Raw genomic sequence first — 114549 nt, forward strand, 5'->3', positions numbered from 1 at the left:
GCAGGGCGAGCTCGGCAACATTGCCAAGGGCTTCGCCGAAGCCGACGCCGTGCACGAGCAGACCTACTCCACCTCGCGCGTGCAGCACGTCCATCTCGAGACCCACGGCTCGATCGCCTACAAGGGCGAGGACAATCGCTGGCACGTCCGCACCAGCAGCCAGGGCCCCTTCGCGGTCCAGAAGAAGCTCGCCTATCTCACCGGCGTGCCGGGGCGCGAGATCCATGTCTTCACCGAGCGGGTCGGCGGCGGCTTCGGTGGCAAGCAGGAGATGGTGTCGGAGGACCTGCCGCTGTTCGCCACCATGAAGCTCGCCGGCCGGCCGGTGAAATGGGAATGGACGCGTGAGGAGGAGTTCATCGGCGCCACGACCCGGCACCAGATGACCACGCGGGTCAAGATCGGCGCCAGGAAGGACGGCACGCTGACCGCGATGGAAGTGCACGTCGTGTCCAACACCGGCGCCTACGGCAACCACGGCAGCGAGACGCTGGCTGCGGCGATGGCGAGCCCGATCGCGGCCTATCGCTGCGACAACAAGAAGGGCATCGGCCAGGTCGTCTATACCAACATGACGCCGGGCGGCGGCTTCCGCGGCTACGGCGCCTCGCAGACCACCTTCGCCATCGAATGCGCGATGGACGACCTCGCCCGCCTGCTCAAGCTCGATGCCGTCGAGCTGCGGCGCAAGAACGTGGTGCGGCCGGGCGACAACGTAGAATCGATCTGGCAGGAGCCGGGCGACGCGAGCTTCGGCAGCCACGGCATCGACCAGTGCCTCGACATCGTCCAGCGCGAGCTGAAGAAGGGCAACGGCGTCGCCAGGCCGGCCGGCGAGGCGTGGCTCGAAGGCAGCGGCCTGGCGCTCGCCATGCTGGAATGCGGACCGCCGACCGAGCATCGCTCGAGCGCCGAGATGCACCTGAAGCCCGACGGCACCTACCATCTCGCCTGCGGCACGTCGGAGTTCGGCAACGGCATCTCGACGGCGATCAAGCAGATCGCCGCCAGCATCCTGGGCGTCCGCTCCAAGGACGTGTCGCTGACCAACGCCGACACCGACCGCTCGCCCTACGACACCGGCACCTTCGCCAGCACCGGCACGGTGGTCGCCGGCAAGGCGACGCACATCACCGCCGAAGCGATGCGCGATGACATCCTCGACTTCGCCGCGCGCCACACCGGCGCCGATCGCGGCCAGTGCCGGCTCGACAACGACGCGGTGATCTGCGGCAACAAGCGGATCCTGCTGAAGGAGCTGCATGCCGCCGGCGCCAGGGTGAACCACCGCTTCACGGTCGGCCGCCGCGCCTACCTGTCGCCGCGCTCGATCGCCTTCAACGTGCAGGGCGTGCGGCTGGCGGTGCACAAGGTCACCGGCGAGGTCCGCATCCTGCACAGCGTGCATGCCGCCGACATCGGCCGGCCGATCAACCCGATGCAGTGCCGCGGCCAGCTCGATGGCGCGGTCGCCATGGGCTACGGCTGGGCGCTGGTCGAGAACATGGTGCACGACGAGGGCGGCCATATGGTGAACGCCCAACTGCGCAACTGCCGGGTGCCGGCCTTCGCCGACACGCCGCACACCGACCTGTTCTTCGCCGACACCGTCGACACGATCGGTCCGCTGGGCGCCAAGTCCCAGGGCGAATGCGCCATCAATCCGGTGGCGCCGGCCGTCTCGAATGCGCTCGCCAATGCCACCGGCGTTCGGTTCGCCCATCTGCCGTTCACGCCCGACCGGCTGTTCGGCGACCTGGCAGCGCGATCAGGGGCTTCGCGGTCATGAGCGTCACCATCGTCACCCAGACGGCGGTGAAGCCGGACAGCGCCGAGGCGTTCGCCCGCTGGCAGGGCGAGACCAGCACGATCATCACGGCGTTCCAGGGCTTCATCGAGCAGCGCCTGCTGCCGCCCAATCCGCCGGTGCAGGTCGACTGGGTGATCCTGCAGCGCTTCGCCGCCATCGAGGATGCCCAGCGCTGGCTGGGCTCGCCGGAGCGGGCGAGGCGCCTGGAGGGCGTGGCATCGATGCTGATCGGGCGCGACGACGTCCACATCGTGCGCGACGACGACGGCCGCAAGCCCGCGCCGGTGTCGGCCGTCATCAGCACCCGGGTGAAGCCCGGCAAGGAGGCCGAGTACCGCGCCTGGGAGCGCAGGATCGCGGCCGCCCAGTCGACCGCGCCCGGCCTGCAGGGCTACCGCTTCGAGCCGCCGGTGCCCGGCGTGCAGGACGACTTCGTCGCCATCCTGCGCTTCGACGGCGAGACCAACCTGCAGGCCTGGCTCGATTCGCCGATGCGCAAGCAGCTGATCGAGGAGGCCGCTCCCCTCACCGAGGAGTTCCATGCGCGGCTGGCGCGCTCCGGTTTCGAGCAGTGGTTCCGCAACGATGCGGCGGAAGCGGCCGGGCCGCTTCCGGTGTGGAAGATGGACATGGTGGTCCTGCTGCTGCTGTACCCGATCGTCTTCCTGTGGGGCGTCTGGGTCGGCACGCCGCTGCTGGCCCAGAAGTGGCAGCTGCCCTTCGCGGTCAATCTGTTCATCGGCAACATCTTCAGCGTCGCCCTGACCGGGTTCCTGGTGCCCTGGACGGCCAACGGTCCGCTGTCCTGGTGGCTGCGGCCCAGGAACCCCAGACAGGCCATGGGCGTGCATCTCCTGGGCGCAGGGCTCGTCTGCGCGATCTATGCGGCCTGCGTCTGGGCCTTCTGGAAGCTCTTCTAGGAGCGCGGCAGGCGGGCTAGAAGAGCCGCGTGCCAGAGACCAAGCTCCCGCGCGTGTCGGTGGTCGTCACGTGCTTCAACTGCCCGGACTATGTCGGCGACGCCATCCGCTCGGTCGCGCGCCAGAGCTTCCGTGACTTCGACTGCGTGATCGTCGACGACGCCTCGACCGACAATTCTGCCGCCGTCGTGCAGCAGGTGCTCGACGAGCTCGCCGACCCGCGCTTCCGCCTGATCCGGCTGGAAAAGAACGTCGGCCAGACCGGCGCCACGCGACGCGGGCTGGCCGCGACCCTGGCGCCGTTCGTCTGCTTCCTCGATTCCGACGATCTGTGGAACGCGGACTTCCTCGAGCGCCATCTCGCGGCCCATCTCAACGAGAGCTATGCGGTGGGCTTCACCGCCAGCAATGCCCGGCTGATCGACGGCCAGGGATCGGTGATCGCGGGCGGCGTCTACTGGTTCGGCGAGGACCGCGCGGTCACCGACCGCGGCCGGTCCGCCCCGCTCGACCCGGCGCGGGTCCCGAGGCTCGATACCGCCAACGGCAAGGCCGAGTGGCGCACGCAGACGCCGTACCGGCTCTACACCAAGCGGCTGGTGCATTGGGTGTGGGTCTCGACGTCGTCGATGATGTTCCGCCGCTCGCTGATCGACCTGGTCTTCCCGGCCGACGACGAGATCTTCCGCCTGCACATGGATTTCTACGTCGTGGTCATGGCCCAGATGGTGGCGGGCTCGCTGCTGATCGACGAGCCGCTCTATTCCTACCGCCTGCACGGCCGCAACGGCGCCGCCGACAATCCGGTGCTGGGCGGCCGGCTCCACCTCTCGGCGCGCAACTGGGGCGACACCCACGCCCGCATGCTCGACCGCATGCTGGCGACCATGATCTCCGACCGCGAGCGGTTCATCACCGCTCTGGGCGAAAAACAGTACGGGCGAATGTTATTCCGCATGCGAGCAGCGCGGGCCAATGCACTGATTGCATGGGTATTTATCCTCCGTAGCTGGTTGATCTGAGACCTTCCTTCAGTCATTCTGCCAATAGGTCTTCCCCAATAGGCCTAAGAGTGGGGTTTTGCGGCTTAGAGTATGGGCGCTGCTCGGCGTGCTTGCCGTTTGCGGCGGCTTGGGTTCGCGCCCATTTGCCGTGCCGCCGGCGTACGCCCAGGCACCGGCCGCCGGCGCCCCAGCCGCGCCGCCCGCGAACCCGACCGCAACCAGCAAGGCTGAGCTGGATCGCCAATACGACGCCGCCTTCCAGGAGATGCTGCAGAAGCCGGCCGATCTCGACGTGCTGTTCAAGTTCGCCGCGATCGCCAGCCAGACCGGCGACCTCGAGGGTGCGATCTCGGCCCTCGAGCGCATGCTGCTGATCAACGCGAACCTGCCGCGCGTGCGGCTGGAGCTGGGCGTTCTCTATTACCGGTTGAACTCCTACGAGGTCGCCCGCACCTACCTCGAGGGCGCGTTGCAGTCGCCCAGCGTGCCTCCGGACGTGCGCAACCGGGCCGAGCAGTTCCTGGCGCAGATCGTGAACCAGGCGAAGCCCTCGCAGTTCCATGGCGAGGCCTTCGTCGGCTTCCGCTACCAGTCGAACGCCAATCTCGGTCCGGCGACCTCCGCGGTGCGCCTGTTCGGCCAGGCCGCCAACCTCAACCAGCAAGCCATCGGCTCGCCCGACTGGGGCGCAGTCAGCACGCTGCAGGTGCGCCACACCTACGATTTCGGCACCCAGGACAAGGCGACGCTGGAGACCTTCTTCACCGGCTACGCCAACCGGCAGTTCACCCAGTCGGCGGCCAATGTCTGGCTGCTCGACCTGACGACCGGCCCGCGCTTCCAGGTCTTCAACGGCACGTTCGAGGACATGACGGTCAAGCCGTTGCTGGCGGCCGGCGCGATCTGGGTGAACGACACGTATTACTACGCAAGCTACGGCGGCGGCGTCGAGGTCAACACCCTGCTGTCCGACCGCCTCCGCAACGTCTCGACCGCGGTATGGCGCCGCCACGAGAACACCGACACCGCCTACCTGCCGACCAACAGCCTGTTCAGGGGCACGGAGTACACGTTCAACACCGTGTTTCCCTTCCAGCTGACGCCGATCGTCTCGCTGTTCGGCAGCGGCAGCGCCCAGCGCTTCATGTCCGACCTGGCACCGTGGCAGAGCTACACCCTGTGGGGCATCGGCGGCGGCATGACCTTCCGGTTCGGCGACCCGGTGCTGAAGACCGGCCTGCCGTGGATCGTCAGCCTGACCGCCAGCGAGCAGTGGTGGCACTACGATGCGCCCGACGTGACGGTCGACCCGACCGCCTACCGCGACCAGACGGACTTCATCCTGAATCTGACGCTGGCGGTGCCATTCGATGAGCGCACGACCTTCAGCGTGTCGGGCGGGCGCTTCGTGCGCAACGCGACGCTGCCCAACTACGCGTTCGAGAACAACAACGTGATGTTCGGCGTCAGCTGGCGGTTCTGACATGGCGCAAATCGGGCAAACCGCACACCGTCGCGAAACCCGCGTAACCGACGCGCGCTGGCATGCGCCGTTGCAACTGATAAGGATCGCCTCAGACAACCGTTCTCCGGAGAAACTCGATGGCCAAGAGTAGCTTCGTCGGCTCGTCTCTGTTTCGAGTCACGCTGGTGGGCGTTGCGATGCTCGCCCCGTACGCGCCGCAGGCTCATGCCCGGATCGGTGTCACCTCGGCGACCGACGGCGATCCGCTCGGCAAGCCGCCGCAGGAGAACGAGCGGGTGCTGCGCATCGGCATCGACGTGCAGGCCAACGAGATCGTCACCACCAAGGCCAACGACCGCGCCCACCTGGTCTTCCTCGACGGCACCTCGATCACGGTCGGGCCCAACGCGCAGCTGACGCTCGACAAGTTCGTCTACGACCCCGACACCAAGAAGGGCGAGCTGGCGATCAATGCCACCAAGGGCGTGTTCCGCATCGTCGGCGGCAAGATCAGCAAGACCAACGCCATCATCGTAACGACGCCGTCCAGCACCATGGGCATCCGCGGCGGCATCGCGATCTTCAACGTCAACAGCGTCCAGACCGTCTCGACCTTCGTCTTCGGCTCGAGCCTGACCGTGAACGGCGGCGGCGCGACCCAGACCATCACTCGGCCCGGCTCGCAGGTCGTCACCAACTTCGGCGGCACGCCGGGCAATCCGACGCCGGTGCCGCGCGGCGGGCTGACCGGCAACCTCAACACGCTCGAGGGGGGTACCGGCGGCACGGGCGGCGGCGCCGATCAGCAGTCGCAGAATTCCGGCTTCTCGGGGCAGAACTCGGGCAAGGGCCCGCAGACCTACACCCCGCCGCAGCCGACGACCACGACGACGTCGAACACGACGACCCAGGTCGTCAGCAACACCAACCCGGCGAGCAATGCCAACAGCCAGCCGACCGTCAAGACGACCGCCACCACGACGACGACCACCGAGACGACCAACACGACGCTGATCGTCACCCGCGGCCGCTTCCTGCAGGACACACCCTATCTGCCGGCAACCTTCAATCCCTCCACCCTGAGCGCCGCTCGCAACCCCGACAACAACCAACAGCTTAGCGACAGCGGCAGCGCGTCGAACAAGACGACCACCACCACGACGACCACGACCACCACCGAGACCCAGGGCGGTGCCGTCATCAGCCAGAGCTCGACCAGCAAGTCGTCTTCGGTGACCACCCCGACGCTCGCGACCATCAGTGCGCCGGGCAACGGCTCGTCGAGCGAAGGATCCAGCGGCGGCTCGCTGACCGTGCCGTGGCTGCCAGGCCAGATCTTCCAGTTCAACGTCGACACCTCGTTCGGGCCGGCGAACGGCCTCGGCCTGGTCGCGGCGAACCAGAACTTCTTCGCCTATACTTTCGTCGTCGCAAGCGGGGTGAATGCCGGCCAGAAATTCCTGGTCTTCGGCGGCGACCAGACGCCCAGGGCGAACTTCCCGGTTCAAGGCGTCGGCGCCCAGACGCTGACCAACCTCTCCGGCCCCGGCAATCTGCCGTTCGCCCCGAATTCGGTCGGCGGCGACGCCGGGCTGAAGGCGGCGGCCAACGTCTCGCCGCTCTATTCGGTGTACACACCCAACCTGAACGGCCACGGCACGGCCGTACCCGATGCCCTGCAGGTGACTATCGCCTTCTCCGGCAACACCACGACGCAGAAGTCTTATATGGGCGTGTTCATCTCGAACTACGGCACCGACAGCGCCACCAACACGGTCTATGGCGCCGGCACCTTCATGGATTCCTACCGGCTGGGCGCCAACCAGAGGATCGGCCGCGGGATCTCCTACCAGGCCACCGCCGACACCGGCACAGGCAACGCGATCTATGGCGAGACCGGCCAATACCAGGTCTACGTCCCGGACAAGGTCACGACGACCCGCACCCCGGGCGCGGCGCTCGACCAGTCGGCGGCCAACCAGGTCCCCACCTCCTATTACCCGGTAACGATGGCGACGCCGGTGGCCGACACCGGCACCCTGCCGCCGGACCTCGGCCAGCAGCGCACGACGCAGACCATGGGCGGCTATGTCGGCGGCCTGGTCGAATCGCGCAACGGCAACAGCTTCACCACGCGCATCCCGCTGCTCGCCAGCGGCCCAAGCGATGTCTCGATCTCGACCAACGCGGCGACCAACCAGGCGATGGGCACGATCGTCCTGCGCGGGCTGGACGGCTCGCTGTTCTCGACCACCACCCTGGAGCTCGGCGGCAAGAGCGGCGCCAACGGGCCGGCGAGCGCCTTCATCGACAACAGCCGCTACGCGATGATCACCCAGACCAACGACTCCGACCGGCAGTCGAAGGTGCAGGACCTGTTCCACACCTACAACATCACCGACAACACCATGTTGGCGAGCTACAAGACCGCGCCGGCGGCATTGCCGGGCGGCGTGCAGCCCTGCACCTGCGAGTATCTGAGCTGGGGCTTCTGGAGCTCGAACATCAACTACACCGGCGGCTACCGCAACGGGCAGACCGACAACATCAACCTCGGCAGCTACGTCGTCGGCCAGCTGACGACCGCGCTGCAGATGCCGCAGACCGGGACCGCCACCTACAACGGCTTCATGATCGGCAACGTGCAGAACGGCAACAACGCCTATGTCGGGAGCGGCACCTACAGCATGCCGTGGAACTACGCCAATCGCGCCGGCACCTTCAGCGCCACGTTCGACGGCACCCAGTATGGCGGCCTGGTGGCCGCGCAGCCCGGTTCCGGTGGCGTCAATTTCGCCGGCGCCTTCGGCAGCGCCAATCTCCGGGTCGGTGCGCTGGTCGGCTCCTTCTTCGGACCGCAAGCGCAGAACCAGGGCGGCGCCTTCACCATCGGCAACAACTTCACGAGCTACAAGGCATCCGGCATCTTCGCCGGCCAGAAGTGACCGACCCCTAGGCCCGTCCGATTCGCGCGGCGATGAAGTCGGCGATGCCGGCGATGTCGTCGCGCGCGAACGATGGCAGACCGCTCGGCCGGCTGTCTGAGGCGATGGCGACGATGTTGTGCGTCGCCACGTCCATCGGCTGCGTGTCGTCCGAGCGCACCTCGATCTTGGGATGCGACTCTTGCTTGAAGCCCTCGACCAGCACCAGGTCGGCCGGCGCCAGCCGCGCCAGCACCTCGGCCAGGGTCGCCTCTTCCTGCTCGCGCATGATGGCGTAGCGCGGGCCCGTCACCAGCGCGACCTCGGTCGCGCCGGCGGCGCGATGGCGGAACGAATCGGTGTCGGGCTTGTCGATGTCGGCCGCGTGATGGGCATGCTTGACCGTGGCGACGCGCCAGCCGCGGCGCACGAACTCGGCGACCAGCCGCTCGGTCAGCGTGGTCTTGCCCGCATTCTTCCAGCCGGTGACGCCGAAAACTGGGCTCACGCCTCGATCCGTTCGCCGTGGGCGTAGACGGTGAGCCGGTTGTCGCGCACGAAGGCGACCAGCGCCAGGCCCGCCTGCTCCGCCGTGGCGATCGCTAGCGAGGTCGGCGCCGACACCGCGGCGATCGCGGCCGCATCGATCGCCGCCGCCTTCTGCACCATCTCGTAGGAGCAGCGGCTGGTGACCACGACGAAGCCACCGTCCCGCTCCCCTGGGCCGCCGCGATCCATCTTGGCCAGCGCGCCGGCGAGCTTGTCGAGCGCGTTGTGGCGGCCGACATCCTCGCGCACCAGCAGCAGGCTGCCGTCGGCGCGCGCCCAGCCCGCGGCGTGGGTGGCGCCGTTGTCCTTGTTGATGCGCTGCTCGCCGGGCAGCGCCGCCATCGCCCGCGTGATCGCCGCGCGCGACACCGTCGCCGTGGCGCGCGTCGCCGGCACCGGCCGCAACGCCGCCTCGAGGCTGTCGACGCCGCACAGGCCGCAGCCGGTGCGGCCGGACATGCTGCGGCGGCGCTCCTGCAGCACCGCCATGCGCTGGTTCGCGATCTGGAGGTTGACCTCGATGCCACGGCCGCCGAACGCGGTCCCGCGATCCTCGACCTCGATGTCGTAAATCTCCGACGGCTTTTCGACGATGTGCTCGGTGAGCGAGAAGCCGCGGGCGAAGTCCTCGAGGTCGCAGGGCGTGGCCATCATCACGGCATGGCTGATGCCATTATAGACCAGCGCCACCGCCACCTCCTCGGCGACGACCTCGTCGCGCAGCTCGGCGCCGGCGGCCGTCAGCCGCCGGGCCTGCAGATGGATCGAGCCGCCGTCCACGCCTAGCGGACGGGCTTGAGCGTCACGCCGGCGACGCCGGCGGCGATGTTCAGGCCGGCGCTGCCTTCGACGCTGACCGGCTGCAGCGTGATCTGCTTGTTCGAGCCGCCGAGCAGCACGTTGGCGCCGACGCCGGCGCCGACCGTGGCGCTCGCGGTGGCGCCGCCATACTCGCCGGCCAGCGCGCCTTTGGCGACCGTACCGGGCGCAAACACCAGCCAGACCATCTGCGCTTCCTTGGTGAATCCGATGTCGACGCCGTACTTGTTGATCGTGCCGACATAGCGCTCGCCGGCGCCGTCGGGCCGCACCAGCAGGCAATCCATGTCCTTGGAGGAGCCGAACACGAAGCCCATGCCGCCGGACACGCGGCATTGCAGCGAGCCGACATTAACGCCGTTGATTTGCGCGAATGGCGCACCGGATATCGCCATCGTGGCGGCGCCGACCAGAGCCGACAAAGATCGCTGCATGATCTGCTCCTTCGAAGCGGGGAACGGCCCGACTCTATCCCGCCGGGCAGGCGGGTCCAACCCACCCCTTTGCGGACTTGACCTGCGTCGAGACATGGCACTGCGAAAGCCATAGAATCGGCAGGGACCGGACAGGGGAACCGAAGATGGCGAGCGAGTCGCGCGACCTCACGCGTACCACCCTGGCGGTGCTGTTCATCGGCGGGCTGATGGTGGCTTCGTTCGTGGTGGTGCGGCCTTTCCTCCCCGCCGTAGTGTGGGCGACAACCCTGGTGATCGCGACCTGGCCGCTGATGTTGAGGGTTCAGGCGGCGCTCGGCGGACGGCGCGGCCTGGCGGTGACGGCGATGACCCTGGTGCTCGCACTGGTGGTACTGGTGCCTCTGTCGGTCGCGATCGGCGCCGTGGTGTCCCACTCCGACCGGATCGCCGCCTTCGTCACGGCGGCGCCCAGCCTCCATGTGCCCCCGCCGCCCGGCTGGGTGAGCGACATCCCGCTCATCGGCCGGCCGCTGGCCGAGCGCTGGCTGCGGCTGGCGGAGGCCGGTGTCGACGACGTCCTGCGCCTGGTGCGGCCCTATCTCGGCACCGCGACGCAGTGGTTCGTCGGCCTCGCCGGCGGCGTCGGCGGCACCCTTGTCCATCTCCTGCTCACCATCGTCTTCGCCGCAATCCTCTACGCCCGCGGCGAGAAGGCCGGGGCATGGCTCGTGCGGTTCGGCCGGCGGCTCGCGGGCGACCGTGGCGCGGAGGCTGTCATGCTCGCCGGACAGGCGACCCGCAGCGTGGCCCTCGGCGTCGTCGTCACCGCGATCGCCCAGACCGCCGTGGTCGGCATCGGATTGGCCGTGACCGGCGTGCCGCAGGCGGCGTTGCTCAGCGCCATCGTGCTGCTGCTCTGCGTGGCCCAGCTCGGCCCCGTGGTGGTGGCGGTGCCGGCGATCGTCTGGCTGTTCTGGTCAGGCAATACGGGGCTAGGCATCGTCCTCACCGTCTTCACGATCGTTGCGCTGACGCTGGACAACTTCCTGCGGCCGATCCTGATCAAGCGCGGCGCCGACCTGCCGTTGCTGCTGATCCTGGCCGGCGTGATCGGCGGACTGCTGGCGTTCGGCCTGCTTGGCCTTTTCCTCGGCCCGGTGATCCTGGCGGTCAGCTACACGCTGCTGCAACGCTGGGTCGCCGAAGCCGGCTAGCCGATCGCGCAGCTCCGAAATCCGGCGAACACATCGCAGCGATCCGGCGTGAAGAAATTGCGGTAGGCCGGCCGGGCGATGCGCTGGCTGGTCGCCCAGCAGCCGCCGCGCAGCACCTTGCGCGTGCCGAACCAAGGCTGCGAGTAGTCCTTGTAAGGATCGGCCGCGAAGCCGTCGAACGGCAGGAAGTCCGAGGCCGTCCACTCCCAGACATTGCCGATCATCTGCCGGCAACCGAAGGCGCTGTCGCCCTCGCCCAGCGCCGCGACGTCGATCGGCCCGTCGAAGGCGAAATCCGTATTGGCGCGCGCAGGCGTCGGCGGCGCATCGCCCCACGGCCAGCGCCGGCGCGTGCTGGCGAGCCGATCGCCGGTGGCCTCGCCGACGGCGGCGGCTTCCCACTCGGCTTCGCTCGGCAGCCGCCGCCCGGCCCAGCGGCACCACGCGCTGGCCTCGAACCAGTTCACGAACGCCACGGCCGCATCCGGCGCCAGCGCCTCGACCTCGCGATAGCGCCGCGCCGTCCAGACGCCGTCGCGCTTGGCCACCCAGTAGACGGGATGCTGGGCATCGCGCGCCTGCCGCCAGTCCCAGCCGGCATCGCACCAGAACTCGCGCCGGCGGTAGCCGCCCTCGTCGACGAAGGCGGCGAACTCGGCGTTGGTCACGGCGGCGCGGGCGATCTTGAACGGCGCCAGCTCGACCGGATGAGCCCACTTCTCGTTGTCGAACACGAAACCTTCGGCAGCGCCCGAGCCCAGCCGCCACGAGCCCCCGAGAACGACGGCATCGCCGGCCAGCGCATTCGCGCGCGGATGCGCCGCGCTGCCGAGCCCCTGCGGCGGCGCGTTGGACGAGGTCTGGCGCATGTAGGCTTGGGCCTCGATGTGCATGTCCTCGTGGCGAATCGACAGGTCGTAGAAGTAGCGCATCTCGTCGGAGAGGCTGCGGCCCAGCAGCTCCTCCTGCCGGGCCAGCACGTCGGCCATGTATTGGCGGGTGCCGTCGCGATCGGGCAGGTCGAGATGCCAGCGCATCTTGTGCGCGACGTTGCTCGAGTCCCACAGCGAGTCGCAGCGCTCGATCAGCGGTGCGCGCCGCGCGGCATGACGCAGGGTCCAGTATTCGTGGAACCAGGCGATATGGCCGATCTCCCAGAGTACCGGATTGACGATTTCCCGATACGGGCCCATCAATTCGGCCGATGACAGATCTTCCGTCAAGCGCTCGGTGCGATGACGGGCCTCGCGCAGTTGCGCCACGAGTTCGGTCGCGGATGCTCCGCTGGTCGGCCGAGGTGCATCGCCATGGTCCATGAAGATCGTCCTTATCACACCCCGGGGGCCCAGTTCACGCACCGGCAACCAGGTGGCCGCGTCGCGCTGGGCGGGCATCCTGCGCAAGCTCGGCCATCGCGTTCACGTCGATTTCGACTATGACGGCCGACCGGCCGACATGATGGTCGCGGTGCATGCCTGGCGCAGCGCCGACGCCATCGGACGCTTCAAGACCTGCCATCCGCAGCAGCCGGTGATCCTGCAGCTGAGCGGCACCGACATCTACGAATACCTCGACAGCGATCCGGTCCCGACCTTGCGCTCGATGGAGCTGGCGGACCGGCTGGTCGCTCTGAACGACCTTGCCTGGCGTGTCGTGCCGAAAAGGCTGCGATCCCGCCTGCTGTTCATTCCGCAGTCGGCCGTTCCGCCGGCCAAGAGGACCCCGAGCAAGCGCACCGTGCTCGTCTCGGTCATCGGCCATCTGCGCGACGTCAAGGATCCGCTGCGCGCCGCCGAGGCCGTGCGGCTGCTGCCGGCCGACAGCCATGTCCGGATCGAACAGGTCGGCCGCGCCTATAGCGAAGACTGGGCCGAGCGCGCCCGCGCCGAGATGGCGAGCAACCCGCGCTACGCCTGGCGCGGCGACGTGCCGGCGGCCAGCGTGCGGCGGCTGCTGGCGCGCAGCCACGCCATGGTGATCTCGTCGATCAACGAGGGCGGCGCCAACGTGATCTCCGAAGCGGCGGTCGCCGGCGTGCCGATCCTGGCCTCGCGGATGGACGGCAATGTCGGCTTGCTGGGTGCGGACTATCCCGGCTACTTCCCGGTCGGCGACACCCCCGCCCTCGCCGCTCTCCTCGGCCGCATCGAGCACGACCGGCCCTTCGTGCGGCAGCTCGGCAAGGCGATCGCGGCCCGTGCGGCGATGTTCCGTCCTCGGCGCGAACTCGAGGCCTGGCGGCAGTTGCTGAATGACCTCTGAGATGCTCGCTCTCGTCGACACCGGCCTGCGGGGCGCCGCCATCGCGCTGTTCCTGCTGATCGCGCTCGCCACCCTGCGCCAGGGCCGCAGCCAGCCAGCGGCGCGGCTCGGCGCCCTGCTGTCCCTCGGCGCCGCGGCCTATGCGATCTGTTCCACGCCGGGCCATGCGGCCCATCGATCGTTCTGGCTCGCGCCCATCCTGGTGCTCTGCACCGGCAACATCGTGGTGTTCTGGCTGTTCGCCCGCGCAGTGTTCGACGAACGGTTCCGGCCGAGCGTCTGGCACGGCCTGCTCTGGCTGGCGTTCGCGATCTGGCCGCTGGTGTGGCTGGCCGGGGTCGACTTCACCGATCTCTCCCTGGTGCCGATCGCGCTCCGTCTGGGCGCGATCGTCCTCGCCGTCCTCGTGCTGGTGCAGACGGTGAAGGACTGGCGCGGCGACCTCGTCGAGGGCCGGCGCCGGCTGCGCCTGTTCATCGTGGTCGCCTCCGTCCTGCATACCGCGATCACCGGCTCGGTCGACCTGTCGATCGGCCCCGAGCACGTGCCGCCCTGGCTGCATGCCGTGAACGCCGCCGCTCTTGCGACCATTGCTGCCGTCATCGCCGCCGTCCTGTTGCACGCCAACCTGGAGGCAGTCATCGCGCCGCCGGTCGCCCCGCCGGCCCCGGCCGACCCCGAGGAGGAGCCGCCCAGCCCGGCGCTGCTCGCCAAGCTCGAGCGGCTGATGACCGTGGAGCGGATCTACCGGGGGGAAGGCCTGACGATCGGCGCCCTGGCCAACCGGCTCGAGCTCAGCGAGCGCCGGCTGCGTCAGGTGATCAACCAGGGCCTGGGCCACCGCAACTTCAGCGACTACGTGAACCGCCATCGCCTCGCGGACGCCAGGCAGGCGCTGGCCGACCCGGCCCAGGCGGCGGTGCCGATCGTTACCATAGCGCTTGACTCGGGCTTCCAGTCGCTCGGACCCTTCAATCGCGCCTTCAAGGCCGAGTCGGGCATGACGCCCACCGAATTCCGCCGGACGTCGGCCAAAACCTCCCCGGAAGGCTCGCCGAATCCGGAATCGGCAAGGCGATAGCCGACTTCGGCGCGAACGAACCCGACCCGCGGCGCACGATGCATCGACCAACCCGAAGGGGATCGATCGATGAACGACCTGTTACGCACCTATCTCGAGGCCTTGCCCGGCTCGTGGCTCATGGACACCGGCCGATACGTCGTGGCCGCATCGGCGATGGCGGCCATTCTCGCCCTCGGCGGTAAGGCGCTGGCCCGACGTAAATTGCAGTCGCGCCGGGCGTCGGGCCGCGACATCCGCCGCGAGATCCTGGCCTCGCTGCGGTCGGCGCTGGTCTTCGCCTTGCTCGGCACGATCGTCATCGTCGGCGATCGCGCCGGCTGGATGACGCTCTACAAGGGGTTCGGCCAGGCCGGCCCGCTCTATTTCGGCGTGTCGCTCGCGGCGATGCTGGTCGTCCACGACGCCTATTTCTACTGGACCCATCGCGCGATGCATCACCGCCGCCTGTTCGGCCTGTTCCATCGTACGCATCACCTGTCCCGCACACCAACGCCGTGGGCCGCCTACGCCTTCGCCGTGCCCGAGGCGATCGTGCACGGCGCCTTCGTGCCGCTGTTCCTGCTGTTCGTGCCGATGCACGTCCTGGCGCTGCTCGCTTTCGTGGCGATCCAGATCGCGCGCAACGTCATGGGGCACGCCGGGACCGAGATACATCCCCGCGCCTTCGGTCCCGGCCATTGGCTCGGCTGGAACAACACCACGACGCATCACGACCTGCACCATGAGCACGGCCGCTACAACTACGGCCTCTACTTCCGCTGGTGGGACAAGCTCATGGAAACCGAGCACCCGGACTATCGCCGCAAGTTCGAGGCGGTCACCCAGCGGGTGGCGCCATGAGGGCCTTCCTTGCACTGACTGCCGCCCTGTCGATCGCCGCCGCGCCGGCGGCGGCACAGACCGACGTGCTCGGGCGATGGGCGACACCGGGCGTTTCCGCCGTGGTCGAGCTGGCCCGCTGCGGCGATGCGCAAACGCTGTGCGGCACCATCCACTGGCTATGGGACGCGGTCGACGCCAGGGGCCGGCCGCGACCCGATGCCAACAACACCGACCAGTCGCTGCGCACACGACCGATGGTCGGCCTCTCGATCCTGTCCGACCTCAAGCCGCGCGCCGACGGTTGGTCGGGACAGATCCACAATCCCGAGGACGGACAAACCTATCGCGCCACGCTGCGGCGCGTGGCGGCGGACACGCTCGAGATCGAAGGCTGCGTCCTGGTGATCTGCAGGAAGCAGATCTGGCGGAGGGCATCGGCGCTCGCTGAGGCGCTGCGATGAACCGGGCCGAAGGCGCGAGTCAATCCGCGGGAACGCGGGCGAACCGATCCGACAGTTGCCTGAAGACACGAGTGGCGGCGATATCCAGGCCCCGCTCCGTCCAGTGACCGTCGCCCTTCCTGTAGGTGCCCGGTACGCCGTCGAAATCCGTCTTCAGGTCGATGACGGACAATTCGGTTTTCCTGAGCGCCTTGACCAGCAGGTCATGGCGCAAGTCGCATTGCACGTACCAGCTATAGAAATTCGGCCAAGGTCTCCAGAATTCGGCGAACTCGGGATCGACGCTGCCAGCCGGGATCACGAAGATGTCGAGCGGCACGCCCTTCGATCGCGCAACGCGATCCATCTCGCGCAGCCACGACAGGTTGGCGTCGATGTCCGCCTGAGTGACGAAGGCTGCCGCATCCTCCCGACTTCGCACCAGGAGGGATGGCAGGTTTTTCGAGTCGGTCTCGACGATGTGGTGCACCAGCCATCCCGGCAAAGACTCATCGTCGGCCTGACGGGCCTCGAAGGCGGTGAGCAGCCGACCGTCACCACGAGACAGGATCTCGGCCAGCGTCGAATCCTCCATCTCGGGAAAATAATTCTGCTTTACGAACTGCACGAGGCGGGCGAGGCGCTCCGGGCGGGGTCCGCGAGCAATGCTCTGCAAGATCTCGAACTCATGCGGAATGAAGCTGTTGGTTCTCAGGAACTCCGAGGCATGCAACCGGTTGACCAATAGCCAGTTGGTTCGGGGCATCACACTGCCGACGATCGAACGGCCCGGGGACTCGTCGATCAGCGGCGGAGGCCAGTGCGCCGAATAACCCTCGTCGCTCCGGACAAAGTCGTTGCCCGAGAAGAAGAACACGGACACCGAATCCGGCCCGAACGTCATCGCAACATCACGCAGGCGATAGAAGTAGCTCTGGATGCCAGTGCCGCTGACGCCGAAGTTGATCGTCTCGATGCCGGTCGTGCCCCTTGCCGCGAATCGTTGTTCGACCGCCTGAGGCAGCGTCCGGCTGAGAGGCTGGAATTCGACGAAGCTGTCCCCGACGAAGGCGAAACGAGCTTTGGTATCGCGCGGACGAGCGATCGAATGTGCTCCATCGCGCATGCCCCACGAATTGAAGGAAGACCCCTCCGTCTGTAGGTCAGGGGCGATGGAGCGAAGCGCGTAGGCCGGCCAGGGTGGAACGAACATCCGCGCCGCTGACTCGACCAAGGCCAGCCCCACCGCCAGGGAACAGGCCAGCAACGCCGCGGTGCCGGCCCATCTCAGGCGGTGCGCATGCTTCATGAAGCGCCGGACTGTACGTCATCCGGTCCTCATCGTCGACCGCTTCACGGAAGGCGGGACACTTGATTGGCGGAAGAGAGTGGGAGTCGAACCCACTAAGAGCCGTCTGGCGACCCTCTCTGGCTTTGAAGGCCAGCCGCCCCACCGGGAGCGCTTCCCCTCCGCCGCGGATCATGTGTCACCGAAGTTCCCAATTCAAGCCGGCAGCCCGCGAGTCGCGGCGTGCGAAATCCTCGCATGACCGCGGCGAGTAGCGCGACATCAATCAGCAGCAGCAGAACCGGCTGAACAAGCAGATCAACCGGGAGCCGCGCCAGCCGGCTCCGCTGACGGCGCCGGCCCGTACTGGCCGAGCTTCTGAGGCACCGTCCGCCGCAAGTCGCCGCGGCGGACGGTAATGCCGTGCCGATCGAAGAATTCGAGGATCAGGATCGCGAGCTTGCGGCCGTTGTCGAGCTCGTCGCGGAACTGCGCCGCGGTGAAGTCGTTGCCGAGGCAGTGGGCGATGCCGATCATCTCGGCCACCACCGGCCGCAGGAAGAACTGGTCCGGCGCCACCTCGACCACGCGGCCGATCTTGGCGAGCTGGCGCAGCAGCTTGCGTACGTTCGGCTCAGGCGTCGCGTAGATTTGCGCGAAATCGCGCACGCGCGGCGGCTTGAAGCGGTCGCGCGTGAGATCGCCCGCGATCTTCTTCCACAGCACCTCGTCCTTGGCGCCGAGCCGGAGCGAATGGCCGGGCAGGCGCACCAGAGCACCGTCGATGGCGACGTGCTTGGCCGCGACCTCCTGCTCCAGCAGCGCAGCGAACACCGGCGGCGGCCAGCGCTTCTTCAGGGTGACGCGCAGCCGCTCCGGCGGCAGGCCGAGCGAATCCGGACTGCCTTCGTGGAAGGCCTTCAGCGTGTCGGCGATGTCGGTGCGCGCCGTCGCCAGCGTGTCGGCGAGCAAGCCGAAAGCGCCTACCTTGGTACCGTCCGCCTCGGCGAGCAGGCGCTCGACCTCGGCCGCCTGGAGATTGCGCGCGATGCCGAAGCGCTCGGTATCGACGAATCCCGTCTCCTCGCGCAGCAGTGCCGGCAGCACGGCGTCGTTGGGCCGGCCGAGCGCGCGCAGCTCGCCCAGCCGGCGCGGCGTGCGGCGGTTGCGCGGCGGGCCGAACGGATCGACCACGGCGGCGCCCGCGATGGTGCGGGTGGCCGAGGGATCGCGCAGGATCACGCGGTCACCGGCCAGCACGCCGACCTTCTCCTCGAGCACCAGTTGCGCCAGGGCGCTGTCACCCGGCCGCGTCATCTCGCCCTCGAGCAGCGCGACGCGGCCCATGACGTGCGCCGCGCCGAGATGGACGTGCACGGGGCTCCAGTGCTTGAGCGGCTGCGGCTCGGACGTTAGCAGCTTCAATTGGACATCGACCCGGTCGGTCGGCGCATGCAGTGCGGGGCTCACCACCCAGTCGCCGCGCTTCACCGCCTCCTTGGAAAGCTTGGCGCCGCTGAGATTGAGGGCGCAGCGCTCGCCGGCATGGCCGACCTCGGCGGCGCGGTTCTGGGCGTGCAGCGAGCGCACCCTCGCCTCCAGGCCCGACGGCGTCAGCAGCAGGTGATCGCCGACCTTGATCTCACCGGCATGCACCGTGCCGGTGACGACCACGCCGGCGCCCGACAGCAGGAAGCAGCGATCGACCGCCAGCCGCGCATGGCCGGTCGTGCCCTTGCCGCTCTCGCCCAGCGCCAGCAGCTTGGCTTTGAGCTCGTCGACGCCCTGGCCGGTGATCGCCGACACCGGGACGATCTCCGCACCCTTGAGCGAGGTCGCGGACAGCAGCGTCTCGACCTCGGCCATGCGTTCCAGCAGCTCGTCGTCGTTGACGAGATCCGACTTGGTGAGCGCGACGATGCCGCGATCGAGGCCGAGCAGGTCCATGATCTGCAGATGCTCGACGGTCTGCGGCTTGATGCCTTCCGCCGCCGACACCACCAGCAGCGCCGCATCGATGCCGGTCGCGCCGGCCAGCATGTTGTGCACGAAGCGCTCGTGGCCCGGCACGTCGACGAAGCCGAGCTGGCGGCCGTCGCCCAGGTCGGAATAGGCGTAGCCGAGATCGATGGTGATGCCGCGCGCCTTCTCCTCCTTGAGGCGGTCGGCATCGACGCCGGTCAGCGCCTTCACCAGCGCCGTCTTGCCGTGGTCGATGTGGCCTGCGGTGCCGACGATCATGCCCCCCCTCCCTGGCCCTCCCCCTCGAGGGGGAGGAGGGTAAGGGTGGAGGTCAACTGCGCGGCGAAGGCCGCCTCGTCGTCGAGGGTGCGCAGGTCGAACAGCAGGGTCTCGTCCTGGATGCGGCCGATCACCGGGATCGGCAGACGGCGGAACGCCTCGGCGAGCTTGTCGAGGCCCCCACCCTTCCCTTGGGCCTTCACCGACAGCGCGAAGGACGGCAGCAGGTCGACCGGCAGCGCGCCCGAGCCGATCTGGCCACGCACCGGCTTGATGCCGGCCTGCCAGCCCGCGCCCAGCGCCTGCACCAGCGCCGGCAGCAGGCGCTCGGCCTGGGCATGGATCTCGGTCGCGGGCCGCGCGAGCGTACGGATCGTCGGCACCCGCTGCACCAGCTTCTCGGGATCGGCGTAGAGCCGCAGCGTCGCCTCGAGCGCGGCCAGCCGCACCTTGTCGAGCCGCAGCGCGCGCTTCAGCGGGTTCTTGGCGATGCGCTCGATAAAGCTCTTCTTGCCGACCACGAGGCCCGCCTGCGGGCCGCCCAGGAGCTTGTCGCCGGAGAAGGTGACGACGTCGATGCCGGCATCGATCGCCTCGCGCGCCGTCGGCTCGTGTGGCAGGCCCCAGATCTCGAGATCGACCAGGGTGCCGCTGCCGAGGTCCTCGATCACCGGCAGGCCCTTCTCTCGGGCAAGCGGCACCAGCTCGGCGGCGGTGACCGACTTGGTGAAGCCCTGCACGGCGTAGTTCGAGGGATGCACCTTCATGATCGCGGCGGTGTCCGGGCCGATCGCCGCGGCGTAGTCCCGGAGATGGGTGCGGTTGGTCGTGCCGACCTCGACCAGCCGGCAGCCGGCGCGGGCCATGATGTCGGGGATGCGGAAGGCACCGCCGATCTCGATCAATTCGCCGCGCGAGACGATGACCTCGCGGCCGGCCGCCAGGGCGCTCAGCGCGATCAGCACGGCGCCGGCGTTGTTGTTCACCGCAGTTGCCGCCTCCGCGCCGGTCAGGCGGCAGAGCCAGGGCGCGATGTGATCGTCGCGCTCGCCGCGGCCGGCGCCTTCGAGGTCGTATTCCAGGGTCGCCGGCGAGCGCATGGCGGTGACCGCCGCCTCGATCGCCTCCTCCGCCATCAGCGCGCGGCCGAGGTTGGTGTGCAGCACGGTGCCGGTGAGGTTGAACACCCGGCGCAGGGTCGGGTTCGCGAGCCCGGCCAGCCGCCCCTCGCACCAACTGGCGCAGGCGTCGGGATCGGCGACATCGGGTTGGCCGCGCCTGACCTCGGCCCAGGCGCGCAGGGCCTCGACGACGAGCGGCCGGCCGACGCGCCGGATCAGCGCCGCCAGAGCCGGCCAATTGGCCATGCGATCGATCGATGGTGGGCGGGAAGCGGAGGCGCTTTCAGCGCGGTCGGCACGCGACACGGTTCTTGTCCTTGGGGCGGGGCGGTTGGCGCCGGATCCCCCCGATCCGGCGCCGCCCAGAATGGCTCAGCCTGCCCGTTCTTTCAAACGGACACCAAACTCCCCCGAAACGCTACAGGCCGAAACCGGGCATCGCGACAGCGGTACCGATACGCACCAGGACCAGGATTGCCGAGCAGGACACGCCCATCAGCACGGCGAAACGCACGTTCTTCATGTTGCACCCTCGTCTCTTCCACTTCCGCCCGGCTCCCCAGCCGGACCCACGAACGAGGTTATAGGCGCCTCAACCGTGTCGGTCGCGATACGTTTTTGTATTAATTGTATGGGCGCTGTGGATGCGGAAAACTGCTATTTCGCCTTTAAATCCCATGCTTTAGCGAGATCGTCGGCGACCACGCGAGCCATGATTCGGTAGCCCTTACTGTCGCCCTTTGTGTCGCGGATGAAATGAATGTCGTCGGCGTAGATCGTCTCGGGGACGTCCTTGAGGATGTCGCCGAGATCGAAAACCTGCATCCCGCGGTCGCGCAACGTGAGCATGCCGTCGACGATGCGGCGATAGAGCACCGGGTCGGTCATGTTGGCGCCAGCCGCGCGCTTCTCCTCCTCGGTGAGCGTCTTGCCCCAGCTCGGCACCGGCTGCAGGAAGTAGGCCGACTTCACGTTATTGTCCTTGGCCACCGCCTCGATCGCGCGCGTGTACTTCTGGTAGAGCACGAGCTGTGTCTGGAACACCTTGTCGCCGTTGCCCTTGACGTCGCTGGGCAGCGCGAAGATCGAGGTCAGCGTCGTCTTCTTGTTCTTGTCGGCCTTGAAGACGTCCTTGCCCTTGGCCATCGCCTCGATGCCGCGCACGATCATGTAGACGGCATGGCTGCGGCCGAGGATCGGCATCTGCGCCATCGAGCCCGCGACGCGCCCCATCACCCAGCCGATCGCGGCGTCGCCGAAATTCTCGTCGGCGACGAACGGGTTCACATCGGCGAAGTTGCTGAGCGGCCGCTCCAGCCGCTCCTCGGTGTAGGAGCGGAACATGTAGTGCTCGTTGTAGCCGTCGAGGGTCATCACCGCGTCGACCGAGCTCGCATACATCGAGAACAGGATGAAGGATTGCGGCTCCTTCCACGCGCCGTCGCCGCCGTTCAGCACCAGGAACGGCTTGCCGGTGGGGCTGACGAAGCGCCTGTTCAGCTCCTCCTCGAGATAGCGCGGCGCCGGCGCCGGCCAGTTCTGCGCGAGCTGTGAGGAGACCGAGCCGCCGACCACCAGCACGGTGTAGACGTCGTCACGCTTGATGGTCGGGAAGTCGGTGTTCAGCAGGCCGATATTGTTGACGTTGGGCAGGCCGCACGGCGGGTTGCCGTGATGCACGAAGGCGACGTAGGGGTGCGGATAGAGCGTGTCGACATAGCGGCAGGACGTGCCCTTGGTGAGATCGCGCACGTAGGTGTTCTGGCTGCGCTGGAACAGCTCCTCGGCCGAGACGTACCGCCCCTCCTCGATGTAGAGCCAGGCGATCGCCAACAATTCGATCGCGGCGAGCGCGATCACGATCCCGATCAGGGTCGAGATCCAGCCGAAGATGCGTTGTTTCATCGTCCCTGCGCGTCCCTTGCACCTGCTCCGCCCGACCCTCGCGGGGCGGGCGGACTATAGCGGCGATGCGGCAGGCGACAAGGCGTCGGACGGACCCCGCGACGCGCTATTTGGCGGCGTTGGCGCCGGCCATGGCGACTTCGGCGTCCTGGTTGGCCATGACGCCCGACGCCCCGATTCCGCCGATGATCTTGCCGTCGACCACGATCGGGACGCCGCCCTCGAGCGGTGTGGCGTCCTTGACCGCGAGCAGGCGCAGGTTGGCACCGCCCTGGGCGATCGCATCCTGCAGCGCCTTGGTCGGGCGCTTGAAGTTGTTCGCGGTCGTCGCCTTGCCGATGGCAATCGCGACGCTGGCATTCTGCGTGTTGTCGAGCTTCGAGAAGGCGACGAGATGGCCGCCGGTGTCGACGATGGCGATCGCCACCGGCCAGTTGTTCTTCTTGGCCTCTGCTTCAGCGGCAGCCAACGCCTTCTTGGCGGCTTCGAAGCCGATGCTCATGCCGTAGGGTGGTGGCGGCGGCGCGGCCGGCGTGGTCTGGGCTCCGACACCAATCGGCGCCAGCAACAAGGCAGCGCCCAGCGCCGCAATCATCATACTCCTCATGTGTTTCTCTCCCTGCCGCCCATCCTGGCTCGGGCGTGCGGTCAGTATGCGGGAGAGGAAGCCGGCCAGCAGGACAACCGGCGGTCACATCTCGGTGTTCAGTGTGCGAGGCTCGGCAGCTCGGTCAACGGCACGATCTTGATACCGGCCGTCTCCAGGCCCTCCCGCACCGCCTTCGACACCGCGACCGCAGTCGGGCCGTCGCCGTGCACGCAGATCGAATCGACTCGGCAGGGAATGCGCTTACCCGAGGTCGAGTAGATCGCCTGCTCCTCGACCATGCGCCGCACGCCGGCCACCGCCTGCGCCGGGTCCTTGATCATCGAGTTCGCTTCCTTGCGCGGCGTCAGCATGCCGGTGTCGGTGTAGGTGCGGTCGGCGAAGACCTCCTCCGCCGCGCGCAGGCCGTACTTGCGCGCCGCCTTGCCCTGCTCGGTATTGGCCTGGCAGAGGAAGATCAGGTCGCGGTCGACGGCCTTGGTCGCGCGCGCGATCGCCTCCGACATCTCGGCGCTGTCGGCCGACATGTTGGCCATCATGCCGTGCGGCTTCATGTGCGTGACCTTGGCGCCATGCATCGCCGCGATCGCCTGCAGCGCGCCGATCTGGTAGGCGATGTTGGCCTCGAGCTCTTTGATCGTGAGGTTGATCACGCGGCGGCCGAAGCCCTGCAGGTCGGCGAAGCCGGGATGGGCACCGATCGAGACGCCGTTGTCCTTGCACAGCCTGACCGTGTCCATCATCACCACCGGGTCGCTGGCGTGGAAGCCGCAGGCCACGTTGGCCGAGCGCACGATCTTCAGCACCTCGGCGTCGTTGCCCATCACCCACGGGCCGAAGCTCTCGCCGAGATCGGAGTTGATGTTGACCATTCCAACGTTGGTGCCAGCGGCCATGGAAGACTCCTTGGATCGATGCCGTTATCCTATCAGACGTGAGCGTACGGTACCTCTCCTGCGGCGACACCGCCTTCTCCGTCGAATTCGGCAACGAAATCTCGCCCCAGATCAACGGCCAGGTGATGGCGCTGCATGCCGCCATCGGCCAGGCCCGGGCGGCCGGCGGCCTCGGCGGGCTGGTCGAAACCGTGCCCAGCATGCGGGCGCTGATGGTCACCTACGACCCGCTCGCCACCACGCGCGCCGAGCTGCAGCCGCAGATCGACGCCCTGATCGCCCGCGGGTTGGCGACCGACGCCGTCGGCCGGAAGGTGCGGATCCCGTGCTGCTATGACGGCGAGGAGTTCGCCCCCGACCTGGCCGAGGTCGCCGAGCGCACCAGGAAGACACCCGAGCAGGTGATCGCCGCCCACCTCGCCTCGCCCTTCAAGGTCTACGTGCTGGGCTTCATGCCCGGCCTCGCCTACATCGCCGGCCTCGATCCGACGCTCTACCTGCCGCGCCGCGCCCAGCCGCGCGTGCGCCTGCCGCGCTCGACCGTCGCCATCGCGATGGACATGACGACCATCTATCCCTTCGAGAGTCCCGGCGGCTGGCACCTGATCGGCCGCACGCCGCTCTGGATGTTCGACCAGCGCCGCGAGCAGCCGGTGTTTCTGGCGCCGGGCGATTTGCTCACCTTCGAGCGCATCGACCGGGCGCAGTACGACGCGATCGCGCAGAAGGTCGAAGCCGGCACGCTGGACTGGTCGCTGTTTTACAGCGACTGGTCGGAGCTGATCGAGCCATGAGCGCGCTGAAGGTGGTCCGCCCCGGCCTGTTCGACACGGTGCAGGACCTCGGCCGCATCGGCTACATGGCGCTCGGCATGCCGACCGCGGGCGCGATGGACCGTGTCGGCCTCGCGCTCGCCAATGCATTGGCCGGCAATCCGGCGAACACCGCCGGACTCGAGATCGGTGTCATGGGGCCTGACCTGCTGGTCGAGGCCGAGTCGGTGCGCATCGCGCTCACAGGGCCCTTGTCGCCGGCGCTGATCGAAGGCGATTCGCCGCCCAAGCCGCTGGAGTCCGACCGCTCGCATCTGCTGAAGCGCGGCCAGATCCTGCGGGTCGGCATGGTCGAGGGCTCGAGCACCGCCTATCTCGCGGTTGCCGGCGGCTTCACGATCGCGCCGTTCATGGGCAGCCTGTCGACCTATGCCCGTGCCGGCATCGGCGGCTTCGAGGGCCGCAAGCTCGCCGCGGACGACGTGCTGCCGCTCAAGCTCGACAGCGCGCCGGCGGGCGATGAGCGCAAGCTCGCCGGGCCGTTCGACTATGGCAGCGGTCCGATCCGGGTGATCTGGGGGCCGCAGGACGACTATTTCAGCGAGGCTGGGCGGCAGACGTTCGTGACGTCGGAGTACACGGTCTCCAAGGAAGCTGACCGCATGGGCATCCGCTTCGAGGGCCCGACCATCGAGCACTCAAAGGGCGCCGACATCATCTCCGACGGCATCGGTCCGGGTGCCATCCAGGTGCCGGGCGCGGGCCTGCCGATCGTGCTGCTGGGTGACCGCCAGACGGTCGGTGGCTATTCCAAAATAGCGACCGTGGCCTCGGTCGACCTGCCGCGGCTGGGGCGCCTGCTGCCGGGCCGCACGGTGCGCTTCGCGGCGGTCAGCGTCGCGGACGCCGAGAGCCTGCGCCGCGAGCAGGACGCGCGGGTACAGCGTGCCATCGCCGGCTTCCAGGTCGCACGCCCGGCGGGCGGCATCGACCTTGCCCGGCTCTACGAAGAGAACCTGATCGACGGAATCGTCTACGAGCGCGAGGCGGTCACCTAGTCGCTGACCGGATCGCTCACCCGCAGTGTCGTCGACGGCGTTACAGCGATCTCGGCGGCGCTGTAGCTGATCTTCGGCCCGCCCCAGGCCAGTCCATAGAACTGCCAGGCGGCCACGATCGCCAAGACGACCAGGATGGGAATGGAGATATCGAATTTACCGTTCATTGGGAACCACGCAGGTACTGGCGCAGTGATAACGCCCGACCCGGTGGAAAGACCCATCAAACACGCATCGGCGAGATCACCGATACAACTTTCCAAGAATCTCGATACGCCTACGACGCATCTATTGCGTCGCGATTCGATCCCGCCCTAGCGCGATGCGGACTTCTCCTGGTCTTCGCGCGTACCCATGGCGTCGAACGACAGCCGGCCGGGGCCGCTGACGTAAAGCGACAGCAGGCCGCCGGCGATGGCGGCGTTCTTGAGGAAGTGGAACACCTGCGCGCGGTCGGCGAAGTTGGCGTGGAACAGCAGTGCAGTAACGACGCAGAAGCCGGCCAGCACCAGGCAGATGAACCGCGTGCGGTAGCCCGCGATGATCAGGACGGCGCCCGCCAGCTCGACGAAGATCGCGATCGGCAGCAGGCCACCGATCACGCCATGGCGCGTCAGGAAGATCGCCGTCTCGTCGTAGCCCTGCACCTGGCCGATGCCCGACCACAGGAAAAGGCTGCCCATAAGAAAGCGCGCTACGAGCAGGACGCTGCTCTCGCCGGTTTCGTCCATCGGTCGTCTCCCCGCCTCGGACCGGTTCCAGTATAGCCGATGCGGCCGGGCCTTGGTACGAACGAAGCTGTCCGAGGGAGTGAAACAAGATGAGCTGGCAACCGGAACTCGACGAGCTGCGCCGCCGCCAGGAAATGACCCAGCAGATGGGCGGCACCGACAAGGTGAAGCGCCAGCACGATGGCGGCCGCCTCACCGTGCGCGAGCGCATCGAGCGGCTGGTCGATACAGGCACCTTCCGCGAGGTCGGCAGCATCGCCGGCAAGGCCGACTACGACGGCAACAACGACCTGGTCCAGCTGACCCCGGCCAACGCCGTGATGGGGCGCGCCCGGATCGACGGCCGGCATGTCGCGGTGACCGGGGACGACTTCACCGTGCGCGGTGGCTCGGCCGATGCCACGATCAAGGAGAAGGACCTCTTCATCGAGCGCTACGCCAACCAGTTCCGCGTGCCCTTGATCCGCATGATCGAGGGCTCGGGCGGGGGAGGATCGGTCAAGACCATCGAGACCACCGGCCGCGCCAACGTGCCGGGGGTGCGCGGCTGGGAGATGGTGGTCAACAACATGGGTACCGTGCCGGTGGTCGGGCTGGGGCTGGGCTCGGTCGCGGGATTGGGCGCGGCGCGGCTCGCCGCCACGCACTACTCGGTGATGGTGAAGGAGATCTCGGCGATGTTCGTCGCCGGCCCGCCGGTGGTGAATCGCCTGAGCCCCAGGCAATTCGACAAGCAGGAGCTGGGTGGCTGGGAGATCCAGCTTCGTGCCGGCGCGATCGACGAGGCGGCCGACAGCGAGGACGAGGCCTTCGCCTTCGCCCGCCGGTTCCTCTCCTACATGCCGTCGTCGGTCTACGACCTGCCGGCGCGCGGGCCGATCACCGACTCGCCCGACCGCCGCGAGGAATCGCTGTTCGACGCCATCCCGCGCGACACCCGCAAGGTCTATCGCATCCGGCCGATCATCGAGAAGGTCGTCGACCAGGGCAGCTTCTTCGAGATGGGCAGGCTCTACGGCCGCTCGGTGGTCACCGGGCTGGCGCGCGTCGACGGCTGGCCGATCGCGGTGATGGCGAGCGATCCGATGTTCTACGGCGGCGGCTGGACGGCCGATGCCTGCCAGAAGGTCGAGCGCTTCGTCGATACGGCGCAGACCTTCCACCTGCCGGTCGTCTATTTCTGCGACTGTCCGGGCTTCCTGATCGGGCTCGAAGCCGAGAAGAGCGGCGTCATCCGCCAAGGCGTGCGGGCGATGTCGGCGATGTTCCAGACCACGGTGCCGTGGTGCAGCTTCATCATCCGCAACGCCTTCGGCGTCGCCGGCGCGGCTCACCAGAACGGCGGGCGGCTGAACTGGCGCTATGCCTGGCCGTCAGGCCGCTGGGGCTCGCTGCCGCTCGAAGGCGGCATCGAAGCCGCCTATCGCGCCGATCTCGACGCCGCGTCCGATCGCAAGGCCAAGATGGACGAGATCGAGGACCGGCTGAACAAGCTGCGCTCGCCGTTCCGCAGCGCCGAGACCTTCTGGATCGAGGAGATCATCGACCCGCGCGATACCCGCAAGATCCTGTGCGAGTTCGTGGAGGTTGCCGCCCCGGTGCGCGGCATGGGTCCGAGCACGCACTGGATGCGACCCTAGGGCCAGCGATAGCCCTCGAGCCGGGGGACCGTGCCGCACAGGGGATCGAACGGCATGTTGCTGGTGTAGTCGTTGGCCAGCACCACCACGCCCTGCTCCGGCGCGCCGCGCAGCAGCACGCTCAGCGCCGGGTAGGTCCATTCCTGGGCGAACAGGCGGTAGGGCCATTGCTTGAGCGGCAGCGCATCGGCCGCCACGACGCCGGTGCGGCCGGTCACCACGCCGCGGAACCAACCGAGATAGTCGGTCCACATCCGCGTCATCCAGAGGTCGGGCACCGCGCCGCCCAGCACCAGCAGGAACATCGCCGTCACCAGCCGCCGCGCCACCGCGGGCTGGCGCATCGTGGCGAACAGCACCGGCCCGGGCTTCGGCCAGGCTACATAGAGCCACGAGGCGAGCATCAGGGCGAGCAGAAGGCCGCCCGCCGCGGTGCGCGCGACGTAGTGCGACGGCGGGAACAGATAGGCCGCGGGCCGGACCTCGCGCAGCCACGGGCTCACCGCGAGCAGGGCGGCGGCAAACGCCGCCACGACGAGCGGCCCGCGGCCCGCGAGCCAGGCCGGGAAGACCAGCGCCGCGAGCGCCATCGCTGCCACGGCGAACAGCGGGATGACGAACTGCAGGTTCTGCCAGAAGTCGAAGGCGGCGGCGCGCACCCGCACGAAATGGTCGTGATGCCAGTACTGCATCACCGTGCAGAGCGCGACCAGCGCGGCGCCCACGAAGGCGAGTGCGGCCACTGCGGTCAGCATGCGGCCGAGCGGCTCGTGCTGGCCGCGCAGCGACCACAGCACGACCGCGGCGGTCGCTGGGCCGAGATAGATCATCGCCTCGTAGGAGGCGATGCCGACCAGGCCGAGCGCCAGCATCAGCGCGCCGTCGCGCCAGCGGGGCTCGCGCGGTGTCAGGGCGATCGCGACGGTGGCGGTGACCAAAGCGTAGGTGGTGAGGTGCTCGCCGACAGCGAAGAAGCAGGTCGGCAGGTGGACCATCGCGACCACGGCGACGATCGCGGCCAGCAGCACGCCGTGCCGGCGCACCCGGCTGAGCGCCAGGTGATAGAGCGCGGCCGGGACCACGAACAGCATCGCCGAGAACGCCATCGCCAGGACATGGACGTCGCGCACGCCGGCCCGGGCCAGCAGCAGCACCGGCGTCTCGTTCAGCCAGGCGACGTGGGCGCGCGCCGGATAGAAGTCGTGATAGGTGCCGGTCTCCAGCATGTTGGCAAGGAACGACGCGCCGTCCCAGAACAGGCCGCGGCAGACCCACGCGCCCACCGCCACCTGCGCCCACAGCAGCAGGACGGTGCCCCGATAGGCGGCGGTGGCCAGCATCGCCTCAGTCGCGCCAGTAGAAGCGGCCCATGTTCGGCAGCTCCGTCGGCGGGAACGGCACCCACTCGGTGAAGTCCCGCGGCGGCGCCAGCACGCCGTCGGTCGACTTGCCGCGCACCAGCAGGCTCTGACTGGTCAGCACCCAGTTCTCGACCAGCAGCGAATGCGGCCGGCTGCCGATCGGTGTGTCCTCGACCGCAATGACGCCGCTCCGGGTGCGGACGCTGTTGCGCATGGCGTCGAGATAGCCGACCCAGCTCTGGGTCAGGAAGAGGTCGGCCGGGAGGCCGGCGAGCAGCATGACGAAGGCGAAGGTGAGGAAGCGGCCGCCCACCGCCGGCAGCGAGAGCGCCGCCATCGTTCGCAGCCGGCTGGCCGAGGGCGAGCGGTAGGCCATGATCAGCACGATCATGGTGGCGATGATCAGGCCGCTGACGGTGCGCGCGACGTACTGCGACTTGGCGAGCGGCCGCACCAGCCCGTCGCTCAGCACGAGCAGGGGCGACAGCGCCAGCAGCACCAGGAAGATGCCGGCGCAGAGGTAAGGCAGCCAGCGCTTGAGGTCCTGCGGGCGGACCAGCGCCCAGCAGACCACGATGACCGCCGCGCCCAGCACCAGGTCGAACTGGATGTTCTGCCAGAAGTCGACGGCCATCACCCAGGTCTCCTCGAGATGGTCGGCGGAATGCGGGTGCACGACGGAATTGATGGCGACCATCATGGCCATGATCATGAACACCGCGGAGACCAGGTGCAGCATGGTCGGCAGCCAGGGCCGGGTGCCCGACCGCCAGACCTTCCACAGCGTGATGCTGGCGAGCAGCGGCCCGAGATAGATCATGGTCTCGTAGGTGCGGATCGCCATCAGCGACAGCAGCAGCAGGGCGACGCTGTCGCCAAGGGACAGCCGCTCGGCGGTGGCCAGCCGCACGGCGATCAGGAGGACCACGGCGTAGAGCGTGTTGTACTCGCCGACGATGAAGAAGGACGTGGTCATGAAGACGATGGCGATGGCAGCGATCACCACCGCCAGCAGCACCGCGTCGTCCTTCGCCCGGTGCAGCGCCAGGGTGTAGAAGATGGTCGGGAGCGCGAACAGGCCGAGCGACAGCAGGCGGGCCAGCAGGTGCAGGTCGGTGACGCCCAGCGTGACCGCGGTCATCACCGGGATCTGGCCCAGCACCATGGCGTACAGCCGGGGCATGTAGAAGTCGAAGAAGGCCTCCTGGCGCACGATGTGCACCAGGAAATTCGCACCGTCGACGAAGAGGCCGCGGGATGTCCAGCTATGCCAGAGAGCGAGCGCCCAGATGATCGCGACGGTCGCCCGATATGCCGTTATCCTGGAGATCATGCCGCCCCACCGGGCTCTACAGGACCAGCCGGAGCGAGGCAAGTAGGGAGGCCTTGCAGCGTCAATACGGCGCTGTTAGCAAGCGCGGCAATGCTGACTTGGGAAAAAATCGACGCCGTCGACGGCTGGTACGGCTTCCACTCATATGCCCTGTGGCGCGGCCTGCTCGACTTCCAGAAGGCCCAGGGGATACGCGGCGACCTGTTCGAGATCGGCGTGTGGCGCGGCCGCTCGGCGGCGGTGCTCGCCTCCTACCAGGAGGAGGGCGAGACCCTTTACCTGTGCGACCTCAAGGTCGACGACGCGGCGATCCGTACCGCCTTCGAGAGCGTCGGCGCGGCCGGCCGCAAGCTCGTGGCGATCTCGGCCCCGTCGAGCCAGCTGCCCGGCCGGCTCGACCTGCGCGCCCTGCACCAGAGCGTGCGCTGGATGCATATCGACGGCGAGCACACCGGCTCGGCGGTCTACAGCGAGCTCGAGCTTGCCCATCAGCTGGCGCGGCCGGACGGGCTGGTGGTGATCGACGACTTCTTCTCGCCGCGCTACCCGGCCAACACCACCGAGGCGGTGCGGTACCTCGAGAAGAACCCGTTCCACTTCCGCCTGTTCGCCGTCAGCTTCAACAAGGGCTACTTCTGCCGGCCAGAGAGTCTGGCGAAGTACATGGACTTCGCCGCGGGCAACCTGAGCGAGGCGCTGCTGGGCTACGGCTGCAAGACCACGCTGTTCAAGACCACCGGCGCCTTCGACACCGACGCGATCGGCATCACCGGCTTCGTCGACGAGGCCGGCAGGATCGCCGGGCCCGACAACGACCCGCACTATTGGAACATGCTGCGCCAGCAGCCGGTGCGCTCGCTCAGGGCGCGCCTGCGCAACGCCTGGCGCGAGCTGCGCCGCCGCCAGGGCTAGGCGGCTTTCGCGATCTTCATCTGCTCGTCGAGGTCGTCGGCGATGAAGTTGCGCACGACCTCGTCGAGATCCTTGTCGATCTCGAAGCCGAGCCGGCGGGCGCGCGCCGAATCGATGCCCTGGGGCCAGCCGTCGCAGATCTTCTGGATCGCGGGGTCGTGCTGCCACGTCACCTTGCCGACCTTGCGGTTGCCGGCGTGCTTGCCGACCGCCTGCTCGAGCTCCTTGGCGGTCACCTTGATGCCGTTCAGCAGCAGCGTGCGGCCGGGCCCGAAGGCGTCGGCCGGCAGGTCGTGCAGCCGGACGAAGGCATCGACCGTCTTGCGCGGGCTCAAGACCACCATGATGGTCTGCGGCGTCACCGGGCAGACCACGTCGACGCCGGTCAGCGGCTCGCGCACCACCGAGCTCGCCCAGGTCGACGCCGCCTTGTTGGGCAGGCCGGTGCGCACGCAGATCGTCGGCAGCCTAACGGCGGTGCCGCGCAAAAAGCCCTTGCGGGTGTAGTCGCGGATCAGGAACTCGCCGATCGACTTCTGCGCGCCGTAGGAGGTCTGCGGCGTCAGCGGCGTGTCGTCGGTGACGTCCGGCGGCAGGTCGCCGCCATAGGCCGCCAGCGACGAGGTGAACACCACGCGCGGGTTGGTGCCGAGCTCGCGGCAGGCCTCGAGCACGTTGCGCGTGCCGTCGAGATTGACCCGGTAGCCGAGGTCGAAGTCGGCCTCGGCGCCGGCGCTGACCACTGCGGCGAAATGGAACACCGTCGAGGCGCCCTGCACGATCGACTGCACGGTGGCGCGATTGGCGATGTCGCCGGCCATCGCTTTGACCCGCGGGTCGTCGAGGCCGAGGCCGCTCGCCACGCCGACATCGAACAGCAGCAGCTCGCTCACCTTCTGCGGCTTGCCGTCGGCGTCGGCCAGCGTAGCTTCCTGCAGGATGCGCCGCGCCAGTTTCTTGCCAAGGAAGCCCGCGCCCCCGGTGATCACCACCTTCATGTGCTTTTCCGTCCCATGTCCCGATTGGTCCGGAGTGTGCACAGAACCGCCGTGACAGTCTATGTTGGGTACGGATGCGGGTGATCAGCTGGAACCTGCTGCGGCTCGAGGGCGCCGCGGTCGACGACGTGGCGGCGCTGCTCGAGCGGGAGCGGCCCGATGTCCTGCTCATGCAGGAAGTGACGCAGCACATGGACGTGCTGCTGCACCGGGTCCCTGGCCACTACCATCGCCTGCCCTGGCCCGGCCGCATCCATGGCCTGGCGGTGTGGAGCCGCCACAACTTCGCCACGCCGCACATCCTGCCGCTGCCCGCCTCGCCGCTGCCCGGCAGGCTGCCGCAGCGGCGCAGCCAGATCGTGCAGGTGGGCGACATCACCTTCGCCAACGTCCATCTCAGCCACGGCCAGCTGCTGAACCGCCGCCAGTTGATGCGCGTCGCGGGAGCCCTGCGCGGCAGGCCGTCGGCGATCATCGGCGACTACAACGCGGTCGGCCCCAGCCTGATCCCGGGCTTTGCCGATGTCGGCCCGCGCGAGGCCACGCACTTCGGCGGCGACGTCGTGCCCTTTCGTCTCGACCGCTGCCTCGCCCATGGCCTGGCCTGCAGCTTCGCCGGCACGCTGGAGTTCGGGCCGTCGGACCACAAGCCGATCGTGCTCGACCTGCAGATCGCCGAGGCGCGGGTCCGCCGCCATCCGCTGCAGCGCGCCCGCCGCCGCCTGGTCAAGATCCGCGCCGCCTTCCGCTAGAATCCGGCGGCGTCCGGCCCGAGTCCGCGCCGGCGGCCGGACACATCCGATGCCCATTCCATAAGGGTTTTTCGGCAAGAATCCGGAATCCGCGCCACCCCCTGATATCAATGATATCAATGATATCAGTTGCTTAGAGATACGGTTGCAGCAGGCGGGCGGCGTTGTTGCGCAGCCGGAATGGGAGCGGATCGCCGTCGATCTCGGCCTTGGTCAGTGGGCGTCCCTTCGGGACGGCCTCCATCAGGCTGCGCGCGAAAGCCTCGTTCTGGATCTCGACATTGAGCTCGAAGTTCAGCCGGAAGCTGCGGGTGTCCCAGTTGGCGCTGCCGATCAGCGACCAAGCATCGTCGATGGTCATCAGCTTGGAATGGTCGAATGGCCCCGGCATCAGCCAGACATTGCAGCCGGCCTCGCACAGGTTGCGCAGCGGCACCCGCCGCGCCCAGTCGAGCACGATATGGTTGGACCGCTCCGGCACGATGATGTCGACCGTGACGCCGCGCATGGCGGCCAGGCCGAGCGCCGTCGTCAGCATGTCGGGCGGCAGGAAATACGGCGTCACCACCCGCACCGAGCGGCGGGCGCAGGAGATGGCGTGCAGGATCGCGAACTCGATCTGCTCGAGATCCTCGTCCGGGCCCGAGGGGATGACGCGCGCGATGGCATCGCCGCAGGGCGCGAGCTCGGGGAACCACGCCTCGTCCAGCAGCTTCTCGCCAGTCTCGTAGAGCCAGTCGTCGGCGAAGGCCTCGGTAAGCTGCTCGACCACCGGGCCTTCCAGCCGGAAGTGGGTGTCGCGCACCGGATGCGGCGCCTGCAGCGCCAGCACGTTCTCGCGGCCGATATTGATGCCGCCGGTGAAGGCGATGCGGCCGTCGACCACCAGCAGCTTGCGATGGTTGCGCAGGTTGAGGAACGGCGTCTTCCACGGCACGTAGGAATGCAGGAACCGGTCGACCGGCACCCCCGCCTCGAGCAGCCGCTCATAGGTGGCCGACCGGAAGTAGCCGCCGCCGATGCCGTCGATCAGCACCCGCACGGCCACGCCGCGGCGATGGGCGCGGATCAACGCCTCGATGAACGGCATTCCCGCCTCGTCGTCGCGGAAGATGTAGCTCGCGATCCCGACGCTCTTCTCCGCGGCGTCGATCGCCGCCAGCATGGCGGGATAGGCGCTGTCGCCGTTGCGCAGCGGGCTGACCTTGTTGCCCGTTTCGGCCGACAGGCCGGTCAGCCGGCCGATCGCGTATTCCAGCGGCGTCAGCGGCCCGGCCTCAGGCGCGTCGGGCGCCACCTCGTCGACCAGGAACATGTGGCTGCGCTCGCGCCGCAGCCGCCGCGCGCGCCGCTTCACGCGGTTGACGCCGAAGGCGTAGTACAGCGCGCCGCCGACGAACGGCGACAGCCAGGCGATCCCCATCCAGGAGATCGAGGTGCCGATGTTGCGCTTGTTCAGGAGGACGTGAACCGTCACGCCCAGCGCGATGGCGACGTGCGCCACCGCGGCCAGCTCGCCCCAGAACCAGGCGAGATCGCTCAGGCGACCGCCTTGATCGCCTTGCCGGTGATCTCGATGATCTCGTCGATCTGGTTCTTCTCGATGACCAGCGGCGGCGACATGGCGAGCGCGTCGCCCGACTGGCGCATCATCAGGCCGAGGTCAAAGGCCTTCACGAACGCCTTGTAGCCGCGCGTGCCGACTGCGCCCTCGGGCGCGAGGTCGATGCCGCAGGCCATGCCGAGGTTGCGGATGTCGGTGACGTTGGGCAGGCCCTTCAGCGAGTGTACGCCCTGCTCCCAGTACGGCGACAGCTCGGCCGAGCGCTGGAACAGCGCCTCGTCGCGGTAGATGTCGAGCACGGCAGAGGCCGCGGCGCAGGCCAGCGGATGAGCCGAGTAGGTGTAGCCGTGGAACAGGTCGACGGCGTTCTCCGGACCGGTCATCAGGCCGTCGAACACATGCTTGCGCACGAACACGCCGCCCATCGGCACGGTGGCGTTGGAGATACCCTTGGCGACGGTCATCAGGTCGGGGATGACGCCGAACTTCTCGGCCGCGAAGCTGGCGCCGAGGCGGCCGAAGCCGGTGATGACCTCGTCGAAGATCAGCAGGATGCCGTGCTTGTCGCAGATCTCGCGCAGCCGCTTCAGGTAACCCCTGGGCGGCGGCAGGAAGCCCGTCGAGCCGGCGCAGGGCTCGACGATGACGGCAGCGATGTTCGACGCGTCATGCAGGCCGACGATGCCCTCGAGCGCATCGGCGAGATGGGCGCCGTGCTCGGGTTCGCCCTTGGCGAAGGCGTTCTGCGGCAGATGGGTATGCGGCAGGTGGTCGACGCCCGGCAGCATCGCGCCGAACCACTTGCGATTGTTGACCATGCCGCCGACCGAGATGCCGCCGAAGCCGACGCCGTGATAGCCGCGCTCGCGGCCGATGAAGCGGGTCCGCGTGCCCTGCCCGGCGGCGCGGTGATAGGCGAGCGCGATCTTGAGCGCGCTGTCGACCGCCTCCGAGCCCGAGTTGCAATAGAAGGCGTGGTTGAGGTCGCCCGGCAGCATCGCGGCGTGGCGCGCCGCCAGCTCGAACGACTTCGGATGGCCCATCTGGAACGAGGGCGCGTAGTCCATCTCGTCGAGCTGGGCGACGATCGCCGCCTTGATCTCCTCGCGGCCGTGGCCGGCGTTGACGCACCACAGGCCGGCGGTGCCGTCGATGATCTGCCGGCCTTCCGGCGTCCAGTAGTGCACGCCCTTGGCCCGTGCGAGCAGCCGCGGGTTCGCCTTGAACTGCCGGTTCGCCGTGAACGGCATCAGGAAGGCGTCCATGTTGTTGGCGACGGGCGCGGATTTCGGCGGGGTCATGAGCGGTCCATGGTTCGAATGACGGGCCGTCATCCCGAGCGAAGCGAGGGATCCTTCCAGTTGCCGAAAGATCCCTCGCTCCGCTCGGGATGACATTCAGGCAATTCCTATCACTTGTTCAGGCCGGCGACCACGCGGTCGCCTATCTCTCCTTTGAGGTTTTCTGGGCCCCACTCCCGGACCGCAAAACCGGCAGGCCTATGCCTTTCCAGGCGGGCGATGATACGCCAATCGCTTACCCGGTAGCGCCACGGCCCCGCATAAGGACCGGTCAAGGCCTTTCCGAATTGGGTTGGGTTTTCCGAGCGTCCCCAATCTCTCCAACTCGCGCTGGGCACGCGAGTCGAATTCAAATCTTCCAAGCGGACATTCCGCCGCCGCGCTACCTCTCCGATAGGCACCCGCTTCGCGGGCCGACGAAGACGACGCAACGCCACCTCGGCGTCCTCGATGTCATCGAGATGATCCTGAATCGCCCTTCGGGCGTGGAATTCCTTGGTGCGACCGGTGCGGCGAGCCAAGCGTTCGAGACGCTTTTCGACGGCAGGGGTCAGGCGAACGGCGAGCATTCCCTCAATACATCACTTGTCCGCCTCGGCGACCACGCCGGACCACGACGCGGTCAGACCTCGAGCCACTCCTTGCGCACGCTGGCGGCAGCGGCGAGATCAGCCGGCGTGCCCTCGAACACGATCCGGCCGTGGCCCATGACGTAGAGGCGGCGCGAGATCTTGAGCGCGATGGTGAGCTTCTGCTCGACCAGCAGGATCGAGATGCCGCGGCGGGCGATCTCGTCGAGCAGGCGGGCGACCTGCTCGACCAGCTTGGGCGCCAGCCCCTCGGTCGGCTCGTCGATGATCACGAGATCGGGATCGCCCATCAGGGTGCGGCACATGGTGAGCATCTGCTGCTCGCCGCCCGACAGCACGCCCGCGGCATTGTCCTTGCGCTCGTCGAGGTTGGGGAACAGCGCGAACATGTCGTCGAAGCTCCAGCGGCCGAACTTGCCGGCGCGCTTCAGCCCGAGCTCGAGGTTCTGCCGCACCGTGAGCCCGGGAAAGATCTGGCGATCCTCCGGCACATAGCCCAGCCCGGCATGGGCGATCTGGTCGGGCCGCAGCCCAATGATCGGCTGGCCCTTGAAGCGCACCGCGCCGACCGGCTGGACCAGCCCCATGATCGCCTTGCAGGTGGTCGAACGACCGACGCCGTTGCGGCCCAGCAGGCTCACGATCTCGCCCTGCCCGATCGCGAGGTCGACGCCCTGCAGGATGTGGCTCTTGCCGTAGAAGGCGTGCAGGCCCCTCACCTCAAGCATCTTGGCCTCGAGCATCAGGCGGCCTCGCTGCCGAGATAGGCTTCCTGGACCGCCGGATTGGCGCGGATCTCGGCCGGCGGGCCGGAGGCGATGACCTCACCATAGACCAGCACGGTGATGATGTCGGCGAGGCCGAACACCACGCTCATGTCGTGCTCGACCATCAGCAGGGTCTTGCCTTCCGACACGGCGCGGATCAGCCGCACCGCCTGCTCGGTCTCGCTGTGGCTCATGCCCGAGGTCGGCTCGTCGAGCAGGATGATGTCGGCGCCGCCGGCCACGGTGATGCCGATCTCGAGCGCCCGCTGCTCGGCGTAGGACAAGAGCCCCGCCGGCACGTTGCGGCGGTCCTGCAGGCCGAGCCGCTCCAGCATCCGGTCGGCCTCCTCGTTCAGCGCCCGCTCAGCCCCCAGCAGGTTCCAGAACGAGTAGCGGTAGCCGCGCGCCCACAGGAGCCCGCAGCGGATGTTCTCGAACACCGACAGCCGCGGGAAGATCGAGGTGATCTGGAAGCTGCGCGACAGGCCGAGCCGGTTGATCTGGTGCGGCGGCAGCCCGTCGATCGCCTGGCCGTTGATCTCGATGGTGCCCGAGGTGACCGGAAAGCGCCCGCTGATCAGGTTGAACAGCGTCGTCTTGCCGGCGCCGTTGGGGCCGATCATGGCATGGCGCTCGCCGCGCGGGATGGCGAGGTCGACGCCGCGGATGATCTTGGTGCGGCCGAAGCTCTTCTCGACGCCGCGGAGCGCGATCGCGTTGCTCATACCGGCAAGCCCCGCGCCTTGGCTTCTTCGATCAGCGCGTCCCAACGCACCCGGAAGACACGCGCCTCGCGGCGCAGCCACAGCCCGCCGCCGATCAGCATCACCGCGCCGGTCGCCCACGGCAGCGCGCTGTGCGGGTCGATCGCCTGGCCGCCGATCGCCAGCGACTTGTTCTGCGCCGCGCCGATCGTGGTGAGCTGCGCCAGCTCGACCAGGGTGACGAAGCCCAGCACGCTCAAGAGGCCGGGCGGCAGGATGCGGGCATAGGGCACGACCAGCTCGCCGAGCCGGCCGATGCGCGCGATCGGCTCGTGGCGCGCGACAATGCCCATGATCCCGCCGGGCGCGAACATCACCATGACGATGAACAGCCCGCCGACATAGAGCAGCCAGGCATTGCTGATCAGGCTGACGCCGCTCTGCAGCAGCACGACCACGACGGTGCCGAGGAACGGCCCGAGGAAGCTGCCGGCGCCGCCGATATAGGTCGCCAGCAACGCCGTCGCCGACTTGGCGGCGGCGACGGTGTCGAAGGTGACGATCTCGTAGACCAGCACGTAGAGCGCGCCGCCGATGCCGGCGAAGAAGCCTGACAGGGTGAACTGGTAGAAGCGGATCATGCGCGGGTCGTAGCCGACGAACTGGGTGCGCTCGAAGTTGTCGCGCTGGGCATTGGCCATGCGGCCGAGCGGCGTCTGGGTCTGCAGCCGCATCAGCACGGTCGCGATCGCGACCCACGCCACGATCAGGCAATAGACCTGCCACGACGAGCTGTAGTCGACGCCGACCAGGCTGGTGCCGACCATGCGGTCGGTGGGAATGCCGCCCTCGCCGCCGAAGAAGCCCATGAACATCAGGGCGCAGGCGGCGACCAGCTCGCCCAGGCCCATGGTGATCATGGCGAAGGCTGTCGCGCGCTGCTTGGTGACGACGTAGCCGAACGCCGCGCCGAACACGAGCCCGCCCAGGCCGCCGACCAGCGGCACCAGCTCGACCGGCAGCCACAGCGTGCCGGCCTTGACCGCGTTGAGCGCGTGCGCGGTGCAGTAGCCGCCCAGGCCGAACAGGATGGCGTGGCCGAACGACAGCAGCCCGGTCTGCCCCATCAGCATGTTGAAAGAGAGCGCAAAGACCGACATCAGGCCGATCTCGCTCAGCATGGTCAGCACGAAGCCTGAATGGCGGCCCTTGGTCCAATCGAAGAACAGCCACGGCAGCAACAGCGCGATCGCGATCGCCGCGAGCCACGGCCAGTGGCGGCGCAGCAGCCCCGGCGCGCGTACCGTAGCGATCGGCGTCGAGGTGGTTTCGGCGCTCATGTGTCGCGCGTCCCCATCAGGCCGCGCGGCTTGAACACCAGGATCAGCACCAGCAGCAGGAACGGCAGCAGCGCGCCGATGCGCGGCAGCGGCACGGTCAGCACCTCGTGGAACGGCGTCGCCGAGGTGACCGTGACGCCGAACTGCTTCAACAGGTCGGCCGGCGAATAGTCGAGCACCACGGCGAAGGTCTGGATCAGGCCCATCAGCAGCGAGGCGATGAAGCAGCCGGTCAGCGAGCCCAGCCCGCCGAACACCACGACCACGAACACGATCGGCCCCATGGTGAAGGCCATGGCGGGCTCGGTGACCTGGTAGTTGCCGCCGATCACGCCGGCCAGCCCAGCAAGCGCGGTGCCGGCGGCGAAGACGATGGTGAACACGCGCGGCACGTTGTGGCCGAGCGCGCCCACCATGTCGGGATGGGTGAGCGCCGCCTGGATCACCAGGCCGATGCGGGTGCGCGTCAGCCCGAGCCAGATCGCGCCGAACATCAAGAGCGAGATCAGCAGCATGAAGGCCCGGTAGGCCGGGAAGTGCGTGCCGTAGATGCTGAACAGCGGGAAGTCGAGGCCGGCCGGCACCCGATAGGGCACCGGCAGCAGGCCCCAGGTCATCTGCACCACCTTCTCGATGATCAGCGCCAGGCCGAAGGTGAAGAGCAGCTCGGCGATGTGGCCGTTGCGATGCACGCGGCGCAGCCCGTACATCTCGATCGCCGCGCCGAGCAGCCCGCACAGCAGCGGCGCGATCACCAGCGCCGGCCAGAAGCCGATATGCTGGCTGAGGGTGAAGGCGAAGTACGCGCCCAGCATGTAGGCGCTGGCATGGGCGAAGTTCAGCACGCCCATCATGCTGAGGATGAGCGTCAGCCCGCTCGCCAGCATGAACAGCAGCATGCCGTAGACCAGCCCGTTGAGCAGCGAGACGAGGAAGACTTCCATCGGGCTAGCCTCCTACTCCGTCGTCCCGAGCGAAGCGGCGCGTAGCGCCGCGCAGTCGAGGGACCTCCTCTTCACAGAAAAGGTCCCTCCACTTCGCCTCGCTGAAGCCGCTTTCGCCGTCGGAGCGGCGAAACGGCGACTCGGCTCCGGTCGGGACGACGGGGGCACCGAACTAGCTCTTGGGCCGCTGCATCTTGCAGGTGGTGGGCTGCTCGATGTCCTTGGCCTGGACGGTGGCGGCGGTCGCCCAGCCGAGGCCGGTCTTCTCGGAATCGTACTTCACGCCCTTCTTGAAGATGCCGACGAAGTACGGGCCGATGATCTGGTGGTCGTCCTTGCGCATCCGGATCTCGAAGCCGAGGAAGTCCTTGATCTTCAGGTCCTCCAGCGCATACGCGACCTTGGTCGGATCGGCCGAGCCCGCCTTGTTGATGCCGGCGGCCAGGAACTCGAAGATGGTGCGGAAGCCCGCGGCGTAGAAGTCGAACGGGAACTTGGCCCGGAACTCCTTGGTCCAGGCTTCGGCCTCGGCGTTGCCGATCTCGGGCGCGATGTTCTCGTTGAACGCCTGGACCGAATAGACCTTGCCGTCGCCGCCCGGGCCGATCGCCACGGCGCCGCCGGCGAGATGGGCGTACATCGTGTAGTAGCGCAGGTCGACGCCGGCATCGATGCCCGCCTTGATCAGCAGGTTCATGTCGGGGCCCCAGTTGCCGGTAAGCAGCGCCTGCGCGCCCGACGCCTTGATCTTGGTGACGTAAGGCGCGAAGTCCTTGACCTTGCCGAGCGGGATCAGCTCGTCGCCGACCACCTGGACGTCGGGCCGGAGCTTCGCAAGGAAGGTCTTGACGTCGCGCTGGACCGACTGGCCGAACAGGTAGTCCTGGTTCAGCAGGTAGACCTTGGCGACGTCCTTGGGCAGCGCCTGCACCATCACCGCGGCCTTCTCGGCGGCGTGGGCGTCGAAGCGGTAGTGCCAGAAGCTGCACTGCTCGTTGGTGAGCTCGGTCGCGACCGCGCCGCAGTTAATGTAGATGATGCGGTTGTCGGGGTTGCGCGCGTTGTGCTTGTTGACGCCGTCGATCAGCGCGGCGGCGATGTTGGAGCCGCTGCACTGCATGATGAACGGCATGTTCTGGTCGGTCGCGCTCTTGAGCGCGATCAGCGCGTCGGACGGCTGGGACTTGTTGTCGAACGGCACCAGCTCGAACTTCTTGCCGAGCGCGCCGCCCTTCGAATTGATGTAGTCGAGGATGTAGTTCATCTGCTTGAGGTTGGCGTCGCCGACCTGCGCGAACGGACCCGACAGCGGGTCGGTGTAGGCGATCTTGATGGTGCCTTGGGCGAAGGCCGGACCGATCGACGCGGTCGCGAGCGCGGCGAGCGCCAGGCGCGCCAGAATGGTCTTGAGCATCGTTTCCTCCCGAGGAAGCGCTATTCGGAGTTTGCCGACGCAACGCTTACGGACGCGACGCTACGACACCGACGCTAACACCCGCGGTCGAGCAAGCCTAGCCCACGCTTTCCTCCCCATTCATACGGGGAGGAAAGCGTCACCACTTTCGCGCGAAGCGCGATAGTGGCCTATCCGCGACGGAGGGGGGCTTGGGCAGCAACACGACTGCGGCTCATGACCCCTCCGCGCGTAAGACGCGGGGCACCTCCCCATATGAATGGGGAGGAAAGCCTAGCGATTGACGTCGACGACCACCCGGCCGCGGATTTCGCCCTTCAAGATTCGCGGCGCGAGGCCCGCGAGGTCGCCCAGCCCCGCATCGCTGACCGTCGAATCGAGCTTGTCGAGCAGCAGATCCGAGCCGAGCCGCCGCCATGCCTCCTCGCGCGGCGCCTTGGGCAGCATCACCGAATCGATGCCGTACATCGACACGCCGCGCAGGATGAAGGGCAGGATCGAGCCGGGGAACGCCGGCCCGCCGGCCAGGCCGCAGACCGCCGCCGCGCCGCCGTACTTCACCTGGGCGAGCGCACGGGCCAGCATCACGCCGGATACGGTGTCGACGACGCCGGCATAGCGCTCCGACAGCAGCGGCCGGTCCGGCGCCTCGGTCAGCTCCCGGCGCTCGACGATCGTCGCCGCGCCCAGGGCCTTGAGATACTCGGCCTCCTGCGGTCGGCCGGTGGCGGCGACGACCTGATAGCCGAGCTTGGCCAGGATCGCGACGGCGACCGACCCGACGCCGCCGGCGGCGCCGGTCACCAGCACCTCGCCCGACGCGGGGCGCACGCCGTGCTTCTCCAGCGCCAGCACGCACAGCATCGAGGTGTAGCCCGCCGTGCCGATCGCCATAGCGCGCTTGGTCGAGATCGAGGCCGGCAGCTTGACCAGCCAGTCGCCCTTCACCCGCGCCTTGGTGGCGTAGCCGCCCCAGTGCAGCTCGCCGACCCGCCAGCCGTTCAGCACCACCTTGTCGCCGGGTTTGAAGCTTGCGTTGTCCGACGCCTCGACCGTGCCCGCGAGATCGATGCCGCCGACATGCGGCCAGGCCTTCACCAGCCCGCCGCCCGAGGTCAGCACCAGCCCGTCCTTGTAGTTCAGCGTCGAGTACTCGACCGCGACCGTGACGTCGCCGGCCGGCAGCCGGCTGTCGTCGAGCGTCTCGATCGCGCCGCTCACCTTGCGGTCGGCTTGCGTCAGCACCAGCGCGCGAAATGACATTCCCATCTCCTTCAATCTTTCAGTGTGCCGTCGAGGAACGCCCGTACCTGCTGGGCGGCATCCCGGGTCGCGGCCTCGTTGTATTCGAGCCGATGGCCCTGCACCGTCACTCCGCCCGGTATGATGCTCAGGTCGGCGATATCGAAGCCGTGATGCGCGCCGGGATAGACGACCAGCTTCACGTTGGACCGATCGCCCGATTGGCGCACCACTGGGATCACGCTCTTCCCGGCCGCCATGTCGGTGCAGTCGCTCGCCAGCGTCCAGTCGTCGAGCGCGCCGACCAGGATCAACATCGGCACGGTCATGAGGCCCGAGCTGCCGGAGCATTCCGGATAGAAGGCAACGCCCGCGCGAAACTTGTCCGGGTAAAGGCGCGCGATCGCCGAGCCCTGCTCCAGATCGGCCAGGGTCGAGCTGCCCCCGAAGGAAAATCCGATGAGCGCAACCGCGTTGGCGCGCACTTGCGGCAGCTCGGCGAGGTAGCGCAGGCCTTCGAACGCATCGCCGGCCTGCTCCTTGGCGACATTGCCCTGCCCATGGCGGCCGCGCGGGCTGAAACTGTCGATCGCGAAGGCGACATAGCTCCAACGGCTTAGCCGGTTGGCCCACGACAGCATCTGGGCATGAAAACCGCCGCTGCCATGCAGCAGCACCGCCGCCGGAAACGGCCCCTTCCCGGCCGGCTTCGCGAGATAGCCGATCAGCGTGGCGTTGCCCGATTTGAAGTGCACGAACTCGCCCGCCTCCGCGCGGGCCGCGAGCGCGAGCACCATCAAAGCAGCAAGGAGAGAGCGGACGAGCGTCACGCCGGGGAGCGTATCAGCCGGCCCACCGGCCGGCGACCTCGGCAGGCGCGTTCCGCAATACGGACTTCATCCACTTTGGGCAGGCGATCGCCGAATAGGAGCGTAGGCTACGGCCCGTGGAGGATTCGCCCATGAGCTACCAGACGATCGAAGTTCGCAAGCTCACGCCGACCATCGGTGCCGAGATCTTCGGCGTCGATCTCGCCCAGCCGCTGGGCAACCAGCAGTTCCAGGAAGTGCACGACGCGCTGATGGACAACCTGGTGATCTTCTTCCGCGACCAGAAGATATCGATCGACCAGCACAAGGACTTCGGCCGCCGCTTCGGCCCGCTGCACGTCCATCCCAACGCGCCGATCACCTTCGCCGAGCATCCCGAGATCCTGGTGATCAAGGCCGACGAGAAGTCCAAGCACGTCGCCGGCGAGGAATGGCACTCCGACGTCTCGTGCGACGTCGAACCGCCGATGGGCTCGATCCTCTATCTCACCGAGGTGCCGCCCGACGGCGGCGGCGACACGCTGTTCGCCAACATGTACCGCGCCTACGAGACGCTCTCCGAGCCGATCAGGAAGCTGCTGCAGGGCCTGACCGCGCTGCACGACAGCTCGAAGGCGCATTACTACCGGGTCAAGGCGACCGACCGCGACGAGATGAAGTTCCCCAACGCCGAGCATCCGATCGTGCGCACCCATCCGGTGACCGGCCGCCAGGGGCTGTACGTCAATCGCGGTTTCACCTTGCGCATCCCGCAGCTCCGCAAGCACGAGAGCGACGCGCTGCTCGAGATGCTCTATCGCCACGTCGAGACGCCGGAGTTCCAGTGCCGCTTCAAGTGGCAGCCCAACTCGATCGCGTTCTGGGACAACCGCTGCGTTCAGCACCACGCGATGTTCGACTACTTCCCGCACCGCCGGTACGGCCATCGCGTGACGGTCTGCGGCGACAAGCCGTTCTATCGGGCTTGAGCCTTCTTCCCTTTGCCGGAGTCCGGCAAGGGGAAGTGCCCTCGTCTCACGAGGGCGATGGGGTCGGGAGCCGCATACTGAGGCCCATGCCCCCTCCGTCGCCAACGCGTTTTTTCGAACTCCGTTCGAAAAGCGCGCGGACGGCAACACCTCCCCATATGAATGGGGAGGAATAGGATCGCCGGCTTGCCAATGGACGCCGCACGCCCCAATTCTTGGGCATGTCCGTTCCCACCTACGCGCTGCTGCCCCATCGCAGCGTCATTGCCGTCGCCGGCCCCGATCGGGCCGAGTTCCTGCAAGGGCTGATCTCCAACGACACCGCGAAGGTCGGGCCGGGTCAGGCGATCTGGGCGGCGCTGCTGACGCCGCAGGGCCGCTTCCTCAACGACATGTTCGTGGTCGAGGACGACACGGGCACTTTCCTGCTGGAAACCGAGCGCGAGCGGGCGCCGGCGCTCGCCAAGAAGCTCAAGATGTACACCTTGCGCTCCAAAGCGACGGTGGAGGATCGCAGCGCCGCGATGGAAGTCGCCGTCGTCTTCGGGCCGGGCGCGGAGACGGTGCTGCCGGTCGGCGGCGCGACGGCCTTCGTCGATCCGCGCCTGCCCGAGCTCGGCGTGCGCGTGCTGGCGCCGGCCGGCCAGGTGTCGACCCTGCTCGGCGTGACCGAGGCTCCCGTCGCCGACTACGAGGCGCTGCGCCTCAAGCTCGGCGTGCCCGACGGCAGCCGCGACCTCACGGTCGAGAAGGCGCTGCTGCTGGAGAGCGGCTTCGATGAGCTGCACGGCGTCGACTGGCAGAAGGGTTGCTACATGGGCCAGGAGCTGACGGCCCGCACCAAGTATCGCGGCCTGATCAAGCGCCGGCTGTTCCCGGTCAAGGTCGAGGGTGCCCTGCCCGCACCCGGCACGCCGATCGAGCGCGACGGCCGCGAGGTCGGCGAGATCCGTTCGGGTCTCGGCGATCGCGCCATCGCCATGCTGCAGCTCGAGGCGGCGCGCGCGCCGCTCTCGTCGGGCGGCGCGAAGATCACCGCCGAGGTGCCCGACTGGATGCGCCTGCCCGAACCCGCAGGCTGAAGCCTCCCCGTATTATCTGCGTCGTGCGCGATACAAAAGATTTGCGTACGGAAACAGACAACACCCAAAGGTCTCGCCTAGAAACGCGCCCCATGTGGCGTTTTCTCTCTGTTACTGCGATCTCTGCCGGGCTGTCGCTCATGCCGTTCGTCGCCGAGGCGCAGCGTGCGGGAGACACCGAGGCCTTCAGGCAGGCCTTCCAGGAGACGCTGCAGAAGCCGACCGACGCGCCGACGCTCCTGAAATACGCCCGCATCGCCGTGCAGGTCGGCGACCTTGAGGCCGCGGTCTCGGCGTACGAGCGCTTCCTGATGATCGATGCCGACCAGCCGCGCGTGCGCTACGAGCTCGGCGTCCTCTATTACCGCCTGCGCTCCTATGAGGCGGCGCGCGCCTACTTCGAGACCGCGCGCGCCTCGCCCAAGGCCGGAGCCGACGTGAAGTCGGGCGCCGGCGAGTACATTGCCGAGATCGAGAAGCGGACTGGCACCTCGCGCTTCAGCGGCGACGTGCTGGCCGGCCTGCGCTTCTCCAGCAATGCCAACAACGCCAACTCCGGCGCGCTGAAATTCTTCGGCAACACGGTGGTGCCCAACCCGGCCTTCTCCCAGCGCGGCGACGTCGCCGCGATCGGCGCCGCCCAGTTGCGCCACCGCTACGACTTCGGCCGCCAGGACAGCGGCACGCTCGAGACCGACCTCGGCGTCTACGCCTCGCGCCAGTTCCAGGTCAGCGAGGCCAACACCCTGCTGCTCGACCTGACGACCGGCCCGCGCAGCCAGCCGTTCGAAGGCGCGTTCCGCGACGTCACGCTGAAGCCGTTCGTCACCGGCCGCTATGTCAGCGTGCACGACAAGCCGACCTACTGGTCGTGGGGCGCCGGCATGGAAGGGACAACGCTGCTGCGCGACTGGCTGAAGCTTTCGACCGTCGTGCTCGGCCGCCGTCGCGAGTTCATCGACAACGCCGATGCGCCGACCAACAGCCGCAGCTCGGGCAACGATGCGGCGATCGCGATGCAGCTGCAAGCCGAGGTCGCGCCCGACATGCTGGTGGTGCTGGGCATCAACGCCACACGCTACATCGCGTCCATCGCCTCCGAGAGCTACCGCGAGCTGGGCTTCGGCGGCTCGCTGACCGTCCGCTTCGCCGATCCGGTCGGGCTGAACGGCCGCAAATGGTACCTGACCGGCAGCGCCGCCGGCGCCTTCGCGGGCTACGACGCCGCCGATCCGACGATCGATCCCAACGTCACCCGCAGCCAGGCCGATCTCAATCTCGGCCTGCTGCTGTCGGTGCCGCTCGACGACCGCTTCAACCTGATCGGCCAGACGACCTACTTCCAGCGCACCGCGCCGATCGGCAACTACGCCTTCCAGGCCTTCAACGGCCTGGTCGGCGTGAGCTGGCGTTTCTAGGGGAGGATCGCATGTCCCTCTTGGCCCGCATCGCCTTCCTCATCGCCGCCAGCCTCGCGCTGCCTGCCGCCGCGCAGACCGTCGGCGTCGCCTCCGCCACCAGCGGCGAGCCGCGCGGCACGCCACCGGCGCAGAACGAGCGCGTCCTGCGGGTCGGCATCGACGTGTTCGCCAACGAGCGCGTGCGCACCGGCGCGGGCGACCGCGCGCACCTGGTGTTCCGCGACGGCTCGGCGCTGTCGGTCGGTGCCAACGCCGAGATCACCATCGACCGCTTCGTCTACGACCCCAACACACAGAACGGCGATCTTGCCTTCACCGCGGCGCGCGGCGCCTTCCGCTTCGTCGGCGGCGCGATCAGCAAGAAGAACGAGGTCAAGGTCACCACGCCGTCGGCCAACATCGGCGTGCGCGGCGGCATCGTCACCTTCGAGATCGGCGGCGACGGCTCGCTGACCGCGACCTTCCTGTTCGGCGATTCGATGACCGTCAGCAATCCCGGCGGCATCTCCAAGGCGATCCGCTCCGGCTCGCAGATCTTCGTGCCGTACAACGGCGCGCCGTTCGCGCCGATCGTGCTACCGCCCAGCAGCCTGCAGGCCTATCTCGCCCTGCTCGAGAAGGCCCAGGGCACGGGCAACATCGTCGGCCCGGGCGACCAGGCCCAGCTCGATGCCCTGGTGGCGGCGCTGAACAACGCGGTCCTGCCGCAGCCCGGAACCGGTCCCGGCCTGCAGACCTGGCTGACCTATCTGCAGCTGCTGCAGACGCAGGCGATCGTCACCACCAACGCCAACCGCGTCTCGGGCGGCACACCGCCAGCCGCCGCGCCGCCACCACCGAGCAACAACAATCAGGGCGGTGGCGGCAGCGGCGGCGGGTGCGGAAGCGAGTGTTGACCCGCTGGCGGAGCGTCTGAACGGGGCTTAAGGTCCCCTCCGGAAATTGCACGCCCCGGAGGCAGGCCTTGAAACTGATCAATCCCAACCCGTTCACGACGCGCCCGGAGATCACCGGCACGTTCGGCGTCGTCACCTCGACGCACTGGATCGCGACCGCGGTCGGCATGGGCATCCTGGAGCGCGGCGGCAACGCCTTCGACGCCGCCGTCGCCACGGCCTTCACCCTGCAGGTGGTCGAGCCGCATCTCTGCGGCCCCGGCGGCGACGCGCCGCTGATCTTCCATTCGGTCAAGAAGGGCAAGACCGAGATCCTGTGCGGCCAGGGCGTGATGCCGGCCAAGGCGACGATCGCCCACTTCAAGGGCCTCGGCCTCGACCTGATCCCCGGCACCGGCCTGTTGCCGGCCGCGGTACCCGGCACGTTCGACGCCTACATGCTGATGCTGCACGACTACGGCACGATGAGCCTGGCCGACGTGCTGGCGCCGGCGATCGGCTACCTGATGAACGGCCATCCGATCGTCGAGCGCGCCTCGGCGACCATCGACACCGTGAAGGACAATTTCCGCGACAACTGGCCGACCTCCGCTTCCGTCTACCTGCCGGGCAACAAGGTGCCGGCGCCGGCCTCGCTGTTCCGCAATCCGGCGGTCGGCAACACCTACCTGCGCATCATCAAGGAAGCCGAGGCGGGCGGCGGCAGCCGCGAGGCGGTGCTCGAGCGTGCGCGCAAGATCTGGAGCCAGGGCTTCGTCGCCGAGGCGATCGACCGCTTCTACACCCACGAAGAGCTGATGGACGTCTCCGGCAAGCGCAACAAGGGCCTGCTGCGCGGCGACGACATGGCGAAGTGGCAAGCGACCATCGAGGAGCCGCTCTCCTACGACTACGGCCGCTACACCGTGTTCAAGGCGGGACCGTGGGCGCAGAGCCCGGTCACGCTGCAGCAGCTCGCGCTGCTCAAGGGCTTCAATCTCGACGGCGCCGATCCGACGTCGCCCGACTTCATCCACACCGTGGTCGAGGCGAGCAAGCTCGCCTTCGCCGACCGCGAGGCGTTCTACGGCGACCCCAAGTTCGTCGACGTGCCGATGCAGACCCTGCTGTCGGACGCCTACAACGCCGACCGCCGCAAGCTGATCGATCCGACCAGGGCCTCGCTCGAGCAGCAGCCAGGCAAGGTCGAGGGTTACGGCGGCGTGATCCGCCTGCGCAAGGCCGACGGCGTGCGCGCCGCGGTGGCGGCGAGCGGTGCCGGCGAGCCGACGGTCGGCCGCATGGGCCAGATGAGCGGCGACACCGTGCATTTCGACATCGTCGACAAGGACGGCAACATGGTCTCGGCAACGCCGTCGGGCGGCTGGCTGCACGGCTCGCCGGTCGTTCCCGAGCTTGGCTTCCCCGTGGGCACGCGCGGCCAGATCTGCTGGCTCGAGGAAGGCCAGCCCAGCTCGCTTGCGCCGGGCAAGCGGCCGCGCACCACGCTGACCCCGACCCTCGCCCATCGCGACGGCCAGCCGTACATGTGCTGGGGCTCGCCGGGCGGCGACCAGCAGGAGCAGTGGATCACCCAGATGTTCCTGCGCCACGTCCATTGCGGCATGAACCTGCAGGAGGCGATCGACGCGCCGGCCTGGCACAGCGAGCACTTCCCCTCCTCGTTCTGGCCGCGCACCGCCCGCCCGGGCGTGCTGGTACTGGAGGGCCGGATCCCGACGGAAACGGTCCAGGAATTGCGTAAGCGCGGCCATGAGGTCGAGATGAACGACGACTGGTCCGAAGGCCGCCTGACCGCCGCGTCGCGCGAGGATCCCTGGCGCAAGGCCGCCGCCAACCCGCGCGGCATGCAGGGCTACGCGGCCGGGCGATGATCTGCCGGGAGCGCGCCGCTCCAGTGGTGCTCGTCCTCTTCGTGGCGACAAGAAGATGCGGCACTGGAGTGCCGCGCTCCCAGCCATGACCTGGTCGATCGTCTATCGAGAGCGCGACAGCGGGCGCATCGCCATCGCTGTCGCGACCAAGTTCTTCGCCGTCGGGGCCCGCGTGCCCTACATCGCGCCGCAGAAAGGCGCCGTCGCCACCCAGGCGCTGCTCAACCCGCTCTACGGGACTGACGGCCTCGAGCTGATCCACAATGGCGTCGGTGCGCAGGACGTCATCCGCCTCCTCACCGCGCGCGACGAAGGCCGGGCGCACCGCCAGCTACACGTGCTGGGCGCCGACGGCAAGTTCGCCGCCTACACCGGCACCGAGTGCGTGCCGTGGTGCGGCCACTGGGTCGGCGACGATTTCTCGGTGGCCGGCAACATGCTGGCCGGCCCGCAGGTCGTCTCCGAGACCGTCCGGGTGATGCGCGAGCGCACCGATCTCGAATTGCCGCGCCGCCTGATCACGGCGCTCAAGGCCGGCGAGAAGGTCGGCGGCGACAAGCGCGGCAAGCAATCGGCGGCGCTGGTGATCTACGGCAACGACGAATATTCCGAGCTCGATCTCAGGGTCGACGATCATGTCGAGCCGTTGCTCGAGCTTGCCCGCCTCGAGGCGGCGAGCCGCGAACGCTGGACTCTGTTCCGCACCTTCCTGGCGACGCGCCAGAACCCGGCCGGCCTCTACGATCGCGCCCGCATCGACGCCGAGGTCGAGAAGAACCAGGCTGCCGTGCGCGCCCAAGCGGCCGAATGAATAAGCCGCTGCTGGAACTCAAGACGCTGGCCGTCAGCTTCGCGACCGATGACGGCATCGTGCGTGCCGTCGACGGCATCGACCTTTCGCTGCAAGGCGGCCGCACGCTGGGCCTGGTCGGCGAATCGGGCTGCGGCAAGAGCGTGACCTCGCTCGCCGTCATGGGCCTGCTGCCGCCGGAGAATTCCAAGGTCAGCGGCGAGGTTCATTTCGAGGGCCGCGACCTGCTCAAGATCCCGGTCGCCGAGCTGCGCGACCTGCGCGGCGCGCGGCTGGCGATGATCTTCCAGGAGCCGATGACCTCGCTCAATCCGAGCTACACGATCGGCAACCAGATCATCGAGGCGATCCGCCGCCACCAGGGCCGCGGCGCCGCGGAGGCGCGGGCGCGGGCGATCGAGATGCTGCGGCTGGTGCGCATCCCGTCGCCGGAGAAGCGGATCGACGACTATCCGCACAAGCTGTCGGGCGGCATGCGCCAGCGCGCCATGATCGCCATGGCGCTGGCCTGCGACCCCCGGCTGCTGATCGCCGACGAGCCGACCACTGCGCTCGACGTCACCATCCAGGCGCAGATCCTCGACCTGATGCGTGGCCTGCGCCGCGACACCGGCACCGCCATCATCCTGATCACCCACGACCTCGGCGTGGTCGCCGAGATGGCCGACGACGTCGCGGTGATGTACGCCGGCCAGATCGTCGAGCGCGCGCCGGTCGAGGCGCTGTTCGCGCGGCCCGAGCATCCCTACACGGTCGGCCTGCTGGGCTCGATCCCCAAGCTCGACCGCAAGCGCGAGCACCTGCCCTCGATCGAGGGCCGCGTGCCCGACATGGCCCATCCGCCCGAAGGCTGCCGCTTCGCCGCGCGCTGTCCCTTCGTCGAGCCGGCCTGCCGCGAGGCGGTGCCGCCGCTGATTGAAATTGCGCCGAGCCATCTCAGCCGCTGCCGCCGCGCGCCGCTCAGCGGGGTGCTGCCATGAGTCTCCTGCTGGGAGCGCGGCGCTCCAGTGCCGCTCTTATCGTCGCCACACAGAACATGAGCGCCACTGGAGTGGCGCGCTCCCAGCCATGACCGCACTGCTCGAAGTCGAAGGACTGGTGAAGCACTTCCCGATCAAGGGCGGGATGTTCGGCGGCGTGTCGGCCCATGTGCGCGCGGTCGATGGGCTCGACTTCCAGGTCAAGGAAGGCGAGACCCTGGCGCTAGTCGGCGAATCGGGCTGTGGCAAGTCGACGGTCGGACGCCTCGTCCTGCGCCTGATCGAGCCCAGCGCCGGCACTGTCCGCTTCGAGGGCGACAACCTGCTGGCGCTCGACGCCGAGCAGATGCGAGCGCGCCGGCGCCGCCTGCAGGTGATCTTCCAGGATCCCTACGCCAGCCTCAATCCGCGCATGACGGTGGGCGCGATGCTGGGCGAGCCGTTGTTCCTGCACGGCCTCGCCAGCGACCAGTCGGCGCGCCGCCGGCGAGTCGGCGAGCTGCTCGAGCTGGTCGGCCTGCGTCCCGAGCATGCGCGCCGCTATCCGCACGAATTCTCCGGCGGCCAGCGCCAGCGCCTGGCGATCGCCCGCGCCCTGGCGGTCGAGCCCAAGCTGATCGTCGCCGACGAGCCGGTGTCGGCGCTCGACGTCTCGATCCAGGCCCAGGTGATCAACCTGATGAAGGCGCTGCAGCAGCGCTTCGGCCTCGCCTACATCTTCATCAGCCACGATCTCGCGGTCGTGAAGCACATCGCCGACCGCATTGCCGTAATGTACCTCGGCAAGATCGTGGAGACTGCGACGACCGACGAGCTGTTCCGCAATCCGCGCCATCCCTACACCCGCGCGCTCCTGTCGGCGGTGCCACTGCCCGATCCGACCGCGGTGCGCGAGCGCGCCCTGCTCGAGGGCGACATCCCGAGCGCCATCGCGCCGCCGCCGGGCTGCCGCTTCCACACCCGCTGCCGCTTTGCCAAGGACAGTTGCCGGCGCGACGTTCCGGCGCTCGACGACGATGGTACGGGACACGCTACGGCTTGCCCGTGGTGGCCCGAGTTCCCGCCCAACCCGATGACGGTCGGCGCGAGCGGGAGGGCCGAAGACAAAACAAGACTCGACCGCCTGCAGGCGGCGTTCGTTACGCAACGGGAGGCATCATGAAGAAATTCGCCCTGACGCTGGCGCTGTCGGCCGCGATGGCGGGCAGCGCCTTCGCCCAGACCAACCTGCGCATCGGCCTGGCCGAAGATCCCGACGTGCTCGATCCGAGCTTGGCGCGCACCTATGTCGGCCGCATCGTCTTCTCCTCGATCTGCGACAAGCTGTTCGACATCGACGAGAAACTGAACATCGTGCCGCAGCTCGCCCTCAGCCAGGACACTTCGGAGGACGGCAAGGAAGTCGTCATCAAGCTCAGGCCCAACGTGACGTTCCACGACGGCGAGCCGTTCGACGCCAAGGCGGCCAAATACAGCCTCGAGCGCCACCTCAACATGAAGGGCTCGTTTCGCAAGCCCGAGATCGGCTCGGTCGAGAGCGTCGACGTGGTCGACCCGCTGACCATCAAGCTCACTCTCAAGGCACCGTTCTCGCCGCTGCTCGCCCAGCTCACCGACCGCGCCGGCATGATGGTGTCGCCGAAGGCCGCCGAGGCCGCGGGCGACAAGTTCGGCCTGCATCCGGTCTGCGCCGGGCCGTACAAGTTCGTCGAGCGCGTCCAGCAGGACCGCATCGTCGTCGAGAAGTTCAAGGACTACTGGAACAAGGACAACGTCTTCATCGACAAGATCACCTACCTGCCGATCGTCGACGGCACGGTGCGGCTCGCCAACCTGCGCTCCGGCGGCCTCGACCTGATCGAGCGCGTGCTGGCGACCGACATCAAGACGGTGCGCGACGACAAGAAGCTCAAGCTCAGCAAGGCGGTGTCGCTCGGCTACCTCGGCCTCACCATCAACCTCAAGAACGGTCCCAAGGCCGACAACCCGCTGGGCAAGGCCGCGCGCGTGCGCCGCGCCTTCGAGCTGGCGATCGATCGCGATGCCATCAACCAGGTGGTGTTCAACGGCGAGTTCGTGCCGGGCAACCAGTGGGTCAGCCCGCAGAACCCGTACTATCAGGAGAAATTCCCGATCCCCAAACGCGACATCGCCAAGGCGAAGGCGCTGCTCAAGGAGGCGGGCGTCACCGGCCCGATCCCGCTCGACTTCATGGTGCCCAACGGCGCCGAGACCCGCGCCGTCGCCGAGGTCGTGCAGTCGATGGTCGCGGAAGCGGGCTTCGACCTGAAGATCCGCGTCACCGAATTCGCGACCTCGCTCAAGCAGTCGGAGGAAGGCAACTATCAGGTCTACCTGATCGGCTGGAGTGGCCGCAGCGATCCCGACGGCAACTCCTACTCCTTCCAGGTCTGCGGCCAGCCGCAGAACACCAACGGCTACTGCGACAAGGAGGTCGACGCCGCCCATGCCGAGGCGCGCGCCAAATCGAAGCTCGAGGATCGCAAGGCGGCCTACGAGAAGGTCGCGGCCAAGACCCTGACCGAGGGCGCGATCGTCTACCTCTATCACGCGCAGGTGCTGGTCGCGCACACCGACAAGCTCGAGGGCTACAAGCAGATGCCGGACGGCCTGGTGCGCGTGATCGGCCTCAAGCTGAAGTAAGCGCCGCGTGCTCACCTTCCTCACCCAGCGGCTGCTGCAGATCATCCCGACGCTGATCATCGTGTCGATGCTGATCTTCGGCCTGCAGCAGCTTCTGCCGGGCGACCCGGCGCTGATCATGGCGGGCGAGGAGCGCGATCCCAAGGTGCTGCAGGAGATCCGCGAGCAGTACCGCCTCGATCAGCCGATCCCGGTCCAGTACTTCTACTGGGTCAAGGGCGTGCTGTCGGGCAACCTGGGCGAATCGATGCGACTGAAGGCCCCTGTCGGCGCGCTGGTGATCGAGAAGCTGCCGGTCACCCTGCAGCTCGCGGCGATGGCGCTGCTGATCGCCATCTGCATCGGCATCCCCGCGGGCATCGTCTCGGCGGTCAAGAAGGAGACCGCCTGGGACTACGGCGCCAACCTGTTCGCGCTGTGGGGACTCAGCACGCCCAATTTCTGGCTGGGCATCCTGCTGATCTTCCTGTTCTCGGTGACGCTCGGCTGGCTGCCGGCCTCGGGCTACGTCAAGCTGGGCGAGAACTGGCAGGCGAGCCTCGCCACCACCATCATGCCGGCCTTCGTGCTCGGCAACGCGCTGGCCGCCGTGCTGATGCGCCACACGCGCAGCGCCATGCTGCAGGCGATGGGCACCGACTACGTCCGTACCGCGCGCGCCAAGGGCCTCGCCGAGGGCCGGGTGGTGCTGAAGCATGCGCTGCGCAACGCCATGACGCCGGTGATCACCCTGCTGGCGCTCGACTTCGGCACGCTGCTCTCCGGCGCGGTGCTGACCGAGCAGATCTTCACCATCCCGGGCTTCGGCAAGCTGATCGTCGATTCCGTGTTCAACCGCGACTATGCCGTGGTCCAGGGCGTCGTGCTGGTGACCTCGACCATCTACATCAGCCTGAACCTGCTGGCCGACATCGCCTACATGCTGGTCAATCCGAGGCTGCGCGGATGACCGCCGCCATCGTCGCCGCCGTTCCGGTCGTCCACGAGGAGAATCCGTGGGCGCGCGCCTGGCGCCGGCTGAAGCGCCGCAAGGGCGCGATGGCGGCGCTGGTGGTCGTGCTGCTGCTGATCGCGATTGCGGCGCTGGCGCCGTGGATCGCCCCCTACGATCCGGTCAAGACCAGCTTCGGGCTGGTCCGCAAGGCGCCCTCCTGGGCGCACTGGTTCGGCACCGACGAGGTCGGCCGCGACGTGCTCAGCCGCGTGCTGTTCGGCGCGCGCGCCTCGCTCAGCGCCGGCCTGGTGTCGGTCAGCATCGCGGTTGGCGCCGGCGTGCCGCTCGGCCTGCTGGCGGGCTATGCCGGCGGCTGGGTCGACGCCGTGATCTCGCGGATCGTCGACGCGATGCTCGCGATCCCGTTCCTGATTCTGGCGATCGCGCTGGCGGCCTTCCTCGGTCCCAGCCTGGGCAACGCCATGATCGCGATCGGCGTCACCGCCACGCCGGTGTTCGTGCGCCTGACCCGCGGCCAGACGCTCGGCGCCAAGGTCGAGGACTATGTCGAGGCGGCGCGCGCTGTCGGCAACCCGCACTGGCGCATTGCGCTGCGCCACGTGCTGCCCAACATCGTGCCGCCGCTCCTGGTGCAGGCGTCGCTGGCGATCGCCGGCGCAATCATCGCCGAGGCGGCGCTGAGCTTCCTCGGCCTCGGCCAGCAGCCGCCGGCGCCATCGTGGGGCAGCATGCTCAACACCGCGCAGCGCTTCATCGCCCAGGCGCCGTGGATGGCGTTCTGGCCGGGCTTCGCGATCTTTTTCGCGGTGCTGTCGTTCAATCTGCTGGGCGACGGCCTGCGCGACGCGCTGGATCCGCGCCACAAGTAACGCGGCCTGCCGGCCGATGCCGGCGAGAACAATGCATGATCGCAGGAGTCACGCAGACGTGAGACGGTGTGCATATCAGCGACGGCCCGTCACCGGCGAACACTCCAGTTCGCCGGCCTCGAGGTGAAAATCCGCCAACGCGCCGAAGCCGCCGCATACCCACGCCAAATCGGGGAAACGTGTGCATTTGGCCAGCAACGCCTGGAGGGAAGGCTTGATCGCGCGGGCCTGTCGCCCCGCCCGAACGAAGTCTAGTTCGGCAGGCTGGTGTCAACTTCGCCGAAGCCGGCCGTGTCGCCCGTCTTTTCCTCGATCAACGTCTGCGCGACGGCCAGGAAATGAACCAGCTCGCCGTCGCCGAGGCGCTCGGCCTCCTCGATCATTTCGCGCACCCCGTGCCAGATCCGGAACAAGGTCGCAGCCCGCTTCGTCCCTGCCAAAGGCTGACAGTTGCGGCGTCGCCGAACGTTCCGTTCGACGACGATTTCTTGCACGCTCATCAACTCCCCCATCTCTACGATGGGTGAGCCGCCCCCTCCAGGCTGCTCACCCGGACAGACGAGCATAGCCAGGATCGGCGGCGTCGTCTGTGCCCGATTCCGCAGATCACACTTATGTAATTCGCGATCTCAATTCGCGATGGCGCCCACTGGCATGCCGGCGGAATCCAAAGTGGGCTCGCGGCGCAGAACGATCGCCTCCGGCGCCTCGACCTCGGGCATCGGCTGGTTGGGATCGACCCGCTTGACCATTGCCACGATCGGCTTGGGGCCGCTGCTCATGGCCTCAGGCACCAGGCGCTGCCAACCCTGCCTCTCCCAGTAGCCGGTGTCGGCCGGCAGGACCTGGGTGTAGAGCATGTTGCAGCCACGGCTCTCGGCGAGTTTGCGGCAGCGCTCCAGCAGCAGACTCCCGACATTGTTGCCACGAAAGCGCTGCATCACCGCGAGTCGCTCGCACATCGCGAACGACTTGAACCAGCGCACCCGCACCGTGCCGATCGGCTCGTCGCCGATATAGGCGATGACGTGGGTGGCGCCGTAGTCGTGGCCGTCGAACTCCTCCGAGAACGGCACCTCGAGCTCGCCGATGAAGCAGGCGGCACGCACCGCGAAGGCCTGCAGCGAGTCCTCCATCTTCATCGCCAGACGCGTCGTGACCGGAACACCGCCGATCGCTTGCACACCAATACTCATGTCAACTCTCCCCTCGTTGTCAGTTGGCTCGACGCTCGGTCCATTCCGTATGCGGATTGGACGCCCCTCGCTCCATCGACTGCTCCAGGATGCCGGCCCGGTCGAGCTGATCCTCCGGACGGTTCAACACCATCGGATCGGTGAACACCGTCGGCGCTTCCGCCGGCACGTCGAGGTCGGCGGCGAAGGCGCCGTACTCGTGGTCGGAGAAGTGGAACGGCGCCTCGTTGACCTTGCGGAAGCCCTGGCGCTCGAAGATCTCCCACAGCCGCTGCTGGCCGTGCAGGTAGGCCTTCGGATAGCCCTTCTTGGCGGCGAAATCGCGGGCCCATTCGACGAACGGGATAAACAGGCCCAACGAACGGTAGCGCTTCAGGATGATCGCGCGTTCCAGCTTGGCGAAGCCCTGGAACCAGCGAACCCGCATCGACGCCGCGGGCTCGCCATCGACGTACAGCATCAGGTGGCTGGCGCTGTAGTCATTGCCATCGAACTCTTCCCAATAGGGGCACTGCTGCTCCCCCATGAAGACAGCGGCCCGCAGCGCGTAGCACTGCAGCAGCTCGTCTGATGTCGACGCAAGCTTGATCGTCACGACGGGACGGTTGCTCATCCTGTCGGTCGTCTGCACAGTCATTCTATACCCCCTCGGTCAACACTCCGTTGTCATTCCGGAAGCGGCGGCCCCCAGCCGTCACCTCCGGAAGATTCGCTGCCAACTGGCCGAGCACGTCGGTCACCACCGTCGGCGTCATGCCCTTGGCACCCTTGCGGATAGCGGTCGCCGAAATCTTGTCGCGACGCATGATCCGCCAGGGGTAAATCCAGCCGCACTCGTCGCAGATCTGCCGAACGTACATGCCGCCGAAGTCCGTGCCGTGCAGCGTGTGCAGCCGCGCGCCCGGATGCATCCTCTTGATCTCGGCGATCACGCCCTGGAAGCCGCGCTTGTCGTAGGTCTCGCGCAGGGCGATCACCTCGACCTTGCCTGCGAGCCCCGCCTCGGCGACCGCCAGCTCGATCAGCGCCTTACGCGTCTCCGGTGGCAGGAAGATGTTGCCGGTGGGGAAATAGTCGACAGCGACGTCGGCCTTCTCGGTCTTCTCGTAGATCTGGAAACCGTCCTTCAGCCGGCCGACGCGGATCTCGCCCCGGCGGAAAGCCTCGACATGCAGTCGCGGCACCAGGGTCGGATGGATGATGATCTTGTCGAGCCTGCGTTGCTCCATCGCACGCTGGATGATCGCGAGATGGGTGTTGTGGACCGGATTGAAGGTACCGAAATACAACCCGATGCCGCCCTTGGGGGCGATGATCGACCGCACGTCGGACAGCAGGCCCACCAGCAGGAGCAATCCGCCGAGACCGAAGCCGATGGCCAGAAAGGCCTCGCGCGCAAACGGAATGCCCGCGGTGCCGAGTGCCGTCAGCACGGTGTTGATGCACAAACCGGCCAGCACGTTGCGGTTGTAGTCGCCGATGCCGCGGGCATACAGGTAGATGCCGAGATACTGCAGGCCCTGCGAGGCGAGACTGGTGACAAGCGCGGCGCCGACGATGCCGCCGACGGTGGCAACGCCGGCGCGGCTCATGCCGTGCCCGTAGAGCATCACCGCGAACAGCGCGAGGTTCACCGCGAACTGGAAGACGAAGCGGCCGAGCCTTCCGCCGGTGACGTAGCCGAATTGGTTGTTCGACCAGATCTCGATCTTGTTGCTGATCCGACTGTAGGTCGGCATGAACAGCGCGAAGAAGATCGCGACCCCAATCAGGGCTGGATTCGTCCAGCTGCTATGCGCGTATGCATAGCAAAGATAGGTCAACAGACCGGCAAATCCGGCCAGTCGCGTCGAGGGACTGCGCAGATAACGACTGAGGCGGCCGGCGAGATCTGACAGCGGCGACGCCTTGCTGTCTGGGCTAATGGCGGACACCGTAGTTCCCTCACACCGAAGTCAACACAACAGACTGATTGACTAACGAATGCGAGGACTACATATAGATTCAGGCCCAAACGAAGCGGTTGCTTAGCAATACCGGCTAATCACCTACAAACGAGACATAAAACGACATTCCACAATCAATGGTGTAAGATAAACCACAAAGAGCCCCAGCAAGTAAATGTATCGACCGCGCACATATTGTATCGATTGTTACGATGGTCACTCCGTCGCCCCGTAAGAGCAAAGTTCCGAACATCCTGGGCGACTGGGATGACGTCCGTTTTTTTCTCGCCGTTGCGAAGACCGGAAGCTTCAGCGCTGCCGCCACGCAACTGAACACCAAGCAAACGACGGTCGGTAGGCGAATCCAGGCACTCGAGCGACGCCTCGGCGCCAAGCTGTTCGATCGTCATCGCCACGGCATGGAGGTGACTCCGGCAGCGCGCGGCGTGCTGGTGCAGGCCGAGTCGATGCTGTCCAACGCCACCTCGATCGAGCGGCATCTTGCCGGCCTCGACCGCGAGATGGCGGGCGTCGTCCGCATCGCCTGCACCGAGGGCATCGCCGCCCACTGGCTGGTGCCTCGCCTCGACCAGCTGCGCCGCAGCCATCCCGACATCATCGTGCAGGTGATCGCTGGCGACCAGGTGCTCGATCTGGCGACGCGCCAGGCCGACCTCGCCATCCGCTTCTTCCGTCCGACCTCGAACCAGCTCGTCGCAGCGCGCGTCGGCCAGTTCAACATGTCGATCTTCGCCGCGCCTTCCTACATCGAGCAGTACGGCCTGCCGCAGCGGCTCGAGGATCTGCGCGAGCATCACATCGTCGACCACACCACCCTGCACAGCCTGCCGGCGATGAAGCCGTGGAGCGAGGTGGTCGAGCGCAGCCCCAACGTCGTGCTGCGCACCAACTCCTCCTATTCGGCGGTCGAAGCGGTGCGGGTCGGCTACGGCATCTCGGTGTTCCCCGACTACGTCACCAAGTCGTCGAACCTGGTGGCCGCGCCGATCGATCTCAGGATCGTCCGCGACATCTGGCTGGTGAGCCACGAGGAGACCAACAAGGGCGTGCGCATCCGCACGGTGATCGACTACGTGCGCGAACAGTTTCGCCAGGACGAGCGCGAATGGTTCAGCCCGCCCTCGAGCCGCACCGCCGCCTGATCTCTCATCGGACCGCGGGCGGAGGCCCCTCGGTCCGGCAAGATTAGAGGGCGGCTTTCAGCCTCTCGTAGGCTGCCTTGATGGCGGCCATGTCGCCGGGCTTCTGCTCCCAGTTGAGGTTGACGTCGTCGCCCTTGACCCGCGGCATGATGTGGATGTGGAGGTGCGGCACGCTCTGGCCCGCGCCCTCGCCGTTGGCCTGCAGCAGGTTGATGCCGTGCGGATCCAGCGCCTTGAACGCGGCCTTCGCGACCTTCTGCGCGGTCTTCGCCACATCGGCCAGGACATCGGCCGGGATCACGTCGACCGTCGGCCAGTGGCCCTTGGCGACCGCCAGCGCATGGCCTGCGTTGACCGGGTTGATGTCCATGAAGGCGATGGTGTTGGCGTCCTCGAGCAGCTTGAAGCAGGGGATCTGGCCCGCGACGATCTTGCAGAAGATGCAGTTGCCATCGGTTGGGTGGGTCATCGCGGAGTCTCCAGGACGGCGGTCAGGTCGCGCAGGCGCTGGAACGGCTGGCCGCCCGGCGCGAGCGACGCATCCAAGCCAAGCGCACCGAGCCGCGCAAGTCCCCGCGTGCCGAAGCGCTCGCGCAGCGCCTCGCGCAGCCAGCCCTCGCTCTGGCGATGCCGCGCCACGCCGAGCCGGCCGTCCTGCGCGAGATGGGCGCGATGCGCCTCGAGCCCCGCCATCAGCCCGTCGATGCCGGTACCGGCGCGCGACGACACCGCCAGCGTCTTGAGCGGCCAGTCGCCCGCCGTCGCCAGCGACAGCGCGCCGGCGACATCGGTGCGGGCCCGCTCGGCGGCAGCGCCGAGATCGGCCTTGGTGACGACGATCAGGTGCGGGATCTCGACGATGCCCGCCTTCATGAATTGCAGCGAATCGCCCGAGCCCGGCTGGACGCAGAACACCACGGTGTCGGCGACGCCCGCGACGTCGGTCTCCGACTGGCCGACGCCCACGGTCTCGATCAGCACGCGATCGAACAGCGCGCGCATCACCACCATCGCCGCCAGCGTCTGGTCGGCCAGGCCGCCCAGACGGTCGCGCGCCGCCATCGAGCGCACGAAGCTGCCGTCGTCGGCCGAATCGTGGACGATGCGCACGCGATCGCCGAGCAGCGCCCCGCCGCTCGCCTTCGACGAGGGATCGACCGCGATCACGCCGACGGTCTTGTTGTCCTTGCGCCAGGCCGCGACCAGCGCCGCACACAGGGAGGACTTGCCGACGCCCGGCGGACCGGTGACGCCGACGACGTGCGCGCGCGGCGCGCGCCAGGCTTCATCGAGCAGGCGCTGCGCCCGGTCGCTGTCGGGATCGCGCTCCAGGCCGGCCAGCGCTGTCGCAAGCGCGCGCTTGCCGCCCTCTTTGAAACCGAAGGGCCGAAGCGCGTCGAGGTTCATTCGGTTTTGAGCTGACCGCCCAGGGCCGCCTGCGCCGCCGCCAGCCGCGCGATCGGCACGCGGTAGGGCGAGCACGAGACGTAGTCCAGACCGGCCTTGTGGCAGAAGAACACCGAGGCCGGGTCGCCGCCGTGCTCGCCGCAGATGCCGACCTTGAGCTTGGGCCGCACCTTGCGGCCGCGCTCGCAGCCGATCTCGATCAGCTCGCCGACGCCCTCGATATCGAGCGAGGCGAACGGGTCGTGCTCGAGGATGCCACGCTGCTGGTACTTCTCCAGGAACGAGGCCGAGTCGTCGCGGCTGAGGCCGAAGGTGGTCTGCGTCAGGTCGTTGGTGCCGAAGCTGAAGAATTCCGCGGACTCCGCGATCTCGCCGGCGCGCAACGCGGCGCGCGGCAGCTCGATCATGGTGCCGACCAGGTAGTCGAGCTTCTGGCCGGAGGCGAGGCTGACCTCCTCGGCGACCTGGTCGACCACCGCCTTCATCAGGTCGAGCTCCTTCTTGGTCGCGATCAGCGGGATCATGATCTCGGGGATCACAGTCTTGCCCGCCTTCTTCTGCACCTCGGCGACCGCCTCGAAGATCGCGCGCGCCTGCATCTCGTAGATCTCCGGATAGGAGATGCCGAGACGCACGCCGCGATGGCCGAGCATCGGGTTGAACTCGTGCAGCTTGTTGGCGCGTGCCTCGATCTCGGCGACGTCGACGCCGAGGTCCTTGGCCACGACCGCCATGTCGGTCTCGGTCTTGGGCAGGAACTCGTGCAGCGGCGGGTCGAGCAGGCGGATGGTGACCGGCAGGCCGGCCATGATCTCGAACAGCTCGACGAAGTCCTGGCGCTGCATCGGCTGGATCTTGGCCAGCGCCGCGCGGCGGCCCTTCTCGTCGTCGGCCAGGATCATCTGGCGGACGGCGACGATGCGGTCGCCCTCGAAGAACATGTGCTCGGTGCGGCAGAGGCCGATGCCCTCGGCGCCGAACTTGCGCGCCTGGGCGGCGTCCAGCGGCGTCTCGGCATTGGCGCGGATGCCGAGCGTGCGGACCTCGTCGGCCCACACCATCAGCTCGGCGAAATCACCCGAGAGCTCGGGCTGCACGGTCGACACGACGCCTACCATGATCTCGCCGGTGCCGCCGTCGAGCGTGATCTGCTCGCCCGCCTTCACCGTGGTGCCGCGCACCGAGAGCGTGCCGGCCTTGGCGTCGATACGCACGTCGCCGGCACCCGCGACGCAGGGCTTGCCCATGCCGCGCGCCACGACCGCGGCATGGCTGGTCATGCCGCCGGTCGAGGTCAGGATGCCCTCGGCCGCGTGCATGCCGTGGATGTCCTCCGGCGAAGTCTCGCGGCGGACCAGGATCACCTTCTCCCCGCCGCGCGCCTTCTTCTCCGCCTCGTCGGCGGTGAACACGACCTTGCCCGAGGCGGCGCCGGGCGAGGCCGGCAGGCCCTTGGCGATCACCTTGCGGGCGGCCTTGGGATCGAGCGTCGGATGCAGGAGCTGGTCGAGCGAGGCCGGGACGATGCGCGCCACCGCTTCGTTCCGGTCGATCAGGCCCTCGCGCACCATGTCGACGGCGATCTTGAGCGCGGCCTTGGCGGTGCGCTTGCCGTTGCGCGTCTGCAGCATGTAGAGCTTGCCGCGCTGCACGGTGAACTCGATGTCCTGCATGTCGCTGTAGTGCTTCTCGAGCGTCTCGCGCACGCCGCAGAGCTGCTTGAAGACCTCCGGCATCACCTCTTCCATCGCCGGCGCGTCGGACTTCTGCGCCTGCTTGCCCTCGATGGTGAGATGCTGCGGCGTGCGGATGCCGGCGACGACATCCTCGCCCTGGGCGTTCACCAGGTATTCGCCGTAGAACAGGTTGGTGCCGGTCGACGGGTCGCGGGTGAAGGCGACGCCGGTGGCGCAATCGTCACCCATGTTGCCAAACACCATCGCCTGCACGTTCACCGCCGTGCCCCAGCTCTCGGGGATCGAATGCAGGCGGCGATAGGTGATCGCGCGCTGGTTCATCCACGAGCCGAACACCGCGCCGACCGCGCCCCACAGCTGCTCGCGCGGCTCCTGGGGGAACGGTTTGCCGGTGCGCTTCTCGACGATCTTCTTGTACTCGCCCACCACCGACTTCCAATCGTCGGCCTTGAGGTCGGTGTCCATGTGGACGCCGAGATCCTCCTTCTTGAGCTCGAGCGCTTCCTCGAAATAGTGATGGCCGACGTCGAGCACGACGTTGGAGTACATCTGGATGAAGCGGCGGTAGCTGTCCCAGGCGAAGCGGTCGTCGCCCGACGACTTCGCAAGGCCGAGCACGGTCCGGTCGTTGAGGCCGAGGTTCAGGACGGTGTCCATCATGCCCGGCATCGAGGCGCGCGCGCCCGAGCGCACGGACACGAGCAACGGGTTGGCGGCATCGCCGAAGCCCGCGCCGACGGTCTTCTCGACCGCGGCCAGCGCGGTTTCGACCTCGTCCTTCAGCTCGGGCGGATAGCTCTCCTTGTTGGCGTAGTAGTAGGTGCAGACCTCGGTGGTCACGGTGAAGCCCGGCGGCACCGGCAGGCCGAGGCTCGACATCTCGGCCAGGTTGGCACCCTTGCCGCCGAGGAGATTGCGCATCTCGGCGCGGCCTTCCGCCGTGCCGTTCCCAAAGCTGTACACCCACTTGGCCATAGCTAGCCCTCGATCTTCGAAAAGGCGGCCACCGCATCCATGGTGGCACGGATTTGATTCAACAATTTCAATCTATTGAGACGCAGATCCGGCTTGTCTTGCACGTTTACCGTGACCTTGTCGAAGAAGGCATCGATCGGCGCCCGCAAGCCGGCAAGGGCCTGCATCGCGCCGGCGAAATCCTCCTTCTGCAACGCTGGTTTGACCGTGCGCTCGACCTCCGCCAAAGCGGAAGCAACGGCTTTCTCCTCGCCGAGTTCCAACAGTGCGACATCGGGTGCGCCGGCGATCCGTGCCGCCAGCGTCTTGTCCTTGCGCTCCTCGGCGCGAACGATGTTGGCCGCACGGCCGTAAGCCGTCAGCAGGTTCTTGCCGGCCTCGGTGCCGAGGAAGGATTGCAGCGCCTCGACGCGCGCCAGCAGGCGGACGAGATCGTCCTCACCACCCAGCGCGAATACCGCGTCGATCACGTCGTGGCGCACGCCCTTGTCGCGCATCTGCACCTTGAGGCGCTCGGCGAAGAAGTCGAGCAGGTCGGCTTGCTTGAAGAACCGGCTGAGCGGCAGGCGCAGCTTGTTCTCGACGACGATGCGGATCACGCCCAGCGCCGCGCGGCGCAGCGCATAGGGATCGCGCGAGCCGGTCGGCTTCTCGCCGATCGACCAGAACGAGGTGAGCGCATCGAGCTTGTCGGCCAGCGCTACCGCCATCGACACCGGCGCCGACGGGCAGCGGTCGTTGGGGCCGGCCGGCGCATAGTGATCGCCGATCGCGTCGGCCACCGCGGCGGGCAGCTTTTCGTGCAGGGCGTAGTAGCGGCCCATGATGCCCTGCAGCTCGGGGAACTCGCCGACCATGCCGGAGACCAGGTCGGCCTTGCACAGCTCGGCCGCCATCATGACCTCGGCCTTGGCCGCGCCCGGCACGCAATCGGCCACCGCGGTCGCCAAGGCGGCGATGCGCTGCACCCGCTCGGCCTGCGTGCCGAGCTTGGCATGGAAGACGACGCCCTTCAGCGCGGCGACGCGATCTTCCAGCCGCACCTTGCGGTCCTGGTCCCAGAAGAACTTGGCATCCGAGAGCCGCGCGCGCAGCACGCGCTCGTTGCCCTCGACGATCGTCTTGCCGCCGTCGCGCGCGATGGTGTTGGCGACGACGACGAACCGGTTGGCCAGCGTGCCGTCCGGCCTGGTCGTCACGAACTGGCGCAGATGCGTCTTCATCGAGACGATCAGCACCTCCGGCGGCACGTCCATGAACTGCGCGTCGATGGTGCCGAGCAGCGGCACCGGCCATTCGACCAGGCCGGTCACCTCTTCCACCAGGCCCTCGTCGTCCTTCAGCGCGACCTGCGCCTCCTGCGCGAGCCGGTGCGCGCCCTCGAGGATGGTCTTGCGGCGCGCCGCCGGGTCGAGCACGACGTGCGCGGCCGCGAGCTTGGCTTCGTAATCGGCGAAGCCGGTCACTGTGATCTCGCCCCGGCTCAGGAAGCGATGGCCGCGCGTGGTGTTGCCGAACACCACCGGCGCCATCTTGCCGCCCGGCTCGACGCGCCCGCTCAGCGCCTTGCCCTCGAACAGCGCGATGATGCCCTGCAGCGGCCGCACCCATTGCAGGGTGCCGCTGCCCCACTTCATCGACTTGGGCCAGGGCAGCGCCTTCATCGCCGCCTCGATCACGCCCGGCAGCACGTCGGCGGTCGGGCCGCCCTTCTTGCGGATGACGGCGAACCAGAACTCGCCCTTGCCGGTGTCGCGCTTCTCCGCCTGGTCGAGCGAGGAAAGCCCCGCGCCCTTCAGGAATCCCTGGATCGCGTTGTCGGGTGCGCCGACGCGCGGGCCGCGGCGCTCCTCGCTGACATCGGCGCGCGCTGCCGGCAGGCCGTCGATCACCAGTGTCAGCCGCCGCGGCGTGGCGAAGGCACGGGCCCCGGCGAAGGCGAGGCCCGCGGCCTTGAGCCCGTCGGACACCAGGCGCTTGAGATCGTCCGCAGCACGCGCCTGCATGCGCGCGGGAATCTCCTCGGACCGGATTTCGAGAAGGAGCTCGGCCATTTTACGCACCCCCTCCCTGCCCTCCCCCTGAGGGGGAGGGTTGGGTGGGGGTCCTCTGCGTGGCGAGCCACGCCTCGCAACACGCCTTGGCGAGGTCGCGGACGCGCAGGATGTAGCTCTGCCGCTCGGTGACGCTGATCACACGGCGCGCATCGAGCAGGTTGAAGGTGTGGCTCGCCTTGATGCACTGCTCGTAGGCCGGCAGCGGCAGCTCGAGCTGCAGCATGCGGGCGCACTCCTTCTCGGCGTCGACGAAGTGGCGAAACAGCATGTCGGTATCGGCATGCTCGAAATTATAGGCCGACTGCTCCTGTTCGTTTTGCAGGAAGACGTCGCCATAGAGCAGCGGCACCTCGGAGGTCGGCGAGTTGAAGGGCAGCTCGTACACCGTCTTCTTGTCGAACAGGTACATCGCCAGCCGCTCGAGCCCGTAGGTGACCTCACCGGCCACCATGTCGACCTCCATGCCGCCAACACCCTGGAAGTAGGTGAACTGCGTGATCTCCATGCTGTCGCACCAGACTTCCCAGCCGAGACCCCAGGCGCCGAGCGTCGGGCTCTCCCAGTCGTCCTCGACGAAGCGGATGTCGTGCAGGCCGGTATCGATGCCGATCGCCGCCAGCGAGCCCAGGTAGCGCTCGAGGATGTCGGTCGGCGACGGCTTCAGGATCGCCTGGAACTGATAGTAGTGCTGCAGCCGGTTGGGGTTCTCGCCGTAGCGGCCGTCGGCAGGCCGCCGCGAGGGCTGCACATAGGCCGCGTACCACGGCTTGGGCCCGAGCGCGCGCAAGGTTGTGGCCGTGTGGAACGTACCCGCCCCCATTTCCATGTCGTAGGGCTGGAGGATCAGGCAACCCTGACCCGCCCAATACTCCTGCAAGGTCAGGATCAGGTCCTGGAAACATTGCGGCTTGGCAGGCTTCGACACCGGACTTCCCCAAGGCTCAGAAGGCCTTGTGTTTCCGCCACTTAAGGCCTTTTTTGCGGTGCGGCAAAATAGGGACCGCCCTCCAGCCGGTCAAGCGCCCCGGCCATCAGGCCTGAGGGCAGTCGGATCGGGCGCATTTTGCCGCGTTTGCCGCGACGTAGGTCCCACAGGCCGTGCACAAACGCGTATCCTCGACCACGGCCCGGCGGGGCGGCGGCGCGGCCTCGCGATGCGGCGGCTCCGGCGGCTTGGACAGGCCGCCGAACAGGCCGAGCCAGCGGCGCGCGGCACTCCAGGCGCCATACACGACGACCGCGAAAATCACGATCTTCAGCAGAAACCCCATGCGGCCTTTTGCGGTGCGAGCGCGCGAGGGTCAAGCGCGCTATATGTGGGTGCATGAATGGAAGTGAGTCGCCGCCACTGGATTTGTTCGTGGTCGGCGGGGGGATCAACGGCGCGGGGATCGCCTGCGACGCGGCCGGACGGGCCCTCAAGGTCGGGCTGTGCGAAATGAACGATTTCGCCTCGGCGACGTCGTCCAAGGCGACCAAGCTGATCCATGGCGGCCTGCGTTACCTGGAGCACTACGAGTTCCGGCTGGTGCGCGAGGCGCTGATGGAGCGCGAGGTGCTGCTCGCCAAGGCGCCGCACATCTCCTGGCCGCTGCGCTTCGTGCTGCCGCACGAGCCGCATCTGCGGCCGCGCTGGATGTTGCGGCTCGGCCTCTTCCTCTACGACCATCTCGACTGGCACATGACCCTGCCGAAGTCGCAGCAGGTCGACCTGCAGCACTCGAAATGGGGCAAGGGCCTGAAGCCCATTTTCAATCAGGGCTTCGTCTACTCCGATGCCTGGGTCGACGACGCGCGTCTGGTGATCACCAACGTGAAGTCGGCGCGCGAGATGGGAGCCGCGATCTATTCTCGCCATCGCTGCACGTCGGCTCGGCGCAGCGCCGATGGCAAGCTGTGGGAGATCGAGCTCGCGGCGCGCGACGGCGCGACGGTGAAGCTCGCGGCGCGCGGCCTGGTCAATGCCTGCGGCCCGTGGGTGAAGCACTTCCTCGACGAGCAGACGCAGGTGAAGACGCCCAAGCGCGTGCGGCTGATCAAGGGCAGCCACATCGTCGTGCCGCGCCTGCATGACGGCGACCATGCCTTCATCCTGCAGAATGCCGACAACCGCATCGTCTTCGTCATCCCCTACGAGCGCGAGTTCTCGCTGATCGGCACGACCGACATCCCGGTCGAGAAGAGTGAGGATGCCGCCTGCACACAGGAGGAGATCGCCTATCTTTGCGAGCTCGCCAGCCACTACATGGCCAAGCCGGTGCGGCCGCAGGACGTGGTGTGGACCTATTCGGGCGTGCGGCCCTTGTTCGACGACGGCGACGACGATCCCTCGGCGGTGACGCGCGACTACCATCTCGAGGTCGACGCGCCGAACGGCGCCGCGCCGATGCTCTCGGTGTTCGGCGGCAAGATCACCACCTACCGCCGCCTCGCCGAGCATGCGCTCGAGGATCTGCGCAAGTTCTATCCCCGCATGGGCGGCAGCTGGACCGCGGGCAAGCCGCTGGTCGACGGCGAGTTCGCCGATGCGCCGACATTCGAGGAGGCGTTCGACCGCTTCGCCGCCAGCGCCGCCGGCGTGAAGCCGGGCCTGCCGGTCGAGCTGGTGCGCGTGCTGGCGCGCCGCCACGGCACCGGCCTCGACGACCTGCTGGACGGGGTGAAGACCGTGGCTGACCTGGGGCGCCATTTCGGCGGCCATCTCTACGAGGTCGAGGTCCGCTACCTGATGCGCGACGAATGGGCGGTCGAGCCCGACGACGTGCTGTGGCGGCGCACCAAGGAAGGCCTGCACATGACGCAGGCTGAGCGCGAGGCCTTTGCGCAGTGGATGCAGGGCCTGCGACCCAACGCGCACCCCTGAACCTTAAAGAAAGCTGACGACGCCGGGCACGTTTCACGCACCAGGCCCGTACTTGAGGACACGGAGAGAATTTCCAGCCCCTCAAGGAGCTCTCGGATGCGTGCTCGTCCCCTCGTTCTGGCCTTTCCGGCCGCCCTCGCGGCGGTCGCCGGCCTTGCCTGCCTGACCTCGGCCCTCGCTTCCAACGGTGGGTTCGAAGGATTGCCGCAGTTCGCGCAGGCAACCCCGCCGGCCGCCTCGCCCCCGGCGGCCGGCGGCGGTCCGGCCGCTGGCCCAATCCGTCCGGCTTTTTCGCCGAAGCAGTTCTGTGAGGAGCGCGTCGCCCGTCGCATCGGCGCCCGCGCCTATCTCAAGGCCAAGCTCGATCTCAAGCCCGACCAGGTGTCGGCATGGGACGCCTACCAGACGGCGGCCGACGCGCAGAGCACCAAGGACAAGACCAGGTGCGCGGCGCTGCCGGCCGAGATGAAGGAGCCGCCGACCTTTGTCGACCGCATGAATCGGCGCCAGGAGTGGATGAAGTCGCGGCTCGAGAGCCTGGAGGCCGTGAAACCGACCCTGCTCGCGCTCTACGACAAGCTGACGCCGGAGCAGAAGGCGGTGTTCGATCGCCCGATGATGGGCCGTCACCACGACGGCCCGGGCCGGCATCGCCGGCGCGGCTAGCGGCTCTTCCGATTTGACAAAGGTGTTGTAAATTCGATTGCATTACTCATTCTGTCTGCAACTCACTTTTGGCCACAATCCCGAGCAAAAGGCGGTGACCCCGAGTAGCGACTACCCCTCGAACGAGAAAGTCTGCGTACAATGAGATACAATATTGTCGTTGCCACCCATCACAAGACGGGAACGGTCTGGATGGATGGCGTGTTCAAGGCGATCGCCGGCGATTTGGGCGCCCAGTACATCAACTTCCGCGACGATGAGCGACGCCTGGGAGAGCTGCTTCACAGCCCTTTTATTCTCTTCTGCTACGACTCAGATTTCGGTGACCACGCCTCGGTGCTTGATCGCAGAGACGTGAGAACCGTCCATCTCATCCGCGATCCCCGGGACGTCGTGATCTCCGCCATGCACTATCACAAGGCCTCGCGCGAGAGCTGGCTGCACGAGCCGATCCCGGGCTACGACAACCTCACCTACCAGCGCGCGCTGCAGCAGCTGCCGACCCGGTTCGCGCAATACATTTTCGAAATGGAGAACTCGAGCGCCAGCACGCTGCGCGACATGGCGAGCTGGCGCTACGGCCGCGCCAACTGCTTCGAGGCGCGCTACGAGACGCTGCGGCAGGACAGCGACTTCGTCTATTGGCGGCAAATCACGCGCTTTCTCGGCCTCGACGCGGCGGAGCAGGACCTCGCCGACCGCCGGTTCTGGCAGAACAGCCTGTTCGGCGGCCTGTCGACGCTCGGCAACCGGCACGTCCGCTCGGGCGCGGTGGCGCAATGGCGGCGCACGTTCACGCCGGCGATCGCCAACGGCTTTCTCAAGCGCTTCCCCGGTCTGTTGCAGGGCCTGCGCTACGAGACCAGCGACGCCTGGGTCCGCGAGCTGAGGTGGGCCGAGGAGCCCGGCCTGCTGGCTGGCCTGCGCCAGCTCGCGGCGGATCATTGGGAACTCCTCGCAGAGCGGGCGCGACTCCCATCGAAGTTCTGACGCTGTGAAATCGACCCGCGCGATCTGACGCGGCACGCCTCGGCCGATATGCACTTTTGGCCGGCCCGCCGGGGCGATAAGGTCCGGCCACCCCGACACTTCCAGACTTGCCCGCGAATCGCCGTGGACGCCACAACCATAAGCTTTCAACTCTCGCCGCACCTGCAGGCCCTGGAAGACGACGCAATCTACGTGCTGCGCGAGGCCGCGGCGGAGTTCCGGGCGCCGGTCATGCTCTATTCCGGCGGCAAGGATTCCAGCGTGCTGCTGCACCTGGCGCGCAAGGCGTTCTATCCGGCGCGGCCGCCCTTCCCGTTCCTGCACATCGCCACCGGCTGGGATTTTCGCGAGCTGCTCGAGCATCGCGACCGCGTCGCCGCCGCCCATCATCTCGACCTGCTGGTCCACGGCAACGACGACGCCACCCGCGCCGGCGTCAATCCCTTCACCACCGAGACCGGCGAGTATTCGCGCCTGATGCTGACCGAGGCGCTGACCCAGGCGCTCGACCGCTACGGCTTCGACGTGGCGATCGGCGGCGCGCGGCGCGACGAGGAAAAGTCGCGCGCCAAGGAGCGCATCTTCTCGCGCCGCCTCGGCCACGCCTGGAATCCGCGCGACCAGCAGCCCGAGCTGTGGCGTACCTTCAACCTGCGGCTGGTGCCGGGCGAGACCATGCGCGCCTTCCCGTTGTCGAATTGGACCGAGACCGACATCTGGGCCTACATCCAGGCTGAGGGCATCTCGATCGTGCCGCTCTATTTCGCCGCCGAGCGCAAGGTGCTGCGCCGCGGCGCGAGCTGGATCGCGGTCGACGACCATCGCCTGCGGCTCGGCGCCGACGACAAGGTCGAGAGCCGCTCCGTCCGGTTCCGGACCCTGGGCTGCTGGCCGCTGACCGGCGCCTGCGACTCGCAGGCGATGGATCTCGCCTCCATCATCGCCGAGTTGGCGACGGCGCGGCAGAGCGAGCGCCAGGGCCGGCTGGTCGACGGCGCCCGCCACGCCTCGATGGAGCGCAAGAAGCGCGAAGGCTACTTCTGACATGGACGGCTTCGTCGACCGGCGCAGCACGTTGCGCTTCCTCGCCTGCGGCTCGGTCGACGACGGCAAGTCGACCCTGATCGGCCGGCTGATCGCCGATTCGGCGGGCCTGCTCGACGACCAGCGCGCCAGCCTCGTGGAGGACTCGCGCCGCTTCGGCACGACCGGCGACGACATGGACTTCGCCCTGCTGCTCGACGGGCTGGAGGCCGAGCGCGAGCAGGGCATCACCATCGACGTGGCCCACCGCTTCTTCTCGACGCCGCGCCGCGCCTTCGTGGTCGCCGACACGCCGGGCCATCGGCAGTTGACCCGCAACATGGCGACCGGCGCCTCGACTTCGGAGCTGGCGGTCCTGCTGGTCGACATCCGCAACGGCCTGGTCGAGCAGACACGGCGCCATGCCGCGATCGCCCATCTGCTCGGCATCCGCCACGTCGTGGTCGCGGTCAACAAGATCGACCTGGTCGACTTCTCCGAGCACCGCTTCCGCGAGGTCGAGCGCGCCGTCGAGGCCTTCGCGAAGCCGCTGGCGCTCGCCTCGCTCACGGTCATCCCGGTGTCGGCGCGGCACGGCGACAACGTCGCGACACGCAGCGCCCGCACGCCCTGGTACGATGGCCCCTCGCTGCTCGCCTGCCTCGAGACGATCGACGTGCGGCCCGACAACGCCGGCGCGCCGTTGCGCTTTCCGGTGCAGTGGGTGAACCGGCCGGACGCTTCGTTCCGCGGCTTCGCCGGTACCGTCATGTCGGGCGAGGTCAGCGTCGGTGCGCCGGTCGCGGTCGCGGGCTCGGGCCGCATCACCCGGGTCGAGCGCATCGTCAGCTTCGACGGCGACCTTCCCGATGCCGCCGCCGGCCGTGCCGTCACCCTGACCCTGGCCGACGAGATCGACATCGCCCGCGGCGACCTGCTGATCGACCCGCGCCGCCGGCCGACGGTGACGCGGCAATTCGCAGCCGACCTGGTCTGGCTCGCCGAGGCGCCGGCGCAGCCCCGCCAGTCCCTCCTGCTCAAGATCGGCACCGCGACGGTACCGGCGACGCTGACGCGCATCGTCGACCGGCTCGACCTCGATTCGCTCGGCCGCACCGCCGGCGACGACCTCGCGCTCAACGCCATCGGCCGGGTCTGGATCGAGACGACGGTGCCGGTCGCCTTCGATCCCTATGCCGACAACCGCGCGACCGGCGGCTTCATCCTGATCGACCGCGCCACCGCGCGGACGGCGGCGGCCGGGCTGGCGGTCGAGAACCTCGCGGCGGCGACCAACGTCCATCCGCAGATCGGCCAGGTGACGCCGGCGCGGCGCGCGGCGATGAAGGGCCAGCGGCCGCTGGTGCTGTGGCTGACCGGCCTGCCCGGCGCCGGCAAGTCGACCATCGCCGACCTGGTCGAGCGCAAGCTGGTCGAGCATGGCCGCCAGACCATGCTGCTCGACGGCGACAACCTGCGGCAAGGCATCAACTCGGACCTCGGCTTCGACAGCGCCTCGCGGGCGGAGAACGTGCGCCGGGTCGGCGAGATCGCCCGACTGATGGCCGATGCCGGCCTGATCGCGATCGTGGCGCTGGTCTCGCCGTTCCGCGCCGACCGGCTGCGCGCGGCCTCGCTGCTGCCGGCCGGCAGCTTCGTCGAAATCTTCGTCGATACGCCGATCGAGGTCTGCCGCCAGCGCGACACCAAGGGCCTGCATGCCCTGGCCGACAAGGGCCGGCTCGCCAACCTCACCGGCCGCGACCAGCCCTACGAGCCGCCCGAGCAGCCGGCGCTGGTGCTCAAGACCACCGAGCTCAGCGCCCAGGAGGCGGCCGACCGCGTGGTGGCGCTGGTCTTGGACCGGGTTTAGGACTCTTCCGGACCGCGGACCTCCAGGTCCGCTCATGCGCATGATGCGGGACCTGGAGGTCCGCGGTCCCCTGACTACCAGTCGCTCGACCGCACCATCTTCATCAGGTCGTCGGCCATGGTGAGCGCGGTCAGCACGCCGGTCTTGGGATTGTCCGGCATCGCCTTGCCCAGCCGCTCCAGCCGCAACTCGCCCGAATCGCTCACCACCTCCAGGCGGCTGGCATTGGTGCCGGGCGGCAGGGTCGGATCGGCGACCAGCTCGATCTCGGTGCGCTTCAGCCCTGCGCCGCACAGCGCCACGGTGACCGCGAGGTTGGCGTTCTTGGGGTAGAGCCGGCCGGCATCGGCCGGCGTGCCCTGGAAGATGACCGTCGGCACCTTGATCGACGGCAGGTCGAAGTCGGTCTCGGCCGGCGTGCCCGACCAGGCATGCGGCGGCTTGATCGAGGTATATTTGACCCGCTCGAGCTTGCCGAGCCGCATCGCCAGCAGGCCGTCGAGGCCGGCGATGGCGCCCGCCGGCAGGCGCAGCCGGGCGCCGCTCTCGGCCGCCGCCGCCTTGTGCTTCTTCCACAGCCTGGGATCGCCATAGGCGCCGGTGGCGATGACCATGAAGTCGTAGCCCTTGCGCAGAATGGTCTCGCCCCACTCGCGCACCGCCTGCTGGCTCGCCGCCTCGACCACGACGTCGGGCTTGAGCTTGAGCAGGCTCTTGAGGTCCTCGACCACCGCGACCTTGCGGCCGACCTTCTTCCGGGTCGCCTTGGCGCGGCCGGGGCGGACCAGGACGCCGATGATGTCGATCGGCGGCTTCTTCTCCTTGAAGACGTCGAACAGCATCTGGCTGATGGCGCCGTAGCCGATAAGCGCGATCTTGAGCCGCTTCTCCTTGTTCTTCTTCGCCATGCCTCCCCCGCGCAAATTCAAGACCGGGACTATAGCCGGGCCGCGGCCCTTGCGACCATGGGAAGCCGCCGCTATAACCGCCGCCGCCTGACGGAGTGTAGCTCAGCCTGGTAGAGCACTAGCTTCGGGAGCTAGGGGCCGGAGGTTCGAATCCTCTCACTCCGACCAATCGGGTGCCGGTACCAGCGGCATCCATCGAGACAGCGACGGCGGGCCTTCGGGTCCGCCGTTCGCCTTTCAGGGACTCGATTCGGAGGCTGCAGGCGAACCGGTCGGAGCGAGACATCGGCGATGCCGCAGTTGCCGGCATCGGCTATGCCGGCGATATCCGGTTCGGTTGCCTGATCAAACCGGGACGGTCGGCCCCGAGGTCAGCCGCCGCATGTGGCGGCGCATGCCGTGATAGTCGTTGATGGCGTTGTGCATGACCCGCCGGTTGTCCCACACTGTCAGCGTGCCGGGCTCCCAGTGGACGCGGCAGGTGAATTCGGGCCGCGTCGCATGCTCGACCAGCCAGCCAATCAGGGGCTGGCTCTCGTCGCCGGTCATGCCCTCGAAATGCGTAGTGTGGACCTTGCTGCAGTAGATCGCCTTCTGCCCGGTCTCCTCGATGCTGCGCACCACCGGATGCACCGATTCGTAGATATCCGCCGTCTCGCCCGCGATCACCTTCATGCCGCCGATCTGGGCGTGATGCAGGTTGCGGCCGCCCGAGTTCTTCAGGCCGGCGCTGAACACGCCGTTCAGGGTGCCGAGCATCTCCTTCATCCGCGGCGACAGCGATTCGTAGGCCGCCACCATGTCGCAATAGAGGGTGTCGCCGCCGCGCGACGGCGTCTCGATCGCATAGAGCAGCGTCGCCATCGGCGGCGCCTTCATGTAGGTCGTGTCGGAGTGCCAGCCGCCGCCGAAGTTGCGCTTCTCGCTCGGCTCCTTGATCACGTCGAACAGGAACGGGAAGCCCTCGAGGCCTTTCACGAACGGATAGTGGTTGGGCTCGCCGAAGCGCGCGCCCACATCCATCATGTCCTGGGCCCCGAGGTCCTGGCCGCGGATCGCGATCACTTTGTGGTCGAGGAAGGCCTGGTGCACCGCGGCCCAGGCCTGGTTGTCCATGGCGCGCAGGTCGACGCCGCGCACCTCGGCGCCGAGCGAACCGGCGATGGGAGTGACTGTGATGGTGCTCATGGCGGACTCCCTTCAAATACCGAGTCGGTAGAACCTCGACGCGGTGTTGTGGAACAGATCGGCCTTCTCGGCCGCGCTCGCGCCCTGCGCCAGTCGCTTGCAGGTGTTCCAGTACACGCCGTAGCCGTAGGACCCCTTGTCGACCGGGAAATTGCTTTCGAACATCGCGCGATTCGGACCGAAGGCCGCGATGCAGGTCTCGATGTAGGGGCGCCACAGCGTCGCGAGCTGCTCGGAGCTCGGCGGCTTCTTGCCCTCGTGCACGTCGAAGCCGAACATCTTCATGCCGAGGCCACCCAGCTTCACCTGCACGTTGGGGCACGCGGCCAGCTCGCGAATGCGCGCGCTCCAGTCGGCGAACACCTCGTCGCGCTTGCCCTTGTAGCGGCCGAGCCCGATCGCGCCGCCGACATGGTTGAGGCAGATCGGCGTCTGCGGGAAGGCGCGCGCCAGCTCCACGACATCGCCGAGCTGTGGATGGTAGACCCAGGCGTCGAAGCCGAGGCCGAGCGGCGCCAGTTGCGCGAAGCCTTCGCGCACCTTCTTGTCGACCAGCAGGCCCATCGGCCGAACGGCCGTGGCCCCCCACGCGCCCTGATCCGCGTCCATGGATGCGATGTGGCGGATGCCGCGGAACCGGCCGCCGCCCGCCACGATCATCGCCTCCAGCACCTTCTTCACCGGCGTGCCGAGCGTGAGGTCGGCATGGCCGACGATGCCGGCGCAGACGCGCGTCTTGCCGTAGCCGCCGCTGGCCGCCATCGCCGCGACGCCGTTGGCGAACTCGATCTCGCCCACGGGGCGCATCTCGACCGGGCCGTCGGCGCGATACATCGACAGCCATTCGAGATAGACGGTCGCCACGATGTTGTGGCCGCCGCTGCCGATGTCGGCCAGCAGGTCGGGCAACAGGTAGCGACCGCTCTCCGGCCGGTCGATCAGGTGATGGTGCGGGTCGACGATCGGCAGATCGGGTTCGAGCGCCGCCTCGCGGCCGCTGTCGAGCCAGTCCTGCCGCACCGCCAGGTGCGCGCTGATCTGCGAGTCCTTGGATGGCATGGCCGCCATTAGAGACCCTGCGCGCCCGCGACCGCAATCGTCTGGCCGGTCACCCAGGAGGCCTGCGATGAAGCCAGGAACAGCGCGACGTTCGCCACCTCCTCCGGCAGGCCCATGCGGCCGAACGGGATCGACTTCAGCGTGCCGTTGTAGAGCGTCGGGTTGTCGCTCTTGCGGCGGTCCCAGACGCCGCCCGGGAACTCGATCGACCCCGGCGCGATGCAGTTCACCCGCACCAGGTCCTTGGCATACATCGCGGCCTGCGTGACGGTGTAGTGGATCACCGCCGCCTTGATCGCGCCGTAGGGCGGCTGGCGCGCCGCCGGATGATGCGCCGAGATCGACGAGATGTTGATCACGTTGCCCTTGGACTTCTGCAGCGCCGGCAGTGCCTCCTGCGTCGCGTGCACGATCGCCAGCATGTCGATCTGCAGGCTCGAGGTCCAACCCTTGTCGTCGTCGGTGCTGCCGAAGGCCGAGGCGTTGTTGACCAGCACGTCGAGCCCGCCCAGCGCTGCCACCGCCTCCTTCACGTAGCCGCGCACCGCGTCGCCCTTGGCGAGGTCGACGCTCGCGACATGGACCTTGTGGCCATGTTTGGCGAGCTCGGCCTTGGTCTGCCCGAGCGTCGCGACATCGCGGGCGCAGATCGAGACGTCGCCGCCCGCTTCCGCGATACCCATGGCGATCGCCTTGCCGATGCCCCGGCTGCCGCCGCAGACGATAGCCTTCTTGCCCGTGAAGTCGATTTTCATGATGCGGTTTCTCCCAAAGAGCTTAGTCGCGCCGAGTTTGCAGACGGCCGCGTATCGGTGTCCACTCCGGCGCGGGAGGAATCATCCTATGGCTCAAGGTCCGTCGCGCTGGGAGTCTTCGGCGCCGATCCGCTATCCCGATCCCGACATCGTCGTGCTCGACAAGCGCTTCCGGCACCTGGTGGTGCCGATGGCCGCAATCGAGCGCGTCGCGACCGGCTTCCGCTTCACCGAGGGGCCGGTCTACTACGGTGACGGGCGCTACCTGCTCTTCTCGGACATCCCCAACGATACGCTGGTGCGCTGGGACGAGCTCACGGGCACCTCGGCGATCCTGCGCCACGATGCCGGCCATCCCGACGGCAGCACGCGCGACCGCCAGGGCCGGCTGGTCACCTGCGAGCTCGGCAGCCGCACGCTGACCCGCACCGAGCACGACGGCACAGTCACCGTCCTCGCCGACAATTTCGAGGGCACTCGGCTCACCGGGCCGAACGACGTGATCGTGAAGTCCGACGGCACGATCTGGTTCTCCGACAACGGCGCGGGCATCCGCGGCAACTACATGGGCGACAAGGCGCCCAAGGAGATGCCGTACCGCGTCTACAAGCTCGATCCCAAGACCGGCGCGCTCACCATCGCGGTCGGCGACATGGAGCGGCCGAACGGGCTTGCCTTCTCGCCCGACGAATCGAAGCTCTATGTCGTCGACACGCCGGACGGCCCGCGGACCACGCATGTCTACGACATGGTCGACGGCAAGCCGGCGAACGGCCGCCTGTTCTTCGACGCCTCGCCCGGCTTCGCCGACGGCATCCGCGTCGACACCGAGGGCAATGTCTGGGCCGGCTTCTCCGGCGGCGAAGGCCAGGACGGCGTCGCGGTGTTCGCAGCCGACGGCACGCTGATCGGCCGCATCCTGTTGCCCGAGCGCTGTGCCAACCTCTGCTTCGGCGGCAGGAAGCGCAATCGCCTGTTCATGACCGCGAGCCAGTCGGTCTACGCCCTCTATGTCGAAGCCCAAGGTGTCGGCGGCGGCTGAAGGTGTAACCCGGAGCACCGGTGTCATCCCGAGCGAAGCGAGGGATCCATACTGCAGCCCATAGATCCCTCGCTGCGCCCGGGATGACAGCTTCCGCAAACCAGGAGTGAAGTATGCCCGCGTCCTACGAGACCCATCGCAAGCAGCTCGAGCTGATCCTGCAGGCCTGGGGCATGCCGGGACCGGTCGCGGCCAGCACCGCCGAGATCATGAGCTGGGCCGACCTGCACGGCATCGACACCCACGGCATCTCGATGGTGCCGCCCTACGACGAGCGCCGGCGCAACAACAAGATCGACATGCGCGCCGAGCCCAAGGTCGTGAAGGAGACGCCGGTCTCGGTGCTGATCGACGGCGGCGGCGGGCTCGGCCATCCCAACGCGCGGCGCGGCATGGAGCTCGCGATCGAGAAGGCGAAGAAGACCGGCATCGGCGTCGCCGCAGTGCGCAACTCCGGCCACTTCGGCGCCTGCGGCTTCTATGCGCTGATGGCGGTCGAGGCCGACCTGATCGGCATGACGACGACCTCGGCGAGCGGCATCCAGGTGGCGCCGACCAACGGCGCGCAGGCGCGGCTCGGCACCGATCCGATCGCCTTCGCCGCGCCGGGCAAGCCGGGCCAGCCGTTCCTGCTCGACATGGCGACCACGACGGTGGCCGCCGGCAAGATCCGCAACAAGGCCAACGAGAAGCTGCAGACGCCGCCGGGCTGGCTGGTCACCAGGGACGGCCAGCCCAGCACCGATCCGCTCGAGGTCAGCAAGGGCGGCTTCATGACGCCGCTCGGCGGCACGCCCGAGGGCAGCAGCCACAAGGGCTACGGCCTCGGCGCCATGGTCAACATCCTGAGCTCGGCCCTGTCGGGCGGCCTGATGGTGACCGACCCGACGCGCAACGCGAAGCCCGGCTCGATCGACATCGGCCACTTCTTCCTGGCGCTCGATCCCGGCCTGTTCCGCGACGTCGCCGACTTCAAGACCGACGTCGCGGCCTTCTGCGACACGCTGCGCGCCACCCGGCCGGCCGATCCGGCCAAGCCGGTGCAGGTCGCCGGCGATCCTGAGCGCCGGATCGCGGCGGCGCGGATGAAGACCGGCATTGCTGTCGGCCCCAACCTGCTGGAAAAGGTGCGGGAGATCGCGATCGCTTCGGGCGCGCCCTGGATCATCGGCAACTGATCTCTCGGTCCGCGGGCGTCCCCCCGCCGCTCAAGAGTCGGGGCACTACTGGAAGTGGCGCGCTCCGACGAATCGCACTTCTCGCTTGCAAGTTGCAAAGCGAGCCCCTATATCGCCGCCACCATGCGCCCGATCGCCCGATTTAGCCCCCGACATCGTCAGGCTGCCGGCTAGTTCCAGCCGGCGCGGCTTGTCGCCGCGCGTTCGCGAAAGACCCGGCAGCCCTTCGTTATCGCCAATGTAGCTCAGCGGTAGAGCGCCGCGTTGAAGACGCGGGCGTCGGTGGTTCGATTCCATCCCTTGGCACCAGATCCTGTTGGGCGTGGTGGAACGGTAGACACGTCGGTTTGTGGAACCGATGCCGCGAGGTTTATGGGTTCGACTCCCATCGCTCAACCCATCTCGATCCGCCGTCGGCGAGGCCGTACAATGGCCGCCACGGCACAGGAGGAATCCATGGCCCAGGCGATCGAACGCTCGGAGGTCATCGTCATCGGCGCCGGGCTCTCGGGCATGTACCAGCTCATCAAGCTGCGCGAGCTCGGCTTCAAGGTGCGCGTCTACGAGGCCGGCAACGGCGTCGGCGGCACCTGGTACTGGAACCGCTATCCCGGCGCGCGCTTCGATTCGGAGAGCTGGACCTACGGCTTCTCTTTCTCGTCCGAGGTGCTGGCCGAATGGGACTGGAAGGAGCACTTCTCCGGCCAGCCCGAGAACCTGCGCTACTGCGGCTTTCTCGCCGACAAGTTCGACCTGCGCCGCGACATCACCTTCGGCGTGCGCGCCAAGGCCGCGACCTGGGACGACGCGGCCAACGAATGGGAGGTCGCCTTCGACGACGGCCGCCGGGCGCGCGCCCGCTTCCTGGTCACCGCCATCGGCCCGCTGTCGTCGCCGACCATGCCCACCGACATCCCGGGCACCGGTGATTTCAAAGGCGAGTCCTGGCACACCGGCCTGTGGCCGCATCATCCGGTGAGCTTCGAGAACAAGCGGGTGGCGATCATCGGCACCGGTGCCTCGGGCGTGCAGGCGATCACCGAGATCGCCAAGACGGCCGGCCATCTCACGGTGTTCCAGCGCCAGCCCAACTGGTGCGCCCCCTTGCGCAACAGCCCGATCGACCAGGCGACGATGGCCGACATCCGCGCGCGCTACGACGAGATCTTCTCGCGCTGCCGCGACACCTGGGGCTGCTTCATCCATACCGTCGATCCGCGCAACGCGGGCGACGTCTCGGACGAGGAGCGCGAGGCGTTCTTCGAGACGCTCTACAACATGCCGGGCTTCGCCTTCTGGCAGGGCAACTTCCGCGATTCGCTGATGGACAAGCGCGCCAACGACTACATGACGGCGTTCATCGCGAAGAAAATCCGCGGCCGAGTGAAGGACCAGAAGATCGCCGACAAGCTGATCCCGACCAACCACGGCTTCGGCACCCGCCGCGTGCCGCTGGAGTCGGGCTACTACGAGGTGTTCAACCAGCCCAACGTCGAGCTGGTCGACCTGCGCGAGACGCCGATCGAGCGGGTCACGGCGACGGGCATCCGCACCGCCGGCCGCGAGCGGGCGTTCGACATGGTCATCTACGCGACCGGCTTCGACGCCATCACCGGCGCGTTCGACCGCATCGACATCACCGGCAAGGACGGCGCGAAGCTCCGGGAGAAATGGGCGGACGGGCCGCAGACCTATCTCGGCCTCAACGTCGCGGGTTTCCCCAACATGCTGACTCTGGTCGGGCCGCACAATGCGGCGACCTTCTGCAACCTGCCGCGCTGCATCGAGCAGAACGTCGAATGGGTGAGCGACCTGCTTGGCTGGATGCGTGACCATGGCAAGACGCGGATCGAGGCGACGGAAGACGCCGAGCGCGCCTGGACCGCGCATGTCTACGAGACCGGCGAGCGGTTGCTGCTGACCAAGGTCGATTCCTGGATGACCGGCGTGAACAAGAACGTGCCGGGCCGCCAGAAGCGCACCTTCATGGCCTACGCCGGCGGCGCGCCGAAGTACCGCCAGAAATGCGCCGAAATCGCCGGCAACGGCTACGAGGGCTTTGCGGTCGGCTGAGCTACTCGGCCTGGATGCCGGCCTTCTCGATCAGCGGCGTCCACAGCGCGATCTGCGAGGCGAGCTTCGCCTTCAGCGCCTCCGGCGTCGCCTGGTCGAGCGGCAGCAGGAAGGTCTCGATGCTGGCGAGCTTCTCGGCCACCGCCCTGTCCTGAACGATCTCGCGCAGCGCCTTGTTGAGCGTCGCGATCACCGGCTGCGGCGTGCCGAGCGGCGCATAGACGCCGAACCAGACGCCGATGGCGAGGCTCGGCACGCCGAGCTCGTTCGCGGTCGGGACGTCGGGCAGCGACTTCATGCGCTCCGGCGCGGTCAGCAGATAGGCGCGCAGGTCGCCGTTGCGGATCTGCGCCGAGGTCGTGGTCGGCAGGTCGCAGATCGCGTCGACCTGACCCGAGCGCACGTCGATCACCGCGGGACCTGCGCCCTTGTACTGCACGACGGTGATCGGCACGCCCAGCGCCTCCTGGAAGATCATGGCGCAGAGATGCGTCGAGCTGCCCATGCCCGACGAGGCCATGGTGAACTTGTCCTTCTTCTCTTTGGCGTAGGCGACCAGCTCGGCATAGGTCTTGGGACCGAATTCCTTGCGCGCCATGATCATCATCGGCGCCTCGGCGAACAGGCCGATGAACTCGTACGACGCAAGAGGATCGAAGTTCAGCTTCTTGTAGAGCGCCGGCACCGTCGACAAGCCGACATGGTTGAGCAGCAATGTGTAGCCGTCGGGCTTGGCCTTGGCGACCTGCTGGGAGCCGACGACGCTGCCCGCGCCGGGGATATTCTGGACGATCACTGTCTGGTTGAGCCGCGTGTGCAGCCCTTCGGCCAGCACGCGGCCGAGGAAATCGCTGCCGCCGCCCGGGGCGTAGGGCACGACCAGCGTGATCGGCTTGCCGGGATAGGCGTCCTGCGCCGCGGCCGGCAGGGCGGCGAACAGGGCTGCAAAAAACAAAGCCGCGATGCGGTGCATCGTTCCTCCCGGTCGTTTTCGTCCGGGAAGATGCTAAGCTTCGCTCATGAAGATCGACAAGCCCGACCCTCGCATCGGCGCGATCGTCACCGACGTCGATGTGCGCTTGCTCAGCGACTCCGACTGGAACGCGCTCTACAACGCCTGGCTCGAGGGCATCGTGCTGGTGGTGCGTAGCCAGACGCTCACCATCCCGGAGTTCCTCGCCTACTCGTCCCGCTTCGGTCGGCTGAAGCCGCATCGCGTCCGACGCACGCGCCACGCCGAGTATCCCGATCTCACGGTGATGGGCATCGGCACCAAGAAGGCCGACGGCAAGGTCGACAAGGCGATCTACGATCGCGGCGGCGGCTGGCATACCGATTCGCCGTGGGACCAGGACATCTGCAAGGGCACGCAGCTCTACGGCATCGCCATCCCGTCGTACGGCGGCGACACGCTGTTCGCCAGCATGTACGACGCCTACGCGACGCTGCCCGAGGCGCTGAAGCAGCGCATCCGGGGGCTGAAGGCCGAGCACGTCTATGGCGGCCGTGGCCGGCGCGGCAACGAGCTGCTCGATCCCGAGGACCGCAACCGGCCACCCGCGGTGCATCCGATCGTGCGCGTGCACGAGGAGACCGGCCGCACCTCGCTTTACGCCAACCCCTATCACATCACCCGCATCCAGGGCCTCGGCGATGCCGAGAGCGAGGCGCTGATCGGCGAGCTCACCGACCACATGATCAGGACGACGGCGCAGTACCGGCACAAGTGGCAGGTCGGCGACATCGTGATCTGGGACAACCGCTGCGCGCTGCATTCGGCGACCGGCGGCTATCCGATCGAGGAGCAGCGCATCCACTGGCGCGTCACCATCATGCAGGACGCCGCCCGGCAACAGCGGGCGGCATGAAGCGCCTCGCCCTCCTGCTCGGCCTGCAAGCCGGTCGGCTTCGACACGATTCTGGCGCGGCGGCTGACCGTCACGGGCCACGTCCCTTCGGTTGCCTCGAGCAAAGTCAGATGACGAGGACATTGCGCAGCAGCCCGAACAGGCCGGTCGCCAGCAGGATCGCCAGGGCGACGTTGCGGTAGAGCCGCTCGCTGGCCAGCCCGTGGAACAGCCGGCCGCCCAGCCAGGCGCCCAGCACCATGACCGGAAAGAGGACGACCGCCCGGGCCAGCGCATCCCAGCCGGCCACGCCGGTCGCCAGCACGATGGCGATCAGCAGGAACTGGGTCAGGAAGTAATAGGTGACGATGTTGGCGCGGTTGACCGCCGGCGGATCGTTGCCCGATAGCAGGTAGAGCAGCACCGGCGGCCCGCCGACGCTGGTGGTCGCCATCATCGCCCCCGAGGCCGCGCCGACCGCCGCCGAGGCCACCGCCGAGCGCCGGCCCCGGTAGCGCCAGCCGCTCCACATCAAAAGCACGAAAGCCACGATGATCGCCGACACGCCCGTCACGATGGTGCCCTTATCGACGCTGGCCAGCGCCCACACGCCGAGCGGCATCGCGGCACAGGCGGCGATGCTCATCGGCGTCAGCGTCTGCCAGTCGGCATGGCGTCGCACCTGTGGGAAGAGCTGCAGCGACACGATCAGCTCGATCGCCACCACCGTCACCACCATTTCGGCCGAGCCGAACAGGATGGCGAAGATCGGCGCCATCAGCATGGCCGAGCCGAAACCCGCAAAGCCGCGCATCAGCCCGGCCACCAGGGTGACGCCGATTGCCGTCCACAGACCGACGTCGGCGAACAGGTGCAAAAAGTACGCGATCACAAAACTCAGGAGCGCGGACGCTGCCCCTCCCCCGTCTTGTCGCGCAGCCGGCGCATGCCGCGCAGCCAGCGGTCGCGATCGAGCTTGCGCGCCATGTACTCCTTCACCTCCGGATGCGGCAGGATCAGGAAGGTCTCGGCGTCCATCGCCTCGATCACGACCTGCGCGACCGCATCGGTGTTGAGCACGCCGTCGACCGAGGCGGCGGTCGCGCCGGCCATGCGCAGCATGTTGGTGTCGACCGCTTGTGGGCAGAGGACCGACACGGCGATGCCCTTGTCGCCGTACTGGATCGACAGATGCTCGGCCAGCGCCACGCCGGCATGCTTGGTGACGCCATACGGCGCCGAGCCCATCGAGGCGAGCAGGCCCGCGGCGCTCGCGGTGTTGATCAGATAGCCCGACTTGCGCGCCAGCATGCCGGGCACCAGCGCGCGGGCGGCGTAGACATGCGCCATGACGTGGATCGCCCAGCTGTCGGCCCAGTCCTTGTCGGTCGCATCCTCGTGGCCGCCGCGGCCGATACCGGCATTGGAGAAGAAGACGTCGACCGGCCCGTAATGCCGCTCGGCCTCGGCGATCAGATGGCGGACCTGCGCTTCCTGGGCGACGTCGCAGGTCACCGCGAGGCCCTTGATGTCGTTGGCGACGTTCTGGAGCCGACCGGCATCCATGTCCGCCACGACCACGCCCTTGGCGCCTTCCTTGGCGTAGCGGCGGGCGACCGCCTCGCCGATGCCGCCGGCGGCGCCGGTGACGATGCAGACCTTGTCCTTGACCTTCATGGTTAGCCCCAGCTCTGTTCGATGAGTTCGATGTACTGCGCCTTTGTCGGCTGGCGCGGCGTCGAGAGATGGCAGTGATCGCCCAGCGCACCGTCGGCGATCGCCTCGGCCGTCTCCTGCTTGAGGCCCATCGCGCCCAGCCCCTTCGGGATGCCGAGCCGCTCGTTCAGCGCGGCGACGGCATTGGCGACGCCCGCGGCATTCGCCTCGCGCTCAGGCAGGCCCATCAGTGAAGCGACGCGCTTGTACTTCTCGCCGACCGCTGGCTCGTTGAAGCGCAGCACCGCCGGCAGGTAGACCGCGTTCAGCGTGCCGTGATGCAGGCGATAGCCCTTGAGCCCGCCGGTCGGATGGCTGAGCGCATGTACCGCACCGAGGCCCTTCTGGAACACCATGGCGCCTTCCATCGCCGCCATCGCCATGTTGTAGCGCGCCTCGCGATCGGAGCCGTCGCGCGTGGCGCGCTCGACGTATTTCCAGGCCTTCTCCAGGCCATCGAGCGCGATGCCGTCGGCCGGCGGGTTGTAGGCGTTCGCCAGGAAGCACTCGATGTTGTGGGTGAAGGCATCCATGCCCGTGCCGGCGGTGAGATGAGGCGGCAGGCTCAGGGTCAGCTCGGGATCGATCAGCGCGAGCTTCGGAATGAGATGCGGGCTGCCGATCGCAAGCTTGCGGCCCGAATCCATGATGATGACGCCGCCGCGACTGACCTCGCTGCCGGTACCGGACGTCGTGGGAATGGCCACGATCGGCGCCACCTTGGCGGTGATCTTGGCGGCGCCGCCTTCGATCATCGCGTAGGGCTGCAGCGACTCGCCGGGATGCGTCGCCATCAGCGCCACCCCCTTGGCGAGATCCATCGGCGAGCCGCCGCCGATGGCGACGATGCCGTCGCAGCCCTCCGCCTTGTACATCGCGAGCGCGTCGCGCATCGCGGCTTCCGTCGGGTTCTCCGGCGTACCGTCGTAGATCGCGAGCGGCATGTTGCCCGGCAGGTGCTCCTTCACCCTGGCCCACAGGCCGGCGGCGATCACGCCCTTGTCGGTGACGATCAGCGGCCGGCGCATGCCGAGCAGTTGCAACTCCGCCTCGAGCAGCTTCAGCGCGCCGAAGTCGAACTGGATGCGGGTGAGATAGGTGATCAGAGCCATGGAATCGCTTTCTTCCTCGCCTTTTCGTTCAGCGTACGCGAGAAGAAGGGCATGAGCGACACTCTTGTCCTGCGCGCCGGGACGCTCGCCGATGCATCGACCATCGCGGCGACGATCGCCGCCGCCTTCGAGCAGTATCGCGGCAAGCTCGTCCCTGAGTCGGGCGCGTTCGGCGAGACCGCCGACAACATCGCCGGCCAACTCCGGAGCGGCGCCGGCGCCATCGTCGCGGAGCGGAACGGTCGCCTGCTCGCCTGCGTCATGACCGAGACCCAGGAGGGCGACCTCTATTTCGGCCGCCTCGCCGTGCTGCCCGAGGCGCGCGGCCTGGGCCTCGCCCGCCGACTGATCGACGCCGTCGAGGCCGAGGCGCGTCGGCGCGGCATGCCTGGCGTGCGCCTGGGCGTGCGGGTCGTACTCACTGAAAATCAACGGCTTTTCGGCTCGCTCGGCTATGTCGAGACGTCGCGCGAGCCGCATCCGGGGTTCGACTACCCGACCTCGATCAATATGCGCAAAGCGCTGGAATGAGGTAAAAACCGCTCCATGACGACACGCACGCCGCTCACCGGTCCCTGCGTCTGGCAGGGCAAGGACATCAAGAACTCCAAGCGCTGGATCCGCCAGCTCTCGCCGGCGCACGTCGCCGAGCTCGAGACGGCACTCGCCGCCGTGAAAGGCAAGCCGTGGGAGCAGATCCGCCGCGAGGACTTCCCGCTCACCGCGCTCGACGACCTGCTCGCCGACATCCGTGACGAGCTGGAGAACGGCTGCGGGATCATGAAGCTCAAGGGCTTCCCAGTCGAAAACCATTCCGAGGACGACCTGCGCCGCCTGTACTGGGGCCTCGGCACCCATCTCGGCACGCCGGTGTTCCAGAACCGCAGCGGCGAGCTGATGCGCGCCATCCGCGACGAAGGCGCCCATGTCGGCCGCACCTACGGCCAGACCAAGGATGCCAGCGGCAGCACCTTCCTCTCCTCCTACGCGCGCACGCTGACCAACGGTGGCCTGCGCTTCCACACCGACCGCACCGATGTCGTCGGCCTGCTCTGCGTGCGCCAGGCGATGAAGGGCGGCGTCAGCACGCTCGCCAGCACGCCGGCGATCCACAACGCGATCCTGGCCAAGCGGCCCGACCTGCTCGACGCGCTGTTCACCGACTACTGGCGCAGCCGCTTCGGCGAGGAAGGCACCGGCAAGGACGGCAGCAGCACGACCAGCGCCACCGCCTACCCGCTGCCGATCTTCGGCGTGCAGGATGGCAAGTTCACCTCGCACTATTCGCTGACCTTCATCGAGGCGGCGCAGATGGCGACCGACATCCCCAAGCTGACGGCGGCCCAGAAGGAAGCCATCGACGTGCTGATGGCGACGGCGCAGGAGCTGTGCTTCGAGATGACGCTCGAGCCCGGCGACCTGCAACTGATCAACAGCCACGTCACCTATCACGGCCGCACGCCGTTCGAGGACGATGCCGACAGCGGTCACGACCGGCTGCTGCTCAGGCTGTGGCTGTCGATGCCCAACAATCGCCCGCTGCCCGCCGGCCACGAGGTGCTGTGGCGCAGCATCGCGGCCGGCAAGGTGCGCGGCGGCATCGCGCAACTGGCGATCTGACGGCAATCGGATTTTATCGGCGGTAGACGGACCGTTTCCGGTCCGTTTATCGCCGTTTTTCCCGTTTGTTTCCGAATCTGCGAAAACGGCGCCGGCCACGCGGCCGGCCTAAACACCAACATCAGCACGCTCCTGCAGACGAAGTCGCTGGCAGGATAGGCGCCTCCCTTCCGAATCCCTATTATGGGCAATGGACGCGCGAAAAAGCCGCCATTCATCGCGTCGAAAACACGTTCCATTGCCCATAATGATCGCGCCGAGACCGCGCACGCTATGGCGCTCAGGCGTCATCGACGCGATTCGCCCGGAATCACGTCGTCGGCACACGCCGGATTTTCTTCATCGACAAAAATAAATGAGCGCCATGCTCACACCGGACGCGGCCAGGCGGCGTGTATGTGGTTGTCGTGGCCGGGGAAGCCCGGGCCGAGGACCTCGGTGGCGCCGAGCGCGCGGCAGCGTGCCATGAAGGCCGGTACGTCGGGGTGGCCGGGGCTGACATGGCGGCCGTTGATGATGTTGAAGTCGGCCGTGACGCCGGCGTAATGGCGCGAGTTCGCGCTGTGCGAGCCGCCGCAGAACTCCGAGACCGCGAAGGTGTACTGCTGGGCGAGCGCCACCACGCCGCCCAGCATGCGGATGTCCAGGGAGACTGTTCCCCCGGGAGCTCCCTGGTAGGAGCTGCGACTTGCCGGCCGGCCGGCCGCGGTATCCACGATGTTCTGTCGAGCCGTCGCCTGGTCGGGGATGCCCGAGGCATGCGCCGTCGCCAGGCTGATGCCCGTATCCGCCAGGATCTGCTGGGCCAGCGACACTGCCGAGCTGGCCGCCGCGTCGACCATCACGCCGGCGGCAGCGGCGCTCGCGGATCCGCTACCGCCTTCGCACCAGATCTCACCGGCCGCTTCATCGCCCAGGTAGGGAATCTCGCTGCCGATCTCCGGCGCCTCTGCGACTGCGGCCACAGCCGCAATGGCACCATGGCCGATCCCGCCATCGTCGACCGGCGTGCCGTTGGCCATGATCGGCACCAGGGCAAGGTCCCAGTTGCCGCGGCCGATCTCGCGCAACAGATCGGCCGTGCGGTAGGCGCTGGCACGCACCGGCGGATTGCTGTGGGTCAGCAGCCAGTTGTGCCGGGTCTCGGTGTATTGGCTGATCCAGACCTGCTCGTTGCCGCCGCGCGCCGGCGGGGACTCGCGAAAGCGCGTGCGCAGGAAATCGAGGATGCCGCCCGAATGGATGAAGCTGTCGTAGATCACGAGCGCCGAGAGCGCGCGCGTGAAGCCGTTGGTGCCGGCCCAGCGCATCGCCGGATTGAAGTAGCGGTCGGCGAAGAACGCGTCCTGCACGCTCTCCATGACCGGGTCCTCGTTGCCGGCGCGCCGCAGCAGGTCCTTGAAGGTCGCATTGTCGACCAGGGCGGTACGGCCGATCAGCGGCACGAACGGCCGCAGTTGGTCGGAGAAGGTGCCGCCGGCGCCGGCATAGCGGCTGACCAGCTCGCGCAGGTTGCCGTACTCCGTGGTCTGCGAGCGGCCATAGGTGATCTGGCGGATATTGTGGGGGCCGTCGCCGAAGATGGCGATGGCGCCGTAGCGGCCCCGCACCGAGCCCGTCTCGAAGACGTTGATCACCCGCTCGCAGATGGCGCGCTGGCTCGGCGTCAGCACCAGCATGGCTGCGGCCGCCACGCCGGCGCCGGCGGCGGTCGCGGACTGACCCGACATTGCGGCCACTTCCGCAAGATGCGCTGCGACAGTGTTCACGGTCTGCGCTGCATCGGTCAGGCGACGCAGCATCTCAGGCGAAACCGATTGGCTGGACTGGTCGAACATCTTCCTGTCCTCCTAAGGCGCCAGCCACACCATTGGTTTGGAGCTTCCTCCCGTTCCCCTAATGTCCAGAGAGTAACTACTTATCCCTACAACTATCAAGATATTGTGGCGATCTCGCGACAGCCATAGCGGCTCAGCGCGCCACCATCTCCTTTTCCTTCAGCAGCAGCAGCTGGCGTTCGTTGTCGATCGACCAGGAGGCGAAGCGCTGCAGGAAGCTCTGGCCCAGCAACGGCGTGGCCTTGGCCGGCGCGACGCTGGCATGGATGTTGGTCAGCACCCGATTGCTGACCGACAGGCTGCGCAGGGTGAAGGTCCGCGCCTTGACGATCGAACCGTCGGCGATCTTGACCATCTGCGTGCCGGTGAAGTCGGCATCGCTGAACTTGCCGGCCTTGCGCAGGTCCTGCAGGACGTTCTCGGGGATCACCACATCGCTGGCGCCGCTGTCGACCACGAAATTGGCCGAAGCCGAATCGTTCAGGATCGCCGGCACCAGCAGCACGCCCGACTGGCGGCGGAGCGTCACGGTCAGCGTGGTGATCGCCGCCGTCGCCGCCTGCGGCGCGGCGGACGCCACCGGCTGCTCGCCCAGGCGCTCCAGCCCCTTCTGCGCCGCAGTGTTGCCCTTTGCCGCCGCCAGCCGGTAGAGGCGCACCGCCTCACCGCGGTTCTTGCTGACGCCGGCGCCGGTCTCGTAGCAGATGCCGAGCAGCAGCTGGCCGGTGGGATCGCCCTTGTCGGCGGCGATCCGGGCCAGCCGTGACGCCTCGGCATGGTTGGTCGGCGTGCCATCGCCGCTGAGATAGCGCGCGGCAAGATTGACCTGCGCCTGGGTGACGTCGCCCTCGGCCGCGAGCTTGTAGAGGCGGATGCAGTCCTCGGCATTCTTCGGCACGCCGAGTCCGTTGCAGACCTGCATGGCGAGCCGCGACTGCGCCTCATGATGCCCCTGGTCGGCGGCCAGTTTGAAGTAGTGCGCCGCTTCGGCCAGCTCCCTGCCGTCGGCGTAGAGGATGCCGATGCGGTACTGGGCGGCGGCGTCGCCCGCAGCGGCATCGGGCTTCAGGCGCTCGATTTCGGCGGCGTGGTCGATCGCCCCTACGGGCGTGGCGACCAGTAGCATTACGAGACTCAGCCAAGACCTGAACAAACGCATCGCCCTCCGCTACGAGGACGACACTACCGGCGGCGCAATCGACCGACAATCCCCGTCGGGAAGAAATACACGCAGAGGATGAACGCGACGCCGAGCCACAACAGCCAGCGGTCGCCAACCAGCGCCTGCAGGTAGTTCTGCGCCAGCACCAGCAGCACGGCGCCGATCACCGCGCCGTACATCGTGCCCATGCCGCCGATCACCACCATCAGCAGGATGTCGACCATGATGTCGAAACTGAGCGTGGTGTCGGGATTGGTCTGGCTCGACCACAGCGCCAGCAGCGCGCCCGCCAGCGCCGCCGTCGCCGCGGCGATGCAGCTTGCCAGCGTGCGGTAGACGACGGTGCGATAGCCGATCGCCTCGGCACGGAACGGGTTCTCGCGGATCGCCATCAGCACGGAGCCGAACGGCGAGTTGACCATGCGCAGCAGGACCAGGACGAGCGCGAGCGATACAAGGAATACAAGGTAGTAGTCGAGGATGCGGCCGGTGATGCCCTCGAACGGCCGGAACGAGGCGCGCAGCGCCATCGGCAGGCGGTAATTCAGCCCATCCTCGCCGCCGGTGATGTCGGAGAGCTGCGACGCCAGGATCAGCACGGCGCTGGCCACCGCCAACGTGATCATGGCGAAGAAGATGGTGCGCAGCCGCAGGCTGAACAGGCCGATCAGCACGGCCAGCACCACGGCGACCGCGAGGCCGCCCAGCACGCCGAGCGCCACCGAGTCCCACCCTGCCCCCAGCCGGGTCAGCGCGATCGCCACGCCATAGGCGCCGATGCCGAAGAACATGGTGTGGGCGAACGAGACGATGCCGGTGTAGCCCAGCAGCAGGTCGAAGCTCGCCGCCAGCACGATGAAGACGCAGATCTTGGCCGCGACGTTCAACGACTTGGCGCCGGGGAACAGGAAGGGTGCCGCGGCGAGGCCGACCAGGATGACGAGCAGCACGACCGCCAGCCAGCGGCTGCGCGGCAGGTCGTCGGAGAGGAGCGCGCGCAGCATCGGCTACCTCTTGGCCACGGGATAGAGGCCCTGCGGCCGCCACAGCAGGATCAGCGCCATCAGCAGGATGTTGGAGCCGAGCGCCACCTTGGGCGCCAGGAAGCCGATGTAATTGGCAGTGAGCCCGACCAGCAGGGCGCCGACGAAGCAGCCGCCGACCGAGCCCAGCCCGCCGATGATGATGACGATGAACACCAGCACGATGACCTGGCCGCCGATCGCCGCCGTCACCGTCTCCTGGTAGAGGCCCCACATCGCGCCGCCCAGCCCCGCCAGCGCCGAGCCGACCGCGAACACGCCGACGAACAGGCGGCGGATGCGATAGCCCAGCGCCTCGACCATCTCGCCGTTCTCGACACCGGCGCGGATCAGCAGGCCGATGCGGGTCCGGTTGAGGGTCAGCGCCAGCGCCGCGAACACGATCAGGCCGACGATCACGGCCAGCAGCCGGTACTTCTCGATCGCGATGTCGCCGAACAGCAGGGCGCCGCGCAGCGCGGTCGGCCGCGCCAGCGTGATCTGGTCGGGGCCCCACACCACCTTCAGGAGCTGCTCGGCGACGATCAAACCGCCGGTGGTCACCAGGATCTGCCTGAGATGCTGGCCGTAGACCGGCCGCACGATCACCCGCTCGAAGGCGAGGCCGAGGCCGCCGCTCACCGCCATCGCCGCCAGGATGGCCGGCAGGAAGGCCGCCAGATTGAGCCACAGCGAATCGGCCTGCATCCAGGGGCCGAGCGCCAGCATGACCGTCGCCGCCACGAAGGCGCCGACGGCGATGAAGGCGCCATGGCCGAAGTTCAGCACGTCCATCAGGCCGAAGGTCAGCGTGAGCCCCGAGGCCATGACGAAGATCATCATCCCCATCGCGAGGCCCGCGACGGTGAGCGTCACCCACGAGGCCGGCGACCCGACCAGCGGCAACGCCGCCGCGGCGAGCACGGGTATGAGCAGCAGCGGAATCCAGTCGCGCTTCATCTCACCGTCGTCCCGAGCGAAGCCGAGGGACCTATTTTTTTGTGGCAGGTGAAGAAAGGTCCCTCGACTTCGCTTCGCTCCGCTCGGGACGACGGAAATGTCATTGATGCTCCCCCATGCCCAACCCGAGCAGGTGCTGCTGCAACCCGGCGTCGGCGGCGAAGGCAGCCATGGTGCCGGTATGCGCGACCTTGCCGTCGTCCATCACCGCCACCTGGTCGCCGAGCTGGCGGGCGAAGGTAAAATTCTGCTCGACCACCAGCAGCGTCGACTCGCCGTCCTTCAGCTCGCGGAAGGCGGCGATCATGTTGGCGATGATGGCCGGCGCCAGGCCCTTGGTCGGCTCGTCGATCAACAGGAGTCGGCGCGGCTCGATAATCGCGCGCGCCACCGCCAGCATCTGCTTCTGGCCGCCGGACAGGTTGCCGGCCGGCAGGTTCCAGAAGCGCTTCAGCGCCTCGAAGCGGGCGAAGATCCAGTCCAGCCGCTTTGGATCGGGCGGGCCCGAGCGCGCGGCGAGGATCAGGTTCTCCTGCACCGTCAGGTCGGCAAAGATCGCCATGCTCTCGGGCACGTAGGCGATGCCGAGCCGCGCGATGTCGGGCGTCGCCATCCTGGCGATGTCGCGTCCGGCGAAGCGGATCTCGCCTTCGGCGGCGCGCCACAGCCCCATGATGGTGCGCAAGGTCGTGGTCTTCCCCGCCCCGTTGCGGCCCAGCAGCATGGTCAGCCCGCCCTCGGCCACGTCGAACTCGACGCCGTGCAGGATGTGGTAGCGGCCGATGTTGGTCTTGACGCCGCGCAGCGAGAGCAGAGGCTCAGGCATGGCTCAGCCTTCCTCCCCATTCAGATGGGGAGGTGTCCGCGAAGCGGACGGAGGGGTCAGAAGCAACCGGACGGGCTCATGACCCCTCCGTCGGCGTATGACGCCGACACCTCCCCATATGAATGGGGAGGAATATGAGGAGCGATCAGGCATCGGCCGCTCCGCCGAGATACGCCTCGCGCACGATGTCGGAGCTGATCACGTCGGCTGGCTTGCCGTCGGCGACCAGCTTGCCCTGGTGCAGCACGACGATGCGGTCGCTGAGCGAGCGCACCACATCCATCTTGTGCTCGACCAGCAGGATGGTCTTGTCGCCGCGCGCCTTGATCGCGGCGATGATGGCCAGCACGGTCGGCACCTCGTCGATGCTCATGCCGGCGGTCGGCTCGTCGAACATGAAGATGTCGGGCTCGAGCGCCAGCAGGATCGCGACCTCGAGCTTGCGCTGGTCGCCGTGCGGCAGGGTCGCGGCTATTGCGTCGGCACGATCCGACAGCGACACGGCGGTGAGATGCTCGCGCGCGCGATCGGTGAGCTCGCGATGGGTCGAGGTGCGGCTGAACAAGTCGAGCGCTTTGCCGCTCTTCACTTGCACGGCGAGGCGCACGTTCTCCAAAGCGCTGAGATTGGGGAAGAGATTGGTGAGCTGGAAGGCGCGGCCGAGGCCGGCGCGCGTGCGGCGCGGCGCGGCCCAGGACGTGATGTCCTCGCCGTTCAGCCGCACCTTGCCTTCGGTCGCCGGCAACTGGCCCGAGATCAGGTTGAAATAGGTCGTCTTGCCGGCGCCGTTGGGTCCCACGATCGAGGTGAGCGTGCCCGGCTGGAAGGCACACGTGACGCCATCGACGGCCGCATGGCCGCCGAAGCGGATGGTCAGGGATTGGGTTTCCAGCACGACAGCAACGCCGTCATCCCGAGCGCAGCGAGGGATCTAGCCTGGTCCGCATAGATCCCTCGCCTTCGGCTCGGGATGACAATTACCGCTTGTTCTTGATCGGCAGCTTCATCTCGTCGGCCGGAATCTCGCGCACGAGATCGAGCAGGTCGACGCTGTCCGGCGGGTTGGCCTTCATGCGCCACTGGTACATGACCTGCAGCGCCTGATGGTCTTCCTTGCGGAAGGTCATCTTGCCCTTGGGCGTGTCGAAGGTCATGCCCTCCATGGCCGCGATCAGCTTCTCGGTGTCGGTCGAGCCCGCCTTCTTCACCGCCTCGACGGCGGCCATCGCCGCGGCCATGCCGCCCGCGACGAAGAAGTCCGGCGGCGCGCCGTTGTTCTTCTTCTTGTATTCGGTGACCAACCAGTCGTTCACCGGGTTCTTGGGGAAGCCCCAGTAGTAGTAGATCGCGCCCTCGAGGCCGGGGAACTGCTTCCAGCCCGCCATTACCGGCAGGATGTTGCCGCCCGGCGCGATCTCGATCTTGTAGCGCTCCGGCTTGAGGTCCATCAGCTTGGGCAGCGGATGGGCGCCCGCCCAGACCGCGGCGATGATGCGCCGGCCGGGCTTGTCCTTCAGCGCGTCGAACAGGCGCTGGCCGGCGGCAGTGAAGTCGGTCGTGTTCTGCGGCGCATACTCCTCATGCACGATCTTGGCCTTGGAGCCGACCGTGGCAAGCGCTTCCTTGAACGAAGCGATGCCGTCCTTGCCGAAGGCATAGTCCTGCGCCAGCGTCGCGATGTTGATGTTCTCGTCCTTCAGCGTCGCGGCGGCGGCGAGCGCGTCCTGCATCGAGCTGCGGGCGGTGCGGAAGATGTAGCGGTTCCACTTCTCGCCGGTGATCTGGTCGGCGACCGCCGGCTCCACGATCAGCACCTTCTTGAATTCCTCGGCGATCGGCAGCATGGCGAGCGCCACGGCCGAGCTGGTGGTGCCGACCGCGAGATCGACCTTGTCGTCGGCGTAGGCCTGCTCGAGCGCCGCCTTGCCCATGTCGGGCTTGAGCTGGTCGTCCTTCAGGATCACCTGGATCTTGCGGCCGTTGACCTCCATCTTGCCCTGGGTCGCGTACTCGAGGCCCAGCATGAAGCCGGCCTCGGTCTGGCGCGCATAGGCTTCGAGCGGCCCGGTCTTGCCGTAGATCAAGGCAATCTTCAGCGGCTGCTGAGCAGCTACCGGACCCGCCAGCAGCACGCCGGCGAGTGCAATTATCGAACGACGAAGCATCGAAGAAACCTCCCTTTCAGGAGGCTCTTCTAATCGATGATCGCGGCTTGCACCATCGTGCGGAAGCGGTTGCGCAGCTCGACGCGATCGGGATCGCTCACCTGCACCATGTAAATTGCAATCAGTTGTTCCTTGGGATCGAGCCAGAACAACGTGCCGGCATTGCCCGCCCAGCCATACTCGCCGACCGAGCCCGGCAGCGCCGAATCGCCGCCCCGCGTGCGCACCTCGAAGCCGAGGCCGAAGCCCAGGCCCGCCGGCCGGCCCGGCCGGTCGCCGGTGTGGTCCGCCGTCATGAAGGCCAGCGTCTGCTTGCCGAGGATGCGCTTGCCGCCGAAGGCCCCGCCGTTGCTGAGCGCCATGGTGAAGCGCAGATAGTCCTCCATCGTGCTCAGCATGCCGCCGCCGCCCGACTGGAACGGCGCGCCGTCATCGACCTTGAACCGCGGTGTCATCGGCTGGCCGTTGGGCCGCGGGCCGGGCTGCGCGGCGCGCGCGACCTTGGCGGCCGGGACCTGGAAGCCGGTGTCGACCATGCCGAGAGGCTGCAGCACGCGATCGGCCACCGCCTCGCCCAGCTTCTTGCCGGTCAGCACCTCGACCAGCCGGCCCTGGACGTCGACCGCGACGCTGTATTCCCAGCGGTCGCCGGGGTTGAACTTCAGCGCCATCCTGGAGAGCTTCGACACGAACTCCTGGGTGGTGAAGCTGCGGTCGCCGATCTTGGCGTCACGGTAGGCCTGGTGGATCAGGCCGGCGCCGCGGCCGCCATAGGTCAGGCCGGCAGTGTGGCGCAGCAGGTCCTGCACGGTCATCGGCCGCGTCGGATCGCTCAACCGCAGCATCGGCATGCCGTCGGCGCCGGTCACTTCCGTCCCGACCTTCATCTGGCCGATCTCGGGTAGGTACTTCGAGACCGGGTCGGTGATCTGCAGCCGCCCCTCCTCGACCAGCTGCATCAGGGTCACGCTGACGATCGGCTTGGTCATCGAATAGATGCGGAAGATCGAATCGAGCTTCATCGGATCGGGCTGCGCCGGATCGCGTTTGCCCTGCACGGAGACCCATGCGATCTTGCCGCGGCGCGCGACCAGCATCACCGTCCCGGGCACCAGCCCGTCGTCGATCTGCTTCCTTGTGACCTCCTCGAGGCGCTTGAGCTGGGCCGACGACAGCCCGACTTCCTCGGGCGATGCCGCCATCGGCACGGGCGTCTCGGCATGAACCGTTCCGGCGGCAGCAATCAACAAAACGACGAGCGTGCGCCTCAAGCCGTTCATGTGCGTTTCTCCCGTATCGTTGGAGAAACCATAGCGCCCTCGAGCAACGCGCGCTCGCGCTGGAACAACACGATCACGGCATCCATCACCGCGCGCACACGCGGCAGCGCGCGCAGGTCGCGATGGACCAGCAGCCACTGGTCGGCGAACACCTCGTCGATGACGCCGCCGACGCGCTGCAACACGGGATCGGTGTCGCCGAGATAGCAAGGCAGGACCGCAAGTCCCGCGCCCGACTGCACGGCGCGGTGCAGCACCAACCAGTTGTTGCACCGTATGACAGGACGCGCGCCAGCCAAGCGCTTGTGCAGCCAGTGCTGGCCCGGCATGTAGCTGTGATTGTCGTCGAACCCGATCCACGGCAGGCTTTCCAGCGCAGGTTTGCGGGGAAGCGGGAAATCGCGCGCGGCATAGATCGCATAGGCGACGCGGCCCAGCTTGCGCGCCACGATCTCGGCAAGATCGGGCACCTGCTCGCGGATCAGGAGATCGGCCTCGCGCCGCGAGAGATTGGCCAGCATGTGGCTTTCCACCACCTCGAACTCTATGCGGCTTAGCCGCTCTCGCAGCCACGGCAAATGACGCGCCAGCAAGGCGGCCATCGCCTCGCCGGAGGACAGTCGCACGACGCCGCTCACGGTGTCGCCGAGGGCCGCGCTGCGGCGGTTGATCGACAACGCGGCCTTCTCCATCGCCTCGGTATCGGCGATGAGCTGCTCGCCGGCCGCGGTCGGCACGAAGCGGTCGGGCAGGCGTTCGAACAGCCGCGCGCCGATCTCCTTCTCGAGCGCCTGGACGCGACGCGCCACCGTGGGATGGCTCACCCCCAGCGCCTTGGCGGCGGTGGTCAGCGTGCCCCCGCGCGCGAGCGAGAGGAAAATGCGGAGGTCATCCCAGCTCGGCTGCATGTACAAAATTGTACAGGGAATTTTCCGAATTGTGCACTGACGAATAGGAATGTTCGGCCTAGTCTTTCACCATGCACATCGAACCGCGTCTCCTCGCCTTCACCAGAGGCATCCGGACCCGCATCGCCGGGGCCGTCGTCCTCGGCCTCTTCTCGGTCGCGCTGGGCGTCGCGCGGCTCGGCCTGCTGGGCTGGCTGATCGGCCAGGTCTTCGCCGGCCGCGGGCTCGCCGACCTCGTCTGGCCGGCGGTGCTGATCGGCGTGGTGATGGTGCTGCGCGGTGCCGCCGAGCATTGGCGCGCGGTCGTGGCGCACGAGAACGCCGCGTGGGTGCAGAAGCGGCTGCGGCGGACGCTGTACGACAAGATCGCGAGCCTCGGCCCGGGAACGGTCGGCCGCCAGCGCTCGGGCGGTCTGACCCTGTCGATGATCGACGGCGTCGAGCAGCTCGAGACCTATTTCGGCCAGTTCCTGCCGCAGTTCCTGATCGCGTTGCTGACGCCGCTGCTGATCTTCGTCGTCGTCACCCTGATCGACCTGCCGGTGGCGCTGGTCATGCTGGGCTTCGCGCTGGTGGCGCTGTTCGCGCCGGCGCTGTGGCACAAGATGGACGTCGCCAACAGCCGCGAGCGCCAGCGCGCCTATGCGAGCTTCGCCGCGGAGTTCCTCGATTCGATCCAGGGCTTGGCCACGCTCAAGGCGTTCGGCCAGGGCAAGGTGCGCGCCGACAAGCTCGAGGTCGAGGCGCGCGATCTGTTCCGCCGCACCATGTGGGTGCTCGGTACCAACACCTTGGCGCGCGGCATCACCGATACCGCGATCGCCTGCGGTGCCGCCGGCGCGCTGATCTACGGCGCGGTGCGCGTCGAATCCGGCGCGATGGCGCTGACCTCGCTGCTGGTGATCATGATGCTGGGCGTCGAGATCTACCGGCCGATGCGCGAGCTGCGCACCGTGCTGCACCAGGGCATGGTCGGCCTCTCGGCGGCGCAGGGCATCTACAAGATCCTCGACGACAAGCCCGCCGTTGCCGATGTGCTCCCCACCCCGCTCGACAAGGCGCTGGCGCCGACTATCGCCTTCGAGGACGTGCGCTTCGCCTATCCGGGCACGCGTCGGACCGTGCACGACAACCTCACCTTCCGCGCGAAGGCGGGCGAGCGGCTGGGCATCGTCGGCCCGTCGGGCGGCGGCAAGTCGTCGATCGTGCGCCTGCTGCTGCGCTTCTACGATCCCGATCGCGGCCGCATCACTCTGGGCGGCCATGACCTGCGCACGCTCTCGTTCGAGCAGATCCGGGCGCTCATTTCGGTGGTGAACCAGGACACCTTCCTGTTCCACGGCACGGTCGAGGAGAACATCCGCCTCGGCCAACCCGAGGCGACGCACGCGCAGATCGAGCAGGCGACGCGCGTCGCCAACATCCACGACTTCATCCTGAGCCTGCCGCAGGGTTACGCGACGGTGATCGGCGAGAAGGGCATCAAGCTCTCCGGCGGCCAGCGCCAGCGTCTCGCCATCGCGCGCGCCCTGCTGCGCGACACGCCGATCCTGGTGCTCGACGAGGCGCTCAGCGCCGTCGATGCCGAGAACGAGGCGGTCATCCAGGAAGCGCTCGACCGCCTGATGCAGGGCCGCACGACGCTCATATTGGCCCATCGCCTGTCGAGCGTGATCGACTGCGACCGCATCCTGGTGCTGAACGGCGGCAAGGTGTCGGAGCAAGGCCGCCACGACGAGCTGATGACCAAGGGCGGCATCTATGCCGGCCTGATGGCTGAGCAGGTGAAGGAGTCGACCACCTCCGCCACCGTCGACACCTTCGACACGCCGACGCGCGTCGAGAGCATCGCCGACACGCCGGGCGGCGCGGTGAAGCCCCTGACCGAGGGCATCATCAAGGCCGAGGGCCTCACCTGGTATCAGGTCGTCGCGGCGCTGATGAAGGTGATCCTGCCGTGGAAGGGCAAGCTCACCGCGACCTTCCTGTTCGGCGTGCTGCGCGTGGTGACCTTCATCGGCGTCGGCGTGCTGTCGGCGCTGATCGTGCTGGCGCTCAAGAACCACCAGCCGTGGACCGGCCTCGCGATCGGGCTCGCCGTCATCGCGCCGCTCTCGGGCGTGCTGCACTGGCTGGAGTCGTGGCTGGCGCACGACATGGCCTTCCGCCTGCTGGCCGAGATGCGCATCGACGCCTTCCGCAAGCTCGATGCGCTGGCGCCCGCCTATCTGGTGCGCCGCCGCACCGGCGATCTGATGGCGCTCGCCACCCACGACATCGAGCTGGTCGAGTACTTCTTCGCCCACACCGTGGCGCCCGCCTTCGTCGCCATCCTGATCCCGGCCGTGGTGATCGCGGCGCTGGCGACGGCAAACGGCTGGCTGGCGCTGGCGCTGCTGCCCTTCCTGCTCGCGGTGGGCCTCAGCCCCTTCCTGATGCGCAAGCGCGTCGATCGCCTGGGCAGCCAGGCGCGCGAGGCGGCCGGCGAGCTCGGCGCCTTCGCTGTCGATTCGGTGCAAGGCCTGGGCGAGATCGTCGCCTTCCAGCAGGAGAGCCGCCGCGGCGACCGCCTCAACGAGCTCAGCCAACGCCACATCGACCTGCGCCTGCCCTTCTTCCGCGAGCTCACGCTGCAGCACGCCATCCTCGAAGTGCTGACGGGCTTGGGCGGCCTCGCGGTCGTGGTCACCGGCGCGGTGCTGTCGTCGCACGGCGCGATCGATCCCGGTCTGCTGCCTCTGCTTACCATCCTGGCGATGGCGGCCTTCCTGCCGGTGTCGGAGATCGCCCAGATCGGCCGCCAGCTCGCCGACACGCTGGGCGCCACGCGGCGCGTCTATGCGCTGGCCAACGAGCCGATCCCGGTGCGCGACGGCCCGGGCGCCGCGGCCAGAAGCGGTGCGGCGGCGCTGGCCCTCGAAAGCGTGCGCTTCGCCTATCCCGGCCAGACGCGCTGCGCGCTGTCCGACGTGAGCTTCACCATCCCGGCCGGCAAGACGGTGGCGCTGGTCGGCACCTCGGGCGCGGGCAAGACGACGACCGCACAATTGCTGATGCGCTTCTGGGATCCCGACTCGGGCCGCATCACCCTGAACGGCGCCGACCTCAGGGACTACAAGCTCGACGACCTGCGCCGCATGATCGCGCTGGTGGCGCAGGACACTTACCTGTTCAACGACACCCTGCGCGCCAACGTCCTGATCGCCCGCCCCGACGCCTCGGAGCCCGAGCTGCAGGCCGCGATCAAGCACGCCTCGCTGACCGAGCTGGTGGCCAACCTGCCCGACGGCCTCGACTCGCCGGTCGGCGAGCGCGGTACGTCGCTGAGCGGCGGCCAGCGCCAGCGCGTCGCCATCGCGCGCGCCTTCCTGAAGGACGCGCCGATCCTGATCCTCGACGAGGCGACCTCGCACCTCGATGCGGTAAACGAACAGGCGGTGCGCCGCGCGCTCGACCTGTTGCAGACCGACCGCACCACCATCGTCATTGCCCATCGCCTGTCGACGGTGCGCGACGCCGACCTGATCGTGGTGCTCGACGAAGGCCGCGTCGCCGAGACCGGCACGCATGCCGCACTCTTGATGAAGGGAGGCTTGTACGCCCGGTTGGTCTCGCGCCAACTTGCAGCCGCTTACGCGCCTGCGGCATCCTGATGAAGTGAAGTTCATCCCGCGTCGCCGTTCCCTGCTTGGCCTCGCGGCCGCCCAGGCAACACCGGACAGGCGGCCGGCGAGGCGCTGAAGCTCTCGTCCGCCATGGACGGCTCGGTGATCGCCTTCATGCCGTCGACCACCATCGCCTTGCGCGCCGCAGTCGCGGCCTTTCCGTTCGATCCTGAGAAGGACCTCGCCCCCATCACCACCGCCGGCACGTTCGAAACAGCACTCGCCGTCTCGCCACGCGCCGGCGTGACCTCCGTCCGCACGTTCGCCCTGTGGGCCCGTGACGGCGAGCCCGAACGCCGCCGCATCGGCGTCACGGTCACCGACTCCCTGCTGCAGGTCTACGCCCGCACGATCGGCCGCGCGATCGACGGCGACCGGCGCCTCGCCGCGGCGCCCGACGTGCCGACGGCGAACGAGCTCGGCTTTCCCGGCATGCTGACCGAGGAATGGTATGGCTTCTTCGCCTCGGCGGCGGCACCGCCGGCGACCGTGGCGGAATGGAACCGCCAGATCGGCGCCGTGCTCGCCGAACGCGAGGTCGCCACGACGCTGGCGAAAAATGGCCTGCAGATCGTGGGCTCGACGCCGCAGCAGGCGGCCGACCGCGTGCGCGCCCATCTCGAGAGCTGGCGCACGCGCATGGCGGCGTTCAAACTGGAGCCGTTGAACTAGACGAGGAGATGCCGATGTTCAGCCACCTCACGGTCGGCAGCAACGACTTGGCTCGCGCCAAGGCCTTCTATGACGGCGTGGGCAAGCCGCTCGGCCTGGTCTTGCACCTGGACTACCCCGACGCAGGCATGGGCTACGGCCGCCAGGGCGGGCGGCCGCAGCTCTGGATCGTCCGGCCGATCGACAAGCAGGCGGCATCGGTCGGCAACGGCATCACCATCGGGCTCGAGGCCGACACACGGCCTGCTGTCGACGCTGCTTACGCGGCGGCGATGGCCAATGGCGGCAAGGACGAGGGCAAGCCGGGTTTGCGCGCGCACTATCACCCGAACTACTACGGCGCCTATGTTCGCGATCCGGACGGCAACAAGGTCTGCATCGTTTGCCACAAGCCAGCGTAAGGCGTAGCATTCTCTCATGCGTGTTCAGGAGTCGGTGATGGAACCGTTCAAGGTGTTCTGGCAGCCGGGTTGAACCAGCTGTCTGAGACTCAAAGAGTTTCTATCGGTCCGTGGGATCGACTTCGTTTCAGTGAATGTCCTGGAAGCCCCCAACGGCCTCGCCGAATTGCAAAGGCTGGGCGCGCGTTCGGTGCCGGTGCTCTCGCGCGGTACCGCGTTCACCTTCGGTCAGAGCACCAAGCAGATCGTCGACTTCCTCGGCCTCAACGAGAAGAGCGGCCCCGAGCTCTCGACCGACGAGCTGGCGGCGCGCGTCGACAAATACATGGGCGCGGCGCTGGAGCTGATCCCGCTGATGCCGGCCGACCGGCTGGCCACCCACGTGCCGGGCCGGCCGCGCAGCTACCGCACCCTCGGTTTCCACCTGTTCCGCGTGGTGGCGGCGTTCCTCGATGCCAACCAGGGCACGACGCTCGTCCAGGCGGCGTTCCGCGAGGAGCCCAAGCCCGACGCCACGACAGCCGAGCTGATCGCCTATGGCGAGAGCGTGCGGCAGCGCTTCCAGGATTGGTGGCGCAAGGGCGACACCGCGCCAGCCAAGGAGCTGCCCACCTACTACGGCGCGCAGAGCTTGCATGAACTGATGGAGCGCACTACCTGGCATTGTGGCCAGCACGTGCGCCAGTATATGATGTTGCTGGAGAAGGAAGGCGTCTCGCACCATACGCCGCTCAAGCCGCCGGACTTCACCAGGCTGCCCTTCCCGCAGAACGTGTGGGACGGCTGAAACCTTCGGGCTTTCAGGGCGTTAGCTGCCACAGAGATGCCCCCACAGCCCGGAGGACGATCATGCGCGGCAACGGCACGGCCCATTCGATCCCCAGCAAGGATCTGATCAAGGAAATCAATGCGTTGAAGATGCAGCTCAAGCGCGTCTCCGACGCCATGGCCAATGATGCCAGCGACGGTGTCAACCGCGCCATCGACGCCGTCGAGACCAAGGGCCGCGAGACCATCGACGATGCAGTCGATGCCGCCCAGCGCTTCATCGACGAATATTCCGAGACCGCCAAGGACACCGCGTCCAAGCTGGCCAGCAAGTCGAGCCAGATGCGCGACAGCGCCGCCGACTCGCTGGTTGAGACCGTGAAGGCCCGGCCGTTCGGAACGCTCGCGGCCGTGATCGGCATCGGCTTCCTTGCGGGGTACCTTTGTCGTCGGCAGTCCTGACCGCAAGGTCGGCAAGGCCGCCCCTGACAGCCCGGCTACCGATAGGCCGAGGGGACCTCCCTTGATCGCCTCGCTGATCCGCCTGGTCGCGCTGCCCACAATGGCGCGCGGCCTGCGCGACAGCGCGACCGACGCCGCGACCCGCGCCGGCCTCACCCTCGCCGCGGGCGTCGTCGGCGGGGTCGGCCTGCTGTGCCTCAGCTATGCCGGGTTGACCGTGCTGCAGCGTGAGATGGATCCGGCGGCCGCCTGGGCGATCGTCGGCGGCCTCTATGGCGCCGCCGGCGGCGGCCTCTACTTCGCCGCCATGAGGCGCCGCCGAGGCTGACGGGCGGGCCTGGGTTTGCCGGGTTTGGGCTTATAGCCGCGCGAGGCCAGCGGGGGCAGCGAGGAAACCCGCCGGCTCACCGGCCGATCATCCGAAAGCAACACTTCGAGCCAGCGCAGCGACGGCAGGTGCGCCGCAATCGTGCTGATCAGGATCAGCAGCGGCACCGCCACGATCGCGCCGATCGCCCCCCACATCCAGCCCAACAGGGCAATCACCACGAACACCGCCACGGTGTTGAGGGCGCAACGCCGGCTCACGAAGGCGGGCGTCACGAATTGCGATTCGGCGAAGTGGATCAGGGTCAGGATGGCGGGTGCCGCGACGATGCGTGGCCAATCCTCGAAGGTCAGCAGCGCCACCAGCGTGACCAGCGCGATCACCACCGGCGGCCCGACGAAGGGCACGAAGGAGGCGATGCCCAGCAGCACGCCCCACATCATGGCGTTGGGCAGGCCGAGCAGCACCAGCGCCGTCGTCGCCAGCACCGCGACCACGAGATAGATGACCGCCAGCGAGAACAGGTAATGACCGACCCGGTCGTTGATGTCGCGCATCATGCGGGCGAGCCGCACGCGCGTATCGAAGCCCGCCGGGATGCGCAGGATCTGGCGGCGATGGCCATTGCGATGCGCCAGCAGCATGAAGGCGAGCACGCCTGCGTAGGCGATCTGCAGGATCACCGCCGGTGCGGTGCTGGCGAGCTGGCCGAGCAGGGTGCGGTTCTGGGCCACCACCTTCTCGGACTCGGCGGCCTTGGCAGCACCCGCGGCCGTCGCCTGCTCCACCGAGTGGGTAAGCTCCTCCATGAAGGCCAGCGACTTGCGCAGGCCCTCGAGCTTGCGCTGCAGGGTCAGCGTGAGATACGGCGCCTGCGCCGCCCAGTCGGCGATCGACGGGATCACCAAGGACAGGACACCGGCGACCGCCAAGGCAAGGAACACCACCGCGATCGCGGCCGCGGATGTGGGCGACAGGCGCATGCGCTCGAATGTGTTGGCGACCGGCGTCAGGATCAGCGCCAGCACGACGGCGCCCGCGGTGGGAATCAGGAAGTCGCGGGCCACGTAGCCGACGGCGGCGATGGCGCACACGGCGAGGATGATCAGCGGCCGGCGGATCGCCGAGTTCCCCCGCACATGGACGACCGGAACGTGGGCGGCGGGCTGATCCAACGGCCTTGTCTCCTGTGGCTTCATCGAGCGGACCTCAAGGAACGGATGACGGCGCGCGTGGTTGCGATGACCGCCGCGGTGCACGCAAAAACATTCTGTTTGACTCACGGCGAAACAGAGTTGGAGTCGCCGCGTTTCCATGGACAACGAATGCACCGGGAGTGCGCCGTCCGTGGATCGCATCGCCAAGCTCATCGCATTGGCAGGTTTGATCGCAGCGATCGCCGCTTCGGCGCGCGCGCAGGTACCCGAGCAGCAGGGCTTCTTCGGCAACATCGACGGCCGCTGGATGTGGCTGGGTGGCAATCGCGTGACCGTGGGCGGCGCCAGTTCCGACGTCACCAACGGGCCGGGCGGCCAGATCATGATCGGCTACAAGATCGACCCGTATTGGGACGTGGCGCTGGCCGGCGATGTGCAGGGCCTGCTGTCGCACCTCACCAAGTTCCAGAACGGCACCATCTCGGTCGATACCAATCACCAGCATTTCGATCTCGAGCTCGGCTACAGCCGGGACTGGTGGCGGGTAAACGGCGGCCTGCGCGGCATCCACTACAAGCAGGGCGCCACCTACAACGTGGCGCCGCTGGCCGGCTTCGACCAGCGCGAGATGTACGGCATCGGCCCCAAGATCGGCGCCGGGGTGCGCCTGCCGATCGCAGAGAGCTGGGCCGTGGTCGGCGGCGCCGACGCCGCCCTGCTCTACACCAACTACACCGAGACCGGTAACGGCGTGCTGCTGAACAACACCGCCTACTGGCAGTTCGTCCCGCAGCTCAGCGCAGAGCTGGGCATCAACTGGCGATCCTCCGACACCCCCTCCCTCTCCATCACCACCGGCGCCCGCGTCGCCACCTCCTTCAACACCGCGATCACCGGCGACGCCTCGCGCCAGGGTGCGCTGGTCGAGTTCGGGCCGTTCGTCCGCATGGCCTACAACTTCGCCGGCCCCAGCCGCAGCGCGCGGCTGGCGGTCAAGGAGGAGCGCGAGATCTGGACCAACGCACCGCCGACCGGCAGCCGCCGCTACACCGCCTATTTCGGCTTCGAGCGCAGCGAGCTCGGCCTGGTCGGCAACGCCGTCGTCCGCCAGGCCGCCGACGACATCAAGCGCGGCCGGCCGGCGATCATCGCCATCGCGGCTATCGATCGCGACAACGGCTCGGCCTATTCGCGCACCCTGTCGCTGCGCCGCGCCGACGCGATCCGCGAAGCGCTGATCCGTGCGGGCGTGTCGCCGGCGCAGATCGATGTCGGCAGCGAGGCGGAGGCGCCGCAGTTGACGCCGATCCAGGCCGCCATCGCCGAACCGCAGGGCCGCGGGCGTATCAGTTACTAGGGAACACTCCCTCGCTCTTGCGCTGAAACTACGTTTCTCTCTGTGGGACGAGCCGATTGCCGTCCCGTGCGAAATCCCTAGGCTCGGGCCATGCCTGTCTACGCCCGAACCGTGCCTGTCATGGAGCGCCATCGCTTCGATGCCGCTTCGCTCGAACGCTACCTGCGCGACCATCTGCCGGGTTATCGCGGCGGGCTGGAGGTTCAGCAGTTCGACTCAGGGCATTCCAACCCGACCTTCTTCCTGTCGGCGGAGATGAGCGATGGCAGGCGGCGCGACTTCGTGCTGCGCAAGAAGCCGCCCGGCAAGCTGGTCGCCTCGGCGCACCAGGTCGACCGCGAGTTCCGCGTGATCTCGGCGCTGGCACAGACCGACGTGCCGGTGGCGCCCGCCCACTTCCTGTGCGCCGACGAGTCGGTGATCGGCCAGATGTTCTACGTCATGAGCTGCGTCGAGGGCCGCATCCTGATCGACCCGTCGATGCCCGGCCAGACACCGGCCGAGCGCGCCGCGATCTTCGATTCGATGAACGACGTGCTCGCCCGCCTGCACAAGGTCGATCCGGCGAAGGTCGGGCTCGGCGACTACGGCCGCTCGGGCCAGTACATCGCCCGCCAGCTCGCGCGCTGGACCAGGCAGTATGCCGAGCTCGAGACCGAGCACATCGAGGCGATGGAGAAGCTCAGCGCCTGGCTGCCCGAGCATATCCCGGCCGAGGACCCGACCACGATCGCCCATGGCGACTACCGGCTGGGCAACCTGATCGTCCATCCGACCGAGCCGCGCATCGTCGCCGTGCTCGACTGGGAGCTCAGCACGCTCGGCCATCCGCTCGCCGACCTCGCCTACAACTGCCTCGGCTATCACATGAAGGAGCCGCCGCACGGCTTCGCCACCGTCGACTTCGCGAGACTCGGCCTGCCGACCGAGAGCGAGTACGTCGCCGCCTATTGCCGGCGCACCGGGCGCGAGCGCATCGAGCACTGGAACTACTACGTCGCCTTCTCGCTGTTCCGGCTCGCCGCCATCGCGCAGGGCGTCTATCGCCGCGGCCTGGCCGGCAATTCGTCCAATCCCGAGTCGGTGAAAATGAGCAGGGCGCCCCGCGAACGGGCGGAACTTGCCTGGAGTTTGGTGTCGTAGTTGAGGGAGAAAACGTACCGTGACCAAGATCAGCCGCCGCTCCGCTTTGGCCCTCGCGGGAGCGGCCGTCGCGTCGCCCGCGATCGTCCGCGCCAATTCAGCCCTGCCGGACAAGACGCTCAAGATCATGGTCGGCTTTCCGGCCGGCGGCGGCACCGACGTGATGGCCCGCTTCATCGCCGAAGCGCTGAAGCAGCGCACCGGCCGCAACGTCATCATCGATAACAAGGGTGGCGCCTCGGGCACGCTGGCCGGCGTCGAGCTGAAGAACGGCGCGCAGGACGGCACGACCATCTGCTACATGCCGTCGGCCACGGTGGTGCAGAAGCTCACCATGCCGCAGATGCCGTTCGACCCGCTGACCGACATCGCGCCGATCACGCTCGCCGGCACGGTGCAGACCGCCTACTGCGTGTCGCCGACCATCGGGGTGAACACGCTGCCCGAATACATCGAATGGCTGAAGAAGAACCCGACGCGCCAGTCGTTCGGCACGACGGCGATGGGCTCGTTCACGCACTTCTTCGGCGTCATGGCGGGCCAGGCGATCGGCGTGCCGCTCGAGCCGGTGCCCTATCGCGGCGCCGCGCCCCTGGTCGCCGACTTGCAGGGCGGCCATATCGCGGCGGGCTGCGGCGGCATCACCGACTTCCTGGAGCATCACCGCGCTGGCAAGGTGAAGGTGATCTTCACCTCGGGCCAGAAGCCCACCACCTCGGCGCCGGAGATCCCGACGGTGGCCCAGCTCGGCTATCCGAAGATCAGCATCCTCGGCTGGTACTTCTTTTGCACGGGGCCCAAGACGCCGCCGGCGACGATCGAGGCCTGGGGCAACGAGCTGCGCGCGGTGCTCAAGCTGCCCGAGATCGAGAAGCGGATGACCGAGTTCGGCCTCGACGTCGAGACCTCGACGCCAGCCGCGTTCAGCCAGCGCATGGCGGCCGACCTCAAGCGCTGGAAGGAAATCCTCGATTCGATCGGGTATAAGCCGACGTAGTCGCCCCGAGCGGGACAGGAGGACGCCATGCCGATGTTCAAGCGCGCCGATGCGGAGATTCACTACGAGGTCCACGGCTCGGGCTTTCCGGTGCTGCTCTATGCGCCGGGCGGGCTGAAGTCGCAGATGGAGATGTGGGGCGGCATCTCGGCCGCCTATCCCAACGGCTTCCCGTGAATGGACCCGCGCAAGGCGCTGGCCGACAAGTTCACAGTGGTGGCGATGGACCAGCGCAACGCCGGCAAGTCGGTCGCCGACGTGAAGCCCGACCACGGCTGGCACACCTTCGCGGCCGACCACTTCGCGCTGATGGATCACCTCGGCTTTGCGAAGTTCTTCGTCATGGGCGGCTGCATCGGCGGCAGCTACTGCTTCGAGGCGATCGAGCAGAACCCGGGCCGCATCGCCGCCGCGGTGCTGCAGAACCCGATCGGCCTGTGGGAGAACCGCGACACCTGGGACGCGGCGGTGCAGGGCTACAGCGAGACCGTGCGCGGCCGCGATCCCGCGGTCAGCGAGGAGACCATCCAGGCGTTCGGCAAGAACATGTTCGGGCCCGACTTCGTGTTCTCGGTCACCCGCGACTTCGTGAAGGCCTGCAAGACGCCGCTCTACCTGCAGCCCGGGTCGGACAAGCCGCATCCGGCCAAGACCAGCGAGGAGATCGCGGCACTCGCCCCCAACATCGAGGTCCAGAAGGACTGGAAGGGCCCGACGCACATGCAGGAATCGATCAGGCGGGTGCGCGCCTTCCTGGAGAAGAACACGCCGGCCTAGCCGCGCGCCGACTTCACATCCTCTGCGATCGCCCGGTGCGCTCTCGCGCAATTGTGCACAAGCCCTGCCGATTTCGAGCGTACAGGCCAAAGCGAGCCTGATAGCCTTCCCTCAAGCAACGACCTCGGGGGGAACGCCAGGCGATGTGGAACCAGATCTACAACCCGCTCGGTAACGAATGGCTGTCGACGCTGATCGCGGCCGTTCCTGTCGTCGTCCTGCTGGCGCTGATCGCCTCGGGCAAGGTAAAGGCGCATCTCGCCGCCGTCATCGCGCTGGTCGCGGCGATCTGCATCGCCATCTGGGCCTTCACCATGCCGGCCGGACTGGCGGTGCGCGCCTCGGTCCTCGGGCTGGTGACCGGCTTCTTCCCGATCGGCTGGATCGTGCTCAACGTCATCTTCCTCTACCGGCTCGCGGTGGAGAAGGGCTCGTTCGAGCTGCTGCAGCGCACGATCGGCGGCGTCTCGCCCGACCGCCGCATCCAGCTGCTGCTGATCGCCTTCTCCTTCGGCGCCTTCTTCGAGGGCGCCTCGGGCTTCGGCACGCCGGTCGCGGTGACCGGCGCGATGCTGATGGGCCTCGGCTTCTCGCCGCTCGCCGCCGCCGGCCTCAGCCTGATCGCCAACACCGCGCCGGTCGCCTACGGCGCGCTCGGCACGCCGATCCAGGGGCTGGCCTCGGTGACCGGCCTCGATCCCTTCCTGCTCGGCGCCATGGTCGGCCGGCAGTTGCCGTTCTTCTCGCTGATCGTACCGTTCTGGCTGATCTGGGCGTTCGCCGGCTGGAAGGGCATGAAGGACATCTGGCCGGCCATCCTGGTGACCGGCGTCTCCTTCGCCGTCCCGCAATTCCTGATCTCCAACTTCATCAATCCGTGGATCGTCGATATCGGCGCCTCGCTGGTGTCTATGGCCTGCCTGATCGGCTTCCTCAAGGTCTGGCAGCCGAAGGAGCTGTGGCTGTCGCCGGCACTGCGCACGCGCGACGATTCGGTCGGCACCATGCCGGCCAGCACCGCCTCGACCGCGCCGGTGACGCGCGCCGAGATGTGGCGCGGCCTGCTGCCGTGGGTCATCGTCTGCATCGTGCTGCTGGTCTGGGGCAGCGACTGGTTCAAGGTGCCGATGAACAAGATCTTCGTCTGGAGCTATCCGGTCGAAGGCCTGCACAACCTGATCGCCAAGGTGCCGCCGGTGGTGGCCAAGCCGACGCCGGAGGGCGCGGTGTTCTCCTTCACCTGGCTCACCTACACCGGCAGCGGCATGCTGATCGCCGCGATCGTCTCGGCGTTCCTGATGGGCTTCAACCCGCTGCGCCTGGTCAAGGCCTACGGCGAGACGATCTGGGCGGTGCGCTACTCGCTGCTCACCATCGCGGCGATGCTGGCGATCGGCACGCTGACCCGCTACTCCGGCATCGACGCGACGCTCGGCCTCGCCTTCGCCCATGCCGGCTTCCTCTATCCGTTCTTCGGCACCCTGCTCGGCTGGCTGGGCGTGGCGCTGACCGGCTCCGATACCGCGTCGAACGTGCTGTTCGGCGGCCTGCAGAAGATCACCGCCGAACAGCTCGGCCTGTCGCCGATCCTGATGGCTGCCGCCAACTCCTCGGGCGGCGTGATGGGCAAGATGATCGACGCCCAGTCGATCGTCGTCGCCTCGACCGCGACCAACTGGTTCGGCCACGAGGGCTCGATCCTGCGCTTCGTGTTCAAGCACTCGATCGCGCTCGCCTGCCTGGTCGGCGTGCTGGTGATGCTGCAGGCCTACGTCTTCACCGGGATGGTCATCCATCCCTGACGGCCAAGGCCTATTCGACGATCGGCAAGGTGCGCAGCCAGACGCGCGCCTCGTGGATGTTGCTGAACACCCCGATCGGCCGGTCGGTCGACCTCTCCTGGAAGCCGCGGGCCATCTCGCCCCTGGCACGGCTGACCACCAGCGCCAGCGGCCCGCGCGGCCGGCTGTTGAGACCGCGCGTCAGCTCATCGGCCTGCAGCAGCAGCTCGAGATCGATGGCGTCCGACTCGGCATCGGTGCTGTCGATGATCTTGCGATAATGCGTGACGTCGGCCTTGACGATCTCGGCGAGCAGCCCGCCGTAGTCCTCGAGGGTGACATGGCCCCGAGCGACGGCAATGACGATCCGGTCCGGGTGGAAAATCTCGAGCTGAATGGGCATAGGAAGCAGACGCCGCCCGAGTACAGCCGGGGTTACAGTCCAACGCAAGCCTGATAGTTTCCCGACGCAATGGAGATCGACAAACGTACGCTCGCCCGCACCGGCGGCATCGGCCTGCTCGCCGCCGTCGTCCTGGCGGCGATCGTGTGGGGCGGCTGGACCCTGATCCGCGGCAAGAGCGAGGTCGACACCGCGCTCGACCAGATCCGCCGCGTGCCGCTGATCGGCCCGGTGATGGCCGAGAATTCCGCCGTCGAAAGCCGCATGCGCACGGCGATCGAGGAGGAGCTGAAGAGCCCGACCCGGACCGGCCTGTCGCGGCCGTTCTCCCTGGTCGCCGAGATCCGCGGCCAGTACATCGTGCCATCGCTGCGCGCCGCCGACGATGCCAGCGCGATGGCCGCCGTCGCCGCCCGCGCCGAGCTGGTCGGCTACCTGCGCCGCACCGACCCCGCGGCCTGCCGGCAGATGGCGCTCGGCGCGCTGCAGCGGCCGGACCTGCTCGATACCGAGGGCCAGCGGCTGTTCGCCCAGGTGCTGCAGACCCTCGAGGCGGCGTGGCGCAACGGCAAGAAGGCCGGCAAGCCGCAGCCGGTGCTGAACCGCGAGGAGCTGTTGGCGGTGCTGCAGGAGGCCGGCTTCACCAAGGCCGACTTCGACCGGCTGGCCGCCTTCGCGACGCTGTCCAACGAGGTGAGCTGCGACGTCGAGCTCAAGGTCGATTCGCTGCCGCCGCAGCTGCCGGCCGACAAGCGCGGACCGTTCGCGCGCTACATCCTCGGCAACTGAGGGATCGGCATCGGGCAACGATCGCCGCGCGCGGGCGTTGAAGCGACATGGCTGCAACCGCACATCACGGCCGAGTCGGCGCGCGTCACCGTACCAGGCTCAAGAAGTGGTCGGGCAAGGTGACCCGCGAGAGCGACGCGCTCGACCTCGAGAAGGGCGTGTTCAACAACCGCAGCGCCCACGACATCGCCGTCTCGCTGAAGCGCTCGGCCGAGCACAGCCGACGGCGCAAGTCGGCGCCGCTGCGCTCGGCGATGTCGATGCTGACCTTCTACATCAACCGCGCCGGCAAGGAGCTGTCAGCAAGCCGCCACCGCACCCTCGAGAAGGCCAAGGACGAGCTGCGCAAGCTGTTCGATTAGCGCCTCGCCGGTCGCATCGAGTCCGCTCAGAAATTCCTCCCCCTCACAGGGGGAGGTGCCCGCGTCTTACGCGGGCGGAGGAGTCATGAGGCGCAACGGGATTGGGACTCCTGACCCCTCCGTCGGCGTAAGACGCCGCCACCTCCCCATCTGAATGGGGAGGACTTCCGAGGCCGGCTCAATCCATCCTGCGCTAGTTGCCCTTCAGGATCCTCGCCGTCGCGTCGGCAAAGACCTGGCAGCCCAGCACGATGTCGGCGTCGGCGGTGTTCTCGGTGAAATGGTGCGAGATGCCGCCGATCGACGGCACGAACATCATCGCCGCCGGCAGCTTCAGCCCGAGGATCTGCGCGTCGTGGCCGGCGCCGGACGGCATGCGCATGTGCTTGTCGGCGGCATGCACCGCGGCCG

Annotated in this window: 107 protein-coding genes and 4 tRNA genes (2 of these 111 only partly in view); 55 read left to right on the forward strand and 56 right to left on the reverse strand. The window is 67.9% G+C overall.

The genetic code is table 11. The annotated features are described in order from the left end of the window. The 5 genes from J0J01_RS15300 to J0J01_RS15320 form a co-directional block, all read left to right on the forward strand. On the forward strand, positions 1–1789 hold the 3' portion of the coding sequence (locus J0J01_RS15300) for a molybdopterin cofactor-binding domain-containing protein (protein ID WP_296382009.1). It extends 941 nt beyond the left edge of the window; 1789 of the gene's 2730 nt are visible here — the last part of the coding sequence; the start codon falls outside the window, past its left edge; the stop codon is at positions 1787–1789. After that, on the forward strand, positions 1786–2730 hold the full coding sequence (locus J0J01_RS15305; RefSeq protein ID WP_296382011.1) for an antibiotic biosynthesis monooxygenase: 945 nt from the start codon (positions 1786–1788) through the stop codon (positions 2728–2730). The genes J0J01_RS15300 and J0J01_RS15305 overlap by 4 nt, the downstream gene beginning before the upstream one ends. A gap of 29 nt (positions 2731–2759) precedes the next feature. Next, on the forward strand, positions 2760–3752 hold the full coding sequence (locus J0J01_RS15310) for a glycosyltransferase family 2 protein (protein ID WP_296382013.1): 993 nt from the start codon (positions 2760–2762) through the stop codon (positions 3750–3752). 58 nt (positions 3753–3810) lie between these two features. Continuing rightward, complete coding sequence (locus tag J0J01_RS15315; RefSeq protein WP_296382015.1) at positions 3811–5217, forward strand: tetratricopeptide repeat protein; 1407 nt, start codon at positions 3811–3813, stop codon at positions 5215–5217. Between the two features lie 119 nt (positions 5218–5336). Next, positions 5337–8144, forward strand: a complete 2808-nt coding sequence (locus J0J01_RS15320; RefSeq protein WP_296382016.1) for a FecR domain-containing protein — start codon at positions 5337–5339, stop codon at positions 8142–8144. Positions 8145–8151: 7 nt separating this feature from the next. On the opposite strand, the gene mobB is transcribed toward J0J01_RS15320, so the two are convergent. The 3 genes from mobB to J0J01_RS15335 are packed head-to-tail and all read right to left on the reverse strand — an operon-like array spanning position 8152 to position 9925. Beyond that, positions 8152–8631, reverse strand: coding sequence for a molybdopterin-guanine dinucleotide biosynthesis protein B (gene mobB, locus J0J01_RS15325; RefSeq protein WP_296382018.1), 480 nt, complete (start codon positions 8629–8631; stop codon positions 8152–8154). Then, the gene (gene fdhD / locus J0J01_RS15330) at positions 8628–9452 is read right to left on the reverse strand and encodes a formate dehydrogenase accessory sulfurtransferase FdhD (RefSeq protein ID WP_296382020.1); all 825 of its coding nucleotides are present in this window, start codon (positions 9450–9452) and stop codon (positions 8628–8630) included. The genes mobB and fdhD overlap by 4 nt, the downstream gene beginning before the upstream one ends. A 2-nt stretch (positions 9453–9454) precedes the next feature. Further along, the gene (locus J0J01_RS15335; protein ID WP_296382021.1) at positions 9455–9925 is read right to left on the reverse strand and encodes a DUF992 domain-containing protein; all 471 of its coding nucleotides are present in this window, start codon (positions 9923–9925) and stop codon (positions 9455–9457) included. 146 nt (positions 9926–10071) lie between these two features. Here J0J01_RS15335 and ydiK point away from each other — a divergent pair, with 146 nt between their 5' ends. Continuing rightward, the gene (gene ydiK, locus J0J01_RS15340; protein WP_296382023.1) at positions 10072–11121 is read left to right on the forward strand and encodes an AI-2E family transporter YdiK; all 1050 of its coding nucleotides are present in this window, start codon (positions 10072–10074) and stop codon (positions 11119–11121) included. Here ydiK and senA read toward each other — a convergent pair. Beyond that, a complete protein-coding gene (senA, locus tag J0J01_RS15345) occupies positions 11118–12437 on the reverse strand; it encodes a selenoneine synthase SenA (protein WP_296382025.1) in 1320 nt (439 codons plus the stop codon). The two genes, ydiK and senA, sit on opposite strands and share 4 nt — an antisense overlap. On the opposite strand from senA, the gene senB reads away from it, so the two are divergent. The 4 genes from senB (at position 12436) to J0J01_RS15365 (ending at position 15750) form a co-directional block, all read left to right on the forward strand. Next, on the forward strand, positions 12436–13383 hold the full coding sequence (gene senB, locus J0J01_RS15350) for a selenoneine biosynthesis selenosugar synthase SenB (RefSeq protein WP_296382027.1): 948 nt from the start codon (positions 12436–12438) through the stop codon (positions 13381–13383). The genes senA and senB overlap by 2 nt on opposite strands. Before the next feature lies 1 nt (position 13384). Continuing rightward, on the forward strand, positions 13385–14464 hold the full coding sequence (locus J0J01_RS15355; protein WP_296382029.1) for a helix-turn-helix domain-containing protein: 1080 nt from the start codon (positions 13385–13387) through the stop codon (positions 14462–14464). Between the two features lie 69 nt (positions 14465–14533). Beyond that, positions 14534–15307: a sterol desaturase family protein gene (locus tag J0J01_RS15360; RefSeq protein WP_296382031.1), complete on the forward strand. Its 774-nt coding sequence runs from the start codon at positions 14534–14536 to the stop codon at positions 15305–15307. Further along, positions 15304–15750, forward strand: a complete 447-nt coding sequence (locus J0J01_RS15365; protein WP_296382033.1) for a DUF2147 domain-containing protein — start codon at positions 15304–15306, stop codon at positions 15748–15750. The genes J0J01_RS15360 and J0J01_RS15365 overlap by 4 nt, the downstream gene beginning before the upstream one ends. A gap of 19 nt (positions 15751–15769) precedes the next feature. Here J0J01_RS15365 and J0J01_RS15370 read toward each other — a convergent pair whose 3' ends face one another. The 7 genes from J0J01_RS15370 to J0J01_RS15400 form a co-directional block, all read right to left on the reverse strand. After that, complete coding sequence (locus tag J0J01_RS15370) at positions 15770–17038, reverse strand: SGNH/GDSL hydrolase family protein (RefSeq protein ID WP_296382035.1); 1269 nt, start codon at positions 17036–17038, stop codon at positions 15770–15772. A 67-nt stretch (positions 17039–17105) separates the two neighbouring features. Further along, positions 17106–17201: transfer RNA gene (locus tag J0J01_RS15375), tRNA-Sec, on the reverse strand. Between the two features lie 134 nt (positions 17202–17335). Continuing rightward, entirely contained in the window at positions 17336–19258 is a 1923-nt protein-coding gene (gene selB / locus J0J01_RS15380; protein ID WP_296382037.1) for a selenocysteine-specific translation elongation factor, read from the reverse strand. After that, entirely contained in the window at positions 19255–20685 is a 1431-nt protein-coding gene (gene selA / locus J0J01_RS15385) for an L-seryl-tRNA(Sec) selenium transferase (RefSeq protein ID WP_296382039.1), read from the reverse strand. The genes selB and selA overlap by 4 nt, the downstream gene beginning before the upstream one ends. A 351-nt stretch (positions 20686–21036) precedes the next feature. Next, positions 21037–22284: a hypothetical protein gene (locus J0J01_RS15390; protein WP_296382041.1), complete on the reverse strand. Its 1248-nt coding sequence runs from the start codon at positions 22282–22284 to the stop codon at positions 21037–21039. 106 nt (positions 22285–22390) lie between these two features. Next, positions 22391–22891, reverse strand: a complete 501-nt coding sequence (locus J0J01_RS15395) for a heme-binding protein (RefSeq protein ID WP_296382042.1) — start codon at positions 22889–22891, stop codon at positions 22391–22393. 98 nt (positions 22892–22989) lie between these two features. Beyond that, entirely contained in the window at positions 22990–23787 is a 798-nt protein-coding gene (locus J0J01_RS15400; RefSeq protein ID WP_296382043.1) for a 5-oxoprolinase subunit PxpA, read from the reverse strand. A 38-nt stretch (positions 23788–23825) separates the two neighbouring features. Between J0J01_RS15400 and pxpB the strand changes: the two genes are divergently transcribed. Together pxpB and J0J01_RS15410 are read left to right on the forward strand one after the other, a co-directional pair. Further along, the gene (pxpB, locus tag J0J01_RS15405) at positions 23826–24581 is read left to right on the forward strand and encodes a 5-oxoprolinase subunit PxpB (RefSeq protein ID WP_296382045.1); all 756 of its coding nucleotides are present in this window, start codon (positions 23826–23828) and stop codon (positions 24579–24581) included. Next, the gene (locus tag J0J01_RS15410) at positions 24578–25618 is read left to right on the forward strand and encodes a biotin-dependent carboxyltransferase family protein (RefSeq protein WP_296382047.1); all 1041 of its coding nucleotides are present in this window, start codon (positions 24578–24580) and stop codon (positions 25616–25618) included. The genes pxpB and J0J01_RS15410 overlap by 4 nt, the downstream gene beginning before the upstream one ends. Here J0J01_RS15410 and J0J01_RS15415 read toward each other — a convergent pair. Together J0J01_RS15415 and J0J01_RS15420 are read right to left on the reverse strand one after the other, a co-directional pair. Continuing rightward, a complete protein-coding gene (locus J0J01_RS15415) occupies positions 25615–25785 on the reverse strand; it encodes a hypothetical protein (protein ID WP_296382049.1) in 171 nt (56 codons plus the stop codon). The two genes, J0J01_RS15410 and J0J01_RS15415, sit on opposite strands and share 4 nt — an antisense overlap. Positions 25786–25932: 147 nt before the next feature. Beyond that, entirely contained in the window at positions 25933–26349 is a 417-nt protein-coding gene (locus J0J01_RS15420) for a DoxX family protein (protein WP_296382050.1), read from the reverse strand. An 89-nt stretch (positions 26350–26438) separates the two neighbouring features. Here J0J01_RS15420 and J0J01_RS15425 point away from each other — a divergent pair, with 89 nt between their 5' ends. Continuing rightward, complete coding sequence (locus J0J01_RS15425; RefSeq protein WP_296382052.1) at positions 26439–27989, forward strand: carboxyl transferase domain-containing protein; 1551 nt, start codon at positions 26439–26441, stop codon at positions 27987–27989. Here the strand turns inward: J0J01_RS15425 and J0J01_RS15430 are convergent. Both J0J01_RS15430 and J0J01_RS15435 read right to left on the reverse strand, forming a co-directional pair. Further along, complete coding sequence (locus tag J0J01_RS15430) at positions 27986–29329, reverse strand: hypothetical protein (RefSeq protein WP_296382054.1); 1344 nt, start codon at positions 29327–29329, stop codon at positions 27986–27988. The genes J0J01_RS15425 and J0J01_RS15430 overlap by 4 nt on opposite strands. A gap of 4 nt (positions 29330–29333) precedes the next feature. Further along, positions 29334–30683 (reverse strand): hypothetical protein, encoded by a 1350-nt coding sequence (locus tag J0J01_RS15435; protein ID WP_296382056.1) that lies wholly within the window; start codon positions 30681–30683, stop codon positions 29334–29336. 90 nt (positions 30684–30773) lie between these two features. Between J0J01_RS15435 and J0J01_RS15440 the strand changes: the two genes are divergently transcribed. Further along, positions 30774–31595 carry a class I SAM-dependent methyltransferase gene (locus J0J01_RS15440; RefSeq protein ID WP_296382057.1) on the forward strand — a complete coding sequence of 274 codons (822 nt, stop codon included), beginning with the start codon at positions 30774–30776 and terminating at the stop codon, positions 31593–31595. On the opposite strand, the gene denD is transcribed toward J0J01_RS15440, so the two are convergent. Then, positions 31592–32593 carry a D-erythronate dehydrogenase gene (denD, locus tag J0J01_RS15445; protein ID WP_296382059.1) on the reverse strand — a complete coding sequence of 334 codons (1002 nt, stop codon included), beginning with the start codon at positions 32591–32593 and terminating at the stop codon, positions 31592–31594. The two genes, J0J01_RS15440 and denD, sit on opposite strands and share 4 nt — an antisense overlap. Before the next feature lie 74 nt (positions 32594–32667). Here denD and J0J01_RS15450 point away from each other — a divergent pair, with 74 nt between their 5' ends. Then, complete coding sequence (locus tag J0J01_RS15450) at positions 32668–33345, forward strand: endonuclease/exonuclease/phosphatase family protein (protein WP_296382061.1); 678 nt, start codon at positions 32668–32670, stop codon at positions 33343–33345. Positions 33346–33478: 133 nt separating this feature from the next. Here the strand turns inward: J0J01_RS15450 and J0J01_RS15455 are convergent, their stop codons facing one another. The 10 genes from J0J01_RS15455 to J0J01_RS15500 form a co-directional block, all read right to left on the reverse strand. After that, on the reverse strand, positions 33479–34849 hold the full coding sequence (locus J0J01_RS15455) for a phospholipase D-like domain-containing protein (RefSeq protein WP_296382063.1): 1371 nt from the start codon (positions 34847–34849) through the stop codon (positions 33479–33481). A gap of 35 nt (positions 34850–34884) precedes the next feature. Next, positions 34885–36210, reverse strand: coding sequence for an aspartate aminotransferase family protein (locus J0J01_RS15460; RefSeq protein WP_296382065.1), 1326 nt, complete (start codon positions 36208–36210; stop codon positions 34885–34887). A 110-nt stretch (positions 36211–36320) separates the two neighbouring features. Then, on the reverse strand, positions 36321–36779 hold the full coding sequence (locus J0J01_RS15465) for a TraY domain-containing protein (RefSeq protein ID WP_296382067.1): 459 nt from the start codon (positions 36777–36779) through the stop codon (positions 36321–36323). Positions 36780–36832: 53 nt separating this feature from the next. Then, positions 36833–37528 (reverse strand): ABC transporter ATP-binding protein, encoded by a 696-nt coding sequence (locus J0J01_RS15470; RefSeq protein ID WP_296382330.1) that lies wholly within the window; start codon positions 37526–37528, stop codon positions 36833–36835. Between the two features lie 14 nt (positions 37529–37542). Next, the gene (locus tag J0J01_RS15475) at positions 37543–38292 is read right to left on the reverse strand and encodes an ABC transporter ATP-binding protein (RefSeq protein WP_296382070.1); all 750 of its coding nucleotides are present in this window, start codon (positions 38290–38292) and stop codon (positions 37543–37545) included. Further along, positions 38289–39611, reverse strand: a complete 1323-nt coding sequence (locus J0J01_RS15480) for a branched-chain amino acid ABC transporter permease (RefSeq protein ID WP_296382072.1) — start codon at positions 39609–39611, stop codon at positions 38289–38291. Before J0J01_RS15480 ends, J0J01_RS15475 begins: the two co-directional genes overlap by 4 nt. Further along, positions 39608–40555, reverse strand: coding sequence for a branched-chain amino acid ABC transporter permease (locus J0J01_RS15485; RefSeq protein WP_296382073.1), 948 nt, complete (start codon positions 40553–40555; stop codon positions 39608–39610). Before J0J01_RS15485 ends, J0J01_RS15480 begins: the two co-directional genes overlap by 4 nt. Before the next feature lie 172 nt (positions 40556–40727). Then, positions 40728–41969 (reverse strand): branched-chain amino acid ABC transporter substrate-binding protein, encoded by a 1242-nt coding sequence (locus tag J0J01_RS15490; RefSeq protein ID WP_296382075.1) that lies wholly within the window; start codon positions 41967–41969, stop codon positions 40728–40730. A 273-nt stretch (positions 41970–42242) separates the two neighbouring features. Further along, entirely contained in the window at positions 42243–43238 is a 996-nt protein-coding gene (locus tag J0J01_RS15495) for an MDR family oxidoreductase (RefSeq protein ID WP_296382077.1), read from the reverse strand. 5 nt (positions 43239–43243) lie between these two features. Next, complete coding sequence (locus J0J01_RS15500; protein WP_296382078.1) at positions 43244–44041, reverse strand: dienelactone hydrolase family protein; 798 nt, start codon at positions 44039–44041, stop codon at positions 43244–43246. A gap of 131 nt (positions 44042–44172) precedes the next feature. Here J0J01_RS15500 and J0J01_RS15505 point away from each other — a divergent pair, with 131 nt between their 5' ends. The 11 genes from J0J01_RS15505 to J0J01_RS15555 all read left to right on the forward strand — a co-directional run bounded on the left by J0J01_RS15505 (position 44173) and on the right by J0J01_RS15555 (position 56561). Next, entirely contained in the window at positions 44173–45009 is an 837-nt protein-coding gene (locus J0J01_RS15505) for a TauD/TfdA family dioxygenase (protein ID WP_296382079.1), read from the forward strand. Between the two features lie 221 nt (positions 45010–45230). Further along, positions 45231–46091, forward strand: a complete 861-nt coding sequence (locus J0J01_RS15510) for a hypothetical protein (protein WP_296382081.1) — start codon at positions 45231–45233, stop codon at positions 46089–46091. 92 nt (positions 46092–46183) lie between these two features. Next, positions 46184–47509, forward strand: a complete 1326-nt coding sequence (locus J0J01_RS15515; protein WP_296382082.1) for a tetratricopeptide repeat protein — start codon at positions 46184–46186, stop codon at positions 47507–47509. Between the two features lie 11 nt (positions 47510–47520). After that, complete coding sequence (locus J0J01_RS15520; RefSeq protein WP_296382083.1) at positions 47521–48408, forward strand: FecR domain-containing protein; 888 nt, start codon at positions 47521–47523, stop codon at positions 48406–48408. A gap of 68 nt (positions 48409–48476) precedes the next feature. Beyond that, positions 48477–50282 (forward strand): gamma-glutamyltransferase family protein, encoded by a 1806-nt coding sequence (locus J0J01_RS15525; protein ID WP_296382085.1) that lies wholly within the window; start codon positions 48477–48479, stop codon positions 50280–50282. A gap of 85 nt (positions 50283–50367) precedes the next feature. Next, entirely contained in the window at positions 50368–51093 is a 726-nt protein-coding gene (locus J0J01_RS15530) for a DUF1028 domain-containing protein (RefSeq protein ID WP_296382086.1), read from the forward strand. Further along, a complete protein-coding gene (locus J0J01_RS15535) occupies positions 51090–52073 on the forward strand; it encodes an ABC transporter ATP-binding protein (protein ID WP_296382088.1) in 984 nt (327 codons plus the stop codon). Before J0J01_RS15530 ends, J0J01_RS15535 begins: the two co-directional genes overlap by 4 nt. An 88-nt stretch (positions 52074–52161) precedes the next feature. Continuing rightward, positions 52162–53235 carry a dipeptide ABC transporter ATP-binding protein gene (locus J0J01_RS15540; RefSeq protein ID WP_296382090.1) on the forward strand — a complete coding sequence of 358 codons (1074 nt, stop codon included), beginning with the start codon at positions 52162–52164 and terminating at the stop codon, positions 53233–53235. Next, positions 53232–54737 (forward strand): ABC transporter substrate-binding protein, encoded by a 1506-nt coding sequence (locus J0J01_RS15545; protein ID WP_296382093.1) that lies wholly within the window; start codon positions 53232–53234, stop codon positions 54735–54737. Before J0J01_RS15540 ends, J0J01_RS15545 begins: the two co-directional genes overlap by 4 nt. Positions 54738–54744: 7 nt before the next feature. After that, complete coding sequence (locus tag J0J01_RS15550; RefSeq protein WP_296382095.1) at positions 54745–55686, forward strand: ABC transporter permease; 942 nt, start codon at positions 54745–54747, stop codon at positions 55684–55686. After that, positions 55683–56561 (forward strand): ABC transporter permease, encoded by an 879-nt coding sequence (locus tag J0J01_RS15555; protein WP_296382097.1) that lies wholly within the window; start codon positions 55683–55685, stop codon positions 56559–56561. Before J0J01_RS15550 ends, J0J01_RS15555 begins: the two co-directional genes overlap by 4 nt. Before the next feature lie 251 nt (positions 56562–56812). Here J0J01_RS15555 and J0J01_RS15560 read toward each other — a convergent pair whose 3' ends face one another. From J0J01_RS15560 to J0J01_RS15575, 4 genes are all read right to left on the reverse strand, one after another. Next, positions 56813–57061 carry a hypothetical protein gene (locus tag J0J01_RS15560; protein WP_296382100.1) on the reverse strand — a complete coding sequence of 83 codons (249 nt, stop codon included), beginning with the start codon at positions 57059–57061 and terminating at the stop codon, positions 56813–56815. Positions 57062–57190: 129 nt separating this feature from the next. Then, positions 57191–57757, reverse strand: coding sequence for a GNAT family N-acetyltransferase (locus J0J01_RS15565; protein ID WP_296382102.1), 567 nt, complete (start codon positions 57755–57757; stop codon positions 57191–57193). A gap of 19 nt (positions 57758–57776) precedes the next feature. Further along, the gene (locus J0J01_RS15570; RefSeq protein ID WP_296382104.1) at positions 57777–58370 is read right to left on the reverse strand and encodes a hypothetical protein; all 594 of its coding nucleotides are present in this window, start codon (positions 58368–58370) and stop codon (positions 57777–57779) included. A gap of 25 nt (positions 58371–58395) precedes the next feature. Then, positions 58396–59691 carry a hypothetical protein gene (locus J0J01_RS15575; RefSeq protein WP_296382106.1) on the reverse strand — a complete coding sequence of 432 codons (1296 nt, stop codon included), beginning with the start codon at positions 59689–59691 and terminating at the stop codon, positions 58396–58398. A gap of 224 nt (positions 59692–59915) precedes the next feature. On the opposite strand from J0J01_RS15575, the gene J0J01_RS15580 reads away from it, so the two are divergent. Beyond that, positions 59916–60866, forward strand: a complete 951-nt coding sequence (locus J0J01_RS15580) for a LysR family transcriptional regulator (RefSeq protein ID WP_296382108.1) — start codon at positions 59916–59918, stop codon at positions 60864–60866. 43 nt (positions 60867–60909) lie between these two features. Here the strand turns inward: J0J01_RS15580 and J0J01_RS15585 are convergent, their stop codons facing one another. The 6 genes from J0J01_RS15585 to J0J01_RS15610 form a co-directional block, all read right to left on the reverse strand. After that, positions 60910–61335, reverse strand: a complete 426-nt coding sequence (locus J0J01_RS15585; protein ID WP_296382110.1) for an HIT family protein — start codon at positions 61333–61335, stop codon at positions 60910–60912. Then, positions 61332–62273, reverse strand: coding sequence for an ATP/GTP-binding protein (locus J0J01_RS15590; RefSeq protein ID WP_296382112.1), 942 nt, complete (start codon positions 62271–62273; stop codon positions 61332–61334). Before J0J01_RS15590 ends, J0J01_RS15585 begins: the two co-directional genes overlap by 4 nt. After that, positions 62270–64945, reverse strand: a complete 2676-nt coding sequence (ppdK, locus tag J0J01_RS15595; protein WP_296382113.1) for a pyruvate, phosphate dikinase — start codon at positions 64943–64945, stop codon at positions 62270–62272. The genes J0J01_RS15590 and ppdK overlap by 4 nt, the downstream gene beginning before the upstream one ends. A gap of 2 nt (positions 64946–64947) precedes the next feature. Continuing rightward, the gene (glyS, locus tag J0J01_RS15600) at positions 64948–66999 is read right to left on the reverse strand and encodes a glycine--tRNA ligase subunit beta (RefSeq protein ID WP_296382115.1); all 2052 of its coding nucleotides are present in this window, start codon (positions 66997–66999) and stop codon (positions 64948–64950) included. A gap of 1 nt (position 67000) precedes the next feature. Next, complete coding sequence (locus tag J0J01_RS15605) at positions 67001–67927, reverse strand: glycine--tRNA ligase subunit alpha (RefSeq protein WP_296382117.1); 927 nt, start codon at positions 67925–67927, stop codon at positions 67001–67003. A 106-nt stretch (positions 67928–68033) separates the two neighbouring features. Beyond that, a complete protein-coding gene (locus J0J01_RS15610) occupies positions 68034–68273 on the reverse strand; it encodes a hypothetical protein (protein ID WP_296382119.1) in 240 nt (79 codons plus the stop codon). A gap of 53 nt (positions 68274–68326) precedes the next feature. Here J0J01_RS15610 and glpD point away from each other — a divergent pair, with 53 nt between their 5' ends. The 5 genes from glpD (at position 68327) to cysC (ending at position 74417) form a co-directional block, all read left to right on the forward strand. After that, a complete protein-coding gene (gene glpD, locus J0J01_RS15615) occupies positions 68327–69865 on the forward strand; it encodes a glycerol-3-phosphate dehydrogenase (RefSeq protein ID WP_296382121.1) in 1539 nt (512 codons plus the stop codon). Positions 69866–69961: 96 nt separating this feature from the next. After that, positions 69962–70531, forward strand: coding sequence for a Spy/CpxP family protein refolding chaperone (locus J0J01_RS15620; protein ID WP_296382123.1), 570 nt, complete (start codon positions 69962–69964; stop codon positions 70529–70531). 141 nt (positions 70532–70672) lie between these two features. Then, positions 70673–71521, forward strand: a complete 849-nt coding sequence (locus J0J01_RS15625; RefSeq protein WP_296382125.1) for a sulfotransferase domain-containing protein — start codon at positions 70673–70675, stop codon at positions 71519–71521. 123 nt (positions 71522–71644) lie between these two features. Next, positions 71645–72565 (forward strand): sulfate adenylyltransferase subunit CysD, encoded by a 921-nt coding sequence (cysD, locus tag J0J01_RS15630; RefSeq protein WP_296382126.1) that lies wholly within the window; start codon positions 71645–71647, stop codon positions 72563–72565. A 1-nt stretch (position 72566) separates the two neighbouring features. Then, positions 72567–74417: an adenylyl-sulfate kinase gene (gene cysC / locus J0J01_RS15635; protein ID WP_296382128.1), complete on the forward strand. Its 1851-nt coding sequence runs from the start codon at positions 72567–72569 to the stop codon at positions 74415–74417. A gap of 74 nt (positions 74418–74491) precedes the next feature. Here cysC and J0J01_RS15640 read toward each other — a convergent pair whose 3' ends face one another. Continuing rightward, the gene (locus tag J0J01_RS15640) at positions 74492–75325 is read right to left on the reverse strand and encodes an aspartate dehydrogenase (RefSeq protein ID WP_296382131.1); all 834 of its coding nucleotides are present in this window, start codon (positions 75323–75325) and stop codon (positions 74492–74494) included. 91 nt (positions 75326–75416) lie between these two features. Between J0J01_RS15640 and J0J01_RS15645 the strand changes: the two genes are divergently transcribed. After that, a tRNA-Pro gene (locus J0J01_RS15645) sits at positions 75417–75493 on the forward strand. Between the two features lie 177 nt (positions 75494–75670). On the opposite strand, the gene J0J01_RS15650 is transcribed toward J0J01_RS15645, so the two are convergent. The 3 genes from J0J01_RS15650 to J0J01_RS15660 are packed head-to-tail and all read right to left on the reverse strand — an operon-like array spanning position 75671 to position 78327. After that, on the reverse strand, positions 75671–76513 hold the full coding sequence (locus J0J01_RS15650; RefSeq protein ID WP_296382133.1) for a TauD/TfdA family dioxygenase: 843 nt from the start codon (positions 76511–76513) through the stop codon (positions 75671–75673). A gap of 12 nt (positions 76514–76525) precedes the next feature. Next, a complete protein-coding gene (locus J0J01_RS15655; protein WP_296382135.1) occupies positions 76526–77572 on the reverse strand; it encodes an amidohydrolase family protein in 1047 nt (348 codons plus the stop codon). 8 nt (positions 77573–77580) lie between these two features. Continuing rightward, complete coding sequence (locus tag J0J01_RS15660; RefSeq protein WP_296382137.1) at positions 77581–78327, reverse strand: SDR family NAD(P)-dependent oxidoreductase; 747 nt, start codon at positions 78325–78327, stop codon at positions 77581–77583. A gap of 88 nt (positions 78328–78415) precedes the next feature. Here J0J01_RS15660 and J0J01_RS15665 point away from each other — a divergent pair, with 88 nt between their 5' ends. The 5 genes from J0J01_RS15665 (at position 78416) to J0J01_RS15685 (ending at position 82620) form a co-directional block, all read left to right on the forward strand. Further along, positions 78416–79369, forward strand: coding sequence for an SMP-30/gluconolactonase/LRE family protein (locus tag J0J01_RS15665; protein ID WP_296382138.1), 954 nt, complete (start codon positions 78416–78418; stop codon positions 79367–79369). Between the two features lie 113 nt (positions 79370–79482). Beyond that, complete coding sequence (locus J0J01_RS15670; RefSeq protein WP_296382140.1) at positions 79483–80547, forward strand: Ldh family oxidoreductase; 1065 nt, start codon at positions 79483–79485, stop codon at positions 80545–80547. A 234-nt stretch (positions 80548–80781) separates the two neighbouring features. Next, a tRNA-Phe gene (locus tag J0J01_RS15675) sits at positions 80782–80856 on the forward strand. Between the two features lie 7 nt (positions 80857–80863). Further along, positions 80864–80947, forward strand: a tRNA-His gene (locus J0J01_RS15680). Between the two features lie 56 nt (positions 80948–81003). Then, on the forward strand, positions 81004–82620 hold the full coding sequence (locus J0J01_RS15685; protein ID WP_296382142.1) for an NAD(P)/FAD-dependent oxidoreductase: 1617 nt from the start codon (positions 81004–81006) through the stop codon (positions 82618–82620). Between the two features lies 1 nt (position 82621). Here the strand turns inward: J0J01_RS15685 and J0J01_RS15690 are convergent, their stop codons facing one another. Continuing rightward, complete coding sequence (locus J0J01_RS15690) at positions 82622–83593, reverse strand: tripartite tricarboxylate transporter substrate-binding protein (protein ID WP_296382144.1); 972 nt, start codon at positions 83591–83593, stop codon at positions 82622–82624. A 46-nt stretch (positions 83594–83639) separates the two neighbouring features. Here J0J01_RS15690 and J0J01_RS15695 point away from each other — a divergent pair, with 46 nt between their 5' ends. Then, complete coding sequence (locus tag J0J01_RS15695) at positions 83640–84488, forward strand: TauD/TfdA family dioxygenase (protein WP_296382146.1); 849 nt, start codon at positions 83640–83642, stop codon at positions 84486–84488. Between the two features lie 106 nt (positions 84489–84594). Here the strand turns inward: J0J01_RS15695 and J0J01_RS15700 are convergent, their stop codons facing one another. Genes J0J01_RS15700 through J0J01_RS15710 form a run of 3 tightly spaced genes read right to left on the reverse strand, consistent with a single transcriptional unit; the run spans position 84595 to position 87295 of the window. Further along, complete coding sequence (locus J0J01_RS15700) at positions 84595–85359, reverse strand: sulfite exporter TauE/SafE family protein (RefSeq protein WP_296382148.1); 765 nt, start codon at positions 85357–85359, stop codon at positions 84595–84597. A 5-nt stretch (positions 85360–85364) separates the two neighbouring features. Further along, the gene (locus J0J01_RS15705; protein WP_296382150.1) at positions 85365–86144 is read right to left on the reverse strand and encodes an SDR family oxidoreductase; all 780 of its coding nucleotides are present in this window, start codon (positions 86142–86144) and stop codon (positions 85365–85367) included. A 2-nt stretch (positions 86145–86146) separates the two neighbouring features. Continuing rightward, positions 86147–87295, reverse strand: a complete 1149-nt coding sequence (locus J0J01_RS15710) for an iron-containing alcohol dehydrogenase (protein WP_296382152.1) — start codon at positions 87293–87295, stop codon at positions 86147–86149. Positions 87296–87346: 51 nt separating this feature from the next. On the opposite strand from J0J01_RS15710, the gene J0J01_RS15715 reads away from it, so the two are divergent. Both J0J01_RS15715 and J0J01_RS15720 read left to right on the forward strand, forming a co-directional pair. Further along, on the forward strand, positions 87347–87826 hold the full coding sequence (locus tag J0J01_RS15715) for a GNAT family N-acetyltransferase (protein ID WP_296382155.1): 480 nt from the start codon (positions 87347–87349) through the stop codon (positions 87824–87826). 15 nt (positions 87827–87841) lie between these two features. Then, positions 87842–88915: a TauD/TfdA family dioxygenase gene (locus J0J01_RS15720; RefSeq protein ID WP_296382157.1), complete on the forward strand. Its 1074-nt coding sequence runs from the start codon at positions 87842–87844 to the stop codon at positions 88913–88915. Positions 88916–89283: 368 nt separating this feature from the next. Here the strand turns inward: J0J01_RS15720 and J0J01_RS15725 are convergent, their stop codons facing one another. The 9 genes from J0J01_RS15725 to J0J01_RS15765 all read right to left on the reverse strand — a co-directional run bounded on the left by J0J01_RS15725 (position 89284) and on the right by J0J01_RS15765 (position 99076). Beyond that, positions 89284–90753, reverse strand: a complete 1470-nt coding sequence (locus J0J01_RS15725) for a chitosanase (RefSeq protein WP_296382159.1) — start codon at positions 90751–90753, stop codon at positions 89284–89286. A gap of 133 nt (positions 90754–90886) precedes the next feature. Further along, complete coding sequence (locus tag J0J01_RS15730; RefSeq protein WP_296382161.1) at positions 90887–91879, reverse strand: retroviral-like aspartic protease family protein; 993 nt, start codon at positions 91877–91879, stop codon at positions 90887–90889. 56 nt (positions 91880–91935) lie between these two features. Beyond that, positions 91936–92919, reverse strand: a complete 984-nt coding sequence (locus tag J0J01_RS15735; RefSeq protein ID WP_296382163.1) for a branched-chain amino acid ABC transporter permease — start codon at positions 92917–92919, stop codon at positions 91936–91938. 3 nt (positions 92920–92922) lie between these two features. Next, on the reverse strand, positions 92923–93897 hold the full coding sequence (locus J0J01_RS15740; protein WP_296382164.1) for a branched-chain amino acid ABC transporter permease: 975 nt from the start codon (positions 93895–93897) through the stop codon (positions 92923–92925). A 100-nt stretch (positions 93898–93997) separates the two neighbouring features. After that, the gene (locus tag J0J01_RS15745; RefSeq protein WP_296382167.1) at positions 93998–94723 is read right to left on the reverse strand and encodes an ABC transporter ATP-binding protein; all 726 of its coding nucleotides are present in this window, start codon (positions 94721–94723) and stop codon (positions 93998–94000) included. 145 nt (positions 94724–94868) lie between these two features. Beyond that, on the reverse strand, positions 94869–95618 hold the full coding sequence (locus J0J01_RS15750; protein WP_365737183.1) for an ABC transporter ATP-binding protein: 750 nt from the start codon (positions 95616–95618) through the stop codon (positions 94869–94871). 82 nt (positions 95619–95700) lie between these two features. After that, entirely contained in the window at positions 95701–96888 is a 1188-nt protein-coding gene (locus tag J0J01_RS15755) for a substrate-binding domain-containing protein (protein WP_296382169.1), read from the reverse strand. 29 nt (positions 96889–96917) lie between these two features. Then, a complete protein-coding gene (locus tag J0J01_RS15760) occupies positions 96918–98168 on the reverse strand; it encodes a serine hydrolase domain-containing protein (protein ID WP_296382171.1) in 1251 nt (416 codons plus the stop codon). Continuing rightward, positions 98165–99076 (reverse strand): LysR family transcriptional regulator, encoded by a 912-nt coding sequence (locus tag J0J01_RS15765; protein ID WP_296382173.1) that lies wholly within the window; start codon positions 99074–99076, stop codon positions 98165–98167. Before J0J01_RS15765 ends, J0J01_RS15760 begins: the two co-directional genes overlap by 4 nt. Before the next feature lie 71 nt (positions 99077–99147). On the opposite strand from J0J01_RS15765, the gene J0J01_RS15770 reads away from it, so the two are divergent. The 6 genes from J0J01_RS15770 (at position 99148) to J0J01_RS15795 (ending at position 105372) form a co-directional block, all read left to right on the forward strand. Next, positions 99148–102729: an ABC transporter ATP-binding protein gene (locus J0J01_RS15770; protein WP_296382175.1), complete on the forward strand. Its 3582-nt coding sequence runs from the start codon at positions 99148–99150 to the stop codon at positions 102727–102729. 102 nt (positions 102730–102831) lie between these two features. Beyond that, complete coding sequence (locus J0J01_RS15775) at positions 102832–103413, forward strand: tripartite tricarboxylate transporter substrate-binding protein (RefSeq protein WP_296382176.1); 582 nt, start codon at positions 102832–102834, stop codon at positions 103411–103413. Positions 103414–103427: 14 nt separating this feature from the next. Then, on the forward strand, positions 103428–103814 hold the full coding sequence (locus J0J01_RS15780; RefSeq protein ID WP_296382178.1) for a VOC family protein: 387 nt from the start codon (positions 103428–103430) through the stop codon (positions 103812–103814). Positions 103815–103896: 82 nt separating this feature from the next. After that, the gene (locus J0J01_RS15785) at positions 103897–104601 is read left to right on the forward strand and encodes a DinB family protein (RefSeq protein ID WP_365737228.1); all 705 of its coding nucleotides are present in this window, start codon (positions 103897–103899) and stop codon (positions 104599–104601) included. Between the two features lie 62 nt (positions 104602–104663). Next, positions 104664–105044 carry a hypothetical protein gene (locus J0J01_RS15790; RefSeq protein ID WP_296382180.1) on the forward strand — a complete coding sequence of 127 codons (381 nt, stop codon included), beginning with the start codon at positions 104664–104666 and terminating at the stop codon, positions 105042–105044. A gap of 61 nt (positions 105045–105105) precedes the next feature. Next, positions 105106–105372 (forward strand): phage holin family protein, encoded by a 267-nt coding sequence (locus tag J0J01_RS15795; RefSeq protein WP_296382182.1) that lies wholly within the window; start codon positions 105106–105108, stop codon positions 105370–105372. Here J0J01_RS15795 and J0J01_RS15800 read toward each other — a convergent pair. Further along, positions 105339–106547, reverse strand: a complete 1209-nt coding sequence (locus tag J0J01_RS15800) for an AI-2E family transporter (RefSeq protein WP_296382184.1) — start codon at positions 106545–106547, stop codon at positions 105339–105341. The two genes, J0J01_RS15795 and J0J01_RS15800, sit on opposite strands and share 34 nt — an antisense overlap. A 172-nt stretch (positions 106548–106719) precedes the next feature. On the opposite strand from J0J01_RS15800, the gene J0J01_RS15805 reads away from it, so the two are divergent. The 6 genes from J0J01_RS15805 to J0J01_RS15830 all read left to right on the forward strand — a co-directional run bounded on the left by J0J01_RS15805 (position 106720) and on the right by J0J01_RS15830 (position 112605). Beyond that, positions 106720–107886 (forward strand): Lpg1974 family pore-forming outer membrane protein, encoded by a 1167-nt coding sequence (locus J0J01_RS15805; protein ID WP_296382186.1) that lies wholly within the window; start codon positions 106720–106722, stop codon positions 107884–107886. A gap of 90 nt (positions 107887–107976) precedes the next feature. Continuing rightward, a complete protein-coding gene (locus tag J0J01_RS15810) occupies positions 107977–109029 on the forward strand; it encodes a phosphotransferase (RefSeq protein ID WP_296382188.1) in 1053 nt (350 codons plus the stop codon). 19 nt (positions 109030–109048) lie between these two features. Beyond that, positions 109049–110026 (forward strand): tripartite tricarboxylate transporter substrate-binding protein, encoded by a 978-nt coding sequence (locus J0J01_RS15815; protein WP_296382190.1) that lies wholly within the window; start codon positions 109049–109051, stop codon positions 110024–110026. A gap of 27 nt (positions 110027–110053) precedes the next feature. Further along, on the forward strand, positions 110054–110203 hold the full coding sequence (locus J0J01_RS15820) for a hypothetical protein (protein ID WP_296382193.1): 150 nt from the start codon (positions 110054–110056) through the stop codon (positions 110201–110203). Next, a complete protein-coding gene (locus J0J01_RS15825; RefSeq protein WP_296382195.1) occupies positions 110204–110803 on the forward strand; it encodes an alpha/beta fold hydrolase in 600 nt (199 codons plus the stop codon). Between the two features lie 143 nt (positions 110804–110946). Then, entirely contained in the window at positions 110947–112605 is a 1659-nt protein-coding gene (locus J0J01_RS15830; protein WP_296382197.1) for an L-lactate permease, read from the forward strand. A gap of 10 nt (positions 112606–112615) precedes the next feature. Here the strand turns inward: J0J01_RS15830 and J0J01_RS15835 are convergent, their stop codons facing one another. Next, positions 112616–112987, reverse strand: coding sequence for a hypothetical protein (locus J0J01_RS15835; RefSeq protein WP_296382199.1), 372 nt, complete (start codon positions 112985–112987; stop codon positions 112616–112618). Positions 112988–113056: 69 nt separating this feature from the next. Between J0J01_RS15835 and J0J01_RS15840 the strand changes: the two genes are divergently transcribed. Together J0J01_RS15840 and J0J01_RS15845 are read left to right on the forward strand one after the other, a co-directional pair. Further along, on the forward strand, positions 113057–113776 hold the full coding sequence (locus J0J01_RS15840) for a hypothetical protein (protein WP_296382201.1): 720 nt from the start codon (positions 113057–113059) through the stop codon (positions 113774–113776). Between the two features lie 47 nt (positions 113777–113823). Beyond that, the gene (locus J0J01_RS15845; RefSeq protein ID WP_296382203.1) at positions 113824–114138 is read left to right on the forward strand and encodes a DUF3175 domain-containing protein; all 315 of its coding nucleotides are present in this window, start codon (positions 113824–113826) and stop codon (positions 114136–114138) included. Between the two features lie 193 nt (positions 114139–114331). Here J0J01_RS15845 and J0J01_RS15850 read toward each other — a convergent pair whose 3' ends face one another. After that, positions 114332–114549, reverse strand: the end of a protein-coding gene (locus J0J01_RS15850; protein WP_296382205.1) for a hydantoinase/carbamoylase family amidase. The gene runs 1009 nt beyond the window's last position; only the last 218 of its 1227 coding nucleotides appear in the window; the start codon falls outside the window, past its right edge — the gene reads right to left on this strand; its stop codon occupies positions 114332–114334.

The sequence above is a fragment of the Reyranella sp. genome (assembly GCF_017305915.1).
Taxonomy (GTDB): Bacteria; Pseudomonadota; Alphaproteobacteria; order Reyranellales; family Reyranellaceae; genus Reyranella.

Bases quoted from the DNA above. Each gene is read 5' to 3' on its own strand.
- J0J01_RS15305 (WP_296382011.1), top strand. From the start codon at position 1,786: ATGAGCGTCACCATCGTCACCCAGACGGCGGTGAAGCCGGACAGCGCC.
- J0J01_RS15320 (WP_296382016.1), top strand. From the start codon at position 5,337: ATGGCCAAGAGTAGCTTCGTCGGCTCGTCTCTGTTTCGAGTCACGCTG.
- J0J01_RS15335 (WP_296382021.1), bottom strand. From the start codon at position 9,925: ATGCAGCGATCTTTGTCGGCTCTGGTCGGCGCCGCCACGATGGCGATA.
- ydiK (WP_296382023.1), top strand. From the start codon at position 10,072: ATGGCGAGCGAGTCGCGCGACCTCACGCGTACCACCCTGGCGGTGCTG.
- senB (WP_296382027.1), top strand. From the start codon at position 12,436: ATGAAGATCGTCCTTATCACACCCCGGGGGCCCAGTTCACGCACCGGC.
- senA (WP_296382025.1), bottom strand. From the start codon at position 12,437: ATGGACCATGGCGATGCACCTCGGCCGACCAGCGGAGCATCCGCGACC.
- J0J01_RS15355 (WP_296382029.1), top strand. From the start codon at position 13,385: ATGCTCGCTCTCGTCGACACCGGCCTGCGGGGCGCCGCCATCGCGCTG.
- J0J01_RS15360 (WP_296382031.1), top strand. From the start codon at position 14,534: ATGAACGACCTGTTACGCACCTATCTCGAGGCCTTGCCCGGCTCGTGG.
- J0J01_RS15365 (WP_296382033.1), top strand. From the start codon at position 15,304: ATGAGGGCCTTCCTTGCACTGACTGCCGCCCTGTCGATCGCCGCCGCG.
- J0J01_RS15370 (WP_296382035.1), bottom strand. From the start codon at position 17,038: ATGAAGCATGCGCACCGCCTGAGATGGGCCGGCACCGCGGCGTTGCTG.
- selB (WP_296382037.1), bottom strand. From the start codon at position 19,258: ATGATCGTCGGCACCGCAGGCCACATCGACCACGGCAAGACGGCGCTG.
- J0J01_RS15390 (WP_296382041.1), bottom strand. From the start codon at position 22,284: ATGAAACAACGCATCTTCGGCTGGATCTCGACCCTGATCGGGATCGTG.
- J0J01_RS15395 (WP_296382042.1), bottom strand. From the start codon at position 22,891: ATGAGGAGTATGATGATTGCGGCGCTGGGCGCTGCCTTGTTGCTGGCG.
- J0J01_RS15400 (WP_296382043.1), bottom strand. From the start codon at position 23,787: ATGGCCGCTGGCACCAACGTTGGAATGGTCAACATCAACTCCGATCTC.
- J0J01_RS15410 (WP_296382047.1), top strand. From the start codon at position 24,578: ATGAGCGCGCTGAAGGTGGTCCGCCCCGGCCTGTTCGACACGGTGCAG.
- J0J01_RS15415 (WP_296382049.1), bottom strand. From the start codon at position 25,785: ATGAACGGTAAATTCGATATCTCCATTCCCATCCTGGTCGTCTTGGCG.
- J0J01_RS15420 (WP_296382050.1), bottom strand. From the start codon at position 26,349: ATGGACGAAACCGGCGAGAGCAGCGTCCTGCTCGTAGCGCGCTTTCTT.
- J0J01_RS15425 (WP_296382052.1), top strand. From the start codon at position 26,439: ATGAGCTGGCAACCGGAACTCGACGAGCTGCGCCGCCGCCAGGAAATG.
- J0J01_RS15430 (WP_296382054.1), bottom strand. From the start codon at position 29,329: ATGCTGGCCACCGCCGCCTATCGGGGCACCGTCCTGCTGCTGTGGGCG.
- J0J01_RS15435 (WP_296382056.1), bottom strand. From the start codon at position 30,683: ATGATCTCCAGGATAACGGCATATCGGGCGACCGTCGCGATCATCTGG.
- J0J01_RS15440 (WP_296382057.1), top strand. From the start codon at position 30,774: ATGCTGACTTGGGAAAAAATCGACGCCGTCGACGGCTGGTACGGCTTC.
- denD (WP_296382059.1), bottom strand. From the start codon at position 32,593: ATGAAGGTGGTGATCACCGGGGGCGCGGGCTTCCTTGGCAAGAAACTG.
- J0J01_RS15450 (WP_296382061.1), top strand. From the start codon at position 32,668: ATGCGGGTGATCAGCTGGAACCTGCTGCGGCTCGAGGGCGCCGCGGTC.
- J0J01_RS15460 (WP_296382065.1), bottom strand. From the start codon at position 36,210: ATGACCCCGCCGAAATCCGCGCCCGTCGCCAACAACATGGACGCCTTC.
- J0J01_RS15465 (WP_296382067.1), bottom strand. From the start codon at position 36,779: ATGCTCGCCGTTCGCCTGACCCCTGCCGTCGAAAAGCGTCTCGAACGC.
- J0J01_RS15470 (WP_296382330.1), bottom strand. From the start codon at position 37,528: ATGCTTGAGGTGAGGGGCCTGCACGCCTTCTACGGCAAGAGCCACATC.
- J0J01_RS15475 (WP_296382070.1), bottom strand. From the start codon at position 38,292: ATGAGCAACGCGATCGCGCTCCGCGGCGTCGAGAAGAGCTTCGGCCGC.
- J0J01_RS15480 (WP_296382072.1), bottom strand. From the start codon at position 39,611: ATGAGCGCCGAAACCACCTCGACGCCGATCGCTACGGTACGCGCGCCG.
- J0J01_RS15485 (WP_296382073.1), bottom strand. From the start codon at position 40,555: ATGGAAGTCTTCCTCGTCTCGCTGCTCAACGGGCTGGTCTACGGCATG.
- J0J01_RS15490 (WP_296382075.1), bottom strand. From the start codon at position 41,969: ATGCTCAAGACCATTCTGGCGCGCCTGGCGCTCGCCGCGCTCGCGACC.
- J0J01_RS15495 (WP_296382077.1), bottom strand. From the start codon at position 43,238: ATGGGAATGTCATTTCGCGCGCTGGTGCTGACGCAAGCCGACCGCAAG.
- J0J01_RS15505 (WP_296382079.1), top strand. From the start codon at position 44,173: ATGAGCTACCAGACGATCGAAGTTCGCAAGCTCACGCCGACCATCGGT.
- J0J01_RS15510 (WP_296382081.1), top strand. From the start codon at position 45,231: ATGTCCGTTCCCACCTACGCGCTGCTGCCCCATCGCAGCGTCATTGCC.
- J0J01_RS15515 (WP_296382082.1), top strand. From the start codon at position 46,184: ATGTGGCGTTTTCTCTCTGTTACTGCGATCTCTGCCGGGCTGTCGCTC.
- J0J01_RS15520 (WP_296382083.1), top strand. From the start codon at position 47,521: ATGTCCCTCTTGGCCCGCATCGCCTTCCTCATCGCCGCCAGCCTCGCG.
- J0J01_RS15530 (WP_296382086.1), top strand. From the start codon at position 50,368: ATGACCTGGTCGATCGTCTATCGAGAGCGCGACAGCGGGCGCATCGCC.
- J0J01_RS15535 (WP_296382088.1), top strand. From the start codon at position 51,090: ATGAATAAGCCGCTGCTGGAACTCAAGACGCTGGCCGTCAGCTTCGCG.
- J0J01_RS15540 (WP_296382090.1), top strand. From the start codon at position 52,162: ATGACCGCACTGCTCGAAGTCGAAGGACTGGTGAAGCACTTCCCGATC.
- J0J01_RS15545 (WP_296382093.1), top strand. From the start codon at position 53,232: ATGAAGAAATTCGCCCTGACGCTGGCGCTGTCGGCCGCGATGGCGGGC.
- J0J01_RS15555 (WP_296382097.1), top strand. From the start codon at position 55,683: ATGACCGCCGCCATCGTCGCCGCCGTTCCGGTCGTCCACGAGGAGAAT.
- J0J01_RS15560 (WP_296382100.1), bottom strand. From the start codon at position 57,061: ATGAGCGTGCAAGAAATCGTCGTCGAACGGAACGTTCGGCGACGCCGC.
- J0J01_RS15565 (WP_296382102.1), bottom strand. From the start codon at position 57,757: ATGAGTATTGGTGTGCAAGCGATCGGCGGTGTTCCGGTCACGACGCGT.
- J0J01_RS15570 (WP_296382104.1), bottom strand. From the start codon at position 58,370: ATGAGCAACCGTCCCGTCGTGACGATCAAGCTTGCGTCGACATCAGAC.
- J0J01_RS15580 (WP_296382108.1), top strand. From the start codon at position 59,916: ATGGTCACTCCGTCGCCCCGTAAGAGCAAAGTTCCGAACATCCTGGGC.
- J0J01_RS15585 (WP_296382110.1), bottom strand. From the start codon at position 61,335: ATGACCCACCCAACCGATGGCAACTGCATCTTCTGCAAGATCGTCGCG.
- J0J01_RS15590 (WP_296382112.1), bottom strand. From the start codon at position 62,273: ATGAACCTCGACGCGCTTCGGCCCTTCGGTTTCAAAGAGGGCGGCAAG.
- ppdK (WP_296382113.1), bottom strand. From the start codon at position 64,945: ATGGCCAAGTGGGTGTACAGCTTTGGGAACGGCACGGCGGAAGGCCGC.
- glyS (WP_296382115.1), bottom strand. From the start codon at position 66,999: ATGGCCGAGCTCCTTCTCGAAATCCGGTCCGAGGAGATTCCCGCGCGC.
- J0J01_RS15610 (WP_296382119.1), bottom strand. From the start codon at position 68,273: ATGGGGTTTCTGCTGAAGATCGTGATTTTCGCGGTCGTCGTGTATGGC.
- glpD (WP_296382121.1), top strand. From the start codon at position 68,327: ATGAATGGAAGTGAGTCGCCGCCACTGGATTTGTTCGTGGTCGGCGGG.
- J0J01_RS15620 (WP_296382123.1), top strand. From the start codon at position 69,962: ATGCGTGCTCGTCCCCTCGTTCTGGCCTTTCCGGCCGCCCTCGCGGCG.
- J0J01_RS15625 (WP_296382125.1), top strand. From the start codon at position 70,673: ATGAGATACAATATTGTCGTTGCCACCCATCACAAGACGGGAACGGTC.
- cysC (WP_296382128.1), top strand. From the start codon at position 72,567: ATGGACGGCTTCGTCGACCGGCGCAGCACGTTGCGCTTCCTCGCCTGC.
- J0J01_RS15640 (WP_296382131.1), bottom strand. From the start codon at position 75,325: ATGGCGAAGAAGAACAAGGAGAAGCGGCTCAAGATCGCGCTTATCGGC.
- J0J01_RS15650 (WP_296382133.1), bottom strand. From the start codon at position 76,513: ATGAGCACCATCACAGTCACTCCCATCGCCGGTTCGCTCGGCGCCGAG.
- J0J01_RS15655 (WP_296382135.1), bottom strand. From the start codon at position 77,572: ATGCCATCCAAGGACTCGCAGATCAGCGCGCACCTGGCGGTGCGGCAG.
- J0J01_RS15660 (WP_296382137.1), bottom strand. From the start codon at position 78,327: ATGAAAATCGACTTCACGGGCAAGAAGGCTATCGTCTGCGGCGGCAGC.
- J0J01_RS15665 (WP_296382138.1), top strand. From the start codon at position 78,416: ATGGCTCAAGGTCCGTCGCGCTGGGAGTCTTCGGCGCCGATCCGCTAT.
- J0J01_RS15670 (WP_296382140.1), top strand. From the start codon at position 79,483: ATGCCCGCGTCCTACGAGACCCATCGCAAGCAGCTCGAGCTGATCCTG.
- J0J01_RS15685 (WP_296382142.1), top strand. From the start codon at position 81,004: ATGGCCCAGGCGATCGAACGCTCGGAGGTCATCGTCATCGGCGCCGGG.
- J0J01_RS15690 (WP_296382144.1), bottom strand. From the start codon at position 83,593: ATGCACCGCATCGCGGCTTTGTTTTTTGCAGCCCTGTTCGCCGCCCTG.
- J0J01_RS15695 (WP_296382146.1), top strand. From the start codon at position 83,640: ATGAAGATCGACAAGCCCGACCCTCGCATCGGCGCGATCGTCACCGAC.
- J0J01_RS15705 (WP_296382150.1), bottom strand. From the start codon at position 86,144: ATGAAGGTCAAGGACAAGGTCTGCATCGTCACCGGCGCCGCCGGCGGC.
- J0J01_RS15710 (WP_296382152.1), bottom strand. From the start codon at position 87,295: ATGGCTCTGATCACCTATCTCACCCGCATCCAGTTCGACTTCGGCGCG.
- J0J01_RS15715 (WP_296382155.1), top strand. From the start codon at position 87,347: ATGAGCGACACTCTTGTCCTGCGCGCCGGGACGCTCGCCGATGCATCG.
- J0J01_RS15720 (WP_296382157.1), top strand. From the start codon at position 87,842: ATGACGACACGCACGCCGCTCACCGGTCCCTGCGTCTGGCAGGGCAAG.
- J0J01_RS15725 (WP_296382159.1), bottom strand. From the start codon at position 90,753: ATGTTCGACCAGTCCAGCCAATCGGTTTCGCCTGAGATGCTGCGTCGC.
- J0J01_RS15730 (WP_296382161.1), bottom strand. From the start codon at position 91,879: ATGCTACTGGTCGCCACGCCCGTAGGGGCGATCGACCACGCCGCCGAA.
- J0J01_RS15735 (WP_296382163.1), bottom strand. From the start codon at position 92,919: ATGCTGCGCGCGCTCCTCTCCGACGACCTGCCGCGCAGCCGCTGGCTG.
- J0J01_RS15740 (WP_296382164.1), bottom strand. From the start codon at position 93,897: ATGAAGCGCGACTGGATTCCGCTGCTGCTCATACCCGTGCTCGCCGCG.
- J0J01_RS15745 (WP_296382167.1), bottom strand. From the start codon at position 94,723: ATGCCTGAGCCTCTGCTCTCGCTGCGCGGCGTCAAGACCAACATCGGC.
- J0J01_RS15755 (WP_296382169.1), bottom strand. From the start codon at position 96,888: ATGCTTCGTCGTTCGATAATTGCACTCGCCGGCGTGCTGCTGGCGGGT.
- J0J01_RS15760 (WP_296382171.1), bottom strand. From the start codon at position 98,168: ATGAACGGCTTGAGGCGCACGCTCGTCGTTTTGTTGATTGCTGCCGCC.
- J0J01_RS15765 (WP_296382173.1), bottom strand. From the start codon at position 99,076: ATGCAGCCGAGCTGGGATGACCTCCGCATTTTCCTCTCGCTCGCGCGC.
- J0J01_RS15770 (WP_296382175.1), top strand. From the start codon at position 99,148: ATGCACATCGAACCGCGTCTCCTCGCCTTCACCAGAGGCATCCGGACC.
- J0J01_RS15775 (WP_296382176.1), top strand. From the start codon at position 102,832: ATGGACGGCTCGGTGATCGCCTTCATGCCGTCGACCACCATCGCCTTG.
- J0J01_RS15780 (WP_296382178.1), top strand. From the start codon at position 103,428: ATGTTCAGCCACCTCACGGTCGGCAGCAACGACTTGGCTCGCGCCAAG.
- J0J01_RS15790 (WP_296382180.1), top strand. From the start codon at position 104,664: ATGCGCGGCAACGGCACGGCCCATTCGATCCCCAGCAAGGATCTGATC.
- J0J01_RS15810 (WP_296382188.1), top strand. From the start codon at position 107,977: ATGCCTGTCTACGCCCGAACCGTGCCTGTCATGGAGCGCCATCGCTTC.
- J0J01_RS15820 (WP_296382193.1), top strand. From the start codon at position 110,054: ATGCCGATGTTCAAGCGCGCCGATGCGGAGATTCACTACGAGGTCCAC.
- J0J01_RS15825 (WP_296382195.1), top strand. From the start codon at position 110,204: ATGGACCCGCGCAAGGCGCTGGCCGACAAGTTCACAGTGGTGGCGATG.
- J0J01_RS15830 (WP_296382197.1), top strand. From the start codon at position 110,947: ATGTGGAACCAGATCTACAACCCGCTCGGTAACGAATGGCTGTCGACG.
- J0J01_RS15835 (WP_296382199.1), bottom strand. From the start codon at position 112,987: ATGCCCATTCAGCTCGAGATTTTCCACCCGGACCGGATCGTCATTGCC.
- J0J01_RS15840 (WP_296382201.1), top strand. From the start codon at position 113,057: ATGGAGATCGACAAACGTACGCTCGCCCGCACCGGCGGCATCGGCCTG.
- J0J01_RS15845 (WP_296382203.1), top strand. From the start codon at position 113,824: ATGGCTGCAACCGCACATCACGGCCGAGTCGGCGCGCGTCACCGTACC.